Annotated in this window: 98 protein-coding genes and 2 pseudogenes (1 of these 100 cut by a window edge); 49 read left to right on the top strand and 51 right to left on the bottom strand. The window is 75.1% G+C overall.

From position 1 onward, the window contains the following. On the bottom strand, positions 1-2886 hold a 2886-nt coding region (locus tag ACIP60_RS16080), incomplete at its 3' end, for an AAA family ATPase (RefSeq protein WP_400684324.1). Between the two features lie 253 nt (positions 2887-3139). Here ACIP60_RS16080 and ACIP60_RS16085 point away from each other — a divergent pair. Then, the gene (locus tag ACIP60_RS16085; protein WP_400684327.1) at positions 3140-3925 is read left to right on the top strand and encodes a DUF6426 family protein; all 786 of its coding nucleotides are present in this window, start codon (positions 3140-3142) and stop codon (positions 3923-3925) included. A 16-nt stretch (positions 3926-3941) separates the two neighbouring features. Further along, positions 3942-5027 (top strand): Fic family protein, encoded by a 1086-nt coding sequence (locus ACIP60_RS16090; RefSeq protein ID WP_400684330.1) that lies wholly within the window; start codon positions 3942-3944, stop codon positions 5025-5027. A gap of 171 nt (positions 5028-5198) precedes the next feature. Here ACIP60_RS16090 and ACIP60_RS16095 read toward each other — a convergent pair whose 3' ends face one another. The 5 genes from ACIP60_RS16095 to ACIP60_RS16115 form a co-directional block, all read right to left on the bottom strand. Beyond that, positions 5199-5864, bottom strand: coding sequence for a PASTA domain-containing protein (locus ACIP60_RS16095; protein WP_400684333.1), 666 nt, complete (start codon positions 5862-5864; stop codon positions 5199-5201). Between the two features lie 387 nt (positions 5865-6251). Beyond that, positions 6252-6518, bottom strand: coding sequence for a DUF4235 domain-containing protein (locus ACIP60_RS16100; protein ID WP_100839135.1), 267 nt, complete (start codon positions 6516-6518; stop codon positions 6252-6254). Further along, positions 6515-6976 (bottom strand): DUF3618 domain-containing protein, encoded by a 462-nt coding sequence (locus tag ACIP60_RS16105; RefSeq protein ID WP_400684337.1) that lies wholly within the window; start codon positions 6974-6976, stop codon positions 6515-6517. The genes ACIP60_RS16100 and ACIP60_RS16105 overlap by 4 nt, the downstream gene beginning before the upstream one ends. Continuing rightward, on the bottom strand, positions 6973-7392 hold the full coding sequence (locus ACIP60_RS16110) for a phage holin family protein (RefSeq protein WP_400684340.1): 420 nt from the start codon (positions 7390-7392) through the stop codon (positions 6973-6975). The genes ACIP60_RS16105 and ACIP60_RS16110 overlap by 4 nt, the downstream gene beginning before the upstream one ends. A gap of 155 nt (positions 7393-7547) precedes the next feature. Continuing rightward, on the bottom strand, positions 7548-8579 hold the full coding sequence (locus ACIP60_RS16115) for an Lrp/AsnC family transcriptional regulator (RefSeq protein WP_400684342.1): 1032 nt from the start codon (positions 8577-8579) through the stop codon (positions 7548-7550). Between the two features lie 103 nt (positions 8580-8682). Here ACIP60_RS16115 and ACIP60_RS16120 point away from each other — a divergent pair, with 103 nt between their 5' ends. The 9 genes from ACIP60_RS16120 to ACIP60_RS16160 all read left to right on the top strand — a co-directional run bounded on the left by ACIP60_RS16120 (position 8683) and on the right by ACIP60_RS16160 (position 15650). Further along, complete coding sequence (locus ACIP60_RS16120) at positions 8683-9645, top strand: alpha/beta hydrolase (RefSeq protein ID WP_400684345.1); 963 nt, start codon at positions 8683-8685, stop codon at positions 9643-9645. Positions 9646-9722: 77 nt separating this feature from the next. After that, on the top strand, positions 9723-10298 hold the full coding sequence (locus ACIP60_RS16125; RefSeq protein ID WP_400684348.1) for a hypothetical protein: 576 nt from the start codon (positions 9723-9725) through the stop codon (positions 10296-10298). A gap of 10 nt (positions 10299-10308) precedes the next feature. Continuing rightward, positions 10309-10965, top strand: coding sequence for a hypothetical protein (locus ACIP60_RS16130; RefSeq protein WP_400684350.1), 657 nt, complete (start codon positions 10309-10311; stop codon positions 10963-10965). A 111-nt stretch (positions 10966-11076) separates the two neighbouring features. Continuing rightward, positions 11077-11847, top strand: coding sequence for a polysaccharide deacetylase family protein (locus ACIP60_RS16135; protein ID WP_400684352.1), 771 nt, complete (start codon positions 11077-11079; stop codon positions 11845-11847). 91 nt (positions 11848-11938) lie between these two features. Beyond that, positions 11939-12109, top strand: a complete 171-nt coding sequence (locus tag ACIP60_RS16140; RefSeq protein WP_400684355.1) for a hydrophobic protein — start codon at positions 11939-11941, stop codon at positions 12107-12109. 260 nt (positions 12110-12369) lie between these two features. Then, the gene (locus ACIP60_RS16145) at positions 12370-12801 is read left to right on the top strand and encodes an ATP-binding protein (protein ID WP_400684358.1); all 432 of its coding nucleotides are present in this window, start codon (positions 12370-12372) and stop codon (positions 12799-12801) included. A gap of 314 nt (positions 12802-13115) precedes the next feature. After that, the gene (locus ACIP60_RS16150) at positions 13116-13781 is read left to right on the top strand and encodes a DUF4232 domain-containing protein (RefSeq protein ID WP_400684361.1); all 666 of its coding nucleotides are present in this window, start codon (positions 13116-13118) and stop codon (positions 13779-13781) included. Positions 13782-13842: 61 nt separating this feature from the next. Continuing rightward, a complete protein-coding gene (locus ACIP60_RS16155) occupies positions 13843-14568 on the top strand; it encodes an aspartate/glutamate racemase family protein (protein ID WP_400684363.1) in 726 nt (241 codons plus the stop codon). 149 nt (positions 14569-14717) lie between these two features. Next, entirely contained in the window at positions 14718-15650 is a 933-nt protein-coding gene (locus ACIP60_RS16160; protein ID WP_400684365.1) for a hypothetical protein, read from the top strand. A gap of 79 nt (positions 15651-15729) precedes the next feature. On the opposite strand, the gene ACIP60_RS16165 is transcribed toward ACIP60_RS16160, so the two are convergent. After that, the gene (locus tag ACIP60_RS16165) at positions 15730-16383 is read right to left on the bottom strand and encodes a lysophospholipid acyltransferase family protein (protein WP_400684367.1); all 654 of its coding nucleotides are present in this window, start codon (positions 16381-16383) and stop codon (positions 15730-15732) included. Between the two features lie 342 nt (positions 16384-16725). On the opposite strand from ACIP60_RS16165, the pseudogene ACIP60_RS16170 reads away from it, so the two are divergent. Both ACIP60_RS16170 and ACIP60_RS16175 read left to right on the top strand, forming a co-directional pair. Further along, positions 16726-16818, top strand: a pseudogene (locus tag ACIP60_RS16170) (DUF1330 domain-containing protein); the annotation flags it as partial. Between the two features lie 79 nt (positions 16819-16897). Next, positions 16898-16954, top strand: a pseudogene (locus ACIP60_RS16175) (DUF1330 domain-containing protein); the annotation flags it as partial. 180 nt (positions 16955-17134) lie between these two features. On the opposite strand, the gene ACIP60_RS16180 reads toward ACIP60_RS16175, so the two are convergent. The 13 genes from ACIP60_RS16180 to ACIP60_RS16240 form a co-directional block, all read right to left on the bottom strand. Beyond that, complete coding sequence (locus tag ACIP60_RS16180) at positions 17135-18235, bottom strand: LLM class flavin-dependent oxidoreductase (RefSeq protein ID WP_400684369.1); 1101 nt, start codon at positions 18233-18235, stop codon at positions 17135-17137. Then, on the bottom strand, positions 18226-18741 hold the full coding sequence (locus ACIP60_RS16185; RefSeq protein ID WP_400684372.1) for a flavin reductase family protein: 516 nt from the start codon (positions 18739-18741) through the stop codon (positions 18226-18228). The genes ACIP60_RS16180 and ACIP60_RS16185 overlap by 10 nt, the downstream gene beginning before the upstream one ends. 92 nt (positions 18742-18833) lie before the next feature. After that, on the bottom strand, positions 18834-19883 hold the full coding sequence (locus ACIP60_RS16190) for a hypothetical protein (RefSeq protein ID WP_400684375.1): 1050 nt from the start codon (positions 19881-19883) through the stop codon (positions 18834-18836). 86 nt (positions 19884-19969) lie between these two features. After that, positions 19970-21100, bottom strand: a complete 1131-nt coding sequence (locus ACIP60_RS16195) for an LLM class flavin-dependent oxidoreductase (RefSeq protein ID WP_400684377.1) — start codon at positions 21098-21100, stop codon at positions 19970-19972. 198 nt (positions 21101-21298) lie between these two features. Beyond that, complete coding sequence (locus tag ACIP60_RS16200; protein WP_400684380.1) at positions 21299-22495, bottom strand: acyl-CoA dehydrogenase family protein; 1197 nt, start codon at positions 22493-22495, stop codon at positions 21299-21301. Positions 22496-22526: 31 nt separating this feature from the next. Further along, positions 22527-24848 carry a molybdopterin-dependent oxidoreductase gene (locus ACIP60_RS16205; RefSeq protein ID WP_400684383.1) on the bottom strand — a complete coding sequence of 774 codons (2322 nt, stop codon included), beginning with the start codon at positions 24846-24848 and terminating at the stop codon, positions 22527-22529. 29 nt (positions 24849-24877) lie between these two features. Further along, the gene (locus tag ACIP60_RS16210; RefSeq protein WP_400684386.1) at positions 24878-25834 is read right to left on the bottom strand and encodes an ABC transporter ATP-binding protein; all 957 of its coding nucleotides are present in this window, start codon (positions 25832-25834) and stop codon (positions 24878-24880) included. A 175-nt stretch (positions 25835-26009) separates the two neighbouring features. Continuing rightward, positions 26010-26957, bottom strand: a complete 948-nt coding sequence (locus tag ACIP60_RS16215; RefSeq protein ID WP_400684390.1) for an ABC transporter ATP-binding protein — start codon at positions 26955-26957, stop codon at positions 26010-26012. A 67-nt stretch (positions 26958-27024) separates the two neighbouring features. Further along, positions 27025-27921 (bottom strand): ABC transporter permease, encoded by an 897-nt coding sequence (locus tag ACIP60_RS16220; protein ID WP_400684393.1) that lies wholly within the window; start codon positions 27919-27921, stop codon positions 27025-27027. After that, positions 27918-28955: an ABC transporter permease gene (locus ACIP60_RS16225; protein WP_400684396.1), complete on the bottom strand. Its 1038-nt coding sequence runs from the start codon at positions 28953-28955 to the stop codon at positions 27918-27920. The genes ACIP60_RS16220 and ACIP60_RS16225 overlap by 4 nt, the downstream gene beginning before the upstream one ends. Next, positions 28952-30502 carry an ABC transporter substrate-binding protein gene (locus ACIP60_RS16230; protein ID WP_400684399.1) on the bottom strand — a complete coding sequence of 517 codons (1551 nt, stop codon included), beginning with the start codon at positions 30500-30502 and terminating at the stop codon, positions 28952-28954. The genes ACIP60_RS16225 and ACIP60_RS16230 overlap by 4 nt, the downstream gene beginning before the upstream one ends. Before the next feature lie 613 nt (positions 30503-31115). Then, a complete protein-coding gene (locus tag ACIP60_RS16235; RefSeq protein WP_400684402.1) occupies positions 31116-32093 on the bottom strand; it encodes a hypothetical protein in 978 nt (325 codons plus the stop codon). Continuing rightward, complete coding sequence (locus ACIP60_RS16240) at positions 32090-32527, bottom strand: Rrf2 family transcriptional regulator (protein WP_100839113.1); 438 nt, start codon at positions 32525-32527, stop codon at positions 32090-32092. The genes ACIP60_RS16235 and ACIP60_RS16240 overlap by 4 nt, the downstream gene beginning before the upstream one ends. 353 nt (positions 32528-32880) lie before the next feature. Here ACIP60_RS16240 and ACIP60_RS16245 point away from each other — a divergent pair, with 353 nt between their 5' ends. Beyond that, entirely contained in the window at positions 32881-33351 is a 471-nt protein-coding gene (locus ACIP60_RS16245) for a cupin domain-containing protein (RefSeq protein WP_400685357.1), read from the top strand. 81 nt (positions 33352-33432) lie between these two features. Here the strand turns inward: ACIP60_RS16245 and ACIP60_RS16250 are convergent, their stop codons facing one another. Further along, a complete protein-coding gene (locus ACIP60_RS16250; RefSeq protein ID WP_400684407.1) occupies positions 33433-34518 on the bottom strand; it encodes a DUF5937 family protein in 1086 nt (361 codons plus the stop codon). Positions 34519-34617: 99 nt separating this feature from the next. On the opposite strand from ACIP60_RS16250, the gene ACIP60_RS16255 reads away from it, so the two are divergent. The 3 genes from ACIP60_RS16255 (at position 34618) to ACIP60_RS16265 (ending at position 39277) form a co-directional block, all read left to right on the top strand. After that, positions 34618-35910: an MFS transporter gene (locus ACIP60_RS16255; protein ID WP_400684410.1), complete on the top strand. Its 1293-nt coding sequence runs from the start codon at positions 34618-34620 to the stop codon at positions 35908-35910. A gap of 247 nt (positions 35911-36157) precedes the next feature. After that, positions 36158-38749 carry a hypothetical protein gene (locus tag ACIP60_RS16260; protein ID WP_400684412.1) on the top strand — a complete coding sequence of 864 codons (2592 nt, stop codon included), beginning with the start codon at positions 36158-36160 and terminating at the stop codon, positions 38747-38749. A gap of 144 nt (positions 38750-38893) precedes the next feature. After that, positions 38894-39277, top strand: a complete 384-nt coding sequence (locus tag ACIP60_RS16265; RefSeq protein WP_400684415.1) for a helix-turn-helix domain-containing protein — start codon at positions 38894-38896, stop codon at positions 39275-39277. Between the two features lie 106 nt (positions 39278-39383). Here ACIP60_RS16265 and ACIP60_RS16270 read toward each other — a convergent pair whose 3' ends face one another. From ACIP60_RS16270 to ACIP60_RS16280, 3 genes are all read right to left on the bottom strand, one after another. After that, the gene (locus ACIP60_RS16270; protein ID WP_400684418.1) at positions 39384-39986 is read right to left on the bottom strand and encodes a ClpP family protease; all 603 of its coding nucleotides are present in this window, start codon (positions 39984-39986) and stop codon (positions 39384-39386) included. Position 39987: 1 nt separating this feature from the next. Continuing rightward, on the bottom strand, positions 39988-40626 hold the full coding sequence (locus tag ACIP60_RS16275; RefSeq protein WP_400684420.1) for a ClpP family protease: 639 nt from the start codon (positions 40624-40626) through the stop codon (positions 39988-39990). Between the two features lie 172 nt (positions 40627-40798). Continuing rightward, on the bottom strand, positions 40799-42499 hold the full coding sequence (locus tag ACIP60_RS16280) for an FUSC family protein (protein WP_400684423.1): 1701 nt from the start codon (positions 42497-42499) through the stop codon (positions 40799-40801). A gap of 400 nt (positions 42500-42899) precedes the next feature. Between ACIP60_RS16280 and ACIP60_RS16285 the strand changes: the two genes are divergently transcribed. Together ACIP60_RS16285 and ACIP60_RS16290 are read left to right on the top strand one after the other, a co-directional pair. After that, positions 42900-43577 (top strand): hypothetical protein, encoded by a 678-nt coding sequence (locus ACIP60_RS16285; RefSeq protein WP_400684426.1) that lies wholly within the window; start codon positions 42900-42902, stop codon positions 43575-43577. A 99-nt stretch (positions 43578-43676) separates the two neighbouring features. Continuing rightward, a complete protein-coding gene (locus ACIP60_RS16290; protein WP_400684429.1) occupies positions 43677-43910 on the top strand; it encodes a hypothetical protein in 234 nt (77 codons plus the stop codon). Positions 43911-43996: 86 nt separating this feature from the next. Here the strand turns inward: ACIP60_RS16290 and ACIP60_RS16295 are convergent, their stop codons facing one another. Both ACIP60_RS16295 and ACIP60_RS16300 read right to left on the bottom strand, forming a co-directional pair. Beyond that, positions 43997-44329, bottom strand: a complete 333-nt coding sequence (locus ACIP60_RS16295) for an STAS domain-containing protein (protein WP_400684432.1) — start codon at positions 44327-44329, stop codon at positions 43997-43999. Positions 44330-44874: 545 nt separating this feature from the next. Beyond that, on the bottom strand, positions 44875-45831 hold the full coding sequence (locus ACIP60_RS16300; RefSeq protein WP_400685360.1) for an NADP-dependent oxidoreductase: 957 nt from the start codon (positions 45829-45831) through the stop codon (positions 44875-44877). A gap of 78 nt (positions 45832-45909) precedes the next feature. Between ACIP60_RS16300 and ACIP60_RS16305 the strand changes: the two genes are divergently transcribed. Then, positions 45910-46527: a TetR/AcrR family transcriptional regulator gene (locus ACIP60_RS16305; RefSeq protein WP_400684435.1), complete on the top strand. Its 618-nt coding sequence runs from the start codon at positions 45910-45912 to the stop codon at positions 46525-46527. A 35-nt stretch (positions 46528-46562) separates the two neighbouring features. Here ACIP60_RS16305 and ACIP60_RS16310 read toward each other — a convergent pair whose 3' ends face one another. Then, entirely contained in the window at positions 46563-47459 is an 897-nt protein-coding gene (locus ACIP60_RS16310; RefSeq protein ID WP_400684438.1) for a BTAD domain-containing putative transcriptional regulator, read from the bottom strand. 170 nt (positions 47460-47629) lie between these two features. Here ACIP60_RS16310 and ACIP60_RS16315 point away from each other — a divergent pair, with 170 nt between their 5' ends. Beyond that, the gene (locus ACIP60_RS16315; RefSeq protein WP_400684441.1) at positions 47630-48283 is read left to right on the top strand and encodes an RICIN domain-containing protein; all 654 of its coding nucleotides are present in this window, start codon (positions 47630-47632) and stop codon (positions 48281-48283) included. Between the two features lie 75 nt (positions 48284-48358). On the opposite strand, the gene ACIP60_RS16320 is transcribed toward ACIP60_RS16315, so the two are convergent. After that, positions 48359-51169, bottom strand: coding sequence for a TIM-barrel domain-containing protein (locus tag ACIP60_RS16320; RefSeq protein WP_400684444.1), 2811 nt, complete (start codon positions 51167-51169; stop codon positions 48359-48361). Positions 51170-51643: 474 nt separating this feature from the next. Continuing rightward, the gene (locus tag ACIP60_RS16325; protein ID WP_400684447.1) at positions 51644-52831 is read right to left on the bottom strand and encodes a polysaccharide lyase family 7 protein; all 1188 of its coding nucleotides are present in this window, start codon (positions 52829-52831) and stop codon (positions 51644-51646) included. Between the two features lie 312 nt (positions 52832-53143). Between ACIP60_RS16325 and ACIP60_RS16330 the strand changes: the two genes are divergently transcribed. The 4 genes from ACIP60_RS16330 to ACIP60_RS16345 all read left to right on the top strand — a co-directional run bounded on the left by ACIP60_RS16330 (position 53144) and on the right by ACIP60_RS16345 (position 60347). Then, positions 53144-57007 (top strand): DUF6531 domain-containing protein, encoded by a 3864-nt coding sequence (locus ACIP60_RS16330; protein ID WP_400684449.1) that lies wholly within the window; start codon positions 53144-53146, stop codon positions 57005-57007. A 5-nt stretch (positions 57008-57012) separates the two neighbouring features. Continuing rightward, the gene (locus tag ACIP60_RS16335; protein ID WP_400684452.1) at positions 57013-57510 is read left to right on the top strand and encodes a hypothetical protein; all 498 of its coding nucleotides are present in this window, start codon (positions 57013-57015) and stop codon (positions 57508-57510) included. 20 nt (positions 57511-57530) lie between these two features. After that, on the top strand, positions 57531-57911 hold the full coding sequence (locus tag ACIP60_RS16340) for a bleomycin resistance protein (RefSeq protein ID WP_400684455.1): 381 nt from the start codon (positions 57531-57533) through the stop codon (positions 57909-57911). A gap of 270 nt (positions 57912-58181) precedes the next feature. Continuing rightward, positions 58182-60347 (top strand): hypothetical protein, encoded by a 2166-nt coding sequence (locus tag ACIP60_RS16345; RefSeq protein ID WP_400684457.1) that lies wholly within the window; start codon positions 58182-58184, stop codon positions 60345-60347. A 75-nt stretch (positions 60348-60422) separates the two neighbouring features. Here ACIP60_RS16345 and ACIP60_RS16350 read toward each other — a convergent pair whose 3' ends face one another. Further along, complete coding sequence (locus ACIP60_RS16350; protein ID WP_400684460.1) at positions 60423-61580, bottom strand: universal stress protein; 1158 nt, start codon at positions 61578-61580, stop codon at positions 60423-60425. Between the two features lie 218 nt (positions 61581-61798). Between ACIP60_RS16350 and ACIP60_RS16355 the strand changes: the two genes are divergently transcribed. Further along, positions 61799-62971, top strand: a complete 1173-nt coding sequence (locus ACIP60_RS16355; RefSeq protein WP_400684462.1) for an NlpC/P60 family protein — start codon at positions 61799-61801, stop codon at positions 62969-62971. A 184-nt stretch (positions 62972-63155) separates the two neighbouring features. Then, complete coding sequence (locus tag ACIP60_RS16360; protein ID WP_400684465.1) at positions 63156-64091, top strand: squalene/phytoene synthase family protein; 936 nt, start codon at positions 63156-63158, stop codon at positions 64089-64091. A 4-nt stretch (positions 64092-64095) separates the two neighbouring features. On the opposite strand, the gene ACIP60_RS16365 is transcribed toward ACIP60_RS16360, so the two are convergent. Next, positions 64096-64908, bottom strand: coding sequence for a TetR/AcrR family transcriptional regulator C-terminal domain-containing protein (locus ACIP60_RS16365; protein ID WP_400684468.1), 813 nt, complete (start codon positions 64906-64908; stop codon positions 64096-64098). A 42-nt stretch (positions 64909-64950) separates the two neighbouring features. On the opposite strand from ACIP60_RS16365, the gene ACIP60_RS16370 reads away from it, so the two are divergent. The 5 genes from ACIP60_RS16370 to ACIP60_RS16390 all read left to right on the top strand — a co-directional run bounded on the left by ACIP60_RS16370 (position 64951) and on the right by ACIP60_RS16390 (position 71115). Next, a complete protein-coding gene (locus ACIP60_RS16370) occupies positions 64951-66177 on the top strand; it encodes an FAD-dependent oxidoreductase (RefSeq protein ID WP_400684471.1) in 1227 nt (408 codons plus the stop codon). 256 nt (positions 66178-66433) lie between these two features. Next, on the top strand, positions 66434-67963 hold the full coding sequence (locus ACIP60_RS16375) for a UDP-N-acetylglucosamine 1-carboxyvinyltransferase (RefSeq protein WP_400684473.1): 1530 nt from the start codon (positions 66434-66436) through the stop codon (positions 67961-67963). Between the two features lie 314 nt (positions 67964-68277). Next, positions 68278-69087, top strand: a complete 810-nt coding sequence (locus ACIP60_RS16380) for a helix-turn-helix domain-containing protein (RefSeq protein WP_400684476.1) — start codon at positions 68278-68280, stop codon at positions 69085-69087. Between the two features lie 169 nt (positions 69088-69256). Beyond that, complete coding sequence (locus tag ACIP60_RS16385; RefSeq protein WP_400684479.1) at positions 69257-70723, top strand: MFS transporter; 1467 nt, start codon at positions 69257-69259, stop codon at positions 70721-70723. Next, positions 70720-71115, top strand: coding sequence for a nuclear transport factor 2 family protein (locus tag ACIP60_RS16390; protein ID WP_400684482.1), 396 nt, complete (start codon positions 70720-70722; stop codon positions 71113-71115). Before ACIP60_RS16385 ends, ACIP60_RS16390 begins: the two co-directional genes overlap by 4 nt. A gap of 174 nt (positions 71116-71289) precedes the next feature. On the opposite strand, the gene ACIP60_RS16395 is transcribed toward ACIP60_RS16390, so the two are convergent. The 4 genes from ACIP60_RS16395 to ACIP60_RS16410 all read right to left on the bottom strand — a co-directional run bounded on the left by ACIP60_RS16395 (position 71290) and on the right by ACIP60_RS16410 (position 75230). Next, positions 71290-72141, bottom strand: a complete 852-nt coding sequence (locus ACIP60_RS16395; RefSeq protein WP_400684485.1) for a DUF1684 domain-containing protein — start codon at positions 72139-72141, stop codon at positions 71290-71292. Continuing rightward, entirely contained in the window at positions 72138-73526 is a 1389-nt protein-coding gene (locus tag ACIP60_RS16400) for an NtaA/DmoA family FMN-dependent monooxygenase (RefSeq protein ID WP_400684488.1), read from the bottom strand. Before ACIP60_RS16400 ends, ACIP60_RS16395 begins: the two co-directional genes overlap by 4 nt. A 22-nt stretch (positions 73527-73548) precedes the next feature. Then, the gene (locus ACIP60_RS16405) at positions 73549-74898 is read right to left on the bottom strand and encodes an LLM class flavin-dependent oxidoreductase (RefSeq protein WP_400684491.1); all 1350 of its coding nucleotides are present in this window, start codon (positions 74896-74898) and stop codon (positions 73549-73551) included. 143 nt (positions 74899-75041) lie between these two features. Further along, complete coding sequence (locus ACIP60_RS16410; RefSeq protein ID WP_400684494.1) at positions 75042-75230, bottom strand: hypothetical protein; 189 nt, start codon at positions 75228-75230, stop codon at positions 75042-75044. A 363-nt stretch (positions 75231-75593) separates the two neighbouring features. On the opposite strand from ACIP60_RS16410, the gene ACIP60_RS16415 reads away from it, so the two are divergent. The 11 genes from ACIP60_RS16415 (at position 75594) to ACIP60_RS16465 (ending at position 92741) form a co-directional block, all read left to right on the top strand. Next, positions 75594-76409: a GNAT family N-acetyltransferase gene (locus tag ACIP60_RS16415; RefSeq protein WP_400684497.1), complete on the top strand. Its 816-nt coding sequence runs from the start codon at positions 75594-75596 to the stop codon at positions 76407-76409. A 4-nt stretch (positions 76410-76413) separates the two neighbouring features. Next, positions 76414-77508: an LLM class flavin-dependent oxidoreductase gene (locus ACIP60_RS16420; protein ID WP_400684500.1), complete on the top strand. Its 1095-nt coding sequence runs from the start codon at positions 76414-76416 to the stop codon at positions 77506-77508. 413 nt (positions 77509-77921) lie between these two features. Beyond that, positions 77922-78944 carry a LacI family DNA-binding transcriptional regulator gene (locus ACIP60_RS16425; RefSeq protein WP_111551720.1) on the top strand — a complete coding sequence of 341 codons (1023 nt, stop codon included), beginning with the start codon at positions 77922-77924 and terminating at the stop codon, positions 78942-78944. A gap of 197 nt (positions 78945-79141) precedes the next feature. Continuing rightward, a complete protein-coding gene (locus ACIP60_RS16430) occupies positions 79142-80506 on the top strand; it encodes an extracellular solute-binding protein (RefSeq protein ID WP_400684504.1) in 1365 nt (454 codons plus the stop codon). 154 nt (positions 80507-80660) lie between these two features. Further along, positions 80661-81623, top strand: coding sequence for a carbohydrate ABC transporter permease (locus ACIP60_RS16435; RefSeq protein ID WP_111551719.1), 963 nt, complete (start codon positions 80661-80663; stop codon positions 81621-81623). 12 nt (positions 81624-81635) lie between these two features. After that, positions 81636-82526, top strand: coding sequence for a carbohydrate ABC transporter permease (locus ACIP60_RS16440; RefSeq protein ID WP_400684508.1), 891 nt, complete (start codon positions 81636-81638; stop codon positions 82524-82526). Positions 82527-82764: 238 nt separating this feature from the next. Further along, entirely contained in the window at positions 82765-85386 is a 2622-nt protein-coding gene (locus tag ACIP60_RS16445) for a carbohydrate-binding protein (protein WP_400684511.1), read from the top strand. Between the two features lie 177 nt (positions 85387-85563). After that, complete coding sequence (locus tag ACIP60_RS16450) at positions 85564-87222, top strand: glycoside hydrolase family 13 protein (protein ID WP_400684513.1); 1659 nt, start codon at positions 85564-85566, stop codon at positions 87220-87222. Between the two features lie 187 nt (positions 87223-87409). Beyond that, positions 87410-90004 (top strand): glycoside hydrolase family 9 protein, encoded by a 2595-nt coding sequence (locus tag ACIP60_RS16455; protein WP_400684515.1) that lies wholly within the window; start codon positions 87410-87412, stop codon positions 90002-90004. Positions 90005-90521: 517 nt separating this feature from the next. Next, a complete protein-coding gene (locus ACIP60_RS16460) occupies positions 90522-91814 on the top strand; it encodes a family 2 encapsulin nanocompartment cargo protein terpene cyclase (RefSeq protein WP_400684518.1) in 1293 nt (430 codons plus the stop codon). A 27-nt stretch (positions 91815-91841) separates the two neighbouring features. Further along, a complete protein-coding gene (locus ACIP60_RS16465) occupies positions 91842-92741 on the top strand; it encodes a geranyl diphosphate 2-C-methyltransferase (RefSeq protein ID WP_400684521.1) in 900 nt (299 codons plus the stop codon). A 125-nt stretch (positions 92742-92866) separates the two neighbouring features. Here the strand turns inward: ACIP60_RS16465 and ACIP60_RS16470 are convergent, their stop codons facing one another. Next, positions 92867-93670, bottom strand: coding sequence for an exodeoxyribonuclease III (locus ACIP60_RS16470; RefSeq protein WP_400684524.1), 804 nt, complete (start codon positions 93668-93670; stop codon positions 92867-92869). Between the two features lie 544 nt (positions 93671-94214). Here ACIP60_RS16470 and ACIP60_RS16475 point away from each other — a divergent pair. Beyond that, positions 94215-94523, top strand: coding sequence for a hypothetical protein (locus ACIP60_RS16475; protein ID WP_400684526.1), 309 nt, complete (start codon positions 94215-94217; stop codon positions 94521-94523). A 38-nt stretch (positions 94524-94561) separates the two neighbouring features. Here ACIP60_RS16475 and ACIP60_RS16480 read toward each other — a convergent pair whose 3' ends face one another. From ACIP60_RS16480 to ACIP60_RS16500, 5 genes are all read right to left on the bottom strand, one after another. Next, entirely contained in the window at positions 94562-95137 is a 576-nt protein-coding gene (locus ACIP60_RS16480) for a GNAT family N-acetyltransferase (protein ID WP_400684529.1), read from the bottom strand. Positions 95138-95208: 71 nt separating this feature from the next. After that, positions 95209-95862, bottom strand: a complete 654-nt coding sequence (locus ACIP60_RS16485; RefSeq protein ID WP_400684532.1) for a lasso peptide biosynthesis B2 protein — start codon at positions 95860-95862, stop codon at positions 95209-95211. Beyond that, positions 95855-97666 carry an albusnodin/ikarugamycin family macrolactam cyclase gene (locus ACIP60_RS16490; protein WP_400684534.1) on the bottom strand — a complete coding sequence of 604 codons (1812 nt, stop codon included), beginning with the start codon at positions 97664-97666 and terminating at the stop codon, positions 95855-95857. The genes ACIP60_RS16485 and ACIP60_RS16490 overlap by 8 nt, the downstream gene beginning before the upstream one ends. An 83-nt stretch (positions 97667-97749) precedes the next feature. Continuing rightward, on the bottom strand, positions 97750-97887 hold the full coding sequence (locus tag ACIP60_RS16495; RefSeq protein ID WP_400684537.1) for a hypothetical protein: 138 nt from the start codon (positions 97885-97887) through the stop codon (positions 97750-97752). A 104-nt stretch (positions 97888-97991) separates the two neighbouring features. Beyond that, complete coding sequence (locus tag ACIP60_RS16500; protein WP_400684539.1) at positions 97992-98183, bottom strand: hypothetical protein; 192 nt, start codon at positions 98181-98183, stop codon at positions 97992-97994. Positions 98184-98516: 333 nt separating this feature from the next. Between ACIP60_RS16500 and ACIP60_RS16505 the strand changes: the two genes are divergently transcribed. Continuing rightward, the gene (locus ACIP60_RS16505; RefSeq protein WP_400684541.1) at positions 98517-99764 is read left to right on the top strand and encodes a transcriptional regulator; all 1248 of its coding nucleotides are present in this window, start codon (positions 98517-98519) and stop codon (positions 99762-99764) included. Position 99765: 1 nt separating this feature from the next. Here the strand turns inward: ACIP60_RS16505 and cutA are convergent, their stop codons facing one another. Then, positions 99766-100092, bottom strand: coding sequence for a divalent-cation tolerance protein CutA (gene cutA, locus ACIP60_RS16510; protein WP_400684544.1), 327 nt, complete (start codon positions 100090-100092; stop codon positions 99766-99768). Between the two features lie 566 nt (positions 100093-100658). On the opposite strand from cutA, the gene ACIP60_RS16515 reads away from it, so the two are divergent. Both ACIP60_RS16515 and ACIP60_RS16520 read left to right on the top strand, forming a co-directional pair. Continuing rightward, positions 100659-101429, top strand: coding sequence for a GntR family transcriptional regulator (locus tag ACIP60_RS16515; protein ID WP_400684546.1), 771 nt, complete (start codon positions 100659-100661; stop codon positions 101427-101429). Between the two features lie 120 nt (positions 101430-101549). After that, the gene (locus tag ACIP60_RS16520) at positions 101550-102230 is read left to right on the top strand and encodes a hypothetical protein (protein ID WP_400684548.1); all 681 of its coding nucleotides are present in this window, start codon (positions 101550-101552) and stop codon (positions 102228-102230) included. A gap of 21 nt (positions 102231-102251) precedes the next feature. On the opposite strand, the gene ACIP60_RS16525 is transcribed toward ACIP60_RS16520, so the two are convergent. Then, complete coding sequence (locus ACIP60_RS16525) at positions 102252-103406, bottom strand: ROK family protein (RefSeq protein WP_400684550.1); 1155 nt, start codon at positions 103404-103406, stop codon at positions 102252-102254. Between the two features lie 414 nt (positions 103407-103820). Between ACIP60_RS16525 and ACIP60_RS16530 the strand changes: the two genes are divergently transcribed. Beyond that, positions 103821-104525, top strand: coding sequence for a class I SAM-dependent methyltransferase (locus tag ACIP60_RS16530; protein ID WP_400684558.1), 705 nt, complete (start codon positions 103821-103823; stop codon positions 104523-104525). Positions 104526-104603: 78 nt separating this feature from the next. Continuing rightward, positions 104604-105044, top strand: a complete 441-nt coding sequence (locus ACIP60_RS16535) for a GNAT family N-acetyltransferase (RefSeq protein ID WP_400684560.1) — start codon at positions 104604-104606, stop codon at positions 105042-105044. Between the two features lie 67 nt (positions 105045-105111). Here the strand turns inward: ACIP60_RS16535 and ACIP60_RS16540 are convergent, their stop codons facing one another. The 8 genes from ACIP60_RS16540 to ACIP60_RS16575 all read right to left on the bottom strand — a co-directional run. Continuing rightward, positions 105112-105669, bottom strand: a complete 558-nt coding sequence (locus ACIP60_RS16540; RefSeq protein WP_400684562.1) for a GNAT family N-acetyltransferase — start codon at positions 105667-105669, stop codon at positions 105112-105114. 197 nt (positions 105670-105866) lie between these two features. Further along, positions 105867-108230, bottom strand: a complete 2364-nt coding sequence (locus ACIP60_RS16545; RefSeq protein WP_400684565.1) for an arylsulfatase — start codon at positions 108228-108230, stop codon at positions 105867-105869. After that, positions 108227-109864 (bottom strand): ABC transporter ATP-binding protein, encoded by a 1638-nt coding sequence (locus ACIP60_RS16550; RefSeq protein WP_400684568.1) that lies wholly within the window; start codon positions 109862-109864, stop codon positions 108227-108229. Before ACIP60_RS16550 ends, ACIP60_RS16545 begins: the two co-directional genes overlap by 4 nt. Before the next feature lie 35 nt (positions 109865-109899). Beyond that, positions 109900-110745: an ABC transporter permease gene (locus tag ACIP60_RS16555; RefSeq protein WP_400684571.1), complete on the bottom strand. Its 846-nt coding sequence runs from the start codon at positions 110743-110745 to the stop codon at positions 109900-109902. Between the two features lie 7 nt (positions 110746-110752). Further along, the gene (locus tag ACIP60_RS16560; RefSeq protein ID WP_400684573.1) at positions 110753-111697 is read right to left on the bottom strand and encodes an ABC transporter permease; all 945 of its coding nucleotides are present in this window, start codon (positions 111695-111697) and stop codon (positions 110753-110755) included. A 3-nt stretch (positions 111698-111700) separates the two neighbouring features. Then, positions 111701-113314 carry an ABC transporter substrate-binding protein gene (locus tag ACIP60_RS16565; RefSeq protein ID WP_400684575.1) on the bottom strand — a complete coding sequence of 538 codons (1614 nt, stop codon included), beginning with the start codon at positions 113312-113314 and terminating at the stop codon, positions 111701-111703. Between the two features lie 154 nt (positions 113315-113468). Then, complete coding sequence (locus tag ACIP60_RS16570) at positions 113469-114689, bottom strand: ROK family protein (protein ID WP_100838996.1); 1221 nt, start codon at positions 114687-114689, stop codon at positions 113469-113471. A gap of 109 nt (positions 114690-114798) precedes the next feature. After that, positions 114799-115343 carry the 3' portion of a TauD/TfdA dioxygenase family protein gene (locus tag ACIP60_RS16575; RefSeq protein WP_400684578.1) on the bottom strand. The gene runs 457 nt beyond the window's last position, so 545 of the gene's 1002 nt are visible here — the last part of the coding sequence; its start codon lies beyond the right edge, outside the window — the gene reads right to left on this strand; it ends in the stop codon at positions 114799-114801.

The raw sequence follows: 115343 nt of genomic DNA on the forward strand, positions 1-115343 counted from the left end.
TCGCGGGTGCGCGGTGCGGCAGTCCGTCGACAGTTCGGCGCGGGCGCGGGTCACCTGCTCCGTCACGAGCAGCGCCGGGTGCGTCCGGGTGACCGCCTCGGCCGTGCCCAGGCGGTCGAGGGCCGCGGCCGGGCCGTGCGCCTCGTGGAAGGCGCGGGCGCCGGTCGCCAGGGTCCAGGCGTACTGCACCGGCATCCCGGCGGACCGGAACGCCTCCGCGGCCCGGGCGAAGTGCCCGGCCGCCGCGCCGTGGTCGCCGTCGGCCAGCTGGAGCCGGGCCCGGGCGCACCGCGCGTGGGCCTCCTGGACGGGCAGCCCGAGCCGCCGGGCCTCCGCCTCGGCGGTCCGGACCAGCCGCTCCGCCTCCGCCCGGTCCCCGCACGCCAGGGTGGCGGTCGCCAGCACGGCCAGCAGGAACGGCCGGGAGAAGGGCCGGACCAGGGGCAGCCGCTCGTCGGACCCGCCGTCCAGCAGGGTCCGCCGGCACCCGGCCGGGTCACCGCCGAGCAGCCGGGCCTGGGCGAGCAGGCCGGTCGCCGAGGCCGCCCACCAGCTGTGGCCGGACGGGACCGCCTCCGTCGCCTCCTCGACCAGCGCCACGGCGTCGGCGGCGCCCTCCCGACCGCGGGCCCAGACGAGCGCCGTCGCGCGGATCGCCCGTGCCAGGGCCAGCGCGGGCCGCACGCCCAGGCAGCGGGCGAGGTCCTCGGCCTCCGCGGCGTGCTGCCGGGAGGACTCCAGGCGGCCGGTCCACTGCTCGGCCACCGCGAGCCCGAGCAGGCGGTGGAGCAGGACGGGCCGCTGGGGCCTCCGGCGGTCGGCGGCCGGTCCGCGGTGGTCGGCCGTCAGTCCGCGGCGGTCGGTGGTCAGCCCGTGGCGGTCGGCGGTCAGCTCCTGGCGGTCGGCCGTCAGCCCGCGGCTCAGGTGGCGGGCCGCGTCGGCGAACCGCTCCAGGTAGAGCTCGGCGCTGCCGAGCAGGGCCAGGGTCTCCGGGGTGCGGCCGGCCATCGGGTCCGGCAGGGCGTCGACCAGCCGGGCGCAGTGGGTGACCTCGTCCAGGGCCTCGGCCAGGTCGCCCGCGTGGGTGACGCAGAGCGCGTCGAGCACCCGTAACACGATGCGGTCCGGCTCGCCGGCGCCGGCGCCATCCGCGTCCGCGTCTCCGTCGCTGGAGGCGGGGCCGGGGCCGCCGCCGTGCCCGTCGGCCCCGGCCGGGACCCGGACGGCTTCCCGGAGCAGGGCCCGGGCCTGGTCGTGGGTGCCGCGCAGGACGTGGACCAGCCCGTGCTCGATGACCAGTTCGGCGGCCTCGGCCGGCAGCGGCGACGGCAGCGGCCGGGGCAGCAGGCGGAGGGCCGCGTCGGCCAGGGCCGCCGCCTCCGCGTAGCGGCCGAGCTGCCGCTCGGCGCCGACGCAGACCGCGTACGCCTGGCACAGCTGCCGCTCGTCGAGCGTCGCGGCCCGGCGGCCCAGCAGTTCGTGCGCCCGGGTGCGGGCCTCGCCCGGGTGGCCCGAGGCGATCAGGGCGCGGCAGCGGGCGAGTTCCATCGCGTTCCGGGCGGCGGCGTCGGCTGCTCCGTCCCCTCCGTCGGGCAGGGCCTCCAGGGCCAGTCCGAGCCAGCGGGCGGCGGTGGCCGGTTCCAGCGCCGCGATCTCCGCGGCCCCGTCCGCCAGGGTGCGCGCGGCGAGCGCCGCGTCGCTGCCCAGCAGGTGCTCGGCGTGCCGGGCCCGGTCGCGGGCCCGCCCGTCCCGGCCGGTGATGAGTTCCAGGGCGCGGCGGTGGGCGCGCAGCCGGAAGGACAGCCCGGCCCGCTCGTGCGCGACGTGGCCGACCACCGGGTGGCGGAAGGCGAGCCGGCCCTGCCAGTCGGCCTGCCGCAGCAGGCCGGCCTCCTCCAGTTCGGCGAGCGCGTCGAGGGTGCGGTCCGCCCCCAGGCCGGAGAGCCGGGCGACGTCCTCCGGCCGGAACGGGCTGCCGGCCACGGCCGCCGCGGACGCGGTGAGCGCCGCGGGCGGCGTCAGCGCGTCGAGTTCGGCGACCAGCGGTTTCGCCGCGCGCAGCAGCCCGACCAGGTCGGTGCCCGCCCGCTCGGGCCAGTGCTCGGGCTGCCAGCGCGCCGCGACGAGCAGGCGCAGGTAGCGCGGATTGCCCTCGGCCGCGGCGCACAACCGGGCGGCGAACGCGCGGAGTTCGGCCGGGGTGCGGGCTCCGGGCTCCCCGTCGGCGGGCCGGTCGGCCAGCAGGACGGCCACCTCCTCGCCGGTGAGGGCGCGGGGTTCGACCCGGGTCACCGTCCCGGCCCGCACCCCGTCCTGCAGCGCGGCCCGGAGGGCGGGCGCGGTCTGCCCGGGCCGGTGGGCGACCGCGAGCAGGAACGGGGCGGGCGTCACCGACCGCACCAGCCGGACCAGCAGCGCCGTCGACGCCGGATCGCACAGGTGGACGTCGTCCAGCACCACGAGGTGCCCCGCCGCCCAGGCGAGCGGCCGGCCGTCCGGGCCGTCGAGCCGCTGCTCGGGCCCGGCGAGCCGCTGCTCCGGCCCGTCGAGCCGCTGCTCCGTCTCGCCGTCGTCGCCCGCCGACTCCCGGGCGTCGCGGAAGACCTGCCACGGGCCGGTGCCGCCGCGCCGGGCGTGGGCCCGGGCCACCGGGACCCCGCGCCGTGCGGCCAGCTCCAGGAGCGCCCCGGCCAGGCGGGTCTTCCCGATCCCCGGCTCCCCGGGCAGCTCGACGACCGAGCCCCGGCCGCGTTCCAGCGCGAGCACGGCCCGGGTGAGCACGGAGAGTTCGGCCTCCCGCCCCACGAGCCGGCCCCCGGCGGGCCGTTGCTCCCCGACGAGCTGCTCCGCGGCGAGGTGCCCGGCCGGAGAACTGTTGTGCTGCAAGGCGCTTGCCCACTTCCGTTGTCGACGCGAGGTGCCCCACCCGGCCCGCCCCGGACGCCCCGCCGCCGCCGCGCCCCTCGGCGGACCTCCCCGGCGGGGCCGGGCGGTCCTGACGACTCGGCGGCGTCGACCGGGTGCGCCCTGACACGGGCGGCCCGGGAGATACGTACGGAGATTACGTGCTCCCCCTGACGCTTCCGCGGGCGTGCTCGATGAAGCTGGCCTCTCCCGACCTTCCGATCCGGAGGACAACGTGAAACTCAGGAGCATGGCGGTGGCCGCCGCACTCGGCGCCACCGTCCTCACCACGGTGCCGGTGGTCACCGCCCCGTTCACCGCCTACGCGTCCTGCGTGGACGACCACTCCACCTGCGGCAACGAGGACCCGCCGCCGCCGGAGGACCCGGACGACCAGGACCCGCCGATCATCGACTTCCCCGACCCCGGCTACCCCGACTACCCGGGCGACGACCCGGGGCCGGCGACGGGCAGCCTGCCGACCGTCATCACCAACGGGTCCAACGTCAGCGAGGCGCCCGTGCCCGTGGCGGACGCCACCCTGCCCACCGTCGTGGTCACCGGCACCGCCACGCCAGCCCCCGCACCGGCCGACCCGGCCATCCCCGGCAACACCGGAGCCGTCGGCGGGGGCGGCGAGGACAGCACCCCGGGCGCGGTGCTGTACCGGCTCGGGAAGCTCTGGGAGAAGCACGAGAACTGCTACCGCAACGGCAACTCCATGCCGTACAAGGTGTCGGAGACCGTCAAGTACGACGTCACCTACCAGGTCAGCACCAACATCTCGGCGAAGGCGGTCGACGTGCTCACCGCCACGATCGGCACCCAGCTCAACACCACGATCAGCCGCAGCCAGACCGTCGACTTCACCCTCAACCCGGGCGAGAGCTGGTCGCTGTTCGTCGAGTACCAGACCAACGTCTACCGGATCACGACCTTCGACTACTGGAGCCTCTCGTACAAGACCGAGTTCGTGAACGTCACGGCCCCGACCGGCGTCGTGACCCCGCGCCCCTGCTGAGGCCGGTCCCGTCCTGATGCCCCGCCACCCCTCCGAACCGGCGGCACGACCGGCCACGCCCGTCGTGCCGGTCGTGCCGCCGCTCGACGCGGAGGTGATCCCCGGACCGGCCCGGGCCGCGGCGCTGGCCGCCCTCGCCGCGCTCACCGCGGCCGTCCGGCGCCACCTCGGCGACCCCGACCTGTTCCACCGCCCCCGCTACCGGATGAAGGCGCACCACCGCCACCTCGCCGGGCTGACGGGCGAACAGGCGACCGCCCGGATCGCCGAGGCCGCCGAGGCCCGGGCCGCGGCCGGGCTGCTGGCCGTGCACTCGGTCCGCGCCGAACGCGCCGAACAGCCCGACCGCCGGCCCTGCTTCACCCCGGACGCCCTCGCCGAACTGCACGGGCTGCTCGTCGCCGCCGACCCCAACATCCCCGGCACCGGCGGCTTCCGGAACGCCACCGCCAGGGTGAACTGGCCCGACGGGCAGCGCTTCGTGATGACCGTCCGCCCCGGCCGGGACCTGCGCGACCACGTCCGGCGCTGGCACGAGTGGGGCACCCGGACCACCTCGCCGCCACTGGACGCCGCGGCGCTCGGCATGGTGCGGCTGCTCACCGTCCACCCCTTCCCCGACGCCAACGGCCGCACCGCCCGGCTCCTCGCGGAGTGCGACCTGGTGGCCGCCGGCCTCCTGCCCGGCCTCCTGCTCGACCTCGAAGGCTGGACCGAACGCCACCGGGCCGAGCACGACCGGGCGGTGGTCGCCGCCGCCCGAGGCCGACTTCCCCGCTGGGGCGAGCTGTTCGCCCGCACCGTCACCGACACCGCCCGCCACCGGACCGCGACCGTCGAGACCTACGGCGCCCTGATCGACGCCGCGATCGCCCGCACCGACGGCGACGCCGCCGAGACAGCCGTCCTCAACTGCCTCCGCACCGCCCCCGCCCTCTCCGCGACCTGGCTCCACGACCGCATCCCGCACGACCCGGCCCCACCCCTCGACCGCCTCCGCAACGCCGGAATCCTCACCCCCCACCCCCGCCTCCCGGGCGCCCTGATCCACCCTCAGGCCCTGGCCGTCCTGGACACCCCGTACGAAGACCCCCCGCCCTGAGGCCACCCCGGGCACCGCCTGCCCCGGAGATTGCTGCCCCGTCCTGACACCGGCCGGGGCTTACTCGTCGGCCATCCGTTCGGGTCCGGGAGGAAGGCCGCAGTGAGGCGCAGATCGGTAACGACGTGTCACCGGAGTTTGTTCATGGGGGAACTCCTGGTTTCGGGCTGGCTACGGGCAGGTCTCGCCGAACTTGACGACCGTCAACGTCACCGGCTGACCGGTCAGTGCTGCACCTGCGGCCGGTGCCTGGGAGCACACCTGCCAGTTCGATTCCACCAACACCATTCGGCCTTGCGTCGCATCCTTCACCGAGAAGCTGGTGTTCTTCGGCAGCAGGTCCCGTACGGTCGCCACCGACTTCCCCCGCACGTCCGGCATCGACGCCCCGGCCTGGGGTGTCGCCGCACCTTGGTCCGCAACCGGGCACTGTTCGTCGAGCTTGACCGCAGCCATGTCCACCACCGTATTGGTGGGCTGCTGACCTGCGGCCGGTGCCTGTCCGCACACCTTCCAGTTCCGGTCGTCGATCTGCGCACGGGATCGGCCCAGGGCGTCATGCGAGGTGAGGCCGTAGAAGCCGTCGGCCTGGGCCTTGTCTTGCGCGGCCTGAAGCCCCATGCCGGTGAAGTCCGGAAGCTCCGCTGTCTTCGCCTGGCTCCCGGCTGCAGGCGCTGGCTCGCTGCTGGCCGGAGCTGCAGTCTGGGATGCCGGCGGGGGCGCGGCAGCGGGCGTGGTCGAGCCGCTGATGGTGCTGCTGGTGGTCGGGTCGCAGGCGGTCAGGGCGGCGGCTGCGATGAGCAGCCCGACAGTGGTGGTTCGGCGCACGTTCAACATCCCCGGAGTAGCGGTCAGATGGATGGACCGTAAAGGGGGTGGGGGAGCAGTGTTGGCGATGTGGCCGAACCGTGATCGGGTGTGGCGGCGCAGCTGACGCTGGGCGGGGCCCGGCACCGGAGCGGTTCGCGACGGACGTGCCGACTGCCGTAGTCCTTGCCGCCGGCCACGCCACCGTGTTGGCCGCCACGGTCGCTGTCGACGCGATGTCGCCTCCGGCGACTGACAGCTGAACAGAGCGACGTTGGGGCTCGCGTGTGTCGGCCCGCTTCCCGGGCAGCGGTCGGTGCGTACGCCACCCGTAAACGCGGCTGCGGTGCCTGAGCGTCCGGACGTGCCGAGGCGCCGGTCCTCCCGGGGGTGGGGGGACCGGCGCCTGGGGGTGGGTCAGCCGGGCCAGGTGCCGGTGAGGCGGCGGGTGGCGGTGGCTCCGCTGCGGTCGATGGCGGCTTTGACGAGGGCGAAGATCGCGCCCTGGAGGGTGGCGGCGAGCAGGACCTCGCGCCAGGTGCGGTCCTCGTCGGTGGCGTCCGGGGTGTCGTCGTCGTGGCCGATCAGCTTCCAGGTCTGCTTGAAGGCGACGCCCGCGAGCAGGCCGCCGACCACGCCGAGCGTCAGCCCGACCGGCTTGTACAGGATCTTGACCGCGTTCACTTCTGCTTCCGGCCGCGCAGCAGGAGCAGGGTGACCACCAGGACCCCGCCGCCGACCAGCAGCGGGGTGCGGTTGGCCCGGGCCGCCGCGACGGCGGACGCGGCCTTCTGCCGCAGTTGCTCCGGGGTCTTCTCGGCGGCCAGGTGACCGGCGTGGACCGCGGTGTCGCGGATCTGGGTGGCGGCCTGGTCCGCCTTCTCGAGCACCTGGTCCGGGGTCTTCTCCTTGACCAGGTCGGCGGCCTGCCCCGCCTTCTCCCGGAGCTTGCCGGTCAGTTGCGCGGCCTTCTCGGCGGCCTGTCCCTTGAGTTCTGCGGTCTTCTCCACGACCTGCTCCTTGACGTCTGCCTTGGCCGCCAACGCCTCGACCGTGCGGCCGAGGTCCTCGCGGGTGTGCTCGACCTGCTCGCGGAGCCGGTCGGTCTCCGCCGATCCGTCGCCCTGGGGCTGCTCGTTCATCGGTGTGCCCTCTCCTTGATCTCGGCCACGTCGGCCTTCACGCTGTCGATAGTCTGCTCGGGCGCGGGAGCGCCGGCCCTGGCCACCTGCTTGCGGCCGGCCTGGACCAGGACCGCGGCGACCAGTGCGAGCAGGGCCGCGACGATCAGCGCCGACGCCCACACCGGCAGGGCCAGTGCGAGGGCGGCGATCGCCGCGACGACCACGGCCTGGGCCGCCAGGACGCCGACCAGGCCGGCCCCGCCGACCAGGCCGCCGCCCAGGCCGTAGCGCTTGCCCTTCTCGGTCAGCTCCGCCCGGGCCAACCGCATCTCCTCCCGGACCAGTTCCGAGAGTTGCTGCGACGCCCGCGTGACGAGGGCGCCCACCGGCTCCTCGCCGCCGTACCGGGTGCCGTCCCCGATGCCGCTGCTCATGGCCTTGCTCCTTCCTGCTGCCGTCCTGCTCCCGTGCGCATCGGACCGGGATCCCTCCCGGCCCGCACGCGCCTACCCCTGAACTCGCGGGTCATCCGCCGCAGGTGCCGACGTGGTCGGCGGGGTGCTCTGCGGACCGGGGGAGGGGGAGGGGTTCAGCGGCCGGTGGCGGGGGTGACGACGGCTGTTTCGACGTGGGTGATGCCCAGGCCGGTCAGGTCCCGGGAGAGGAAGCCGTAGAGGGACTCCAGGTCGGGGAAGTAGCCGGCCGCGTGCAGGTTGGAGGGGCCGGAGGTGGCGAAGGCGCCGTGGACGGCCGGGTGGGCGGCCAGGGCGCGGCCGGTGGCGGCCAGGTGGTCCGGTGCCACCCGGAGGAGGAACTTCGCCTCGATGGGCAGCCCGAGCCGGCGGGGGTCGACCAGCACCTGGGTGACCAGCCGGCCCTCCGCGGCCATCCGGGCCAACCGGCGGCGGACCGTGCTCTCCGGGTGGCCGGTCCGGGCCGCCAGGGCCGTCGCGCTCAGCCGGGCGTCCGGGGCGAGGGCGTCCAGCAGGGCCTGTTCCAGCGGGTCGGCCTCCACACCGTACGGGCCGGGGGCGGGCGGTGTCGGTGCGGTCGGTACGGTCGGGGCGGTCGGGGCCGGAGCGAGCGGTGCCGGTGCGGTCGGGACCGGGGCGGCCTGGGCCAGGGCCGTGCGTTCGGCCGCCGTCAGCACCTGGTGGCGCCACTCGGAGGTGAGCCGGAAGACGTGCAGGATGGTGGCGCTCTCCACGGACGTCACCGCCTGGGTGGAGGGCAGTTGACGGAACACCAGCCGGTCGCGCGAACCGGGTTCGGTCCGGGCGACCGCGAAGATCTCGTCCCCGGCCGTGGTGACGTCGACGAACGGGACGTCCTCGCGCGCCGCCAGCGCGGCCACGATGGCGTCGAGCTTGCCGCGCAGCACCCTGATCCGCAGGAACAGCGCCCCGGCCGAGCCCCCGTGGCGCGGCCGGGCCACCGGGGAGACCACCACCCGCACCGTGCCGTCCGCGGTCAGCGCCCGCAGCCGGCGGCGGACGGTCGTCGCCCCCACCCCCAGCACCTCGGCCGCCCGTTCGGCGCCGAGCCGGCCGTCCCACTGCAGGGCGGCGACCAGCCGCTGGTCCAGGGGACTCAGAACGGAATGCGCCGATGCACGGACCATGACAGCGAGTTTCGCTCATCGCGCCGCCCCGCGGCGACCGTTCCGGCACCTCCGGGCCGAGGATGGGAAGCACCCCGACCGATCCCCACCGAGGAGGCTCGCCGTGTCCGAGATCCGGCAACGCACCGAAGTACGCTTCGCCAGCGGCACCACCACGTGCGCCGCCTGGCACTACCCGGGGTCCAACGGCGGCTGCGTGGTCATGGCCGGCGGGACCTCGGTGACCAGGGGACCGGCCACCGACCGGTTCGCCGCCCGCTTCCACCGGGCCGGGTTCAGCGTCCTCGCCCTCGACTTCCGGCACTTCGGCGGCAGCGGGGGCACCCCGCGCCAGGTCGTCCGCTTCGACGAGCAGATCGCCGACTACCGCGCCGCCGTCGACTTCGCGGCCGGCCTGCCCGAGGTCGACCCCGACCGGATCGCCGTCTGGGGCTTCTCGCTCGCCGGCGGCCACGTCCTGCGGGTCGCCGCCGACCACCCGCGGCTGGCCGCCGCCATCGCCCAGACCCCGCTCGCCGACGCCCCCGCCATCACCCCGCACGCGCTGCGCTCGATGACCCCCCGCGCGGCGCTGCGCCTGTTCGGCCGGGCCGCCGCCGACCTGCTCGGCGGCCTCGTCGGCCGCCCTCCGCTGCTGGTCCCGACCGCCGGACCGCGCGGCACCGTCGCCTCGCTCACCACCGCCGACGCGACGGACGGCGACCGCGCCCTCGACCCCGACCGCCGCCACACCGACTGGGACCGGACCGTCGCGGCCCGGATCGCCCTCCAGTTCGGCACCTACCGCCCCGGCCGCCACGCGGCCCGCATCCGCTGTCCGCTCCTGGTGGTCGTCTGCGACGACGACCGCAGCGCCCTGCCCGGACCCGCCCTGCGCGCCGCCGCGACCGCCCCGCGCTCCGAGACGCTCCGCCTGCCCGGCCGCCACTACGCCCCGTTCCTGGAGGCCCACGAACCGGCCGTCACCGCCCAACTCGCCTTCCTACGCACGCACTTGCTCGCCGACCGCCCGGACGCAGCCGGAGACCCGGGTCGGCGCGACCGTGCGCAGCGGGCCGCCGGGTGAGCGGTGCCCGGCCGTTCCTCCCGGGCCTCGGGACGGCAGCGGATCGGTAGGACCGGGGCCGGGACGAGGGGGCCGAGGTGGGACGAGGCGAGACGGCGGCCGGGCTGTTCGGGGCGCGGGCCGGATTCGGGTTGGAGTTCCACCTCGGACAGGACCCGGCGCTGCTGTGCGTCGACGTCTTCGCCGGCGGGCTCCGGGTGGACGCGCGGGACAACGCGTTCTACCCGCCGCTGCTGGTCAAGAAGCTCGGGGCGGAACTCGGCCGCTTCCGCACCCCGGCCGCGCCCCCGCCGGGGTTCACCTCGCCGGCCGAGTCCTTCCGCCGGTCCGAGCGGTGCAGGTACGGCGAGGACGCCGGCACCGGCACCGACGCGGCACTCGCGCGGTGCGCGTTCCTGGAGTGGGGGGAGCGCACCGACGAGGTGACGGCCTTCGCCTTCCCCGACGGGGAACGGGTGCACCTCGCCTGCCGGGTGCGGGCGGACGGCGGCGCGGCCTGGGGCACCGGGGCCCGGCGCGGGCCGACGGTGGCGTCGGTGCGCCGCACGGCGCTCGTCGGGACGCTGGAACGCGCCCTCGCCGTCGCCGAACGGGAGTGGTCCGTCCGCCTCGCCGCCGGCCGTCGCGCCGGGGCGCGGCCGGACAGGGCCTAGCCTCATGGTCGTGGGCACCGACGTGTACGGCTGCATCGAGATCCGGGATCCGAACGCCGACGAGGACTGGTTCGAGTGGGAACCGTGGCAGCGCTGCATGGACCTGTGCCCGCTGTACGGGGGGTTCGGCGACTACCCGGCGTTCGCCCTGTTGTTCGGGGTGCGCAACGACCTGGGGTGGGAGCCGCTCGCCGCGCGCCGCGGACTGCCGGGGGACGTCTCGGCGGCGGTGCGGGCGGAGTTCGAGGAGGCGCGCCGCCTGGACGCGACGGTGCACGGCCCGACGTGGGTGAGCTGGGCGGAGCTGGCGCGGGCCGACCTGGCGGCCTCGCCCGCGGCCCTGCGCGGCGTGGTCCTGCTGCGCGAGCCGACCAGCGAGGGCGGGCACGTGCGGGGCGGGTACGTGCAGCGGCGGTTCTGGGTCGGCGAGCGGTGGGGCTCGGCGGAGCTGGTGCGGCGGATGGGCCCCGGGGTCGGCGGCCGGAGCCCCGCCGAACTGCCGTTCGGTGAATGGTCGGTGGGCGCCACGCGGGTCACGTACCGCCCGTTCACCCTCGGGGACGCCGTCGGGCCGGGCACCGGCTGGGAGCACGTGTTCGCCGTCATGGCGGCACTGGCCGGCCGGTTCGGCGACGACGGCGTCCGGCTCGTCGTGTACTTCGACTGACGGCCGAGGGCCGAGGGCCGAGGGTCGGCGGTCGAGGGCCGACGGTCCGGTGCCCCGGCTGCGGCGTGCGGCCGTTACATCGGACGAAGGAACAAATGTAGGGTTTGCGGCATGAAGCTGGTCAAGAGGCGGCCCCGGTTCTACCTGCTGCTGGGCGTGGCGGTGCTGGCGGTCGCGGCCCTGGTCACGGTGGCGGTCATCCGCAGCTTCGCCATGGTCACGGTCAGCCCCGGGCAGGCGCGGAAGCAGGCGAAGGGCGCGCCGGTCGCGGGGCGGGTGGACTGCTCGCGGGAGAAGTGCATCGCGCTCACCTTCGACGGCAGCCCCGGGGAGCCCACCGGGAAGGTCATGGACCTGCTGGCGGAGTACCGCGCCCCGGCGACGTTCTTCCTGGAGGGGCGGGACCTCCACAGCCACCCCGACGTGGTGCGGCGCATCGCGGCGGAGGGGCACGCGATCGGCGACCACACCTGGACGCACCCCCGGCTGACCGAGGTCTCCGACGCGCAGGTCCGGGACGAACTCGGCCGCACCGCGGACGCGATCGAGGAACTCACCGGCCGGCGGCCCACCCTGATGCGCCCGCCGGAGGGCCGCACCGACGACCGGGTCTCGGCGATCTCGCGGGAACTCGGCATGGCCCAGGTGCTCTGGACGGTGACCGCGCAGGACTACGCGACCGACGACACCGCGCTGATCACCCGGCGGGTCCTGGACGGCGCCGCCCGCGACGGGATCGTCCTGCTGCACCCGCTGCACGAGGGCACCGTCCCCGCCCTGCCCGCCGTCCTCAAGACGCTCAGCGACCAGGGCTACACCTTCGTCACCGTCGACCAGTTGCTCGCTCCCGGCACGGCGCGGCCCGGCACCATCTACCGGTGACGGGCCGTCGGCCCCGACCCCGTTTTTTCGGATGCATGTTCGTCCCGGCCATGGGCAGACGGCGGTTCGACACCGACTACGGAGGTTGCACGTGGTTCCCCTTCTTCTCGTCCTGCTGCTGGCCCTGCTCCTGTTCGGTGCCGGATTCGCACTCAAGGCCCTCTGGTGGGTGGCCATCGTCGTCCTGGTGGTCTGGCTGGTCGGCTTCGTCGCCCGCGGCGCCCACCCCTCCGGCGGCCGTCGCCGCTGGTACCGCTGGTAGGCGCTCCGGTCCGGGCACGCCCGGGAACCGACATCGAGCGGGGTCCGCGCGCAGGCGCGGGCCCCGCTCGTCCGTGTCCGCCACCCGGTTCGGAGCGGCGGGGTGTGCGCCACCGCTCACGGGGCAGACCTCCAGCAGCCGTCGGACGGGCCGGCGCGGAGAACGGCGCGGAAACGGCCCGGCCCGGTGCGAACCCGCCCTCCTCGTACCGCGTCCGAGCCGTGCCCGGAACGAGCCCGTCGACGAAAGGGATGGAGACCATGGAAGGACACGACCCCGCACTGCGGGCCGTGGGTTGGGCGCGGACGCTGCCCGTGTCCAGCGGCGTGCGGACCGGGCGCTCCTGGGCCCGCCGGCACCTCGACGAACTCGGCTGGACGGCCCGCGCACCCGAGACCGCCGACGCGGTCATCCTCACCATCTCCGAACTCATCACCAACGCCCACCTGCACGCCCGCAGCGACGCCAACCTCGTCCTCACCTGGGACGGTTCCTGCCTGTACGTCAGCGTGCACGACGACTCGCCGAGGATGCCGCGCCCGCGCGAGGCCGGGTCCGACGCCACCTCGGGCCGCGGGATGGCGCTGGTGGACAGCCTCGCCGACGACTGGCAGGCCCGGCCCGACGGGCGGGGGAAGACCGTCATCGCCTCCTTCCACCCGAACAACTGCACCGAACACCAAGGCGATTGATCCGAGGCCGGTCGGCGGGAGGGCAGGGGCACGGGGAAGGACCGCAGCCGTGGTCAAGGCCGTCCGGGTCACGGGTGTGTCCCGGCGGGCGGCCACGGCGGCGGTGCTGCTCCGGGGCCGGGTGAGCCGGCGTCAGGGCTGGTCGGGGGCGGCGGCCGGTGCCGCCGGAGCGGGCCGTTCCCGGCCGTACTGTCACAGCACTGTCCTGGGGGCGGACCGGACGCAACGGTTCGGCCGGGCGGGCAGTCCTGCTCTTCGGAAACCCGCTCGCACCGAACGGTCGGCACCGCCGTCCCGTCCTTGAGGAGAACACCATGCGCGCCCGCACGTCCGTCTTCGCCGCCCTGGCCGTCGCCGCCGCCCTCTCGCTCACCGCCTGCCAGGACGACGAGACGGACACCGCGCAGGGCGCCCCGACCGGGGCCGCGACGCGGACCGCGTCCACCGCGTCCACCGGGTCTCCCGCGGCCTCCACCGGTGGCGGCCAGGCTTCGGGCGGCGCGGGGAAGAGCGCCGCGCCGACCAGCGCGGCACCGACCGGCTCCGACGCGGCCGGGAAGGCGGCCAAGTGCCGGACGGCGGACCTGACCGTCACCGCCGCCGACCGCACCATCACCGGCGACGCCACCCGCACCGTCGTGGTCGAGCTGAAGAACCGCAGCGGCAAGGACTGCGCGATCTCCGGGTACGCGGGCGTCGACCTCCAGACCTCGGCGGGCCCGCTGTCCGCCGAGCGCTCCGGCGAGCCGGTCGTCGCGGGCGTCCTGAAGAGCGGCAAGTCGACCTACTTCGGCATCGGTTACCCGGCCAACACCTCGGGCGGCTCCGGCATCCGGATCACCGGCCTGGTGGTGACCCCGCCGGACGAGACCCAGTCGGTCACCCTGCCCTGGCCGGGCGCCGCCTCGCTGCCCGTCACGGACGGCAGCGGGACCCCGGTGCGGGTCGGCCCGGTGGGAAGCGCCGGCCAGGGCGAGTGACCCCGGGGCCGGGATGCCGGGGCGCGGTGGGGCCGCCGGGGCGGGATGGCAGACTGGCGCGATGAAGACCATCGGCCTGATCGGCGGCATGAGCTGGGAGTCCACCGCCCAGTACTACCGGCTGCTCAACGAGTTGACGCGCGAGCGGCTCGGCGGGCTGCACTCGGCGAAGTGCGTGCTGCACTCGGTGGACTTCGCCGAGATCGAGGAGTTGCAGACGGCGGGCCGCTGGACCGAGGCCGGGGAGGTGCTGGCCCGGGCGGCGAAGTCGCTGGCGGCGGCCGGGGCCGACCTGCTGCTGATCTGCACCAACACCATGCACAAGGTCGCCGACCAGGTGGCCGCCGCGGTCGACGTCCCGCTGCTGCACCTCGCCGACACCACCGCCGAGGCGGTCCGGGCGGCCGGGCTGGACCGGGTCGGGCTGCTCGGCACCGCGTTCACCATGGAGCAGGACTTCTACCGCGGCCGGTTGGCCGGGCACGGACTCGAGGTGCTGGTCCCGGACGCGCCGGGCCGGGCCGTCGTGCACCGGGTGATCTACCAGGAGCTGTGCCTGGGCGTCGTCCGGGAGGAGTCCCGGGCCGCCTACCGGGAGGTGATCGCCGAGCTGGTCTCCCGGGGCGCGCAGGGCGTCGTCCTGGGCTGCACCGAGATCGAGCTGCTGGTCGGGGCGGCCGACAGCCCGGTGCCGCTCTTCCCGACCACCGCCCTGCACGTCCGGGCCGCGGTCGACGCCGCCCTCGGCCCGGACGCGCCGTCCGGGCCGCCGCCGCGCACCCCCTGACGGGCCCGCGCTCCCTTTTTCGTCCTTCTGCCCGGCGGGGTTCTTGCGGACCGGCAGAACGGGTATCCGCCCTGCCGGGGCCACCCGGCCCCAGTCCGCGCAGGACGCGCACCGGTCCGCCGACCGGGCGGTGGGAGGAGAGGGAACCCATGGAACCGACCCGTGAGCCGAACCCGTCGGAGCACCCCGACGGCGAGGTGCGGCCGAACGACCCGACCGCGGAGGATCCGACCGCGGAGGAGCTGGCCCGCATCGCCGCCGAGGCGGAGGTCTGGGAGGGGCCCGTCCGGGACGACCCCGTTCCCCCGAGCGAGCGGAAGCGCCGGATGTCCGCACTCGTGGCCCGACTGGGCGGCAACCGGCCGGATCCGGACACCGCCCGGCCGGACAGCGCCCGACCGGGCGGCACCGGGCTGGCTACCCGGCTGGGCGGCGGCCTGCTCCGCGGCGGTCGCCGCCTCGGGACGGGGGCCCGCAGCGGGGCCGGGGTCCTGGCGGACCGCCTGCTCGACGCGGCCCCGCGCATCCCGGTGCGCGACCTGGCCACGCTGCGCGCCCAGCACCCCGGCGCCCGGACCCCCGACGAACTGGCCGACCTGATCGTCTCCGGCGCGGTGAAGGCGTCGGCGGCGGTCGGCGCGAGCACCGGGGCGGTGGCGATGCTGCCGGTGCCGCCGGCCCTGGCGGTGGAGATGGGCGCCGAACTGCTCGCCATCGCCGCGATCGAACTCAAGCTGATCGCCGAGCTGTACACCATCTACGGCCAGGCCCCGACGGGCTCGGTCCGGCAGCGTTCGCAGTCCTACCTGGCCGCCTGGAGCGAGGGCCGGGGCCTCGACCTGACCCGCCCGGGCACGCTGGTGGTGCTGAGCAAGGGCGCGGGCCTGCGGCGGCAGGTCAGCAAGCGGCTGACCCGGGCGGGGCTGCGCAAGCTCCCGACCCTCACCCCGCTGCTGGTGGGAGCGGTGATCGGAGCCCGGATCAACCGCGCGGACACCTTCCGCCTGGCCCTCGCCGTCCGCCGGGACCTCCAGGAACGCCGACCGATCGACCCCGGCTACTGGGACCGGCCCGGCGACTGAGCCGTCCGGCCGCGTACCGACCCGACCCGGCCCGGCTGCGGTGATGCCCACGGGCGGGGACGGGTGGTGCGGGCTCCGGTCAGGCGCGGCGGGCGGCCAGGTGGGCGGCGGCGGTTCGCCAGGCGGCGGTCACGGCTGCGTGGGCCCGGGCGGTGGCGGTGTCCACGTCGGGGTCCAGGAGCAGGGGTGCCCCGAAGTGGACGTGCACGGCGGGGCGGCGCAGCGGGGCGGTGGCCAGGCCCGCGAGCTGCTTGGCCGTGGACCCGGAGCTGATCCGTCGGGCACCCGCCTGCCCCAGCGGGACGACCGGGGCGCCGGTGGCGGTGGCGAGCCGGGCCAGGCCGGTGCGGAAGGGGCCGGGCGCGCTGTCGGCCGCGTCCACCCGGCGCGGGAGGCGCCCCTCGGGGTAGAGGACGACGACCCGCCCGGCCGCCAGCGCGTCGGCCGCGGCCCCGAGCGCCCGGGCGGCCCGTTCGGTGCCGCGGTGGACGGGGATGTGGCCCTCGCGGACCAGCGCGCCGCCCAGCAGCGGGACGCGCCACAGCCCGGCGGTGGCGAGCACCACCGGCTCGACGCCCAAGCGGCGGACGGCGGCGAGCACCACGCCCGGGTCGACCAGCGAGGAGTGGTTGGGCGCGACGATGCTGCCGGGGGCCAGGACCGCCGCCTCGTCCGCGGTGACGGTGAAGCGTCCGAGAACCGGGACGACGGTGCGGGCGACGGTGCTCAGCATGGGGGACGGTCCTCGGATCGTGATCGGGAGAGGCGGAATCGGCCTGGTCCTCGGGTGGCTCGCCCATGATGGCGGCGGGCCGCCCCGCCGAGCCTGAGTCCGGATACTCACCCCGCTACTCACCCGCGCTCCCGCGCCCGGGGGCCCGGTCCCGGCCGGTGGGGGAGCGGCGGGGTGAAGGGGGGGGCGACCGGGGGCGACCGCGCCGTACGGATCGCGGTTCGGGAGACGGAGAACGGGCGTCCTGGGCCCTACCTATGCGCGACCGATTCGCCCGGCCGCGCCGCTCCGTAGCGTTGGCCGCGTCAACCCCACCCCCTCCGCACGACCCCGGGAGCAGCCATGACCGCCTACGCCCTGGCCCAGGTGCACGCCGTCGACTTCGGGCCCGACGTCGTCGCCTACCTGCGGCGCATCGACGCGACACTCGACGCCTTCGGCGGGCGCTTCCTCGTCCACGGCGGCGCGTTCGAGACGCTGGAGGGGAGTTGGGGGGGAGCTGGGCCTGATCCTGATCGAGTTCCCCGACTACGGGCGGGCCCGCGCCTGGCACGACTCGCCCGCCTACCGGGACATCGTGGAACTGCGGACCCGCCACATGACGGCCGACGTGATCCTCGCCGAGGGCGTGCCGCCCGGCTACCGGGCCGAGCAGAGCCTGGCGAAGACCGGCCCGGACGCCGCCGGCTGAGCCCGGGCCCCGACCGGTACGGGAGCGGTGCGGGTCGGCACGAGCCGGGCCGGAGGCCGCTCAGCGGGCGGACCGGAGCAGGCCCCGGGCGGCCAGCAGCGGGAGCAGGCCCTCGCCCACCCGGTACGCCTCCTCCAGGTGGGGCACCCCGGACAGGATGAACTCGTCCACGCCCAGCCGGTGGTACTCCTCGATCCGGTCGGCGACCTCGGCGTGGCTGCCCACCAGCGCGGTGCCCGCGCCACCGCGCACCAGGCCGAAACCGGCCCACAGGTTCGGGTACACCTCCAGCCGGTCGACCGCCCCGTCGTGCAGCTCCCGCATCCGCCGCTGCCCCTCCGACTCGCTGCGCGCCAGGGCGAGTTGGGTCTCGCGGATGCGGTCCGGGTCCATCCCGGCCAGCAGCCGGTCGGCCTCGGTCCAGGCTTCGGCGGAGGTGTCGCGGGTGATGGTGTGCAGCCGGACGCCGAACCGCGGGCGGCGCCCGTGCGCGGCGGCCAGCGCCCGGATCCGCTCGACCTTCGCCGCCACCAGCGGCGGCGGCTCCCCCCAGGTGAGGTACACGTCCGCGTGCCGGGCGGCGACCTGCTCCGCCGCCGCCGACGAACCGCCGAAGTACACCGGGGGCACCGGATCGGGCAGCCGGGTCAGCTCCGCGCCCGCCACCCGCAGGTGCGCGCCCTCGTGGTCGACCCGCTCGCCGCGCCACAGCCGCCCGGTCACCGACAGGAACTCCCCGGCCCGCGCGTACCGGCCGTCCTTGTCGAGGAAGTCCCCGTACGCCCGCTGCTCCCGGGACTCGCCGCCGGTCACCACGTTCAGCGCCAGTCGGCCGCCGGACAGGTTCTGGTAGGTCGTCGCCATCTGGGCCGCCAGGGTCGGCGAGACCAGGCCCGGCCGGAAGGCCACCAGGAAGACCAGCCGCTCGGTCAGGCCGGACAGCATCGCCGTGGTCAGCCAGGCGTCCTCGCACCACGGGCCCGTCGGGGTCAACACCCCGGTGAAACCCAGCTGTTCGGCGGCCCGGGCGATCTGCCCCAGGTAGCCGAGGGTCGGCGGCCGGTCCGTGCCGGACGCCCCCGGGGTGGAGCCGTGGCCCCCGCCGACCACCTCGCGGCTGTCCCCGGTGGTCGGCAGGAACCAGTGCACGGTCAGCGCCACGGACCCTCCCCGGCGCCCGGCGCGAACCCGCCGAACCCGCCGTCGTGGTGCACCAGCGGCTCGCCGCCCGGCACGTCCGCCGCGACCACCTCGCCCACCACCAGCAGGTGGTCGCCGACCGGGTGCAGCCCCACCCGGCGGGCCGTCAGCCGGGCGGCGGCACCCTCCAGCAGCGGCGTGCCGTGCGGGCCCTCGTGCCACGGCACCCCGGCGAACCGGTCCGCGCCGCTGCGGGCGAACGCCCGGGCCAACTTCTCCTGCTCACGGCGCAGCACGTGCACGGTGAACGCCTCGGCCGCGCGCACCGCCGGGGCCGTGGACGCCCCCGAGGCGAGGTAGAAGGAGACCAGCGCGGGCTCCAGGCTCACCGAGGTGAACGAGGTGGCGGTGAACCCGGCCGGTCCGGGCACGGTGATCACCACCACCCCGGACGCGTGCCGCCGCAGGGTGCTGCGCAGCAGCTCGGCGGGTGCCGCGGTGGGAGGGCGTTCGTCGAGAGTCGTCATGGGGACGGTCCTTTCCTGGGAGGGGACGACGGCCGGGACGCCACCGGCCGTCGTCGGGGGGTAGGGGGAAGGGGGAGGGGGTGGCGGGGTGGTCAGCCGGTGGTGTCGGGGCCGGGCGGGCCCAGCGGGACGAGCAGCGGCGGCGGAGCGGACGGCAGCAGGTCGAGGCCGGCCCGCAGCTGCTCCAGCCACAGCACGGTGCGGGCCGCGACACTGCGGTGCACCGCGTCGTTGAACACGTCGTGGCGCCCGTCGGCCACCGTGACCGCCTCGACCGAGGGCAGCCGCCCCGCCAGCTCCCGCAGCGCCCCGACCGGGGCGACCGGATCGGCCGAGCCGTGGAACGCCAGCACCGGCACCGCCGGGCGGGCCGCCGCCGCGGCACCGGCCAGGGCGGCGGGCACCGGCTCGAACAGCGCACCGGGCCGGAACCCGGGATCACCGGCCAGCAGTCCGCGGTGGACCGGGCAGGCCGTCCGCGCGGACAGCTCGTCCTCCGCCCGGACGGGCCGCCCGCTCCCCGGCAGCCCGGCCAGCAGCAGTCCGTCCGGCCGCACCTCGGCGGCGAGGGCCAGCGCGAGCAGCGCACCGAGATCGGAACCCGCCAGCACCACCGGCCCCCCGGCCGGCTGCTCGGCCCGCGCCTGCGCGAACAGGGCGGCCGGACGGCCGGAGGGGTCGGAGGGGTCGGCAGGAGCGAACGGATCGGACGGATCGGACGGGGCGAGCAGGCCGGTCAGGTCGGTCAGGTCGAGCGCGTCGAGCGGGTCCGGTGCCGGGGAGGTGCCGGGACCGTGGCCGGTTGCCGGGCCCGTGGTGGGGACGGCGGCGGAGGCGGGTGATCCGGACGTGGCGGCAGCCGGGCCGGTCAGGGTGCGCGGACCGGGCCGGTCGAGCGGGTCCGGTGCCGGGAGGGCGTCGGAGCCGTGGCGGCGGCGGGGCGGGTCCGTGTCGGGGTGGCGGTCGGCTGCGGTGTCCGTGGCGGGGACGAGCAGACGGTAGCCGTCGGAGGCCAGCCGCCGGCCGAACCGGGCGTACACGCCGGGGTGTTCGCCCCGGCCGGGGAGCAGGACCACGGTGCCCCGGACGGCGGTGCCGGGGGCGGGCTCCCAGCGGCCGTCCGGCCCTGCCACCGGTTCCACCGCCGGTCCCGCTGCTGGTCCCGTTGCCGGTCCCACGGCCGGCCCCGCCGCCGGAGCGGGACCGGTGGCGGGGAGTGCGGGCGCGGTCACCGGGCGCCGGCGGTGGCCGGGGTGGTGGCGGCGGCGTCGCGGCGGGCGACCTCCTGGCGGACCAGCGGCAGCAGCTCGCGACCGTAGTCGAGGGCGTCGTCCAGCGGGTCGTAGCCGCGGATCAGCAGGGTGGTCGCGCCGATGTCCACGTAGTCCAGCAGGGCCTGGGCCACCGTCTCGGGGGAGCCGACCAGCGCGGTGGAGTTGCCCCCGGCGCCGGTGGCCTTCGCGGTGGCGGTCCACAGCGCCCGGTCGTGCAGGTCGCCCTTGGCGGCGGCGGCCAGCAGGCGCTGCGAGCCGACGTTCTGCGGCGTCGCGTCGGCACCCGCCAGCGCCGTCCCCCGGCGCCAGCCGAGGGTGCTGCCGCGCTGCTCGATGGTGCCCAGGATGGTCCGGGCCCGCTCCCACGCCTCCTCGTCGGTGCGGCCCAGGATCGGCCGGAAGGAGACGCTGATGCCCGGCACGTCGGTGCGCCCGGCGGCCTCGGCGGCGGCCCGGACCCGGGCGATCTGCTCGGCGGTCTCGGCCAGCGGCTCGCCCCACAGGGCGAAGGTGTCGGCGTGCTTGCCGCCGACCCGGTACGCGGCCTCGGAGGAGCCGCCGAAGTACAGCGGGATGCGCGGCTGCTGCACCGGCCGGACGTCGGAGCGGAAGTCGGCCAGGCGGTAGTAGGGGCCCTCGTGGTCGAACGGGGCCTCCTCGGTCCACGCCTTCTTCACCACCGTCAGGTAGTCGTCGGTGCGGGCGTAGCGCTCGTCCTTGGACAGGTAGTCGCCGTCGCGGCGCTGCTCGGCGTCGTGACCGCCGGTGATGATGTGCACCGCGACCCGGCCGCCGGAGAACTGGTCGAGGGTGGCGAAGGTGCGGGCCGCGACGGTCGGCGCGAGGAAGCCGGGGCGGTGCGCGACCAGCAGGCCCAGGCGCTCGGTGTGCGCGGCGGCGAAGGCCGCGACCTGGTTCGGGTCGGGGCTGCCCGAGGACTGGGCGATCAGGATGCGGTCGAAGCCGGCCTGCTCGTGCGCCTGGGCGAAGCGGCGGGTGTAGTCGACGTCCACCACCGGGCCGGTGGCCGGGCGGATCTCGGAGACGTCGTGGGTGGAGATCATGCCGACGAACTCGACGGGCATGGCTGGTCCTTTCAGTGAAGGGGTGTAACGGAAGTGACAGGGGGTTGGATCGGTGAAGGGGTGCAGGAGTGACAGGAAGTCAGTTTGGTGAATGCCTGTAACAGGTGTGAGTAGTCATCGCTTGAGTGAATTGGTATAGCGATGGTGAGGGGAAGTCGGAGGGGCGAGCGGCTGTAGGGGAAGGGAAGCGGCAGGCGGTCAGAGCGGGCGGACCCGCCCGAGGGCGGTGCGGCCCGCGGCGAGCAGCACCGAGTCCTCCTGCGGGGTGTGGACCCGGGCGCACAGCACGTCGCGCAGGTGGCGCTCCAGCGGGTGGTGGCGGGTCAGGCCGTGGTTGCCGACCAGGGCCACCGCCTGCTGGACGGCGTCGATCGCGGCCCGGGTGGCGAGCACCTTCGCGCCGCCGGCCTGTTCGGCGGCGCCCGGTTCGCCCGCGTCGACGGCCGCGGCGAGGGCGGCGACCAGCCGGTCCGCGCCGGTCAGGGCGACCTCGATCTCGCCGACGGCGGTCTGGAAGCGGGGCAGCGAGGCCAGCGGCGCGCCGAGCGCGCTCGGGGTGCGCTCGTGCAGGAAGCCGAGCAGCCAGTCCCGGGCGCTGCCCGCGACGCCCAGGTAGAGAGCGGCCAGGCCGAGGCTGTTCCAGGCGCCGCCGACCGGGTCGCGTCCGCCGTCCGTGCCGGGCAGCGACAGTCCGGCGACCCGGTCGCCGGGCACCGGGACGGCGGCCAGGTGGACGTCGTCGCTGCGCGAGGCGCGCAGGCCCAGGTGGTCCCAGACCGGTTCGACGGTGACGCCCGGACTGCCGGCCCGGACCAGGAACGAGCCGACCCGGGGCTGCTCCTCGTCGGTGGCGGCCCAGACCAGCAGCCAGTCCAGCAGGTACGCGCCGGTCGAGTAGATCTTGTGGCCGGTCAGCTCCCAGCCGTCGCCGCGGCGGCGGGCGGTGGTCGCGGGCAGGCCGCCGCGCACCGGGCTGCCGAGTTCGGGCTCCACCCGCAGCGAGTTCACCAGGACGGGACGGCGGGCGGACTCGGCGAGCAGCTCGGCCAGCGGTCCGGCCGGCCAGCGCGGGGTGCGGGCCTCCAGGGCGTGGGTGAACAGCGTCATCGCGGTGATCAGCGCCACCGCCGGGTCGCCTGCGCCGAGGGCGCGCAGGATGCGTACGGTGTCCGCGAGTCCGGCCCCGGGGCCGCCGTGCCGGGTGGCCACCGTCGCGGTCAACAGGCCCGCCGCGTGCAGGAGTTCGAAGTCGACGAGGGGGAGTTCGGCGTCCCGGTCGTGCGCGGCGGCGCAGGCGGCCAGGGCGGCGGTCACCTCGGGCAGCCCGTCCAGCGCCGGGGTCGGGAAGGCGGACGGTGCCGGGGCCGGGGAGGCGGGCGGGGCGGCGGTGGTCATCGGGGGGCCTCCGGGGTCGGGACGGCGGTGGTCATCGGGGGTCTGAGGGCTCGGCGCGCAGGGCGGGCGGGTGGCGGACGGTCACCGGCGGCGGGTCGCCGCCCGTCCAGCGTTCGAGCTGGACCAGGGCGTGCTGGCCGGTGCAGCCCTGGGAGAGCCGGGAGCTGGGCTGGTCGGCGGTCAGCACGTTGGGGTTGCCGTGCGCGCACAGCGGGGGCTCGGTGCCGGGGACGGGGTCGAACCAGGCGCCGGTGGGCAGCCGGAGCACGCCGGGCCGCAGCCGGTCGCTGAGCCGGGCCCCGGCCAGGCAGGCGCCGCGGTCGTTGAAGATCCGCACCAGGTCGCCGTCGGCGATCGAGCGCTCCGCCGCGTCCGCGGGGTGGAGTTCGACGGCCTCCCGGCCGGCGACCTTGTCGGCCAGGCTGGCCGCCCCGACGTCGAGTTGGCTGTGCAGCCGGGTGGCGGGCTGGTTGGCGATCAGCAGCAGCGGGTGGCGCCGGGCGGCCGGGGTGCCGAGCCGTTCGGGCGGGTCCAGCCAGGCGGGGTGGCCGGGGCAGTCGGGCAGGCCGAGCGCGGCGATCGCGGGGGAGTGCAGTTCGATCCGGCCGCTCGGGGTGGCCAGCGGGTGCCGCTCGGGATCGGCCCGGAACTCGGCGAACAGGGTGCGCTCGGCGGCCTGTTCGGGCAGCCGCCACTCGCCGTCGGCCCAGAACCGGTCGAACGGCGGCGGGTCGCCCGCGCCGTCCGCGCGCAGCCGCTCGGCCCACTGCCCGTACAGGTGCTCCAGCCACTGGCGCGGGCTCCGGCCCTCGGTGAACTCCGCTGCGAAACCCAGGCGTTCGGCGAGCGCGGTGAGGATCGCGTAGTCGTCGCGGGCCTCGCCGACCGGGTCGACGGCGCGGTGCATGGCGATCAGGTGGGTGTCGCGCCGGCCGCCGCCGAGGTCCTCGCGCTCCAGCGGGGTGGTGGCGGGCAGCACGATGTCGGCGTGCCGGGCGGTGGCCGTCCAGTGCGGCTCGTGGACGACCACGGTCTCCGGGCGGGCGAAGGCGCGGCGCAGCCTGCCCAGGTCCTGGTGGTGGTGGAACGGGTTGCCGCCCGCCCAGTGCACCAGCCGGACGTCCGGGTAGCGGCGGGTCGTCCCGTCGTACGCGTACTCCTCGCCGGGGTGCAGCAGCAGGTCGGAGATCCGCGCGCAGGGGATGAACTCGCCGGTGGGGTTGGCCGGTTGGGGCAGGAACGGCAGGCGCAGCGCCGGGCCGGTGTCGCCGACGTCGCCCATCGAGCCGTAGCCGTGGCCGAACCCGCCGCCGGGCAGGCCGAGTTGGCCCAGCGCGCAGGCCAGCGCGAGGGCCGCCCAGACCGGCTGCTCGCCGTACCGGGCGCGCTGCAGCGACCAGGTGACGGTGACCAGGGTGCGGGTGGCGGCCATCTTCCGGGCCAGCGCCCGGATCCGCTCGGCGGCCAGGCCGCAGATCGGCGCGGCCCAGTCGGCGTCCTTGGGCGTGCCGTCGGCCCGGCCGTCCAGGTAGCGCTCCAGCACCGGCCAGCCGCTGGTGCAGCGCTCCAGGAAGGCCCGGTCGTGCCGCCCCTCGGCGACCAGGGTGTGGGTCAGGGCCAGCAGCAGCGCGGTGTCGGTGCCCGGGACGATCGGCAGCCAGTCGGTGGCCGGCCCGTCCGGCAGGTCGTCGCGCAGCGGCGAGACCAGCGCCACCTCCGTTCCGGCGGCGGCCAGTTGAGCGAGGAAGCCGGGCGTGGAGTGCCGGGTCACCCCGCCGGGCGTGACGTACACGTTCTTCGCCGGGACGCCGCCGAACGCGACGATCAGCCGGGTGTGCCGGACGATCGTCGGCCACGAGGACGCGGCCCGCAGCACCGCCTCCGCGTCCCCCACCACCCGGGGCAGCAGCACCAGCGAGGTGCCCAGGCTGTACGAGTTCCGGGACGCCGTGTAACCGCCGAACAGGGCCAGGAACCGGTGCAGTTGGCTCTGCGCGTGGTGGAACCGGCCCGCCGACGCCCAGCCGTACGAGCCGCCGAACACCGCCTGCGGCCCGAACTCCCGCTTCACCCTTGCCAGTTCCCCCGCGACCAGGTCGAGCGCCCGCTCCCAGGACACCTCCACGAACGGCTCCCGCCCGCGCCCCTCGCCCGACCCCGGCCCGCCCCGCAGCCAGCCCTCCCGGACGGCCGGCCGGCGCACCCGGGTGCGGTGGCGCAGCGACCCGGCGACGCCCGCCAGCAGCGGCGAGGGCGCCGGATCGTCCGGGTGCGGCTCGACCAGGACCCCGCCGGCGGGGCGCGGACGGACCCGGAAGGCACCCCAGTGCGAGGTGGTGGGACGGCTGGACATGGCGGATTTCTCCAGGAGTCGACGGAACGTCAGAGGGACGTGCGGGTGCGCCGGTCGCCGGCGTGGTGGCAGGCCACCGTCCGGCCCGGCAGCGGCGCGGTCTCGGCCGGGCGGGGCGCGCAGGCGGCGTCGGCGAACGGGCAGCGGTGGGCGAACGCGCAGCCGGAGGCGTCCGGCCGGTCGGGCGCCGGGGCGCGCAGCACGGCCAGTTCGGCCCGCCGGGCCGCCCCGCCGCCCGGCGCGGACGCCGCCAGCAGGGCTGTGTACGGGTGCAGCGGGCGGCCCAGGACGTCCGCCGCCGGGCCGCTCTCCACGATCCGGCCCCGGTACAGCACGGCCAGCCGGTCGGCGACCCCCGCCAGCGACTCCAGGTCGTGCGAGATCAGCACCACGGCGAGGTCCAGTTCGCGGCGCAACTCGTCCAGCAGCCGCAGCACGTGGTTGCGGTTCGAGGCGTCCAGCGCGGACACCGGCTCGTCGGCGAGCAGCAGGCGCGGGCGGGTGACGATCGCCCGGGCCAGCGCGACGCGCTGGCGCTGGCCGCCGGAGAGCAGGGCCGGGCGCCGCTGGGCCAGCGCGTGGTCCAGGCCGACCAGGTCCAGCGCCTCCAGCACCCGCCGCCGGCGCTCGGCGGCCGGGACGCCGGCCACCGCGAGCGGCTGGCCCACCAGCCGCAGCACCGTCAGGTCCGGATCCAGCGAACGCAGCGGGTCCTGGAACATGTACTGCACCGTCCCGGCCCGCCGCACCTCCCGCAGCGCCCGCCCGCGCAGCCCGGCCCGGTCCCGCCCGTCCAGCGAGATCCGCCCGGCGGTGACCGGCGCCAGCCCCACCACGGCCCGCGCCAGCGTGGTCTTCCCGGAGCCGGTCTCCCCGATCACCCCGAGGATCTCCCCGGCCCGCACCTCCACGTCGACCCCGTCCAGCACGGGTGCGCCGCGGTCGAACTCCACCTCCAGCGCACGCACTTCGAGCAGAGCGGTCATGACTGGGCACCTCCGGAAACTCTTGGGCGGAACGGAACGGAACGGATCGGGACAGGTCGGGACAGTCCGGGACAGGTCGGGAGCGCAGCGGCCGGGCGGGCGCGCGTCGGGGTGCGCCGGTTGGCGGGCTCTGAGACAGCCCGTGGGCCTTGGCGGCCAGGGAGCCTTGGGGCGGCTAGCGGGGCTTGAGGCAGCGCACCCGGCGGCCGTCCGGCCCCGGCGTCAGCGGGACCGGGGCGAGGGAGCACTCCGGGGCCGCGTACGCGCAGCGCGCGGCGAAGCGGCAGCCGGGGCCGGTGGTGCCGGGGGCGGGCGGGCGGCCGGGGATGACGGGGAAGCGGGTGCGCTCGCCGGCGCCGAGCCCGGCCACGGTGAGCAGCGCCTCGGTGTACGGGTGGGCGGGGGCGGCCACCACGCTCGCGGTCGGGCCGTCCTCGACGACCTCGCCCGCGTACAGGACCAGCAGCCGGTCGGTGGCGTCGGCGACCACCGCCAGGTCGTGGCTGACCAGCAGCAGGCCGAGGCCGCGCTCCTCCCGCAGCCGGGCCAGCAGGTCGAGCACCTCGGCCTGGACCACGGTGTCCAGCGCGGTGGTGGCCTCGTCGGCCACCAGCAGGTCCGGGTCGCCGCTGACCGCGATCGCGATCAGCACCCGTTGCAGCATGCCGCCGGACAGCTCGTGCGGGTAGCGGTCGTACACCGCGTCCGGGTCGCGCAGCCCCACCGAGTCGAAGAGCTCGACCGCGCGGCGGCGGGCGTCCGCCCGGGACAGGCCGCCGTGCAGCCGCAGCGGTTCGGCGAGCTGCCGGCCCACGGTGAGCGACGGGTTGAGGAAGGAGCCCGGGTCCTGGAACACCGCGCCGAGCCGGGTGCCGCGCAGCCGCTGCCAGCCGCGCCCGTCCAGGCCGAGCAGGTCGGTGCCGCCCAGGGCGAGGGTGCGGGCGTCGGCCTCGACCCCCGGGGCGGACAGGCCGAGCACGGCCCGGCAGGTCAGCGTCTTGCCGCTGCCGGACTCGCCGACCAGCCCGACCGACTGCCCGGCGAGGACGGTGAAGGACACCTCCCGCACCGCCTCGGCGGCGCCGTGGCCGACGGCCACCCGCAGCTCCTCGACCTCCAGCACCGGGCTCCCCGGCGCCGGGCGGTCGGACCCGGAACGGTCGGACCCGGAGTGGTCGGACACGGGGCGTTCAGACACGGACGCGGTGCTCATCGCGGGCCTCCTCCGGCGCTCGCAGCGGGGTCGGGACGGGCTGCTCCGCCGGGGCCTCCGGCGCGGGCGCGGACGGCTCGGCGTCCCGCAGCGCGTCGGCCAGCAGGTTCAGCGCCCCGACGGTCAGCATGATCAGTGCGGTGGGCACGGCCGGGGCCCACGGCTGCTGGGCCAGGAAGCCCAGGTCGCTGGCGAGCATCCCGCCCCAGGTCGGCGCGGGCGGCTGGACGCCGATGCCGAGGAAGGTCAGCGAGGCGACCGTCAGCAGCGCGGTGGCCAGCGCGTGCGCCGTGGTCACCGCGACCGTCGGCAGCACCTTGCGCCACACGTGGGTGCGCAGCACGGTCAGCCGCCCGGCGCCCATCAGCTCGGCGGCCTCCACGTACTGGGCCCGGTCCAGGCCGAGCGCCGCCGCCCGGGTGACCCGGAAGAACAGCGGGGCCAGCAGCACGCCCAGGGCCAGCATCGCCTGGTGCAGCCCGTTGCCCAGGACGCCGACCGCGGCGATCGCGAACAGCGTGAACGGCAGCGTCATCAGGGCGTCCACGGCGCGCAGCGAGACCCAGGCCAGCGGGGCGGAGAACCGCACCGAGGCCAGCCCCGGCAGCACGCCCAGCAGCAGGGCCGTGCCGACCGCCTCGGCCGCCGCGGCCACCGACAGCCCGGTGCCGGAGAGCAGCCGGCTGAGCACGTCCCGGCCCAGGTAGTCGGTGCCCAGCAGGTGGTCGGCGCCCGGCCCCCGCAGCAGGTGCGCGGTGTCCTGGGCGAGCGGGTCGAGCGGGGCCAGCCGGCCGCCGAACACGGCCAGCAGCGCGACCGCGGCCAGCACCGCCAGCGAGGCCCGCACCACCGGGCGGCGCAGCGCCGCGCTCACCGCGCACCCGCCCCGGCCGGGCGCCGACGGGCGGCGGGGTTGAGCGCCAGCAGCCCGGCGTCCACCGCCAGGTTGGCGACCAGCACCACGGCGACGGTCACCAGCAGGGTGCCCTGGATCACCGGGACGTCGTGCTGCTCGGCGGCCTGGAGCGAGAGCTGGGCGATGCCCGGCAGGTTGAAGATCCGCTCGGTGACCACCGCGCCGCCGATCAGCATCGGCACGCTCATCCCGAGCACCGTCACCGCGGGCCCGGCGGCGTTGCGCAGCACGTGCCCGAACAGCACCCGGCGGCCGGACAGCCCGCGCATCGTCGCGCCGGTCGCCCAGTTCTCCCGCAGCGCGCCGACCAGCGAGGTGCGCAGCTGCCGGGCGATGCCCGCCGCCGCGTCCAGGCTCAGCGCCAGGGCGGGCAGCAGCGCGAACCGCAGCCACTGGCCCGGGTCCTGGCCCAGCGGCACGTAGCCGCCCGAGGGCAGCAGCCGCAGCTGCACCGACACCAGGGTGATCAGGCCGATCGCGACCACGAACGCGGGCAGCGTGCCCAGCAGGGTGCACAGCGCGGTCACCGACCGGTCCAGCCGGCTGCCCGGGCGCAGCGCCGCCGCGATGCCCGCGGCGGCGCCCAGCAGGACGGCGAACAGCAGGGCCAGCCCGGCGATCGACAGGTCCACCGGCAGGGCGGCCGAGATCGAGTCCGCCACCGGCAGGGTGGTGAACCAGGACCGGCCCAGGTCGCCGCGCACGGCGTGCCCTAGCCAGCTGCCGAACTGCGCCCACAGCGGCCGGTCCAGGCCGAACTCGTGGTTCATCCGGGCGATGTCGGCGGGCGTCGCGGTCTCGCCGAGCACCGCCGCCGCCGGGTTGGCGTCGGAGACCGCGCCGAGCGCGAAGGTGAGCAGCGAGGAGAGCAGGAACACCGTGACGGCGGAGGCCAGCACCCGCCCCAGCGACCGGGGCGCCCGGGCCGTCCGGCGCACCACCCACCCGGCTGCCCGCGACCGCGGGCCCGCCGCCGGGAGCACCGCGCTCACGCGACGCTCACCCCCTCGAAGCGCTGCACCACGGTGAACGCCGGGATCGGCGACACCGACTTCCGCCGGGCCAGCAGCCGCGGCACGCTGTACAGGAACACGTTCGGCATCGTCCGCACCGCCAGCGCGGTCGCCGCCTGCAACGCCTTCGGGTAGTCCGGCGAGTCCAGCGGCGTGCGCGACACCTGCTGCACGGCGGCCAGCAGCTCGGGCGGCGTGCTGCGGCCCGGGTTCATCAGCCCCTGCTCGCCGAACAGCACCTGGAACGCCTGGGCGGCCGAGTCGCGGCCCGCGAACTGGTCGGTGAACAGCGCCCTGGAGTGCTGCACGTAGACGATCTGGGTGGCCTGCGCCGCCGGGATCACCTCGATCTGCGCCCGGATGCCGACCTCCTTCAGCTGCGCCTGCACCTGCTCGGGCAGGCCCTGCGCGGCGGTGGTGGTCAGCGTCAGGTCCACGCCGTCCGGGTGCCCGGTCTTCGCCAGCAGCGCCCGCGCCTTGTCCGGGTCGTAGCGGAACAGGTCGGCCGAGCCGGCGTCGTAGCCGACGTAGCCCTTCGGGAACGGCTGGTAGTTGACCTCGCCGTGCCCGAACAGCTGGGTCTTCACCAGCGCCTCGCGGTCGATCGCGTACTTCAGCGCCTCCACCACGTCCGGGTTGTCGAACGGCGCCTTGGTGGTGTTGAGGTCCAGCACCGCCACCACCAGCGACGGGATCTCCTGCACCTCCAGCCCGGCCGCCTTGGCCGCCTCGACCTGGCTGCCGGGGATCTGCGCGACGTCGAACTGCCCGGACTGCAGACCGCTGACCACGGTGGCGGCGTCCGGCAGCGGGTAGACCTCGAAGTTCTCCAGCCCGATCGACCCGGCGTCCCAGTAGTGCGGGTTGCGCCGCAGCACGGCCTTGCTGTTCTGGACGTAGGAGACCAGGCTGAACGGGCCCGCGCCGGCCGGCTTGGAGGCCAGCGCCGCGGGGTCCGACTCGAACGACTTCGGGTTCACCACCAGGCCGGTCTTGCCGGCCAGCAGGTTGGGCAACTGGTAGTCGGGCGAGGCGAGTTCGATCACCACGGTGGTGGCGTCCGGGGCCAGCACCTGCTTGACCTGGGTCAGTTGGGGGGCGACCAGCGACTTGGGGTCGGTGCGGCCGCGGTCCAGGCTCTTCTTCACCGCGGTGGCGTCCAGCGGCGTGCCGTCCTCGAAGACCAGCCCGGGGCGCAGGGTGAAGGTCAGCTTGGTGCCGTCGGCGTCGTACTTCCAGTCGGTGGCCAGCGCGGGGACGGCCTTCCCGCTCTGGTCGAGCTTGGTCAGACCGGCGTACACCAGGGAGAGCACGTGCACGTCCCAGCCCGCCGAGGAGAACACCGGGTCCCACGAAGTGGGCAGCGCCCAGCCCCACTTGAGGGTGCCGGAGCTGCCGGACGCGCCGGTCTGCGCGACCGTGGCGCCGCCGCACGCGGCCAGGGCGAGGGCGGCTCCCGCGCCCAGGCCGAGGCCGAGGAAGGAACGTCTGGCGAGGGGGGAGGAGGGCAGGGCGGAGCTGGTCATGGGCGTGCGTCACCTTTCACGGCGCGGCGGGTGCCCGGACGCAGGCGTCGACGCGGGGGGACCGCGGACGGCGGGGAACGGGCACGACGGCGCGACAGGGCACCGGCAGGGGGAGGGGGCGGCAGCCGCCGCCGCCCGGTCACGGGCGGGACGGAGCCTGGCAGGAGGAGGAGGCCCGGGAACGGCGGCCGGGGCCTGCCGCACGGCGCGGGACGGCCGTGTTCCGGGAGCGCGGGCGGGCGGTGCCGCCGGCGCGGAGGGGGGCACTCAGAGACAGAGATCGCTGCTGGTGCGCCGGAAGTCCACGTAGCGGCACACCACGTTGGGGTGCGTCGAAAGCATGCCGCCATCCTGTCGGGCGGGCGGGCCCGGTGTCAATGGACACCAAAAGGTGTCCCATTGGGTGGCGGGCCGCCGGGGCGGCTGCGGGATGCGGTGCGAGCCGCCAATCGCACCGCAGCAGAAGGAAACTGACGGACCGTCGGGCAGGAGAGGGTGAGCTGCGGTCCGATCGGCGGTCGCGCCGGGCGTCTCGTGATCCGGGAAGGGGTGTCTCACATGGTGGGAAACGGTGATTCGGAGGCCGGGTGGCGGAGGGCCCCGGGGCCGGGGTTCAGGGCGCGGGGAGGAGCGGGGAGACGGCGGCCTCCTCCGGCGACAGGTACAGCGGGCCGCCCGCGGTGGCGACCGTCACCGCGCCGTCCGGCGGGCCGTCCGGCGACTCCGGCGCGGTCAGGCTCCGGTAGCGGCGCAGCAGCTCGGCCGGATCGGGGCGCTCCTCCGGCCTCCCCGCGGGCAGGTCCGGGCACACCGCCCGGGCCGCCGCCAGGTACTCCGCCGACGGACGCCAGCCCGGGACCACCCGGCACCCCGCCGGGCCGCGGAACAGCAGCGTGGGCAGGGCGTAGCGGCGGCCGTCCGCGATCTCCTTCGCCCCGCCCGGGTGCGGGCCCGACCCGCGCAGCCCCACCACCTCCGGGCGCGGCGCCCGGGTCTCGGCCCGGTCCCGGGCCACCCGCTCCCGCACCGGCGCCGAGGCCGCGGCGGACGCCAGCGCCGCCGCGTCCAGGCCGGGCACCCCGCGCAGCGCCCCGGCGATCCGCTCCGGGGTGTCGGCCGGCTCGCCCCGGACGAACGCCGACTCGCGCAGCCGCCGCAGCACCCGCTCCGCCACCTGCGGCCCCTGCTGCTCCGCCGCGGCGGCGGCCAGCGAGGCGGGCCAGCTGCTCGCCGCGACCCAGCGCAGCCGGGCCGGTCGCGGCGCGCCCGTGTGCGCCGACACCCGGGCCACGAACTCCCCGTACCAGGCGGCCTCCGCGGCCGGGTCCGGCGCCGGGTCCTCGTCGTCGTCGAACAGGATGCCGAACACCCGCCGGTGCGCGGCGGCCCCGGCCAGCACCCGGCGCAGCGCCCGCAGCACGGGCTCCGACCCCCAGGCCCACGGACAGAACGGGTCGGTGAACTCGACGACTTCGAGGACGGGTTCGAGCGCTGGTTCGCGGACGGGTTCGAGCGCGCTCTCGCGTGCGCTCTCGCGCGCGGGCCCGCCCTCCGGCCGGACGGCCTCCGGCTCGGTGTCCCGGCCGGTCACACCGCCTCCGCGACCGGCCGGGGCAGCGGGCGTCCGGAGCGGCGGACCAGCGCGGCCACGGTGGTGCCCGCCAGCACCTCCCCGGTGCGTTCCTCGACCTCGCGCCAGATCCCCGGCAGCGCGTCCGCCGGGCCCGGGTAGGCGAGCCCCGCCAGCGGTTCGCCGCGGAGCGTGATCAGTTCGCCGTCCACGGCGCGCACCACGTCGAGCAGCGTGATGTCCGAGGCCGGGCGGCCCAGCCAGTAGCCGCCCTCGCAGCCGCGCTGGCTGCGGACCAGGCCGGCCCGGCGCAGGTCGCCGACGACGGACTTCAGGAACCGGAACGGGATCTCCTGGGACGAGGCGATCGCCTCGCAGGTGAGCGGACGCCCCGTGTCGCAAGCCAGCTCGACCAGTGCGCGGGCGGCGTAGTCCGCCTTGGCGGAAATATGCATACCCCGAAGTATCCACCGGGCCGGGCGATCATCAAGTCCCGTCCGGGGCCGCCGGTCCGGCGTCCGGCCGAAAGGACACCTCTTGACATCCTTTTCGGGCCGCGCCTAGCGTTCCCCTCGTCCCGCGCACCCCGCGCACCCCGCCGAGCGTCTCCGTGGCCGCGACCGCGTTCCGCCGTCGCACCCGCCGCCGCACCCGCCGTCGTCCGCCGGTGCTCCGTGCGCACCACCGCCGTCCACCTCCGGGAGAGCCCGTGTCCGCCGAACCGCACCGTCCCGCTCCGGCGCCCGCCGCGACCGCCGCGACCGACGGGGGTGGGCGGACCCGTGCCGGCGAGGGCTTCCACCCGCACCTGCCCGCGCCGGACGCCACCGGCCCGGACGCCGCCGTCCCGCTCCGTGCCCGCCTGCACCACATCCGGGCCGACGCGCTCGACGGCGACACCGCGCAGACCGGGGGGATGCGGCGGTTCGCGGCGATCAGCGGAGGCACCGTCGGCTCGGAGAAGCTCTGGATGGGCCAGACCCACGTCGCCCCCGCCACCGCCTCCTCCGACCACCACCACGGCGAGTCGGAGACCGCGATCCACGTGGTCAGCGGCCACCCCGAGTTCGTCTTCCTGGACCACTCCTCCGGCGAGCCGGTCGAGGTCAGGCTGCGCACCGGGCCGGGCGACTACATCTTCGTGCCGCCGTACGTCCCGCACCGCGAGGAGAACCCCGACCCCGCGCACGAGGCCGTGGTGGTGATCGCCCGCAGCACCCAGGAGGCGATCGTGGTCAACCTGCCGAGCCTGCACGCCGAACCGCCGACCGCGCCCTGACGGCCGCTCGGCACTCCCCACCGGACGGCACTCCCCACCGGACGGCGCGCCGCGCCGAAGGGCGCGGAACGGCGCCGGTGCTCAGCGCAGGACGGCGGAGAGCAGGTCGGCGCCGAGCATGGCGGTGGCGCCGAGGTCGAGCGCGTGATGGACGTGGCGGCCCCGGCGGCGGGCGGTGAGCAGGCCCGCGCGGCGCAGCACGGCGAGGTGGCGGGAGACCTCGGGCGGGGTGAGCTCCCAGGCGCGGGCGAGTTCGCCGGTGGTGTGCGGGCCGCGGGCCAGGGTGCGGACCAGCCGCAGCCGGACGGGGTGGGCCAGCGCCTCCAGGCGCAGGGCGACGGTGTCCAGCGGGACGGCCGCAGGGCGGTCGCCGTCCGCGGCCGGGTACTGGACGACGGGCTGCCAGCCCGGGGCGTACACCGCGACCAGGTGCGGATGCCCGAAGACGCTGGGCAGGAAGGTGACGCCGGCCGGGCCGGCCTGCGCGGCGGAGTCCTGGAGCTTGTCGAGGACCAGCGAGCCGCCGTCGGCCGTGAGCGCGATCGCCGTCGACACCTCGGCGAGCGCGGCGGGCAGGCCCTGACGGCGGCTCAGCTCGGTCTTGTCCCGGACGTCCCGGCCCAGGCGGGCGGCCAGCGCGGGCCACTCGGTGTCGAAGAACGCCTCCGCGCACCGCTCCAGGGTCTCCCGCAGCCGGGCCCGGACGGCCGGCGGATCGGCCAGCAGGCGCTCCGCGAACGCCTCCTGGACGGGGCCGCGGGCCTGCGCCCGGTCCAGCGCGTCGGCGCGGGCGGCCGGGTCGTGCAGCGGGGAGCGGCCGGCGAAGGTGCGCCGGTTCGAGCCGCAGGTGGTGACCAGCGCGGCGTGCGCGTACCGCTCGTCCCCGATCAGGTCGACCTGGTCCAGTTCGGCGGCCAGGGTGGCCCGGGGCCGGGCCGGCACCAGGAAGTCGGCCCGCGAGGACCGCCACAGGAACTCGGCCTCCCGCAGCCGCTCGGCCAGCTCGGGGCGCAGGCCCGCCCACACCCCGGCCGCCCACCCGGCCAGGTGCGGGTGGTGCTCCGGCGAGGCCAGCACGTGCAGCATCGCGGTCAGTTCGGCGAGCGGCGAGACGCCGAACCGGATGCGCTCCGGCGGCGTCCCGGCGAGATCGATGCGCAGGGTCACCCCCGCATTCTCGCTGTTCACGGCCGCGCCACCGGCACCGGTTGACGGAAAGCGTCAATCGACGTGACCGCGCCGCGCCCCCGCCCGCACCTTGGCGCCATGACCACCAGCCCCCCTGCCGCCCGCACCACCACGACCCGGCCGCCGACCCAGCCACCGCCGACCCCGCCACCGGCCCGCCCCTCGCCCCCGCCGTCGCCCCCGCTGTCGTCCCCGCCGTCGACCCGTCCGACGGTCCGGCAGCTCGTCCGGGCCGGCGGCGGGCCGCGCTACGCCGCCGCGCTGCTCGTCGACGCCCTCGGCACCGGCCTGCTGCGGCCGTTCCTGCTGCTGTACGGGATCACCGTGCTCGACCTCGGCACGGCCGCCACCGGCCTGGCGATGACCGGCGGCATCGTCGCCGGGCTGGCCTGCATGCCGGCGCTCGGGCACTGGCTCGACCGGGGGGCGCGCAGCACGGCGGTGGCCGCGTCGATGCTGGTGCGGGTGCTGGGCGTGGCCGCGCTGCTGGCGGCGCCCACCGGCGGCGTCGCGCTGTTCACCGTCGCCGCGCTGTTCCTCGGCATCGGCAACCAGTCCTGGCCCGCCGCGCACGCCGCACTGGTGGCCTCGGTCGCCGAGGAGCACCTGCGGGACACCGTCCTGGCGGCCGCCCGGGCCGCCCGCAACGCCGGACTCGGTACCGGCGCGCTGCTCGCCACCGCCTGTCTGGCCGGCGGTCCCACGGCCCTGCGGGCGCTGGCCCTGGCCTCCGGGCTCGGCTTCCTCACGGCGGCGGCGCTGGCCCGCTCGGTCCGGGTCCGCGACGGGGCGGCGCGGCGGACCGCCCCCGCGGCGGACGGGGCGGCACCGCGGCTCGGGGCGCTCCTGCTGGCCAACGTGGTGTACGTGTTCTGCCTGAACGTGCCCGAAGTGGCGCTGCCGCTGGTGCTCGTGACCGTCCTGCACGCCTCGCCGGCCTGGCCGGCCGCGGTGTTCGTCGCCAACACCGTGCTGGTGGTGACCCTCCAGGTGCCCGTCACCGCGTGGGCGGCCGCCCGCTGGTCGCGGGCCCGGGTCCTGGTCCTGGCCGGGGCGGTGCTCGCCGCGAGCTACCTGGCGTTCCTGCTCGCCACCCCGTTCGGGCCGCTCGCCGTCGCCCTGGTCGCGGTGCCCTGCACCCTGGGCGAGATCCTCTACGCGGGCAGCGCCACCGCCCTGGTCACCGCCCGCACCCCCGCCCCCCGCCGCGGCCGCGCCCTGGCCCGCCTCCAACTCTCCACCGGCTTCGGCCTCGCGGTCTCCCCCGCCGTCCTCACCGCCCTCACCCCCGTCGTCCTCTGGCCCGTCCTCGCCGCCGCCACCCTCGCCGCCGCCACCCTCGTCCACCGCACCACCCCCGAAGCCCCCTGACCCCCGCCGCCCCTCACCGGGCGGGGGCGGGGCGTGGGCGGGGGCGAACCCGGGCTCGACCGGCATCCGGGCGTTCGTTTCCCGGGGCGGTCACGGTGGGGGCCGGACGGTGTCGCGCAGTCATATCCGGTCATGATGCGATCAATAGGAGAAGTCGGTCCGGGTCGAACTGTTCGCCGCCCTACCTTGGTCGGCGGCACGAGCTGACGCGACGTCAGTTCGGCTGCCGATCCGAGGTGGAGAAACAGTGCTGAGAAGCCCGCGTCCGCCCCTTCCGATCCGTCGAGCCCGTCGAGTCCGCCCGTCGCGCGCCGCGCTGGCCGCGGCGCTCACCACCGCCCTGCTGCTGCTCGGACCGGGCGGCACCGCCCCCGCGAGCGGCCGGACCGCCGACACCGCCGCCGTCGCCGAGACCGCCACCGCCGAGACCCCCGCCGAGACCGCCGCCGCGGGGTCGACGCTGGTGAAGAGCGTGCGGAACGCCACCCACCCCGGCGCCGCCACCGCCGAGCACGGGGACACCCTCGACTGGACCGTCCAGTACGAGAACCGGACCCCCGGGGACGCCGCCGCCCCCGCCGCGGTGACCGACCCGATCGCCGGTGCCGGGGCGGGCCAGAGCTACGTCCCCGGCTCGCTGCGAGTGCCGCCCGGGTGGACGCCGTCCTGGTCCACCGACGGCACCACCTTCGGGCCGACCGACACCGGCGCGGCCACCGTCGCCGTCCGGGCCGAGAACCCGGTCGCCCGGGCCGGCGGCACCGAGCTCTCACCGCTGCTGCTCGCCCCCGTCCAGCCCACCGCCCAGGCCACCGGCGGCGACGGCTACACCCCCGTGCTGTACCGGACCCCCACCGGGGAGGTGCAGGCCTGGAACATCTACCACCACGCCGCCCCGGCCGCGCCGAAGGTGGTGTGCAGCAGCCTGACCACCGGTCAGCCCTGTACCGGCGGCCCCTGGCCGCGCCCGCTGAACACCGCGACCGGACCGCTCGGCAGCGGCGCCACCGGCGACCTCGGCAGCCCGCTCACCTCCAAGTACGTCCTCGACCCGCAGCAGCCCAACCTGCTGTACTACCCGGCCACCACCGCGACCGGCGTCGGCATCGGCTGCCTCGACCTGGCCGCGCACGCCAACTGCGGCTACACCGCCCTGGCGGCCAACGGCACCGCGCCCAGCAGCGCCAACAACCTCGCCGGACTGGCCCGGGTCGGCGACGCGCTGTACGCGGTCGCCAGCACCGGCCAGGTGCTCTGCCTGTCGCTGCCCGGCCGCACCCCCTGCCCCGGCCAGCCGTACGCCCCGATCGTCGCCCCCAACCACGACCTGCCGAACACGCCCGCCGCGCTCTACCAGGGCGGCCTGACCGCCGTCGGCGACAAGGTGTTCGCCTCCTCCGCGCCGCAGGCCGGCGGCTCCAGCGCGGCCGGCCCGCCCGCCCTCGGCTGCTTCGACACCACCACCCGCGCGGTCTGCGCCGGCTGGAGCACCCCGCACCCCGTCGGACCGACCTCCGGCTACTACACCTACGACGCCTTCACCGCGTACGACACCGCCGGACACCCCGACGGCGTCTGCACCAGCACCGTCGGCGGCGCCACCGTGCTGACCACCTGCTACGCCGTCGACGGCTCGCCGCTGCCCGCGCCCGGCATCCTGTCGGCGTTCAGCGGCGGCACGCTGACCTTCGACCCCGAGACCGTCACCACCGACAGCGGGACGCGCAGCTACTTCCCGGCCTGGGGCGGCACCGGCGGCAACGGCAGCACGCTCTGCTACGACTGGACGGCCGCCGCGCCCTGCGCCGGCTTCCCGCTGCCCGCCACCCACCCCAGCGCCAACGGCGGCGTCACCCGCGACTACGGCTACGCCTACGACAGCACCACCCGCTGCCTGATCGGACTCGGCGACGCCGGCGTGCTGTTCTCGATGGACCCGGCCACCGCCGCCAGCCCCTGCCTGCACAGCGGCGCCACCGTCACGCTCAGGCCCGCCGACTTCTACTGCGACGGCGGCAGCGGCCACGTCCGGTCCTACACCCGGGCCCGGCTCACCGGCCTCGACCTCACCCACGTCGACCCGACCGCCTCCCGGGTCCTGGTCACCGACCCCGACGGCACGCCCGTCACCACCCCCGGCCTCGCCCCCGACGGCACCGTCGACCTGTCCGGCGTCGACCCCGCCGTGCACCCCGCGCTCACCGTCACCGCGCAACTCGTGCTCACCACCACCGGGGACTTCACCGCGGACAACCACCCGATGCTGGTCGTCGAGTACCGCGGCGACGCGCCGCAGGTCTGCTTCCGCACCACGGTCGCCGCCGACTGCGCCACCACCTCCGTCGGCAACACCGCCACCGGCACCGACGCGACCGGCGCGCTCACCTCCAACACCGTCACCGTCCCCGTCGCGCCCGGCGAGGGCTGCCAACCCCGGGTCAGCGTCCAGAAGGAGATCTGCGGCTCCGCGAACTCCCGCGACTGCGCCCCCGGCGGACCCGGGCCCTGGGCCAAGACCAGCCCGGTCGGACTGCTGGGCCTGCTCGGCACCGCGCACTGGCGGATCACCGTCACCAACGCGGGCCCGGTCGACGCCGCCGCCGTGACCGTCAACGACCCCACCACGCCCGCCTGTCGGAGCGCCGCCGGCACGTTCGCGCTGCCGGCCGGGAGCAGCCGCCAGGTCTACTGCGACTCGCTGCTGCTGGCGCTGCCGGTGAAGAACACCGCGTCCGCCGACTTCGTCGCCGCGAACGCACCCGCCGGGACCGTCCCGACCACCACCGCGCCGTCCGCGGCGGTGGCCTGCTCGCTGCTGTGCCTCCTGGCGGTGCCCTAGCCGGAACCGAACCCGCCACGGCCGACCGGCCGCCGGGCACCCCGCCCGGTGGCCGGCCGGCCGACCGTTCGCGGTCCCGGGGGTTCTGCTGAGGGCAGAGCGGTACGGCCCGTCCGGCGGGCGTGCGGTGCCTAGGCTTGGGGGATGAGAACTCATGCGTCGGACACCCAGGCCCGCGTCGTACCGCTGCGCCCGCCGCAGGCGCCGGAGCGCAGGGAGCCGCTGCTGCGGGACGTGGTGGGCGGCGTGCTGCGACGCGAACGGCTCACCCAGGGGCGGACGTTGAAGGACGTCGCGGAGGCGGCCCGGATCTCGGTGCCGTACCTGTCGGAGCTGGAACGCGGCCGGAAGGAAGCCTCCTCCGAGGTGCTCGCCGCCGCCGCCCGGGCGCTCGGCCTGGGGCTCGGGGACGTCCTCTCGCTGGTCCAGCGGGACCTGGTCGCGCTGCACGGCACCGCCGCCCGGGGCCGGACCGCCACCGCGGCCGCGGCCGCGGGCCGCTACGGCGGGCTCTGCCTGGCGGCCTGAGCGGCGGGAAGCCGCCCGAGCGGCCGCAGGGTCGTACGCCGTACGCCCGGGCCCGGAAGCGGTTCCCCCACCGCTTCCGGGCCCGGGCGTACGGGCGCGTACCGCCTCAGGAGGCGGGGACGCGGCTGCTCAGCACCCGGTCGGCCAGGCCGTACGCGACGGCCTCCTGCGCGCTGAACACCTTGTCGCGGTCCATGTCGGCGCGCAGCGCGGCCACCGGGTGACGGGTGTGCCGGGAGAGCACCTCCTCGACCTGGGTGCGGATCCGCAGCACCTCCTTGGCGGCCAGGCTCAGGTCGGAGACGGTGCCGCGCTGTCCGCCGCTGGCGGGCTGGCCGAGCAGCACCCGGGCGTGCTGGAGGACGAAGCGCCGCCCCGGGTCGCCGCCGGCCAGCAGCACGGCCGCGGTGGAGGCGGCCTGGCCGACGCAGTAGGTGGCGATCGGGCACTGCACGAACGTCATCGCGTCGTAGATCGCCATCAGTGAAGTGAACGACCCGCCGGGCGAGTTGAGGTAGAGGGCGATCTCCTGCTCGGGGCCGGCGGCCTCCAGGTGCAGCAGCTGGGCGATCACCACGTTGGCCACGCCGTCGTCGATCTCGGTGCCGAGGAAGACGATCCGCTCGCTGAGCAGCCGGCTGAACACGTCGTAGGAGCGCTCGCCCTGGGCGGTCCGCTCGATCACGTAGGGAATCGGGTAGGAGGCCATGTCACAGCCCCGCCCGTCGACGGGACGCGGCCGTGCCGATGTCGGCGAGCGACTCCAGCACCTGGTCCACCATCCCGTACTCGCGGGCCTGTTCGGCCGTGAACCAGCGGTCCCGGTCGCCGTCCCGGGCGATGGTCTCCGGGCTCTGCCCGGTGTGCTCGGCGGTGATCCGCTCGATGGCCTGCTTGGTGTACTCCAGGTTCTCCGCCTGGATCGCGATGTCGGACGCGGTGCCGCCGATGCCCGCCGAGGGCTGGTGCATCATGATCCGCGCGTTGGGCAGCGCGAACCGCTTGCCGGCCGCGCCCACCGTCAGCAGGAACTGCCCCATGCTGGCGGCGAACCCCATCGCCAGGGTGGAGACGTCGTTCGGGATCAGCCGCATGGTGTCGTAGATCGCCAGCCCCGCCGTGACCGAGCCGCCCGGGCTGTTGATGTACAGGCTGATGTCGGCGCGCGGGTCCTCGGCCGAGAGCAGCAGCAGCTGCGCGCAGACCCGGTTCGCCGACACGTCGTCGACCTGGGTGCCGAGCAGGACGATCCGGCGGGCCAGCAGCAGCGCCGCCAGGTGGTCGTCGAACGGGTTGGGCGGGGTGTCGCCCTCCTCCGCCCGGGGGCGGAGGGCACGGAGTGGAGTCATCGGGTCTCCCGGTGGTGACGGAGGGTCGGTGACTCCACTGTTGCCCGCCGCGGGCCCCCGGCGGACGCCGCTCTGCCCGCCGCAGATTCGCTGCGGGCAGAGGCGGCCGGGAGCGGCCCCCCGGCCGGTCGGTCGGTGCCGGTCGGTGCCGGTCGGCGGTGCTCGGCCGTGCTCAAGGGCGGGCCGCGAGGCGGTGCAGGTCGGCGGCCAGGCGGTGCAGGTGGTGGCGGGTGGCGTCGAAGTGGTGGTGGTCGGCCGGGACGGCGGGGGCCAACGCGGTGTCCACCGTCCGCTCCACCTCGTCGATCAGCGCGGCCCAGCGGGCGGTCGCCGCCTGCCGCCACGGCGGCTCGCGCCGGGCCCGTTCGAACTCGGCCCGGGCCGAGGCGAGTTGCAGGTGCGGGGCGCCACCGCCGCGGGGGCGGGGCGGGGCCAGCGCGAGGGCGGTCTGCTCGACGGCGGCGGCCAGCCGGCGGGCCACCGCGAGCTGCCGGTGGCGGTGCGGGCCGAGCAGCTCGCAGGCGAGCACCGCGGCCAGGCAGCCGATCGCGCAGCACGCCAGGTTGGGCAGCAGCAGCGGCAGGCCCGGGTCGCCCGCGATCTGGGTGACCATCAGCACCACCGTGGCCAGCGCCGCCGCCTGGTACAGGTAGCCGGTGCCGGACAGCGCCGGGACCAGGCCCGCCGCCAGCGCCAGCACCGCCAGCAGCGCCCCGTCCGGCCCGGCGCAGGCCAGCACCAGCCCGCTGCCCAGCAGGCCCAGCGCGGTACCGCAGAACCGTTCCAGCGCACGCCCGGTGACCGGGCCGACGTCCGGACGGCAGACGAAGACCACGTTCAGCACCGCCCAGTACGGGTGCGGCAGTTCCCAGTACGCCGCCGCCGCGCCCGCCAGCAGCAGCGCCAGGCCCACCCGCAGGCCGCACAGCCAGGACTGCGGGTCCGCCAGCACCGCCCGGGCCGCCGACCGCCGACGGCCCGGGTGCCGGCGGGCCCGCCCGCCGGCGGACCCGACCGGCCCCGGCGTCACCGCGGACCGGGCCGCCCGCAGCAGCCGCGCCTCCAGCGGGCCGCAGGCCGGCGGCCACGCCCCGTCCGACGCCGGGCGGCCCGCCGCGACCCGCTCGGCCTCGGCGCGCAGCCGCCCGCGCAGCGCCGGACCGGCGGCCAGCCCCCGGGCCCCGGCCGAGGAGGCCGTCTCGGCGAGGGCCAGCAGACCCGGCAGGTGCCGGGCCAGCAGCGCGCCGCCGCCGACCGCGCCGGTGTGCCGGGCCTGCTCCAGCGCGTCGTGCAGCGCGCGCCGCCGCGCCGTCCCGGCCGGGCCCGCCGCGTCCGGCTCCAGCACCGCCGCGCAGCCCGCCAGGCACCGGGCCAGCAGCGCCCGTTCGGCTCGGCCCCGGAAGAACGGGCGCCCGGCCAGCGCCAGCACGACCACCGACAGGCCGCCCAGCAGCATCAGCGCGGGCGGCAGCCAGAGCGGCCCCGGCAGCGGCAGGTCCCGGGCCACCGCGGCGTCCATCAGCAGGACCATCGCGCCGAGCGAACCCTCCGGGCCCAGCCGGGCGAGCACCCCCGCCGCCACCCCCAGCGCGGGCAGCAGGTACGGCTCACCCGCCCGCCCCGCGGCCGTCAGCGCGGCGAACGCCCCCACCACGCCCAGCAGTTGGGGAAACAGCATGGTGATCGCCCGGTGCCGGTAGGCGGCGGCCACATCGGTCAGCACCGCCGAGAGCGCGCCCATGGCCACCATCACCCCCTCGGCGGGCCGTCCGGCCCACAGGCCCAGCCCGGCCGGGGCGGTCACCGCCGACAGCGCGCGCCAGGCCGCCGGCGAGACGGCGGGCCGCCGCCGGGGGGCGCAGGTCTGCCGCACCCAGGGCAGCAGCCGTCCCGCCCCCGGCGCCCGGGACGGAGCCCGCTCCGGGCGGGGCCGGGTCTGCCGCCCCCGGGGCAGCGGAAAGTCGGACCGGAGCGTGCGGTGACGCCCGTGTCGAAGTGTTGACATGCCGCACATGCAAGGCGACGCCCCACCGCCGCCGACCCGCCGCCACCGCCGTGCTGCGCCGCCTGGAGGCGGGATTTCGCTTGGCCGGGGGAGCACCCGTGACCTCCCGGTGTCGCCCGGATGGAGCGCGTGACCTCCGCCGCGCCGCCACCCGCCCCGACCGCGGGAGGGGCCGTTCCGGCGGGACGTTTCTGCCCGTGGCGGCCGGACCGGGGACGGTCTCGAGGATCTTCCCGCCGCCGTCTGCGCCCGCCGTTACGCTGACGCCATGACGAAGCGTCACCTCGGCAGGGCGACAGCGGCCCTGCTCCTCGCGGGCACCGCCGTCGCGTGCGGCAGCAGCACGGAACGCACCGGGTCGGCCGACATCGCCGACTCCGCCGGGCCCGGCGCGTTCGCCGTCCCCGCGGGGCTCACCGCCACCTGCGGACTCCTCGGCTACGGCTCCTTCTCCGACACCCTGGGAACGCCGACCGGCACGGACACCCTCGGCGACACGGTCTCCGGCACGGACCGGGAGAAGACGGTCGACTGCCGGCAGGACGTCGCCCACCAGGCGAACGGCACGGCCGACCTCTCGAAGCCCCAGGGCACGGTCGAGACCCAGTTGGCGTTCTGGCGCGACGTCGACACCGCGAAGTCCCAGTTCCCGGCCGAGCGGACCGTGGCCCGCGACCAGCTCGCGAAGGACGCGGCCACCACCCCCGTGCCGGGCGTGGGGACCGAGGCGTTCCGCTACCTCAACAAGGAGTCCATCGGGACGGCCGGCACCTTCGTGCTGGTGGTGCGGCAGAGCAACCTGATCCTCACCGTGCAGGTGACCGCCCTCGGCACCACCCCGTTCACCGACCGGCAGCACACGGAGATCTTCGACCGGATGGCCGACCACGCGAAGGCGGCCCTCCCGGTGGTCCGGCGCGCGGCCACGGCACCGGCCGGTTCCTGAGGGTCCGTCCGGCGGCCCCGGACGGATTGCGCGCGGACCGGCCGGGTAGCCGCGAGGGCGAAGCACCCGACCCGAAGCACCCGACCCGGGGAGACGCCGATGACCGCACACCGCGAACCCGCACCGGACGGGCGGGGCCGCCCGGACGCCGAGGGCGACCGCCGCTACGGCGACCGGGCCGCCGACGTCCGGCCCGCCCGGGAGCACGACCCGGACGTCCACGGCCCGCAGGAGGGCTACGACGCGACCGCCGACGCCGCCGAGCGCACCGGCACCGACGCTCCCGACGCCGACGCCGACGCCGACGCCGACGCCGACGCCGACGGACGCTGACGCCGACACCGGCTGACGCCTGCACCGGCTGACGCTGACGCCAACCCGACGCCCCGCGCGGCCCGGGACGGGCTCGGCCGGGCCGCTCAGGCGGGGGCGGGCGGCTCCTGCGGCTGGAGGTCGAAGACCCGGTCGGCGCCGACCACCTCCAGCAGCCGCATCACGTTGGCCGAGGGGCGGGCCAGTTGCAGGACGGCACCGGTGTGCCGGGCGGTCCGGCGGGCGTCGAAGAGCAGGTTCAGGCCTGCGGAGTCCATGAAGGTGACCGCGGCGAGGTCGACGGTGACCAGGGCGGGCGCGTCGAACTGGGCGGAGGCGAGGGCGGCCCGCAGCCGGGGCACGGTGTGCAGGTCGAGTTCGCCGTAGCAGGTCAGCTGGGGGCCCAGCGGACTGTTCTGCCGGGTGACGGTAAACGACACGGGGTTTCCTCTCGGCCGGGGCGCGGACGCGGCAGCGAGCGTACCGGCCGCACGAGGCCCCGGGCAGGGCGCAGGCGGCACCGCCCCGCGCCGCGCGCACGCCCCGCCGCCCGTACGTGTGGCCGGCCGCGCGTCCGCTGCCGGGGGCGGGGACGTGTCGTACCGCCGTTCGGTCGACGGGACGGCGCGGTTGGTCCGTCCGGTGGTGATCCTGGCGGTAGGACGGGGCCCGCAGCCGGCCGCCGGGTCCTCCTCGCGCTGCTGCGCGCCGCCCGGGCGGTCGACACTCCGGACGACGGCCGCCGTGCCCGGTCTCCGGCGCCTGGCGCACCGGCCTCCGACACTGCCTCGCCGAACGCCGCCGGGAACTGCTCCCGACCGGCACCGTCGCGCGCCGGGGCGCCCGGTCGCCCGCCGTCCCACCGCCGCTGCGGGCGGTCCTGGCGCTGCGCGCCGGTCGGTGGCTGCCCGGGGTGCTGCGGACCTCCGTGCGGTGACCGGCGCGGTCGGTGCCGGAGCCGGTCCCGTGCTCCGCGCGGTCGGGCTCAGAGGTCGATGACGACCTTGCCCCGGACGTGCCGGTCGGCCTGGAGCTCGACCGCGGCCCGGACCCGGTCGATCGGGAAGGTCGCCGCGACGGGCACCCGCAGCCTGCCCGCCGCGACCAGGCGGGCGATCTCCTCCAGGGCGCCGGGGGCGGCGTTCGCGCCGTTGGCGGCCGTCACGCCGTCGACCTGCGCGGCGATGGTGCAGATCCGGCCGTCCGGGACGCCGAGTTCCCGCGCCACGTCCACCGTGTCGGTCCCGTGCAGGTCGAGCGCGGCGGTGACGCCGCCGGGGGCGAGGGCGCGGACCCGTTCGGCCAGGCCGTCGCCGTAGGTGACCGGCTCGGCCCCGAGGCCGCGCAGGTGGTCGGCCGACGCCGCGGACCCCGTCCCGATCACGCGCGCCCCGGCGAGGCGGGCCAGTTGGACGGCGAACACGCCGACCCCGCCGCCGGCGCCGCCGATCAGGACGGTGTCGTCCGGGCCGGGGGCGATCGCGGCGAGGGCGGCGGACGCCGTGCGGCCCGCGATGGTGAGGGTGGCGGCGGTGCGGTCGTCGACGCCGTCGGGGGTGCGGTGGGCCTCGTCCGCCGCGGTCTCCCCGGACGGGGTGACCAGCACGAAGTCGGCGACCGCCCGGGACAGGGCGCCCCCGAACACCCGGTCGCCGGGGGCGAAACCGCTGACGCCCTCGCCGACCTGGTCGACGACGCCCGCGTAGTCGGTGCCGAACCCGACCGGGAGGGTCAGGCCGAAGCGGGCGGCGGTGTCCGCGTCGGAGGTCATGAACCAGTCCATCGGGTTCAGTCCGGCCGCGGTGACCCGCACCCGGACCTGCCCCGGCCCGGCCTGCGGCGCCGGGACCTCCCGGACGTGCAGGTGCTCGGGGCCGCCGAAGGAGTCCATCCGTACGGCCCGGCCGCCGGTCGCGGGTGCTCGGTCGGTCTGTGTCTGCATGTGCGCCATGTGCGCCGTCTCCTCGATGGTGAAGGTCGCCGGTGGAGGGAGGATCGAAACGGACTATGCTCCGTTTACATGAGTGACCGTAACAGAAACGGAGCGCGTTCCGTTTCTTCCGGGGCGGAGACCCGCCCGCCGCGGGCGGACGCGGCCCGCAACCGCGACCAACTGCTCGCGGCGGCGACCCGGGTGTTCATGTCGGCCGACGAGGAGCCCCCGATGCGCGCCATCGCCCGGGAGGCCGGGGTCGGCATCGCCACGCTCTACCGCCACTTCCCGACCCGCGAGTCGCTGGTCGACGCGGTCTACCAGGACCAGGTCGAGCGGCTGACCGGCGGCGCCCGCGAGCTGCTCGGCCGACTGCCCCCTGCGGCGTCGATGCGGTGCTGGATGGACCTGTTCGGGGACTGGACGGCCGCCAAGAACGGCATGCTCGACACCCTGCGGGCGATGATCGAATCGGGTCGGATCGCCCACACCGGGACTCGGGCCGAGCTGCTGACGGCCATCACCACGATCCTCGACGCGGGCCGCGCGGCGGGCGACCTGCGCTCCGACGTCGCGGCCGAGGACATCGCCGCCGCCCTCATCGGCATCTTCACCGTCGCCCCCCGCCCCGAGCGGGAAGACCTGGCCGCCCGCCTGCTGGACCTGCTGATGGACGGCCTGCGGCCCGCCGCCCGGACGCCCTGAGACCGGTCCCGGTCCGGCCCGGTCCCGCGCGGCGGCTACGGGACGAGCCTCGGGCGGGCCCCGCCGTCCGTCCGGTCCGCGGCGGGCCGCTCCGGGCCGCTCCGGCGGGCGGGGGAGCCCCGGCCGGGCTCGTCCGGGCGCGGTGGCCGGGCCGTCGGCGGGGGGCGGTCGCCGGTCAGGACGGCGCGGTAGAGCGACTGGAGTTCCGCGCCGGGGGCGGCGCCCAACTCCTCGGCCAGGCGGCGCCGGACGGTGCCGTAGCGGTCCAGCGCCTCCGCGCTGCGTCCGGCCGCGTGCAGGGCCTGGATCAGCACGTGCTCCAGCGGTTCGGCCAGCGGGTACTCGGCGGTGAGGTCGGGGACCGCGGAGATCACCGCGCCGGGGCGGCCGAGCCGGAACTCCGTCCGCGCCCAGCGCACCGCCGCGTCCAGCCGCCGCCGGTGCCAGCTCGCCCGGACCTGCGCGGCCCACTCGCCCGCGAGACCGGCCAGCGGCTCCCCCCGCCACAGGCCCAGGGCCTCGGCGAGCTCCGCGGCCCCGGCCTCGTCGTCGTGCTGCCGGTCGGCGCCCTGCTCGACCAGCCGGCGGAATCGGTGCAGGTCCACCAGTTCGGGGTCGACGTCCAGCACGTAGCCCGCGTGCCGGCGCTCCAGCCGGGCCGCCGTCCCGCCGCCCGGAACGGCGGTCTGCCGCAGCAGCCCCCGGATCCGGCTCAGGTGCGCGTACAGCACCGGCCGGGGGTGGGCGGGCGGACGGTGACCCCAGACCCGGTCGACGAGCGTCTCGATCGCGATCGGCCGGCGGGCGTCGACCAGCAGCGCCGCCAGGACCACCTGCTGCCGCGGCGTCCCCACGTCGAGCGGCCCGCCCGCCGACCGCACCTCGATCTCGCCCAGCAGCCGGAAGTCCACATGTACCCCCCAGGTGATCAACGCGTGATCGGCGGCGCGCGCGAAGCGCCCGGCTGCCCATGCTGGCTGCCCCGCAAGGCGGCCGCAAGGTCGGTGCACAGGCCACCGCGCCAGGGTGGGACGCCCCGGCCGCCGACCACCCGGAACCCGCGGTCGCCCCCCACGGCCGCACCCCCACGGAGGAGACCACCATGCGGACACCCCTTCCCCGACGGCCCGACCGCCCGGGCCGCTCGGACAGCCAGGGCCGGACCGGGCGTGCCCGGTTCACCCCCGCCGCGCTGGCGGCGGCCCTCGCCTGCGTGCTCTTCGCGGCGCTCGCCCCCACCCCCGCCCAGGCGGACGAACCCACCCGCTACGAGCTGGTCAACGCCCGGACCGGGCTGCGGGCCGACGTCATGTGGGCCTCGGCCGCCCCGTACACCGGCGTCTTCCTGTGGCCGGACAACACCAGCGCCTCCCAGGAGTACGAGCTGCTCGACAGCGGGAACGGCTACTTCCGGATCAAGGCCCGGCACTCCGGCCAGTGCCTCATGCTCGACTGGCGCTCGGGGACCTACGCGAACGGCACCCCCGTCCTCCAGTACCCGTACTGCGACGCGGGCTACGCCCCGGCCGAGTGGACCACCGCCTGGGTCGGGCACACCTGTACCTGCTTCCCCACCACCATGCTCCTGAAGAACCGGGCCACCGGCCGGTGCCTGGACGCCGCCGCGCCGTCCGGCACGCCCGCCCAGCAGGCCGTCCTCCAGCAGTGGGACTGCATCACCGCCGACGACGCGTGGAACACCGGCAACCAGAGCTGGAACCTCCTCCAGCTCAACAACCTCCCCGTCGTCAACTAGTGCCGCGTCAGGCCGCCTGCGCCCGCCGGGGGACCGGCGGGCGCAGGCGCGTGCGTGGTGGCGCGGGCCCGGGCCCTACGGGGCCGGGCTGCCGGTGGCGGTGATCTCCGCGGCGCTGGTCCACGGCCCGCGGTTGCCGGCCTCGGTCAGGGCGCGCAGCCGCAGGTAGCGGCCGCTCTTCGCGGTGAACTTCACCGACTTGAGGGCGGCGGTGTCGGCGAAGCTCCCGGTGGCGACGGGTGTGCCCCAGGAGGTGGTGCTGTCGGAGACGTAGACCTCGTAGGAGCCGATCCGGCCGTTGACGCCGCCGTCCTGCCGGGGCAGGTAGCCGAGGCCGTCGACGGAGTAGCGGGCGCCGAGGTCGATCCGGATCTCGTGCGGGAGCGGGGCGGGGGTGCCGGACCACTGGGTGTGCCAGAGGGTGGCGGAGCTGCCGTCGATCGCGTGGGCGGCGGCGCCGTTCTCGTTGGCGGTCTCCTGGCTGTCGGCCGAGACCACCTTCCAACCGGCCTGCGGGATCGGGCCGCTGCCGCCGACCGGGGTGCCGGTGGGCAGGGTCAGGCCCTTGGCGGTGACGGTGAACGCGCCGGTGACGGCGTGGTCGCCGGCCTTGACCCACAGGGTGCCGGAGCGGTCGGCGGGGTCGAAGTACCAGCCGGTGGCGGCGGACTGGTAGGCGGCCTTGCCGCTCAGCTTCGGCAGCGCCGTCCCGCCGACCGAGACGCCGCTCGGCGCGCCGGCCGCGTGCACGGTGAACTCGTAGGCGCGGCTGGCGAGTTGCCCGGTGTAGCTGCCGTTCGCCGCGCCGACCGCGAGGGTGACGTCGCCGGTGCCGGAGTTCGGCGCGGTGACGTCGACCCGCTGCCGGGAGGAGGCGCCGTTCCGGTAGGCGCGGGTGGTGCCGTCGTCCTCGTACAGGGTGAAGGAGGAGGTGCCGCGCGGGTAGACGTCGTAGGTGAGGGTGGAGACGGGCTTCTCGCCGGTGTAGTTCATCTGCGGCCACATCGGCACCGCCGCACCGGACTTGACGAACAGCGGCAGTGTGTCGAGCGGGGCGCTGTAGCCGTTCAGCCAGCCGGGGCCGGTGTAGACCTTGCCGGTCCAGTAGTCGGTCCAGCTGCCGGCCGGCAGGTAGATGCCGTCGCGGACGCTGGTGTCGCTGACCACGGGGGCGACCAGGAAGGAGTCGCCGGCCATGAACTGGCCGCTGGTCCGGTTGTCGCGCGCCACCGGGTCGTCGGGGTACTCCAGCACCATGGCGCGGGTGGAGGGCACGCCGGTGTCGGTGGCCGTCCGGCTCATGGTGTACAGGTACGGCATCAGCCGCATCTTGAGCTGCAGGTACGTGCGGTTGATCGACAGGTACGGGTCGGCGTACCGCCAGGGCTGCTTGTCGTTGTAGCCGGCCGACGGGTTGGTCGCGCCCCAGCCCGACATCGTCATGAACGCCGGGGTGAACGCCTTCCACTGGAGGTCGCGGACGTACGTCTCGGGGCTGCCGGCGAAGATGCCGTCCACGTCCCCGGAGGCGTAGTTGAGGCCGGACAGGCCGGCGCCCGCGATGGACGGGACGTGCCAGCGCATGGCGTCCCAGGTGCCGGAGGTGTCGCCGGTCCAGACCACGGCGTTGCGCTGGGTGCCGGCCCAGCCGTCGACGGTCCAGACGAAGCGGCGGGCGTCGGAGTTGTTCTCGATGCCCGCGACGGCCTGGTTGACGCCGGTGAAGGCGGTCTTGTAGCCGCCTCCGATCCAGGCCACGTCGGTCTTGACGGCGCGCGAACCGGCCGTCCCCACCTCCCAGTTGATGTTGTTCAGGCCGGTGGAGGTCCACAGGCCGGTGTGGACGCCCCGGGCGGCCAGGCCGGAGACGGTGCCGGGCAGGTCGGTGTAGCCGCACCCGTAGCCGTCGTTGGGCAGGAACCAGCCGGAGGGCATGTCGGCGGCGCGGGCGTCGGTGGCGTAGCCGACCGCGTCGGGGGTGGTCTGGTGGCGCAGCCGGTCGTGGTCGCCGCTGTAGGCGGGGTTGGAGGCGTTGAAGCAGTCGGCGTTGCCGAGTTCGAGGCCCCAGATCGGGGCGAGGAAGGGCTTGCCGGTGACGTCGGTGTAGGCGTTCAGGACGTCCTTGAGCGAGTTCCCGGCGAAGTACCAGGCGTCGAAGCGCTGTTCGTTGTGGGTGAGCCGGGTCGGCGCGCCGAAGTCGTAGCTGCCCGGGGCCCAGGTGTTGCGCATCACCCCGTAGCCGTTGGTGGACATGTAGAACGGGGCCGGGCTGGCGTTGCTGTTCTCGGTCCAGGAGTTGGTCACGGCGACCGGGACGGTCCGGTCGCGCAGCGCCCAGTCGCCCAGGTGCAGGCCGGTGCCGTAGAACTGCTCGTCGGCGCCGCGGCTCAGGTACTGGGTGGTCTGGCCGGTGGTCCAACTGGTCGGCTGGGACTCGGCCCAGAGCAGGGTGGCGTTGTCGGCGCGGTAGAGCGCGAAGGTGAGCGGCGCCTTGGTGATGCGCAGCGAGATCGCGGAGGTGCCGATCCGCCAGTAGCTCCCGGCGTCGGTGAGGGTGGCGGTGACGGCGCCGAAGGCGGTGGTGGTGGCCAGGTCGGTGCCGGCCGGGTCGTCGGTGAACGCGCCGTTCGGGCTGAGCCAGATCCGGAAGATGTCGGCGCGGGCCAGCTGGACCCGGGCGACCGCACTGCCGGAGGTGGTGACGGTGAAGGTGTTGCCCGAGCGGGTGACGGCGGTGGCGTTCCCGGCGGTGGCGGCGTGGGCGGCCGGGGCGGGGCCGAGGGCCGCGAACAGGGCCGCGACGGTCAGCAGGACGACGGAGAGCACGAGGGAGCGGCGCCCTCCGCTGCCGGGCCTGGGCAGCGGGGGGCGCGGGACGGAACGCATCGGTGGATGCCTCCTCGGTGGTGATCGGGGGCGGTGGAGGGTGACCGCGGGGCCCCGGACCCGGCGCGAGGCGGCCGGGCGGACCTGCGGGACGCTGCGCTGTGCTGTCGACCGGACGGGGCGTCAGGCCCCGCCGAGCGGAGCGGGGTGGGGAGCTCCGCCGGTTCGCCGGTGGGCCGGGTTTGACCGGTGTACATCGCAGCAGCAGGCTGACGTGACGTCAAGTGCTCGATGAGGCGCAGTTTCGAACATCTTCGCGCAGAACGCGCAGTCGGGATGCGCGGAACGGCGCGCAACGGCGCACAACGGCCGCAGGAGGGCGCGGGGGAACGGCGGCGGGAGGGTGCGGGGGAACGGCGGCGGGAGGGCGCGGGGGAACGGCGGCGGGAGGGCGCCGGGAGCGCCGGGAACGCCGTCGCCCCGCCGGGTGGGCGGGGCGACGGTGGTGCGGGGGAGCGGTCGTGCGGGGGCGGGTCAGCCGTGGTTGACCGCGAGGGCGTAGAAGGCGACCCGGGCGCCCTTGGTGGTGCTGTCCGAGGAGGACTGGTTGTAGGAGCCGGCCTTGAAGTACTGGTGGTAGGCGTTGAAGGAGGACGGGATCGGGTAGTGGGTGGTGCTGCCGTTGACCGTCAGGTCGATGGTGTTGCCGCCGGAGACGGCGATGGTGTAGCTCCACTTGGTGCCCACCGCGACGTGGCCCACGGTGTGGGTGGTCTGCCCGCCGTCGGGGGAGTTCTCCACGCCCGCCACGATGTCGCCGCTCGCCCGGTAGTAGAGCTCGATCAGCGGCTTGGTGGAGGAGCCGCCCGAGCCGAGGTGGATCTGGCCGACGCAGACGTTGGAGGTCACCGAGACCACCCGCAGGGTCGCGGCCAGCCGGTGGCTGCCGGCCAGCGCCCAGTCGGCCGCGCCGCCGTTCGGGTTCATCTCGCGCAGCTCGGAGCGGGCGTAGTTGGAGTTGGGCGTGGTGACGCCCTTCTCCGGGGCCCAGAAGGTCATCGCGCCGTCGCCGCCGTCGGTGTAGAAGTACGCGTCGTGGAAGCCGTTCGGGCCCTGGAGCGCGGCGGAGGAGACGGTGGTGGGCGAGCCGGGGGAGCCGACCGGCTCCTGGAGCTGCCAGCGCGAGAGGTCGAAGTTGCCGCCGGGGGAGACCGCGGGGTTCAGGCCGCCGGCGGGCGGGGTGGAGCCGGTGGGCGGGTTCCACTGCTGGTTCGTCCCGCCGGTGCAGGTCCACAGTTGCAGCGGGGTGCCGTTGGCGATGGAGCGGTCGGTGACGTCCAGGCACTTGCCCGCGCCGGTGTTGACCAGCCCGCCGCCGTCGGCGGTCCACTGCTGGGCGGCGGTGCCGTTGCAGTCGTACAGCTGCACCCTGGTGCCGTTGGCGGTGCCGGCCGCGGCGGCGTCCAGGCACTTGCCGAGCGCGCGGACGGTGTGGTCGGAGGTGTCCACCGTCCAGCTCTGCGCGGCGGTGCCGTTGCAGTCGTAGAGCTGGACGGCGGTGCCGTTGGCGCTGGCGGCCGCGGCGACGTCGACGCACTTGCCGCCGAGGCCGGTGATCGGGCCGGTGGCGGTCGCGGCGGAGGCGGCGGGGCCGAACAGGCCCAGGGTGCCGACGACACCGGCGGCGGTGGCCGCCGCGAGGAGGGGAGAACGGCGCTTCATGGGAGTCCTTGGTCGCTCGTGGTGGGGGCCCGGATCGCGAGCGCGGATGCGGGGACACGGGGGCGCGGGGCGCTGTCCGGCGGGGCGGTCCGGTGGGGCCGCGCACCCGGGGGAGCCGATGGACAGCAAACCTTACTGACGATCCGCCGGAATCCTGCTGGCTTGCCAAGACCCTGTCAAGATGCGGCGGGTGCGCCGGGCGGCGCTGCCCGGCCGGATCACGGTTGCCCCAAGCCCCCTCCCCGGCGCGGGAGTTCCGCGTTAGATTGCCGCGGTACGGGCACCGTACGGGGAGGCCGGGGTGAGCTTCGGATGAGCAACCAGATCGTCAAGGCCCTGGAGCGCGGCGCGCAGAAACTCGGCAGGACGCTCGCCGAGGACGCCGGGAAGGCGCTGAAGGACTTCTACCGCAAGGCCGGCGACAACCTCAGGACCGTCGCGAGGAACACCCGCGAGACCGAGGCCAGGCACGTCGAGGACCTCGAGCGGATCATGCGCGGCGAGGGGCGGGGCGGCGTCCCGCACCCGCGCCCGGGCGGCGGGCGCGGCCGGGGGAGCGGACCGCTGGGCCGGGGCGGGCGGCGCGGGCAGTCCGTGGACGGGAACTCCGGCTGCCACACCGCCGGCGACCCGGTGGACGTGGTCTCGGGCCAGGTCGTCACCGCCGAACGGGACCTGGTGCTGGCCGGGCTGCTGCCGGTGGTGCTGCGCCGCTCGTACGCGTCGGGGTACGTCGGGGGCCGGCTGTTCGGGCAGGGCTGGTCCTCCACGCTGGACCAGCGGGTGGAGGTCGACGCCACCGGGGTGCACTACGCGGGCGACGACGCGCAGATCCTGCACTACCCGCTGCCGCCGCGCCACGGGGCCCGGGTGCTGCCGGACGCCGGGGCGCGCTGGCCGCTGACCTGGGACGCCGACGGGGGCTTCCGGATCGAGGACCCCGGCACCGGCCTGGTGCGGCACTTCGCCGACCCCGGCCCCGGCGGGGCGTACCGGATCGGCGAGGTCCGCCCGATCTCGGCGATCAGCGACCGCAACGGGCACCGGATCGCGTTCCGGCTCGACCCGGACGGCGTGCCCTGCGAGGTCGTCCACAGCTGCGGCTACCGGGTCGCCGTCGACCGCACGGTCACCCCCGGAGGCGTCCGGATCGAGGGCCTGCGGCTGCTCGACGGCACCGACGGCGGGCGCGGCACCGCCGTGGTCGGCTTCCAGTACTACCCGGACGGCAACCTCGCCGGGGTGGTCGACTCCTCCGGCCTGCCCCACGTCCACGAGTACGACGAGGCCGGGCGGATGACCGCCTGGATCGACCGCAACGGCCACTCCTACGCGTACACCTACGACGAGGAGGGCCGGGCCGTCTCCGGCACCGGCGAGGACGGCGTCCTCGCCGCGGCGTTCCACCACGACCCGCGGGCCCGGGTCGCCGTCGCCACCGACAGCCTCGGCCACGCCACCGCCTACCACTACGACGAGCAGCACCGGGTGGTGCGGGTCGTCGACCCGCTCGGCCACGCCACCGGCACCGAGTACGACGAGCACGGCCGGGTGGTGGCCCGCACCGACGAACTCGGCCGCACCGTCCGCCTCCGGCTGGACGAGCACGGCGACCCGGTCCGGGTGACCGCCCCCGACGGCAGCGAACTCACCGTCCGCTACACCGGGTTGCGCCGGATCGCCGCCCTGGAGGAGAACGGCCGCACCACCGCAGCCTTCGACTACGACGCCGCCGGGAACCTGCTCGGCCGCACCGACGCGGCCGGCGCCGTCACCCGCTACGCCTACGACGGCCAGGGCCGGATGACCGCGCTGACCGACCCGCTCGGCCGCACCCACCGGATCGCCACCGACCCCGCCGGGCTGATCACCGCCGTCACCGACCCGCTCGGCCGGACCGCGACCGTCGAGTACGACGCGTTCGGCCGGGTCGCCGCCGTCACCGACCCGCTCGGCGCCACCACCCGGCTCACCCGCCGGGTCGAGGGCCAGGTCACCGAGCGCCGCCACCCGGACGGCACCGCCGAGACCTGGAGCCACGACCCCGAGGGCAACACGGTCGAGCAGCGCGACGCCGCCGGAGCCGTCGTCCGCTTCGAGACCGGCCCGTTCGGACGCCTGCGGCGGCAGGTCCGCGCCGACGGCGAGGTCCAGACCTTCCGCTACGACACCGAGCTGCGGCTCACCGCCGTGACCACCGGCGAGGCGGTCTGGGAGTACCACTACGACCCGGCCGGACACCTGGTGGCCGAACGCGACCTCAACGGCCGCACCCTGCGCCACACCAAGGACGCCGCCGACCAACTCCTCGCCACCACCGACCAGGACGGGCGCACCACCGCCTTCGCCTACGACCCGCTCGGCCGGCTCGTCGAGCGCCGCGACCACGACGGCACCACCACCACCCTCGGCTACGACGAGCACGGCCACCTCGCCGTCCTGACCGACGGCCGCTCCACCGTGACCTTCACCCACGACCCGGTCGGCCGGGTGCTGACCGAGGACGTCGACGGCCGCACCACCCACCACCGCTACGACCCGCTCGGCCGCCGCACCGGCCGCACCACCCCCACCGGCCTCACCTCCACCTGGAGCTGGGACGAGGCCGACCGCCCCGCCGCGCTCACCACCCTGCTGGAGGAACTCACCTTCACCCGCGACGCGGCGGGCCGGGTCACCACCAGCCGCCTCGGCTCCGGCGCCGCCCTCACCCAGAGCTGGGACCCGTCCGGCCGGCTGACCGGCCAGGCCCTCTGGGCCCGCACCGACGGCGCCCCCGCCCCGCTGCACCGGCGCGGCTACCGCTACCGCGCCGACGGCCTCCCCGAAGCCGTCACCGACACCCTCCGCGGCACCCGCACCTACGCCCTCACCCCCGCCGGACGGATCACCCGCGTCACCGCCGACGACGCCCACGAGAGCTACGCCTACGACGCCCTCGGCGCCGTCACCCGTGCCCACGACACCCGCCGCCCGCAGGACGGCTGCGCCGGCGAACGCGCCTACACCGGCTCCCTGCTGCGCACCGCGGGCCGCACCGCCTTCGACCACGACGAGCGCGGCCGGCTGGTCCGGCGCACCGTGCGCACCCTCTCCGGCGGGCGCCGCGAGTGGCACTACCACTGGGACGACCGGAACCGGCTGACCGGCCTCGACGCCCCCGACGGCACCCGCTGGGCCTACGGCTACGACGTCCTGGGCCGGCGCACCTCCAAACACCTGCTGGACGCCGGGGGCCGGATCCGCACCGACGCCGAACGGACCTGGTTCAGCTGGGACGACAACCAGCTCGCCGAGCAGCGCACCGTCCTGCCCAACGGCGCCGCCCGCACCGTCAGCTGGGACTGGGAGCCCGGCACCTGGCGGGCCGTCGCCCAGCGCGAACGGATCACCGGCCCCGACGGCGACCCGGTCGACGAGCGGTTCTACGCGATCGTCGCCGACCTGGTCGACGCGCCGAGCGAACTCGTCCACCCCGACGGCCGGATCGTCTGGCACGCGGACACCAACGTCTGGGGGCGCCGCTTCCGGCACCCTGCCGCCGACGGCGCCCCCGACTGCCCGCTCGGGCGGCCCGGCCAGTACCACGACGCCGAATCCGGCCTGGAGTACAACTACTTCCGCTACTACGACCCCGCCACCGGCCGCTACCTGAGCACCGACCCGCTCGGCCAGGAGGCCGGACCCGACCCGCACGGCTACGTCCCCAACCCGCTGTACTGGACCGACCCGCTCGGCCTGGCCCCCAAGCAGCCCTCCGGCTGGGGCGGCTGGTACGGCAAGCTGACGCCCGCGAACTGGACCGACGGCAGCGACACCACCCGCTACGAGGTCAACCACATCCCGGCCAAGGCCACCTACCTGGGCCTGGGCACCCCCGACCTCAAGGAGAGCACCGGCCCGGCGATCCGGATGGAGTACGACGACCACCGCGACTTCATCAGCACCGGCTCCTCCGCCGCCAGCGAGCAGTGGCGCGCCACCCAGAAGAGCCTGATCCAGCAGGGCAAGTTCGACGAGGCGATGAAGATGGACATCGACGAGATCCGCCGCGTCCACGGCACCAAGTACGACGCCGCGATCAAGGACATGGTCGACTCGCTGCCCGGCAACCGGAAGTTCCAGAAGTACCTGGCGGGGAACGGCTGGAAGATCCGCACCTGCCTCCTACAATGACCGGCATGGACATCGACCTCGAACCGGCCCGGGGCATCACCGGCTTCCCGCTCGGGATGGCCGCCGAGGACCTCGAGACCGCCGCCGCCGCGCTCGGCCGGGTCAGGGTCAAGGACGAGGGCCTCGCCGGGCGGTTCGCCTACATGAAGGTCACCGCCCTGCACGAGCAGTTCGAGATCGTCTTCCACCTGGAGGACGGCCGCACCCTCACCGCCGCCGAGGTCTGGGCCCCGCGCCCCGGCCCGGAGCGGATCACCGTCCGGCTCGGCGGCACCGACGTCTTCGCCGTCCCTGCCCGGCAGTTGCTCGACGAGCTGCGCGCCGCCGGGCACACCGTCATCGACAAGGTCCAGCACGCCTACGTGACCGACCTGCCGCTCGGCCTCACCCGCACCGCCGGGCACGACGTCCCGCTGGACACCGACGGCGAACCGCTCCACTTCCAGGCCGCCCTGGTCGCCCGCCCCGGCTACTACGACTTCCTGCTGCCCGCGGCCGAGTAGCCCGCCCCCCGGAGGAACCCGTGTCCGCACCGTCCGGCCCCGTCGCGTTCGAGCGGGTCGCCCCGGTGGTCCCGGTCCGCGACCTGGCCGCCGCCCTGGAGCGCTACGGCCGCCTCGGGTTCACCACCGAGCCGTACCGGGACGGTTCCGGGTACGGCTTCGTCTCGCGCGGCGCGGTGGAGCTCCACCTGACCGAGTGGCCGGAGCACGACCCGCTGCGCACCGGCGCGGTGGTCTACCTGTACGTGTCGGACGCGGACGCGCTGCACGCCGAGTGGGCGGCGGCGGCACCGCCGGGACGGCTGACCGAGCCGGCCGACACCCCGTACGGGCTGCGCGAGTTCGGCTACGTCGACCCGGAGGGCACGCTGCACCGGGTCGGCTCCCCGCTCGCCCGCTGAGCGGGCCGAGGCGGAGCGGGCCGGGCCGGGTCGGGGCGAGCCGCGCCCGGCGAGCCGCACCGGGCCGCCCGTCGGTGCTCCGGGGGCCGTTCCCGTCCGTTCAAGAGGTGAATCCTGCACGCCACTTGACGGTGGGTCGTCACCCCCTCAACACTTCCGTACGAACCCAGAGAGCGCTCTCAACCGGTCGGGTTCAGCAGAAAGGCGAAACCACCCCTTCTCCCACTTCGGCCCGGCGTTCACTTCACGAAGCCGGACGAGAGGACCCCCATGCGAAGGACGACCGCCCTCTCCCACCCCCACCCCCGGCAGCCCGCCCGCCCCCGGGTGCTCGCGCTGCTCGCCGCGGTGGCGCTCACCCTCGCGGCCCTGTTCGGCCTGGCCGCCACCGCCGGCCCCGCCTCCGCCGCGGGCGACTACACCCAGAGCGCCACCCAGCTGAACGCCTCGCAGGTCAAGATCGTCTTCACCCCGGCCACGCCCGCGCTCTACGTGGACGTCCACTACCTGGTCAACGGCGCCAACCAGCAGAACGTCCGGATGGCCAACAGCGCGGGCACCTGGAGCTGGACCGTCGGCTCGCTCACCACGGGCAACGCCCTGGAGTACTGGTTCACCTACGAGAAGAGCGGCCCGCAGTACGACAGCCCGCACTTCACCTTCACCGTGGGCGGCGGCGCGAGCAGCCCCAGCCCCAGCCCCACCGCCAGCGCCAGTCCCAGCAGCAGCCCCACCGGCGGCACCGGCGGGACCTGCCCGGCCCAGTCCGACACCCCGAACTTCGGGCCCAACGTGCACGTCTACGACCCGAGCATGTCCAGCGCCACCATCCAGGCCCAACTGGACGCCCACTTCAACCAGATGAAGGACACCCAGAGCGCCCAGTTCTCCGAGAACCGGGTCGCCGACCTGTTCAAGCCCGGCACCTACAACGTCAACGACAACGTCGGCTTCTACACCTCGGTGGCGGGCCTGGGCCAGAACCCCGGCGACGTCACCATCAACGGCAACATCACGGTGGACGCCTTCAACGCCTCGGACGCGGGCAACGCCACCCAGAACTTCTGGCGCTCCGCCGAGAACCTGGCCATCAACCCCGGCGGCGGCACCGACCGCTGGGCGGTCGCCCAGGCCGCCCCGTTCCGGCGGATCGACGTGCGCGGCAACCTGGCGCTCTACCCGGCCAGTTACGGCTGGGCGAGCGGCGGCTACGTCGCCGACACCAAGGTCAGCGGCCAGGCCGCCTCGATCTCGCAGCAGCAGTGGTACACCCGCGACAGCAGCCTCGGCAGCTGGGACGGCGGCGTGTGGAACATGGTCTTCTCCGGCGTCCAGGGCGCCCCGGCCAACACCTTCCCCAACCCGCCCGAGACCACCCTCGCCACCACCCCGGTCTCCCGTGACGTGCCCTACCTGTACGTCGACGGCTCCGGCAAGTACCGGGTGTTCCTGCCGAGCCTGCGCACCAACGCCACCGGCCCGAGCTGGGCGTCCGGCAGCACCCCGGGCAGCTCGCTGCCGATGAGCCGGTTCTACGTGGTCAAGGCCGGCGACACCGCCGCGACCATCAACAACGCGCTCTCCCAGGGCTGCAACCTGTTCGTCACCCCCGGGGTCTACCACCTCAACCAGACCCTGAACGTGACCAGGGCCGACACCGTGGTCCTCGGCATCGGCTACCCGACCTTCGTCCCCGACAACGGCGTCAACGCGATGCAGGTCGCCGACGTCGACGGCGTCCGGCTCAAGGGCCTGCTCTTCGACGCCGGCACCACCAACTCGGCCGCCCTGCTGACCGTCGGCCCGAGCGGCTCCTCGGCCAACCACGCCGCCGACCCGACCACCATCCAGGACGTCTTCTTCCGGATCGGCGGCGAGATCGCGGGCAAGGCGACCACCAGCCTGATCGTCAACAGCAACCACACGATCATCGACCACATCTGGGCCTGGCGCGCCGACCACGGCAAGGCCGGCACCTTCGGCTGGAACGTCAACACCGCCGACAACGGTCTGATCGTCAACGGCAACAACGTGCTGGCCACCGGCCTGTTCGTCGAGCACTACCAGAAGTACGAGGTCACCTGGAACGGCCAGAACGGGAAGACGATCTTCTTCCAGAACGAGATGCCCTACGACGTGCCCAACCAGGCCGCCTGGGTGTCGCCGACCGGCGTGAACGGCTACGCCGCCTACAAGGTCGGCAACGGCGTCACCAGCCACGAGGCGTGGGGGCTGGGCAGCTACTGCTACTTCAACGTCAACCCGGCGGTGAACGCCTACCACGCGTTCGAGGTGCCGAACACGGCGGGCGTGAAGTTCCACGACGTGCTGACGGTCTCCCTCGGGCACCAGGGCACGATCTCCCACGTCATCAACGACACCGGAGGCGTCACCCCCGACGGGACCGTCCCGGTCAACGTGGTCGCCTACCCGTAGCGGCAGGTCGAACGAAGGGCGGGCGGCGGGCCGAAGGGCCCGCCGCCCGCCCCCGCCGTGCGGACGCGGGGCCGGTCAGGCGTGCGGGACGAGGGCCACCGGGGCGGTGCTGTGCTGGACGGCCGCGTGGGCCACCGCGCCCAGGTCGCTGCCGAGCAGGTGCGGGCGGCGGCCGACCACCACCAGGTCGGCGTGCTCGGCGGCGGCGACCACCGCGCCGACGGCGCCCCCGAGGCGGGCCTCGACACGCAGTTCGACCTCCGGGTGGGCGGCGGCGGCACCGGCCAGCGCCCGGGTCAGGTCGGCCTCGATCTGCGCGCTCCGGTGGTCCGGGTCCGGGTCCGGCGGCAGCCAGCCGGGCGCCCCCGCCCAGAGCGGGACCATCTCCCAGCCGTGCACCGCCCGCACCACGGCGCCCGAGCGGGCCGCCTCGGCGAGGGCGAACTCCACGGCGGGCAGCGAGGAATCGCCCGCCAGGGCCACCACGATCTCCGGCCGGGCCGTGGCCCCGCCCAGCCTCGTGGGAGTGTCCACCGCGGCACCCGAGCCCGGCATCGCGGGCGCCTCCACCGCGGTGAGGGTGTCGGTGTCGGTGTCCACGGCCGTCGCCGTGGCCGTGGCCGTCGGAAGCGTGGCGGTGGCCGTCGTCGCGGGCCCGGGCGCGGTCGTGCCCGCGCTCGCGGCCGTCAGCGTCTCGGCCTCCGCCAGCACCTCGGCCTCCATCCGCGCGTCCGGCTCGACCGGTACGTCCGCGTCCGTGCGCGCGGCCACCGCCGCACGCGGGTCCCCGACCGGCTGCAGGGCGTTCTCCTCGGCGGGGTGCTCCCGGACCAGGACCACCGGGCAGGCGGCCCGGGCGGCGACCGAGAGGGCCACCGAGGTGCCCAGCATGTCGGCCAGGGCGCCCGGGCCGTGCGAGCCGAGCACCACCAGGTCGTAGCCGGCGGCGAGTTCGAGCAGCGCGTCGGTGGGGTCGCCGGCGGCGGCCTGGGTGCACACCGAAAGCTCCGGGTGGGCGGCCAGCAGGTCCGCCGCCAGGGTCTCCAGGTCGTCGTGCTCGGCCTGCTGGAGCGGGGCGGCGTCCGGGCCCTCCGGCCCGGCGGTGCCGAGCCAGTGCCAGACCCGGAGCAGAGTCAGTTCCGCCTCGCGCCGCACGGCCTCCGCCGCCGCCCACTCCACCGCGGCCCGGGACTGCGGGGAGCCGTCGTAGCCGCTCAGGATCTTCTGCGTCATGGTCCACGTCCCCTCTCGCGCCGGACGGCCGACCGCCGTCCGTGGCGGTCGTCGGCTACCCCGCTGAGCGGCGGACATGCGGGGGACGGGTGGTGCGGGTGGGGCTGGGCCGCGCGGGTGAGCGTGCCCGGCCCCGGGTGCGAGATCCCCGGGGCGGGCGGGGCCGGGTGCCAGAGTGACCGTGGTTCCGATCATCAGACCGAGGACGGTGGACACCGGTGTCCCGTGCCACACCCCGATCCTGGCGGGCCGCGGCCCTGCTGCTGGCAGCGCTCCTGTTCGTCCCGGCGGTCCCGGCCGCCGCCGACCCCGCACCCCCACCGCCCGGCGCCGACCAGGCCGGAGCGGCCACCGGGGCGGACCGGCCGCTCGACCGGCTGGCCGCGGACGTCGCCGAGGCCCGGCACGCCGCCGAGGCCGCCGAACAGCAGTACACCGCCGCCGCCGGGGAGTTGGCGCAGCGCCGGAAGGACTCGGCGGACGCCGCCCGGCAGGCCGACCGGCAGCGCGGACGGCTCACCGAGGCCGAGACGGAGGCCGCCCGGCTGGTCGCCGAGCAGTACCGCAGCGGCGGACTCGGCTCGCTGGCCCGGCTGTTCCTCGCCGACCGGCCCGAGGACTTCCTCGACCGGCAGCAGCGCGCCGCGTCCGACACCCGCAGCGCCGCGGCCGTGCTGCGCGACCTGCGCGAGGCCCGCAACCGGATGGTGCTGCTCTCCGAACAGGCCGCGCAGGCCGAGCAGTCGGCGTCCGCCGCCGCCGACCGGGCCCAACGGGCCCTGGACCAGGCCCGGCAGGGCGCCGCCCGCACCGAACAGCTGCTGGCCGCCGCCACCGCCGAGCAACTCGGCCTGCTGGAACAGCGCGAGAACGCCCTCGCCGCCGACGCGGACCGCCAACTCCTCACCGCGGGCCCCGGCGGCGGGGCGTCCGCGGCCGGACGCCGGGCCGTCGAGTTCGCCCTCGCCCAGCGCGGCAAGCCCTACCTGTGGGGCGGCGCGGGCCCCGACGCGTTCGACTGCTCCGGCCTCACCTCGCAGGCCTGGCAGGCCGCCGGCGTCCCGATCCCGCGCACCAGCCAGCAGCAGTGGGCCGCCCTGCGCCACATCGCCCTGCGCGACCTGCGCCCCGGCGACCTGGTCGTCTACCACGGCGACGCCGGCCACGTCGCGCTCTACCTGGGCGCCGGAGCCGTCGTCCACGCCCCGCACACCGGCACCGTGGTCAAACTCGCCCCCGTCACCATGCTCCCGATCCTGGGCGCCGTCCGCCCCGACCCGGGCACCCCGGCCGAACCCGCACCCCCGGCCGAACCCGCACCCCCGGCCCCGCCCGCCGCGCCCGGGCCGCCCACCGCGGCCCCGCCCGCCGAGGCCGCGCCGCCCTCCTGACGGCAGATCGACGAGGACCCCTCCGACGTGCCCGGCCCGACGGCACCGGGCCCTGCCGGACGCCGGCCCGACGCCCCGCGAGGAGACCGCGCTCCGGCTGGGGCCGCCCCACCGTCCGGTGGGACGGCCGGGGTTGGCAGGATGGCAGGTCAGGGGCGGGCGGTGCGAGTGGAGGGTGGGACGGGTGGGCGGCTGGGAGCGGGCACTGGACGCGGCGGGGGTGCGGGAGCCCGCGCTGCGGGCGGCGTACGGGCGGGAGCGCGAGCAGGTGGTGGCGTACAAGCGGGAGGTGGCGCTGGCCGCCGGGCTGCTGCTGCCGCCCGGGACGCTGCCGCACGTGATCGTCGCGACCGCGTTCATGCACCGCACCGACGACCTGCTGGACAGCGGGCCGCCCGCCACCCGCCGGGCCGCGTCCACCCGCTGGCGCGAGGAGGTCACCGCGGCGCTCGACACCGGCCGCACCGACCGGCCGGAGCTGCGGCCGCTGCTCGACAGCGCCGAGGCCCGGCCCGTGCTGCGCGCACGGGTGCGGGACTTCCTCGCCGCCGCGGACGCCGACCTCGACTTCGCGGGCTTCGCCACCGAGGCCGACTACCAGTCCTACCTGGACGGGTACTCGCTGCCCGGCTTCATGGTCGTCGCCGCGCTGCTCGGCCCGGACGGCGACCAGACCGCCTACCGCGCCGCCTGCCGGACGTTCATCGACTCCAGCCAGCGGCTCGACTTCGTCAACGACCTCGCCGAGGACCTCGCCGACGGCCGCCTCACCCTCCCGCGGCAGACCCTGGCCGAGTACGGCGTCACCCGCGCCGACCTGACGGGCGGCGCCGCGACCGGGCCGGTCCGGGCCCTGCTCGGTGCGCTGCTGGACCGGGCCGACCGCGACCGCGCCGCGAGCGGTGCGCTCGTCGACCTGGTGCCGCCCGCCCACCGGCCGATGGTCCGCTGCCTCGTCGGCGTCGAGCAGCTCACCGCCACCGCGGCCCGGGCCGACCTCGACGCCCTGCTGCGCCGCTCCGCGAGCCCCGCCAAGCCCGCCCTGCTGCGGCTGCTGGCCCGCGAGCACCTGCGGGCCCGCCGGGTGCGCCGGACCCGCCGGGTGCGCGGAGGGCGTTGAGAGGTCAGGCGGTGGCCGTCGGCGGGTGGGCGGCGGCGATGCCGGCCAGGACCAGGTCGAGGCCGGAGCGGAACTGCTCGCGGTCGTCGTGCTCGCGCAGCTGGTCGGCGACGGTGCGGGTGAAGGAGTAGGCGGCGGGGTCGAGGCCCTGCCAGGCGTTGGCGGCGTCGGCGAGCACCCGGGGGCGGTCGACGCCGGGGTCGAGGGCGTGGGCGGCGGCGGTGTTGGCGGCGTTCAGCGCGGTGGCGCCGAGGATGTAGTGCATCAGGGCCGAGGCGGCGGTGAACCAGCCCTCGACGGGCACGCCCATCGCCCGGACGTGGCGGCCCAGCGCCTCGAAGATCCGCGGGCCGACGGTGCCGCCAGGCCGCCCGGCCAGCTGGGCGGCGATCTGGGCGGAGAGCCAGGGGTGCGCCTCGGCGGCCTCGAACAGGCGCAGCGCGACGGCGTGGACGCCCTCCCGCGGCCGGTCGGCGTCGGGGCCGTCCGGAGCAGCCGGGCCGTCGGGGGCGGCCGGGCCGTCCGCGACGTCCGGTGCGGCGGGGCCGTCGGGGGTGGCCGGGTCGTCCGGGGCGAGCGGGAGGGCGCGGGCCACCACCGCCTCCGTCGCGGCGGCCAGCAGTTCGTCCTTGTTGGCGACGTGCCAGTAGATCGCGCCCGCGCCGGTGACCAGCCGCTCGGTCAGCACGCGGAAGGTCAGCCCGCCCTCGCCCGCCGCGTCCAGCACCTCGACGGCGGTCTCCACGATGCGCTCGCGGGAGAGCGCGTCGCTGCGGCGGGCGGTACGGCGGGGGGAGCGCGGGGTCGGGCTGGGCATGGGTCGAGTTTGACATATCTGGAACGACGTTCCAACAATGGAATGGCGTTCCAGTCCATTCGACCCCGCCGGGAGGCAGCCGTGAACACCCCCGCCCACACCCCCGTCACCATCGTCGGAGCCGGCCTCGGCGGCCTGCTGCTGGCCCGCGTCCTGCACGTCCACGGCATCCCCGCCGAGGTGTACGAGGCCGAGACCTCGCCCACCGCCCGGGCCCAGGGCGGCATGCTCGACATCCACCCCGACAACGGCCAACCCGCCCTCGCCGCAGCCGGGTTGACCGAGCAGTTCCGCGCCCTCGTACTGCCCGGACGGGAGGCCGCCCGGGCCCTGACCCCCGACGGCGGCGTGCTGCTCGACCAGCCCGACGACGGCACCGGCCAGCGCCCCGAGGTCCAGCGCGGCGACCTGCGCGACCTGCTGCTCTCCGCGCTGCCCGCCGGCACCGTGCACTGGGACCGCAAGGTCGTGGACGTCCGGGCGCTCGGCGGCGGCCGCCACCGGGTGGAGTTCGCCGACGGCGGCGCCGTCACCACCGACCTGTTGGTCGGCGCGGACGGCGCCTGGTCGAAGGTCCGCCCGCTGCTCTCCGACGCCCGGCCCGCCTACACCGGGACGTCCTTCGTCGAGACCTACCTGCACGACGCCGACACCGCCCACCCCGCCACCGCCCGGGCCGTCGGCGGCGGCGCGATGTTCGCACTCGTCCCCGGCCAGGGCATCCAGGCCCACCGCGAGGCCGGCGGCGTCCTGCACACCTACGTGGCGCTGCGCCGTCCGCTGGAGTGGTTCGCCGCCGTCGACTTCACCGACCCGGCCGCCGCCAGCGCCCGGATCGCCGCCGAGTTCCCCGGCTGGGCGCCCGAACTCACCGCCCTGATCACCGAGGGCGCCACCCCGCCCGTGCTGCGCCCGCTGCACACCCTGCCCGCCGACCACCGCTGGGAGCGCGTCCCCGGCGTCACCCTGATCGGCGACGCCGCGCACCTGATGATCCCGTCCGGCGAGGGCGCCAACCTCGCCATGTACGACGCCGCCCGGCTCGGGCAGCTGCTCGCCGCGCACCCCGGCGACCCCGAGACGGCGCTCGCCGCGCACGAGGCGGAGATGTTCGCGCGCAGCGCCGCCGAGGCCGCCGACGCCGCCGTCCTGCACGAGCTGATGCTCGGTCCGACCTCCCCGCACGGCCTGATCGCCATGTTCACGGGCGCGGGTGAGGGCGAGAGCGCAGACGCGGACGCGGACGCGGGGGAGTCGGCGGGAGTCTGAGGGGCGGGCGTCCGACTCGGGGCCGGTGCGGGCATGGCCGTCCGGGAAACGGGCAGGCGGTGAGCGGCGGACGGTTCGGCGTGCCGGATCAGGTCGACCGGCACGCCGTCCCAACCGCCGCCGTCGGCACGGGAGTCCGAGCCGTGCCGTCGGGTCGGCCCGGTCTCGCCGGGCGGTTCGGCGGACGGTTCGGCGGCTGACCCGGGGTCAGGCGGCCGAGATGCGAAATATCGCACAGGTGAGATATGTTCGCGCAGTGACCGAAGACTACCTCTCCCGCATCGGCAAGCTCGTCCGCGCCGCCCGTACCCACAAGGGCTGGACGCAGACCCAACTGGCCGCGGCCCTCGGCACCACCCAGAGCGCGGTGGCCCGGATCGAATCGGGCGGCCAGAACATCGGCCTGGACCTGGTCGCCCGGATCGGCGAGGCGCTCGACAGCGAGATCGTCTCGCTCGGCGTGGCCGGCCCGATGAACCTCCGGGTGGTCGGCGGACGCCGCCTCTCCGGCAGCATCGAGGTCCGCACCAGCAAGAACGCCTGCGTCGCCCTCCTCGCCGGCTCCCTGCTGACCACCGGCCGCACCACCCTGCGCCGCGCCGCCCGGATCGAGGAGGTCTACCGCCTGCTGGAGGTCCTCGCCAGCATCGGCGTGCGCCACCGGTGGATCAACGACGGCCTCGACCTGGAGATCACCCCGCCCGCCGAACTCGACCTCTCCGGCATGGACGAGGAGGCCGCCCGGCGCACCCGCAGCATCCTGATGTTCCTCGGCCCGCTGCTGCACCGCGCCGACCGCTTCGAGATCCCCTACGCGGGCGGCTGCGACCTCGGCACCCGCACCGTCCAGCCGCACCTGTCGGCGCTGCGCCAGTTCGGACTGCACGTCAACGCCACCACCGGCAGCTACCGGGCCAGTGTCGACCGCGGCGTCTCCCCGCAGCGCCCCATCGTGCTCACCGAACGCGGCGACACCGTCACCGAGAACGTGCTGCTGGCCGCCGCCCGCCACCCCGGCACCACCGTCATCCGCAACGCCAGCGCCAACTACATGGTCCAGGACCTGTGCTTCTTCCTGGAACTGCTCGGCGTCGAGGTCGAGGGCATCGGCACCACCACGCTCACCGTGCACGGCAAGGCCGTCATCGACGCCGACGTCGACTACGCCCCCTCCGAGGACCCGGTGGAGGCGATGAGCCTGCTCACCGCCGCCGTCGTCACCGACTCCGAACTGACCATCCGCCGGGTGCCGATCGAGTTCATCGAGATCGAACTCGCCGTCCTCGACGAGATGGGCCTGGAGTGCGAGCGCGGCCCCGAGTACCCGGCCGCCAACGGCCGCACCCGGCTCACCGACCTGACCGTGCGCCCCTCCAAGCTGGTCGCGCCGATCGACAAGATCCACCCGATGCCGTTCCCCGGCATCAACATCGACAACCTGCCGTTCTTCGCCGCGATCGCCGCCTGCGCGCACGGCTCCACCCTGGTCCACGACTGGGTGTACGAGAACCGCTCGGTCTACCTCACCGAACTCGGCCGGGTCGGCGCCAGCGTCCAACTCATGGACCCGCACCGGGTCCTGGTCGAGGGCCCCACCCGCTGGCGCGCCGCCGAGATGATGTGCCCGCCCGCGCTCCGCCCCGCGATGGTCCTGCTGCTCGCCATGCTGGCCGCCGAGGGCACGTCCATCCTGCGCAACGTCTACGTGATCAACCGCGGCTACGAGGACCTGGCCGCCCGCCTCAACTCGGTCGGCGCGCAGATCGAGGTCTTCCGCGACATCTGACGCCGCGTCCGGCACCGTGTCCGACGCCGAGCCCGGGGCCGGACCGGCCGCCGCGTCCGGCCTCCGTACCCGGCCCCGCCCCGGCGGGATATCGCACCAGTGCGGTAGCGGTTCCTTCACGGCGGGGTCGGGGCGGAGGTCCAGCGGGCGTACCGCCGGGTCTCCGACCACCGGGGCGCCCCGGAACGCGCGCTGCGGTGAGCGGGGCCGCCCGCCGCGCCGGGGCGCTGGACGGCGTGCGGGACGGCGTGCGGGACGGGCCCGGTGGCCCGGGGGCGTGACGTAGATTGGGGGCGGACGAAGGGGGAGCTCCGATGGCGGTGCGCACGGAGGAACCGGCCCGGGTGGGGCCGCTGCTGGCGCAGTGGCGGCGGCGCAGGCGGGTCAGCCAGCTGGAACTGGCCAACCTGGCGGGCGTCTCGGCGCGGCACGTCGGCTTCGTGGAGACCGGACGCGCGCAGCCCAGCCGCGAGATGGTGCTGCGGCTGGCCGAGCACCTGGAGGTGCCGCTGCGGGAGCGCAACGCGCTGCTGATGGCGGCCGGGTACGCGCCCGTGTTCCGGGAGAAGCCGCTCGACGACCCGGCGATGCGGCCGGTCCTGGAGGCGGTGCGGCGGGTGCTGCGCGGCCACCACCCCTACCCGGCCCTGGCGGTCGACGGCCGGTGGGACATCGTCGCCTCCAACGCCGCGTTCGACCTGTTCACCGAGGGCGTCGCCGCCCATCTGCTGGAACCGCCGGTGAACGCCCTGCGGCTGGTCCTGCACCCCGACGGGATGGCCCCCCGGATGGTCAACCTCGGCCAGTGGCGCGGCAAACTGCTCACCCGGCTCGCCCGCTGCGCGGCGCTCGACGAACGGCTCCGCCCGCTGTACGAGGAACTCCAGGGCTACCCGTGCGACCAGCCGGTGCCCGAGGTCGACGTCCCCGGCCCGGACGACATCATGGTCCCGCTCGAACTGCGCTGCGGCGACCGGGTGCTGACCTTCATCGCCACCCTCGCCACCTTCGGCACCGCCCGGGACGTGACCATCTCCGAACTGCTCATCGAGAGCTTCTTCCCGGCCGACGACCGCACCGCCGCCCACCTGAACGCCCTCACCGGCCCGCCCCCCTCCTCCTGAACTCCCGGCCGGGGGCACCTACCCGGGGGCACCTACCTGGCGGGTAGTTGAGGCGCCCGGCGGCCCCGGGGAGAGTGGATCGCGTACCGCGCCCCGCACCCGCCGCCCCGGCGGGGCGGAGCGGCGCGGGCCTCCCACTTCCCCGCAAGCCGCAGGAGCCTGTCCTCCCATGACCGACAGCACCACCGTGCCCGCCGCTCCCGTCCCCGCTCCCGTCCCCGCCCAGGCCGCCGCGCCACCGGGCGCGCCGCACCCCGCCACGCTGCCGATCGTCCTGGTCGGCGTGTTCCTCTCCGGGCTCGACTTCTTCATCGTCAACGTCGCCGTCCCCGCCATCCGGCTCGACCTGCACGCCACCGACGCCCAGATCCAACTCGTCGTCGCCGCCTACGCGCTGGCCTACGGCGTCGGCCTGATCACCGGCGGCCGACTGGGCGACCTGTACGGGCGCCGCCGCGTCCTCGCGCTGGGCATGACCCTGTTCACCGCCGCCTCCGCCGCCGCCGGCGCCGCCCCCACCGCCGAGCTGCTGATCGCCGGACGGGTGCTCCAGGGCGCCGCCGCCGCCCTGATGGCCCCCCAGGTGATCGGCATCATCACCACCTCCTACCAGGGCCAGGCCCGCACCAGGGCGCTGAGCTGGTACGCCGCCGCGGCCGGGATCGCCGCCGTGTTCGGCCAGTTGATCGGCGGCGTGCTGATCCGCACCGACGTGCTGGGCCTGGGCTGGCGGGCCTGCTTCCTGGTCAACCTGCCGATCGGCCTGGCCGCCGCCGTCGCCGCGGCCCGGCTGCTCCCGGAGTCCAAGGCTCCCGGCCGGTCGCGCCCGGACCTGCTCGGGCTGCTGCTGGCGACCGCCGCGCTGACCGCCGTCTGCCTGCCGCTGATCGAGGGCCGGGAACGCGGCTGGCCGCTGTGGACCTGGCTGCTGCTGGCCGCCGGACCGCCGCTGCTCGCCGCGTTCGCCCTCCAGCAGCGCCGACTGGCCCGGACCGGCGGCTCGCCCTCGCTCGACCTCTCCCTGTTCCGGGAGCGCGCCTTCACGGCCGGCCTGGCCGCCCAGCTGATCTTCTGGGCGTCGATGGCCTCGTACTTCCTGGTGTTCGCGCTCTACCTCCAGCAGGGCCGCCACCTGGCGCCGATCTCCTCCGGCCTGGTGTTCAGCGTGCTCGGCGTCGGCTACGTGGCCGCCTCCGCCACCGCCCGGCACCTGGCCGCCCGGATCGGCCGGCACGCCATCACGGCGGGCTGCGTGCTGCGCGCCGCCGGGCTGCTGCTGGAGCTGTGGGCCGTCGCCGACACCACGACCAGCCTGTGGTGGCTGGTGCCCGGCCTGCTGCTGGACGGCTGCGGCATGGGCCTGTCCTTCGCCCCGCTGACCGCCACCGTGCTGGCCCGCGTCCCGGCCGCGAGCGCGGGCTCGGCCGGCGGTGTGCTGACCACCGGCCTCCAGGTCGGCAACGCCCTCGGCGTCGCCCTGATCGGCCTGGTCTTCTACCGCGTCCTGGCCGACACCCCCGGCCCCGACGCCGTCCCCGCCGCGTTCCGCGCCTGCCTGCTGTACGTGCTGGCCGCCACCGCGCTGCTCGCCCTGGTGGTCCAGGCGCTGCCCGGCCGGAAGGCGGCCGAACGGTGACCGCCCCGGCGCAGGGGGCGGCGGCCGGGCCCGACCCCGAGGAGCTGGCCCGCCGCTACGTGCGGCTGTGGAACGAGCCCGACCCGGACCGGCGGCGCGCCGCCGTGGCGGAGCTGTTCGCGCCCGCGGTCGCGCACCGCACCCCGACGACGGCGGTGGACGGCCGGGCGGCGCTCACCGAGCGGATCGCCCTGGCCCACGCGGCGTGGGTGCGCGACACCGGGCACGCGTTCCGCCTGCTGCCCGGCACGGACGGGCACCACGGGGTGGTCCGGCTGCGCTGGGAGATGGTGCGGGCGGCGAGCGGCGAGTGCGTCTCGGCGGGCACCGACCTCCTCGGACTCGACCCGGCCGGGCTGGTCCTGACCGACCACCAGTTCATCGACCGCTGAGCCCGGCCCGACCGCTGAGCCCGGCCCGACCGCCGGGCCCGGCCCGACCCTGACGGCCCGGGCCCGGACGGACCGCCGGCCCCCGAGGGGAATCCCCTCGGGGGCCGGCGGTCCGCCGCGGCCGGGCGCTTCCGCTCCGCCCGGCCGCGGTGCGTCACCCTCGCCGGTGGCGCGTCACGGCTGCCCGCCGCGCTCCAGCGGGATGCGCTCGCCGGCCTCGACCGCCGCCGGGAGGCGGTTCTCGGCGGGCGGCAGCGGGCAGGTGGCCAGGTCGGTGTAGGCGCACGGCAGGTTGGTGGCCCGGTTGAAGTCGACCGTGACCCGGCCCTGCGCGTCCGGCTCGTCGATGCTCAGCGAGCGGTTGGCGGCGTACGTGGTGACGCCCGAGGTGGCGTCGGTGAACAGCACGTGGAAGCTGCCCGGCCGGAAGCCGTTGAACGCGGTCAGCCGGTGCGTGCCGCCGCCGTCGGGCAGCGTGAACTCGATCTCGCCCGGCGCGTCGTACACGTGCTGCAGGCCCTCCACGGCCGCGCCGACCGTCACCGGGCGCGGCTCCTCGAACGGCAGGTAGCGGCCGGTCAGCGCCCAGCGCGGGTCCGGCGCGTAGGCCGGGGTGCGGGTGAAGGCGCGCAGCAGCGGGTTGTCGGGGTGCCGGGGCCGGACGATGTCGTGGCCGCCGCGCTTGGCGACCTCGATCACCGCCTCGCCCGCCGTCGCGTACCGGCTGGCCCGCTCCGGCAGGACGCCGAAGTCGTACCGGCCGCGCACCGGCTCCCCGTCGAGGAGCAGCTCCTCGCCCTCGTCCAGCTCGACCCGCACCCCGTCCGGGCCGGTCGACCAGGCGCCCGGGGCGTCCGGGAAGCGGGTCGGCTCGGCGTCCAGCCAGTGCAGGCTGGTGACGGCGAGGAAGCCGTGCGGGTCGGCGAGGGCGCGCTGGCTGGCGGCGTGCCACTCCTCCCACTCGCGGGTGAACTCCTCGGTGCCGGCGGGGTCCTGGGCAGTGGTCGGTTCCTGAGTGGTCGTCATATCGCTTCCTCGGCAGTGCGGACGGGGACGGGCGGAAGGTCGAGGTGTTCGCGCAGGGTGCTGCCCTCGTACTCGGTGCGGAAGACGCCGCGCTCCTGGAGCAGCGGCACCACGGTGTCGGCGAACTCGTCCAGGCCGCCGGGCGTCAGGTGGGGGGCCAGGATGAAGCCGTCGCTGGCGTCGGACTGGACGAAGCGGTTCATCTCCTCGGCGATCCGGGCCGGGGTGCCGACGAAGGACTGGCGGGCGGACACCTCGATCACCAGGTCCCGGACGGACAGCTTCTTCGCCGCGGCCAGCTCCCGCCACTCGCGGGCCACCGCCAGCGGGTCCCGGCCGGTCCGGACCGAGGCCCGGCCCCGGGACACCGTGTGCTCGCCGACCAGCGGGTCGACCTCCGGCAGCGGCCCCTCCGGGTCGTGGTCCGACAGGTCCCGGTTCCACACCTGCTCCAGCAGCCGGATCGCGGTCTGCCCGCTGACCTGCTGGCGGCGCACCAGCGCGGCCTTCTCGCGGGCCTCCGCGTCGGTGGCGCCCAGCACGAAGGTCACCGCGGGCAGGATCTTCAGCGCGTCCGCCGACCGCCCGTGCCGGGCCAGCCGGCCCTTCACGTCCGTGTAGAACGCCTGCCCGGCCTCCAGGGTGCCGTGCCGGGAGAAGATCGCGTCCGCCGAGGCGGCGGCGAACTCGCGGCCCTGCTCGGAGTCGCCGGCCTGGAAGATCACCGGACGGCCCTGCGGCGCGCGCGGCACGTCGAACCGGCCCGCGATGTCGAACTCGCTGCTGCGGTAGGCGAACCTGCCCGCCTCCGGATCGCCCAGGAACACCCCGGACGCCGGATCGGCCACCACCTCGTCCCCGCGCCAGGAGTCGAACAGCCGCCAGGACGCCTCCAGGAACTGCCGGGCCCGGGCGTACCGGTCCTCCTCGCGCAGGAAGCCGCCGCGCCGGAAGTTCTCGCCGGTGAACGCGTCCCAGGAGGTCACCACGTTCCACGCCGAGCGGCCCGCCGAGAGGTGGTCCAGGGTGGCGAACTGCCGGGCCACCTCGTACGGTTCGTTGAACGTCGAGTTGATCGTCCCGGCCAGGCCGAGCCGGTCGGTGACCGCGGCCAGCGCCGCCAGCACGGTGAAGGTGTCCGGCCGGCCCACCACGTCCAGGTCGTAGATCAGCCCGTTCTGCTCGCGCAGCCGCAGGCCCTCGGCCAGGAACAGGAAGTCGAACTTGGCGCGCTCGGCGGTCCGCGCCAGGTGCGCGAAGGAGCTGAACGCGATCTGGCTGCCCGCCGCCGGGTCGCTCCACACCGTGGTGTTGTTCACGCCCGGGAAGTGCGCCGCCAGGTGGATCCGCTTGAGCGGCTTGCCGCTGCTGCTCTGGTTGCTCATGTCTGCTGCGTTCCTTCGGAGTTCAGGCGCTGACGGCGGTGGCGTCGGCCGTGGCGGCAGCCGTGGGGCCGGTCTCGGTGGACGCGGTGGACGCGGGGTCGGTACCGGCGGTCTCGGCGGGTGCGGCGGCGTAGCGGTTGGCGGGGCGCGGCAGGCCCAGCAGCCCGCGCAGGGTGGACGCCTCGTAGGCGGTGCGGAACAGCCCGCGGCGCTGGAGCTCCGGCACCAGGCCGCGGGTGATCCGCTCCAGGTCGTACGGCAGCGCGCCCGGCCGCAGCCGGAAGCCCGTCAGCCCGGCCGTCGCCAACTCCGCGAGCAGGTCGGCCAGTTCGGCGGGCGTCCCGGCGAAGACCCGGGCGTCGCTGGTGTACTCGGCGCCCGCCGCCGCGTCCAGCCGGGCCAGCCGCTCGGCCGCCGCGCCCGGCTCGTCGTCCAGGAACACCACCAGGTCCGCGAAGACGTGCACGGTCTGCGCGGCCCGCCCGGCCTCCCGCTGGGCGGCCCGCACCTCGGCCACGATCGCCCGGGCCTGCTCCGCGTCGTGCGGCGTCACGAACGCCAGGTCGGTGGAGCGGCCCGCCAGCCGGAACGGCTCGCCGCGGTGGGCCAGGGCCGCCACCGGCGGCTGGCCCTGCGGCGGGCGGGGCGTGATGGACGGGCCGCGCACCGAGAACCGGGGCCCCTCGAAGTCGATGTAGTGCAGCTTCTCCCGGTCGATGAACCGGCCGGTCGCCGCGTCCCGGATCTCCGCGTCGTCCTCCCAGCTGTCCCACAGCCGGCGCAGCACCTCCACGTAGTCCTCGGCCTCGCCGAAGGACTCCGCCAGCGCCGCCAGCGCGGCGGGCGAGTCCAGGTCGTCCAGCCGCAGCTCGCGCGGCTCGCGGCGGCCGAAGTGCCCGACCTCGTCGACCCGCCCCGAGACCCTCACCCGCAGCCCGGCCCGGCCCTCGCTCACGAAGTCCAGGGTGGCCACCGCCTTGGAGAGGTGGAACGGCTCGGTGTGCGTCACGATCGCGGTCGGCACCAGCCCGATGTGCCGGGTCAGCGGCGCGATCCGGGCCGCCACCAGCACCGCGTCCAGCCGGCCCCGGACCCGGTCGGTGCGGGCGTCCGGCTCGAACGGGTGCTCCGACTGCAGGCTCAGCCCGTCCTCGATGGTCAGCAGGTCGAGCAGGCCGCGCTCCGCCTCCGCCGCCAGGTCCGCCCAGTACCGGGCGGTGAACAGCTCCTTCGGCCGGGCGTCCGGCTCCCGCCACGCGGCCGGGTGCCAGCCGGCGCCGTCCAGCGCGACGGCCAGGTGCAGCGGGGCGGGCGCGGCGGGGACGGCGGAGGACGCCTCGGGGGAGGGGGATGCTGCTGGCGATGCGGGCATGGCGGGACCGGTTCCTGTTCACGGGAGGGGCTGGCGAACGCGTCGGGGCGGGCACCGAGGGCGCGGCCGGGGTGCGGCTGCGGCGGTGGGGAGAGGGGGCCGGGAGGGGCCGGGGAGAGCGGAGGGCGCGGGGCGGTGCGGGCTCAGCCGACCGGGCCGGCCGGACAGAGCGCGGTGCTCACCCGCAGCAGGTCGACCGGCCGGTCGAGGTACACCTCGCGCTCCAGTGCCCGCACCGCCGTCACCTCCCCGTCCGCGTCCCGCGGCACCGCCCGGGTGCCGCCGTCCTCGCACCGTAACCCCGCACCGGGGCCCGGCACAACGCTGTTCATACAGCGGTAACGAACCGCCGACTCCGGCCCGCCGGGCGGCCGTTGACATCCCGTCCGGGCCCGGCCTAGCTTGACCAGGACGAGGGACGACGACGCGACGGAGCGGCGCGGCCGTGACGCGGTGCCGCCGCGACCACGACCGCGACAGCCGGCGCGGCGGGCGACGAGCGACGACTGCGACAACCGACGAGCGACGAGCGACGGCCGAGCGACGAGGCGACCGGGGGGTGCGGGGTGGTGCGGCCAGCGGAGCGCGCGGTGTACCTCGACCGGCCGGTCGACCTGCTGCGGGTCAGCAGCGCGCTCTGTCCGGCCGACTGAGACCGCGCCGCCCGTCCACCCGTACCAGGAGCCCGCCCCGCCATGAGCCCGCGCACCGCCCTGCCCGCGCCCACCGCCAGTACCGCCACCGCCAGTACCGTCGCCGACACCGCCGGTGCCGCCACCGGCGCAGCCGCCCACGTCCTCGACAACCCCGCCTGGGCCGCCCTCGCCGGGCCGCACGCCCACCTCGCCGAACGCCGCGGCCGGGCCGCCCGCTACCCCGCGGACGTCTCCCCGTTCACCGCGCTCGCCGACCCGGCCGACTCGCTGGCCTGGCAGGACCTCGCCGCGCTGGCCGGACCGCCCGGCAGCACCACCCCCGTCACCGGCGCCGCCGCCGCGCCCGCGGGCTGGGAGGTGCTGGAGTCCGGCCACGGCGTCCAGCTGGTCGCCACCGCGCTGCGCACCGAACCCGCCCCGGAGGCGGTCGAGTTGGGCCCGGCCGACGTCCCCGAGATGCTCGACCTGATCGCCCGCACCCGCCCCGGCCCGTTCCTGCCCCGCACCATCGCCCTCGGCCGCTACCTCGGCCTGCGCCGGGACGGCCGCCTGATCGCGATGGCCGGCGAACGCCTGCACCCGCCCGGCTGGACCGAGATCAGCGCCGTCTGCACCGACCCCGACCACCGCGGCCGCGGCCACGCCACCCGCCTGGTGCGGGCCGTCGCGCACGGCATCGAGCAGCGCGGCGACACCCCGTTCCTGCACGCCGCCGCCGACAACACCCGGGCGATCGCCCTGTACGAGTCGCTGGGCTTCACGCTGCGCCGCCACACCGCGTTCCTGCGGGTCCGCACCCCCCTGGACGCCGGCCCGGCCGTCCCCGCGGGCACCACCTCGAACCGGGAGAACTGACGCCATGGCCGACCGCCCCACCACCGCCTTCCACTGGTTCCTGCCGACCGGCGGCGACGCCCGCGACCTGGGCGGCGCGGCCCACGGCACCGGCATCGGCGGCGCGTCCGCCGCCGCCCCGGCCGGCCGCCCCGCCACCCTCGGCTACCTCACCCAACTCGCCCAGGCAGTCGACCAGTTGGGCTACGACGCGGTACTCACCCCGACCGGTGCGCACTGCGAGGACGCCTGGATCACCACCGCCGCGCTGATCGCCGCCACCCGCCGGCTCAAGTTCCTGGTCGCCTTCCGCCCCGGCCTGATCGAACCCGCGCTCGCCGCGCAGACCGCCGCCACCTTCCAGCGCCTCTCCGGCGGCCGGCTGCTGCTCAACGTGGTGGCCGGCGGCAGCGACGCCGAACAGCGCGGCTACGGCGACCGGCTCGACCACGACGAACGCTACGCCCGGGCCGGCGAGTTCCTCGACGTGGTCCGGGCCGCCTGGCGCGGCACCCCGTACGACCACGCGGGCCCGCACTACCGGATCGAGGGCGGGCACCTGCGCCAGCCCCCCGAGCCGGTGCCCGAGGTCTACTTCGGCGGTTCCTCCGACCCCGCGCTCGACGTCGCCGCCCGGCACGCCGACACCTACCTGACCTGGGGCGAACCCGTCGAGCAGGTCGCCGAGAAGATCGCCCGGGTCCGCGAGCTGGCCGCCGCGCAGGGCCGCTCCCCGCGCTTCGGCCTGCGGGTGCACGTGCTGAGCCGGGCCACCGCCGCCCGCGCCCGGCAGGACGCGGACGACCTGATCGCCGGGCTCGACGACAGCGCGATCGCCGCCGGACAGCAGCGGCTGCGCGCCCTGGAGTCGGTCGGCCAGCGCCGGATGCTCGACCTGCACGGCGGCAGCCGCGACCGGCTCTGGATCGCCCCCAACCTCTGGGCCGGCATCGGCCTGGTCCGCGGCGGCGCGGGCACCGCCCTGGTCGGCAGCCACCGCGAGGTCGCCGACCGCCTCGCCGAGTACCGCGACGCGGGCGTCGACGAGTTCGTCCTCTCCGGCTACCCGCACCTGGAGGAGTCCTACACCTTCGCCGAGCACGTCCGCCCGCTGCTCTGACGGCCCGCTCGCCGGGACACGGGGCCCGACGGACCGCCGCCCGCCCCCAGGGGCCGAACCTCCCGCCACCCGGGACGTTCGGCCCCTGCCCCTTTCCCGCCCCCGCCCCTACCGTGGAACCTCACCCGTTGGCCGGGCCGGCGGGGCCGTGACACCCCGCCGGCCCCGGGCGGACCGCAGCGCGGGCACCCCCGGCCTCCGCCCCCCCGGCCTCCGCCCCCCGGCCCCCGGCCCCCCGGCCCCCCGGCCTCCGGCCCCCGGCCGCGGTCCGGGCCTCCTTTCCCGGCCTCCGCCCCGGCCCCTGCTGCCGGGCCGCCACCGTCCGACGCGCGCGCTCAAGCGGTAGCGCACCCGCTTTCGTTCATTTTCATGACTCGGTCGTTTTTTTGCGTGAAGCTCGATACGCTTCGGCCATGACGAAGAAGCTGGACGAGGTGGCCCGGTTCGCCGGTGTGAGCGCGGTGACGGTGAGCCGGGTGCTGCGCAACCGGCCGGGGGTGGCGCGGGAGACCAGGGAGGCGGTGCTGACGGCGCTGGACGTGATGGGGGTCGAGCGGCCCTCGGCGTTCCGCTCGGACCGGGCGCCGCTGGTCGGGCTGGTGGTGCCCGACCTGCAGAACCCGGTGTTCCCCGGGTTCTGCGAGGTGCTGGCGGGGGCGTTGAGCAAGCAGGGGCTGATGCCGGTGCTGTGCACCCGGACGGCCGACGGGGTCTCGGAGGCGAACTACATCGAGATGCTGCTGCGGCAGAACGTGGCGGGCATCGTCTTCGTGGGGGCCAGCTACGCGGACGCCGGACCCGAGCAGGGGCGGGCGCTGCGCGAGCGCGAGGTGCCGGTGGTGCTGATCAACGCGGCGGACGGGCACCGCGGTTCGGCGCTGATCTCGGTGGACGACGCGGCGGCCGTCGAGCAGGCCGTGGCGCACCTGGAGGCGCTCGGGCACGAGCGGATCGGACTGCTGCTCGGCCCGGCCGGACACGTGCCGTCCGTGCGCAAACTGGACGCGTTCGCCCGGCACCTGCGCCGCCGCGGGCGGGAGGGGGAGCTGAGCCGGCTGGTGGCCCACGCGATGTTCTCGATGGACGGCGGGGCCGCCGCCGCGCCCCGGCTGGTGGAGGCCGGGGCGAGCGCGGTGGTGTGCGCGAGCGACGCGCTGGCGCTGGGGGCGATCCGGCGGCTGCGGCGGGAGGGGCTGGTCGTGCCGCGGGACGTCTCGGTGGTCGGCTTCGACGACTCCCCGTACATGATCGCCACCGACCCGCCGCTCACCACGGTGCGCCAGCCCGTCGCCGCGATGGCCGCCGCGGCGGCGAAGGCGCTGGTGGAGCAGATCGAGGGCCGTCGGCTGCCCGCCGAGGAGGTGCTGTTCGAGCCCGAGCTGATCGTGCGCGGGTCGACCTGCACGGCACCCGCGACCGTGGCCGCCCGCGGCTAGCGAGGATCGCGAAACCGGTTCGTAACGCAAGCATGTTGCGTCATCCCGTTGACTTCTTGCGTTCACAATGTCAGTGTTCGGGTCACCGACGAGCGCCCGGTGCCACCGATCCGGGCCTCCTCATCCATCACACTGTTTGCGCTGCGAGCCGGGCTCGGCGCAAGCGGTTGCAGGATCCACGGAAGGTCCGAATCAGCATGGGCAGCAACAGAATCCGCCGGGTCTCCGCCGTGGCACTGGCCGCGGCCACCGCCTTCGCCGCCACCGCGTGCGGCAGCGGCGGCAGCGGCAGTGGCAGCGGCGACGCCGGGGGAGTGGTCACCATCTCCGTCAACGGCCTCCCCCCGGCCACCCAGACCGTGGACCGCAAGAACTTCGAGGACGACGTCAAGGCGTTCGAGGCCGGCCACCCGAACATCAGGATCGACGCCCACGAGGGCATGATGGACCCGAAGACCTTCGCCGCGAAGCTCGCCGGCGGTCAGCTGGAGGACGTCTACTACGTCTACTTCACCGACCCGGCCGGCCTGATCCAGCGCCACCAGGCCGCGGACATCACCCCCTACCTGAAGGACGTCCCCGCCCTCGCCGACGTCAAGCCCGCGTTGCAGGACGTCTTCAAGGGCCGGGACGGCAAGGTCTACGGCCTGCCCACCGGCAACTACTCGATGGGCCTGGTCTACAACCGCGAGCTGTTCACCAGGGCCGGGCTCGACCCGGACAAGCCGCCGACCACCTGGGACGAGGTCCGCACCGCCGCGCAGAAGATCACCGCGCTCGGCGACGGCGTCACCGGCTACGCCGACTTCTCCAAGAACAACCAGGGCGGCTGGCACCTGACCTCGTGGATCTACTCGCTGGGCGGCGACGTCGCCACCCAGGACGACTCGGGCAAGTGGAAGGCCGCGGTCGACTCCGACGCGTCCCGCAAGGCCCTCCAGTACCTGCACGACATGCGGTGGACCGACAACACCATGGGCAGCCGCCAACTGCTGGAGATCCCCGACGTCCAGAAGATGATGGGCGCGGGCAAGCTCGGCATGTACCTCGCCGGCCCCGACAACATCCCCACCATCGTCAAGCAGTTCGAGCGAAAGTACGACGAGTACGGCCTGGCCGCGATGCCCGGCACCGCGACGCTCGGCGGCGGCGACGGCTTCATGTTCAACCCCAAGGACACCCCGGCCAAGATCAAGGCCGGCCTCGCCTGGGTCCAGTGGAAGTACCTGAACCCGGACCGCGAGGAGGAGACCACCAAGAAGTCGGCCGGCTCCGACATCCCGATCGGCCTGCCCCAGCCCGACCTGTTCGACGGCAAGAGCGGCGAGACCACCAGGGCGGTGCACGCCGAGTACGCCAACGTCCCGCAGCGCAACTACCAGCCGTTCACCGACCGCGCCGCCGAGGTGAAGGTCAAGGTCGAGCCGCCGAACGCGCAGCAGATCTACACCGTGCTGGACGGCGTGATGCAGGCCGTGCTGACCAAGCAGGACGCCGACCTCGACGGCCTGCTGAAGGACGCGCAGAAGAAGGTCGACACCATCCTCGCCACCGCGCAGTGAGCCCGGGGCGCGGCCGGCCGACCACCTCCCGCCGCCGGCCGCGCCCCGTCCGACCGCCCGCCCCGCCCGCCCCCGCCGGTCCGCCCGCTCCCGCCCGGGCCACAAGCCGGCGGCCCGTCCTCCCGCTCCCGTCCGAGCCGAAAGCCACCCGCCCATGAAGGTCGACACCGTCGGCGCGCCGCGCCCCACCGAGCAGCGGCCCGCCACCGACCCCGCACCGCCCCCGTCCTCCTCCCCGCGCCGGGCGGGACTGCGGCGCCGCCTCGCCGACAACCTCGTCGGGTACCTGTTCCTCGCCGCCGGCATCCTCGCCTTCGCGCTGTTCTCCTGGTACCCGATCGTCCGCGGCTTCCTGCTGAGCTTCCAGCAGGTCAACTTCACCGAACCCGCCACCTGGGTCGGCCTGGACAACTTCCAGCGCCTGTTCGACGACCCGCTGTTCCTCACCGCCTGGCGCAACACCCTCTGGTTCACCGCGCTGGCCCTGGTGTTCGGCTTCGCCGCCCCGTTCGTCACCGCCGTCGTCCTCAACGAGCTGCGCCACGGCCGCGCCTACCTGCGGATGACCGTCTACCTGCCGGTGATGCTCCCGCCGATCGTCACCGTGCTGCTGTGGCGCTGGTTCTACGACCCGGGCCCGGGCCTGTTCAACCACGCGCTGGCGGTCCTGCACCTGCCCCCGCAGCAGTGGCTGGAGTCGGAGAACCTGTCGATGCTCTCGCTGGTCCTGGTCTCCACCTGGGCCAACATGGGCACCACCACGCTGATCTACCTCGCCGCCCTCCAGGGCGTGCCCGGCGAACTGTACGAGGCCGCCCAGCTCGACGGCGCCTCGATCCGGCAGCGGCTGTGGCACGTGACGGTCCCGCAGATGCGCTTCATCCTGCTGATCACCCTGCTGCTCCAGGTCATCGGCACCATGCAGGTGTTCATCGAACCCTTCGTGCTGACCGGCGGCGGACCGAACGACGCCACCGTCACCGTCCTGCTGCTGCTGTACCGCTACGCCTTCGTCTACAACGACTTCGGCCTGGCCAGCGCGATGAGCACGGTCCTGTTCGTCGTCCTCGGCGCCTTCGCCGGGCTCTACCTGCGCCTGACCCGCTCCAAGGGCTGAGAGGAACCCGCCATGGCCACCGCCGAATCCGCCGCCCGCACCCTGATCGCCCCCGCCGAACTCGACCGGCCGCTCGGCCGGCTGCTCTACCGCGCCGTGCTGGGCACCGTCCTGGTCACCTTCACCGCGGCGTTCGTCTTCCCGCTGTACTGGATGGTCTCCGGCGCGCTGAAGTCCTCCGCCGAACTCGCCGACCCCAGCCCGACCCTGATCCCGCACAGCTTCCACCCCGAGAGCTACGGCCAGGCGTGGAGCAGCACCGGACTGGGCCGCTACTTCCTCAACACCCTGCTGCTGGCCGCCGGGGCGCTGCTGTGCCAGCTGCTGGTGGACGTCTGCGCGGCGTACGCGCTGTCCAAGCTGCGGCCGGTGCTCGGCAACGTCGTCCTCGCGATGATGCTGGCCACCCTGATGCTGCCGGTGTCCGCGCTGCTGGTGCCCACCTACCTGACGGTGGTGGACATCCCGCTGATCCACGTCAACCTGATCAACACGCCGTTCGCGATCTGGCTGCCCGCCTGCGCCAACGCCTTCAACATCTTCGTGCTGAAGCGGTTCTTCGACCAGATCCCCGAGGAGCTGATCGACGCCGCCCGGATCGACGGCGCGGGGCCGGTCCGCATCCTGCTGCACGTGGTGCTGCCGCTGGCCCGGCCGGTGCTCGCCGTGGTGTCCATCTTCGCGGTGGTCGGGGTGTGGAAGGACTTCCTGTGGCCGATGCTGACGCTGCCCGACCCCAAGGGCCAGCCGATCACCGTCGCCCTCAACACGCTCGCCAACGACATGCCCGCCAACCAGCTGCTGGCCGGCATGGCGATGGCCGCCGTCCCGCTGCTGGTGATCTTCCTGCTGTTCCAGCGCCACATCATGGCGGGCCTGACCGCGGGCAGCCTCAAGGGCTGACACCCGCCCGACGGGAGGTCGGCTGACGCCACGTCGGCCGCCCCTCCCGCTCCGCGCGGGCCGCCGTCCCCGGTGCCGACCTCCCGGGGACGACGGCCGCCCCACCGACCCGGCACCGGCCGCGGCGGTCGGCCGTCCGACCCGCCCGGTGCCGCCGCACCGCCGCACCACCGCAACGCCCCCACCCCACCCCCACCCACCGGGAGCCGCCGTGCCCCGGTCAGCTTCGGGAGCCCACGTGTACCCTGCACCCGGCACGTCCCGCGCCACCGCGACCGCCCGCGCCACCGCGACCGTCCGCAGCCGCACCACCCATGGCCGCACCACCCGCGGCACCGCCCTCGCCGCGGCCGCCACGCTGGTCGCCGGCCTCGCCCTGTGGACCACGTTCACCACCGGCGCCCGGGCCGCCTCCGTCGTCCTGGAGGCCGAGTCCGCCGCGCTCTCCGGCGGCGCGGTGGTCGCCACCGACCACTCCGGCTACACCGGCGGCGGCTTCGTCGGCGGCTTCACCGACGGCAACAAGGGCGCGGCGAAGACCTCCTTCACCGTGCAGGCCCCGAGCGCGGGCGCCGCCACCGTCACCCTCCGCTACGCTAACGGCACCGGCTCCGCGCAGACCCTGAGCCTGCTGGTCAACGGCACCAAGGTCCGGCAGGTCACGCTGCCCGCCACCGCCAACTGGGACACCTGGGCGGGCAGCGAGCAGACCGTCACCCTGAACGCCGGCGCGAACACCGTCGCCCTCGCCTTCACCGCCGCCGACAGCGGCAACGTCAACCTCGACAACCTGACCGCCACCACCGGCACCACCACCCAGGGCGGCACCCTGGAGGCCGAGTCCGCCGCGCTCTCCGGCGGCGCGGCGGTCGCCGCCGACCACTCCGGCTACACCGGCAGCGGCTTCGTCGGCGGCTTCACCGACGGCAACAAGGGCAACGCCACCGCCGCCTTCACCGTCCCCTCCGGCCAGGCCGGCGCCGGCAGCGTCACGATCCGGTACGCCAACGGCACCGGCTCCGCCAAGACGCTCACCCTGCTGGTCAACGGCGCCTCCGCCGGGCAGGTCACGCTGCCCGCCACCGCGAACTGGGACAGCTGGGCCACCGTCCGACAGGCCGTCACCCTCGCCGCCGGGACCAACACCGTCGCGCTGAAGTTCACCACCGCCGACAGCGGCAACGTCAACCTCGACAGCCTCACCCCCACCACCCCCACCGGCACCGGCAGCCCCAGCCCCTCGCCGTCCGACCCGGGCACCCCGGCCCCCACCGGCGCGGGCGCCACCCTCCCCTTCACCGGCTACGAGGCCGAGGCCGGCACCACCAACGGCACCGTCCTCACCCCCGACCGCACCTACCTCAGCACCGCCGCCGAAGCCTCCGGCCGCAGCGCCGTCAAGCTCACCCAGACCGGCCAGTACGTCGAGATCAAGCTCACCGCCCCCGCCAACGCCGTCAACCTGCGCTACTCCCTCCCCGACAGCGCCGACGGCAAGGGCCTCGACGCCACCCTCAGCGTCTACGCGGACGGCCAGGCCCTGCCCGACCTGTCGCTCACCTCCCGCTACGCCTGGGTCTACGGCGCCTACCCCTACACCAACAACCCCGGCGAGGGGCAGGCCCACCGCTTCTTCGACGAGACCCGCGCCACCCTCGGCCGCACCCTGCCGGCCGGCACCGTGCTGCGCTTCCAGAAGGACGCCGGGGACACCGCCGCCTCCTACACCCTCGACCTGGTCGAGGCCGAACAGACCGGCACCGCCGAGACCCTGCCCAGCGGCTACCTGTCGGCCGCGAGCCTCGGCGTCACCCCGGGCGGCCCGGACGTCACCGCCGCCCTCAACAGCGCCCTGAACACGGCCAAGAGCCAGGGCAAGGGCCTGTTCCTCCCGGCCGGCACCTACACCGTCTCCGACCACGTCAACCTCTCCGGCGTCACATTGCGCGGCGCGGGCGTCTGGTACACCGTGCTGCGCGGCACCGGCCTCAAGGGCGGCCTGTACGGGCAGGGCGGCACCAGCACCGTCGAGAACCTGACCATCGACGGCCAGAACACCGTCCGCGACGACGCCGGCGGCCAGGCCGGCATCGAGGGCGACTTCGGCACCGGCTCCGTCATCCGGAACGTCTGGATCCGGCACACCAAGGTCGGCCTCTGGATCAACGCGCCCACCAAGGGCCTCCAGGCCAGCGACCTGCGGATCCGCGACACCTACGCCGACGGCGTCAACCTGCACGGCGCGGTGAACGGCGCCGTCGTCTCCAACAGCAGCATCCGCGGCACCGGCGACGACGCGCTGGCCATGTGGTCCGACGGCGCGGCCGTCACCGACAGCGCCTTCCGGCACAACACCGTGCAGCTGCCCGCCCTCGCCAACGGCGCCGCCGTCTACGGCGGCAGCGGCAACAGCGTCCAGGACAACCTGATCTCCGACACCGTCACCGCCGGCGCCGGCATCACCGTCTCCACCCGCTTCGGCCAGCCCTTCACCGGCACCACCACCGTCTCCGGCAACGTGCTGCGCCGCACCGGCAGCATGGAGGTCAACTGGAACTCCAAGCTCGGCGCGGTCTGGATCTACGCCGACCAGAGCGACCTCACCCAGCCCGTCGTGCTGAACGGCAACACCGTCGAGGACTCCACCTACAGCGGCCTCCTGCTCTCCTGGCAGAAGCAGATCGCCGACCTGCGCGTCGACGGACTGACCATCACCAGGACCGGCGCCAACGGCATCGAGGGCAACGCCACCGGCCGGGGCACCTTCGCCAACACCAAGGTCTCCCAGACCGCCGAGGCCCCGCTGAACGTGACCGGCGGCTTCACCATCCAGCGCGGCACCGGCAACAGCGGCTGGTAGCCCCGCCCGCACCAGCGGCTGGTGGCCCCGCCCGCCCGTCCGCACCACGGCCCCCCGGCGGACCACCCGCCCGGGCCCGCCCGCACCACGGCCCCGGTGACCACCCGTCCAGGCCCGCCCGCACCCGCGGGCGGGCCCCGGGCCCCGGGCCCGTCCACGAACAAGGAGAAGAACCCCGTGAGCAAGTCCACCGAACGCCACACCCGGCCCTGGTGGCGCACCGCCGCCATCTACCAGGTCTACGTGCGCAGCTTCGCCGACGGCAACGGCGACGGCGTCGGCGACCTCGCGGGCGTGCGCAGCCGCCTGCCGTACCTGCGCGACCTCGGCGTGGACGCCCTCTGGTTCAACCCCTGGTACCGCTCCCCGATGGCCGACGGCGGCTACGACGTCGCCGACTACCGCGACATCGACCCGCTGTTCGGCACCCTCGCCGAGGCCCGGGAACTGATCGCCGAAGCCCACGGCCACGGCCTGCGGGTCATCGTCGACCTGGTGCCCAACCACTGCTCCGACCAGCACCCCTGGTTCCGGGAGGCGCTCGCCGCCGACCCCGGCTCCGCCGCCCGGGAACGCTTCTGGTTCACCCCCGGCCGCGGCGCCGACGGCGAACTCCCGCCCAACGACTGGCAGTCGTACTTCGGCGGCCCCGCCTGGACCCGCACCACCGGCCCCGACGGCGCCCCCGGCGACTGGTACCTGCACCTGTTCGCCCCCGAGCAGCCCGACCTCAACTGGGAACACCCCGAGGTCCGCGCCGAGTTCGAGTCCGTCCTGCGGTTCTGGCTGGACCACGGCGTGGACGGCTTCCGCATCGACGTCGCCCACGGCCTGGCCAAGAAGCCCGGCCTGCCCGACGTCGGCCCGCACCCCGACGTCACCGACCTGCCCTACCAGGACGTCGACGCCGTCCACGAGGTCTACCGCTCCTGGCGCAAGATCACCGACAGCTACCCCGACGACCGGGTCTTCGTCGGCGAGGTCTGGCTCCCCACCCCCGAGCAGTTCGCCCGCTACCTGCGCCCGGACGAGCTGCACTCCGCCTTCAACTTCGAGTTCCTGTGCTGCGCCTGGGAGCACGACGCCGTCCGGGACGTCGTCGACGGCACCCTGGCCGCGCACGCCCGGGTCGGCGCCCCGCCCACCTGGGTGCTCTCCAACCACGACACCATCCGGCACGCCACCCGCTACGGCCGCGAGGACACCTCCTTCGACATGGGGAACAAGCGGCTCGGCGCCCCCACCGACCGCGCCCTCGGCCTGCGCCGGGCCCGCGCCGCCGCCCTGCTCACCATGGCGCTGCCCGGCGGCGTCTACGTCTACCAGGGCGACGAACTCGCGCTCGCCGAGGTCGAGGACATCCCCGACGCGCTGCTCCAGGACCCCACCTTCGTCCGCTCCGGCGGCACCGACCGCGGCCGCGACGGCTGCCGCGTCCCGCTGCCCTGGTCCGGCACCCGGGCCCCGTTCGGCTTCTCCCCGGACGGCGCCGCCGACCCCTGGCTCCCGCAGCCCGCCGCCTGGGCCGAGCAGAGCGTCGCCGCCCAGCAGGCCGACCCGCACTCGGTGCTCGCCCTCTACCGCGACGCCCTGCGGCTGCGCCGCGACCGCCTCGCCGCCCTGCCCGAGACGCTCGACTGGCTGCCCGCCGACCCCGGCGTGCTGGCCTTCACCCGCGACGGCTCGTTCGCCTGCCTGGTCAACTTCACCGACCGCCCGCTGCCCCTCCCGCCCGGCAGCACCCCCCTGCTGACCAGCGCCCCGCTGGACGCCGGCCGGCTGCCCGCCGACGCCTGCGCCTGGCTGGACCTGTCGCTGCCGGTGACCGGGCCGTGACGGGCGCTGGCGGGCACCGACGGGCGCCGCGGGCACCGGCGGGCGATGCGGGTCCCTGCGGGGTGTGAACTCCCTTCTGTAACTTACGAGTTGTTCATTGACACCGGTGCGGCGGCGTGGCCACCATGGACGCCGCCCACCGCCTGTCGACACCGTCCCGAGCCGCTCGGGGTGTGGGAGCGCTCCCATGGTGTTCGGGCAGGTCGCGGGCCATCCGATCGGCTACCCCCACACCCCCACCCCGCAGCCGCCCCGGAAGGACACCATGCCGCACCCCGCCGCACCCCCGCCCGGCCCGCCCGGCCCGCCCGCACCCGTCCGCCGCACGGCCGCCCCCCGGCACCCCGGCTCCGCCCGGCGCGCCCTGTGCGGACTGCTCGCGGCCGGGGCCCTGGCCGCCGGGGCGCTGCTGCCGCTGCACACCGCGCCCGCCGCCGCTGCCGACAGTGCCGTCGCCGACAGCGCCGCCGCCGCGTCCGCGTCCGCGTTCAACTACGGCGAGGCGCTACAGAAGTCGCTGCTCTTCTACGAGGCCCAGCAGTCGGGCAAGTTGCCCGCCACCAACCGGGTCGGCTGGCGCGGCGACTCCGCGCTCGACGACGGCAAGGACGTCGGGCTCGACCTCACCGGCGGCTGGTACGACGCGGGCGACCACGTCAAGTTCGGCCTGCCGATGGCGGCGTCGACCACCATGCTGGCCTGGGGCGGCATCGCCGAGAAGCAGGGCTACACCGCCTCCGGGCAACTGCCGTACCTCAAGAACAACCTGCGCTTCGTCGACGACTACCTGCTCAAGGCGCACCCCGCCCCGAACGTGCTCTACGGCCAGGTCGGCAACGGCTCGGCCGACCACGCCTGGTGGGGCCCGGCCGAGGTGCTGCCGATGGCCCGGCCCGCGTACAGGATCGACGCCTCCTGCCCCGGCTCGGACCTGGCGGGCGAGACGGCCGCCGCGCTCGCCTCCTCGTCCATCGTCTTCGCCGACAGCGACCCGGCGTACGCGGCGACCCTGCTCACCCACGCCAAGCAGCTGTACACCTTCGCCGACACCTACCGCGGCAAGTACAGCGACTGCATCAAGGACGCCCAGGGCTACTACAACTCCTGGAGCGGCTACAACGACGAACTGGTCTGGGGCGCGATCTGGCTCTACAAGGCCACCGGTGACAGCACCTACCTGGCCAAGGCCGAGAGCTACTACGCCAACCTCTCCACCGAGCCGCAGACCACGACCAAGTCCTACAAGTGGACGATCGCCTGGGACGACAAGTCCTACGGCGCCTACGTGCTGCTGGCCCAACTCACCGGCAAACAGCAGTACGTCGACGACGCCAACCGCTGGCTGGACTGGTGGACCGTCGGCGTCAACGGCAGCCAGGTCACGTACTCGCCGGGCGGCGAGGCCGTGCTCGACTCCTGGGGCTCGCTGCGCTACGCCGCCAACACCTCCTTCGTGGCGCTGGTCTACTCCGACACGCTCACCGGCGACCCCACCCGCAAGGCCCGCTACCACGACTTCGCGCTCCGCCAGATCGACTACGCGCTCGGCGACAACCCCCGCAAGTCCAGCTACCTGATCGGCTACGGCACCAACCCCCCGAAGAACCCGCACCACCGCACCGCCCACGGCTCCTGGACCGACCAGCTCACCAACCCCGTCAACAGCCGCCACACCCTGATCGGCGCCCTGGTCGGCGGCCCGAGCTCGGCCGACGACTCCTACACCGACGACCGCTCCAACTACGTCAACAACGAGGTCGCCACCGACTACAACGCCGCCTTCACGGGCGCACTGGCCCGGCTCTACGGCGAGTACGGCGGCGCCCCGCTCGCGAACTTCCCGCCGAAGGAGACCCCGGACGGCCCGGAGATGTCCGTCCAGGCCTCGGTGAACGCCGCCGGCCCCAACTTCACCGAGATCAAGGCGTACCTGATCAACAAGTCGGCCTGGCCGGCCCGCCCGCTCAAGAACGCCTCGCTGCGCTACTACTTCACCCTGGAACCGGGCGTGAGCCCGAACCAGATCACCCTGACCACCAACTACAACCAGTGCGGCACGGTCAGCGGCCCGACGCTCTACGCGGGCTCCACCTACTACGTCACGGTCGACTGCTCCACCACCGTGATCGCCCCGGCCGGGCAGTCCGCCTACCGCAAGGAGGTGCAGTTCCGGATCGCCTCCTCCGGCGCCTGGGACCCCACCAACGACTGGTCGTACCAGGGCATTTCGCCGGTCCCCGGCTCGACGCCGGTGGACGCGGCCAACATCCGGCTGCTGGACGGGGGAGTGCCGCAGTGGGGCGCCGAACCGGGCGGCGGCACCGGCCCGTCCTCGTCCCCCTCGCCCTCGCCCTCTCCCTCGCCGTCCTCCTCGGCCTCCCCGTCCCCGTCCCCTTCTCCGTCGGCATCCCCCTCGCCCTCTCCCTCGCCCTCGCCGAGTGCGAGCGGTGGTCCGACCCGGCCGGTCACGGGGTGCGCGGTCAGCTACACCGTGGGCAGCAGCTGGGGCACCGGGCTCACCGCCGACGTGACGGTGCGCAACACCGGCAGCGGCACCGTCTCCGGCTGGAAGCTGGCCTGGACGTACCGGGGCAACGAGGCGGTCAGCAACGCCTGGAACGCCCAGGTGGTCCAGAGCGGCGCGGCCGTCACCGCCACCGACGCGGGCTGGAACGGCACGCTCGCCCCCGGCGGCACCGCCTCCTTCGGCTTCCAGGCCACCGGCACTCCCGCCGCGCTGCCCGCCTTCACCCTCAACGGCACCGCCTGCACCACCGCCTGACCCGTTCAGCCCGTTCAGCCCGCCGGACCCGCCGGACCCGCCGGACCCGCCGGACCCCGAACGCCCCCGTCCCCGCCGCCACCGCGCGGGGGCGGGGGCGTTCGCGCGCGGCCGGGACGGCCCGGATAAACCTCGGGATCCGCAAGATCACCGCATCGAGGTAAATACCCCCGGCCCCGTGGGCGGAGCGCGCCTACGGAGCGTTAGCGTTCCTCAAGATCCGACCGAGCCGGTCACAGCTTCTGACGGTTCGTCAATTCTGCATTCCCCGAGGAGTGTTCGTCCCGTGACCATTGAGGCCGGCCCGGTCGTGGAGCCGGCACCGCTGCCGACGCGGACGTCTGCACGGACGCGGGTCGACCCGCCGAACGCGTCCGCGGCCGCTCCCGGAGCAGGCTGACCACGAGATCCCCGCTCGTGGCGGACGGTCGCAGGCCGCCCGCCCCCGTCCGCACGCCCGGACGCGCCTCCGCCGGCCGTCCCGACCAGACCGCCCCCTCCCAGTAAGGAGTCCAGGATGCCCGAGCCAGGGCCTTCCTCTCCGTCACCGGCCCCCGCCGCCCCGGCCGACCGCACCGCCCTCACCGCCCTCCCCGCGCTGCCCGGCCCGCCCGCCGTCCCGTTCCGGGCCGCCGCCACCGCCCTCGCCGCACTCGCCGCGCCCGCCGTCGTACCCGCCGCGCCCGGGGCGTCCGGTGGCGGGCTGGAGCGCATCCTGCGCGGTCCCAGCGGACTCGGGACGGGCGGCCTGCTGCTGCCCCGCCTCCCGGCACCGGCCGCGCCGCCACTGCCCGCCGCCGTCCCGGAGCCGCCCGCCGCCACCCCGGCGGAGGGCACCCCGGTGCCCGGCCTCTACCACCACCCGGTGCCGGAGCCCGACCCCGTCCGGGTGGCCGAGGTCAGCCGCCGGATCAAGGACTGGGCGGTGGACGAGGTGGAGCTGTTCCCCGACGAGTGGGAGGGCGAGTTCGACGGCTTCTCGGTCGGGCGCTACATGGTGGCCTGCCACCCGGACGCCCCGACCGTCGACCACCTGATGCTGGCCACCCGCCTGATGGTCGCCGAGAACGCGGTCGACGACTGCTACTGCGAGGACCACGGCGGCTCCCCGGTCGGCCTCGGCAGCCGGCTGCTGCTCGCGCACACCGCCATCGACCCGCTGCACACCACCGCGGAGTACGCGCCGGGATGGGCGGAGTCGCTCGGCTCGGACGCCCCGCGCCGCGCCTACCGCTCCGCCATGGCGTACTTCACCGGCGCCGCGACCCCCTCCCAGGCCGACCGCTACCGGCACGACATGGCGCGCCTGCACCTGGGCTACCTGGCCGAGGCCGCCTGGTCCGAGACCGACCACGTGCCCGAGGTGTGGGAGTACCTGGCGATGCGCCAGTTCAACAACTTCCGCCCCTGCCCGACCATCACCGACACCGTCGGCGGCTACGAACTGCCGGCCGACCTGCACGCGATGCCCGGAACCCAGCGGGTCATCGCGCTCGCCGGGAACGCGACCACCCTGGTCAACGACCTCTACTCGTACACCAAGGAGCTGGCGAGCCCCGGCCGCCACCTCAACCTGCCCGTGGTGATCGCCGAACGCGAGGGGCTCTCCGACCGGGACGGCTACCTGAAGGCCGTCGAGGTCCACAACGAGCTGATGCACGCCTTCGAGGCCGAGTCCGCCGCCCTCGCCGCCGCCTGCCCGGCCCCGCCGCTGCTGCGCTTCCTGCGCGGGGTGGCCGCCTGGGTGGACGGCAACCACTACTGGCACCGGACCAACACCTACCGCTACAGCCTGCCCAACTTCTGGTAAGAACCGGCAAGAAACGGACACGTGGACATGACCAGCACCGAATTCGACACCGCCGCCACCACCGGCACCGACGCCGCCACCCCCTTCGTCCCGGCTCCGGCGACCGCCTACCAGGGCGACATCGCCCGCTACTGGAACAACGAGGCCCGGCCGGTCAACCTGCGCCTCGGCGACGTCGACGGCCTCTACCACCACCACTACGGCATCGGCGAGGTCGACCACGCCGCCCTCGGCACCCCCGAGGACAGCGCGTACGAGAAGAAGCTGATCGCCGAACTGCACCGGCTGGAGTCCGCCCAGGCCGAGGTCCTGCTCGACCACCTCGGCCCGATCGCGCCGGGCGACACCCTGATGGACGCCGGCTGCGGTCGCGGCGGCTCCATGGTCATGGCCCACCAGCGCTTCGGCTGCAAGGTCGAGGGCGTCACCCTCTCCACCACCCAGGCCGAGTTCGGCAACCGCCGCGCCCGGGAGCTCGGCATCGCCGACCACGTCCGCTCCCGGGTCTGCAACATGCTCGACACCCCGTTCGCCAGCGGCCTGATGTCCGGCTCCTGGAACAACGAGTCCAGCATGTACGTCGACCTGCACGACCTGTTCGCCGAGCACGCCCGGGTGCTCAAGGTCGGCGGCCGGTACGTCACCGTCACCGGCTGCTGGAACCCGCGCTACGGCCAGCCCTCCAAGTGGGTCTCCCAGATCAACGCCCACTTCGAGTGCAACATCCACTCCCGCCGCGAGTACCTCCGCGCGATGGCCGACAACCGCCTCGTCCCGCAGGCCGTCATCGACCTGACCCCCGACACCCTCCCCTACTGGGAACTGCGCGCCACCTCCTCGCTGGTCACCGGCATCGAGGAGGCGTTCATCGAGTCCTACAAGGACGGCTCCTTCCAGTACGTCCTGATCGCAGCCGACCGCGTCTGACCCCTCTGTCCCCCTCTACCCCCCTGTCCCCCTCTACCCCTCTGTCCCTCTACTCCCTCTTCCTCTCCTCCGCCCCACCGGTCCCCGCCGCCACCCAGGCGCCGGGGACCGGTGGGACGCTGGGATCAGGCGCTGTGGCCGTAGACGGCCGTGACCGGGGCGTGGTCGGACCAGCGTTCGGCGTGGGTGGCGGCGCGTTCGACGTGCGCGCGGGTGCAGCGGGCGGCCAGGCCCGGGGTGGCCAGCTGGTAGTCGATGCGCCAGCCGGCGTCGTTGTCGAAGGCGCGACCGCGGTAGGACCACCAGGAGTAGGGGCCGTCCTGGTCGGGGTGGTGGTGGCGCAGGACGTCCACGTAGCCGTGGTCGTCGAGGACGCGGGAGAACCAGGCGCGCTCCTCGGGGAGGAAGCCGGCCTTCTTCCGGTTGGCCTTCCAGTTGCGCAGGTCGGCCTCGCGGTGGGCGATGTTCCAGTCGCCGCAGACCACCACCTCGCGGCCCTCCGCCGCCGCGCGGGCCCGCAGCTCGCCGAGGTGGAGCAGGAACTCGGCCATGAAGCGCTCCTTCTCGTCCTGTCGCGCGGTGCCCACCTCGCCGGAGGGGAGGTACAGCGAGGCGACCGTCAGGCCGGGCAGGTCGAGCTCGGCGTAGCGGCCGGAGGAGTCGAACTCGGCGGACCCGAAGCCGATCCGGGTGGCCTCGGGCGCGCGCCGGGAGAGCACCGCCACCCCGGCCCGCCCCTTGGCCGCGGCGGGCGCCCAGACGCCGTGCCATCCGTCGAGCCGGGCCAGCACGTCGTCGAACTGCCCGGCCTCGGCGCGCACCTCCTGGAGGCAGACCACCTCGGACTCGGTGCCGTCGATCCACTCCAGGAAGCCCTTCTTGGCGGCCGCCCGGATCCCGTTGACGTTCACAGTGCTGACAGTGTGCAAACCTACCCCTTGAACTGCGGCGATTCCCCGAAGGGGCAGCGCTGGTGCCTACTCCTACCGACCTGTCGCAGGTCGGTCCCCGACGTTACCCGAAACAGCCGCAGCCGACGTCCGCACAGCCGCGCGAACCGGGCCGCGCACGGGCCTGACGGACGCCGCGCGGTACGCCACCATCGCCCAGCGGCGCGCAACACCGACTCCGGCACCGCCGTCCGCCGCGCAGGCACCCCCGGCACCCGGCCCTGCAACACCACCTGCCCGTGGCGGAGGTGGACCGACATGCTGAGGGCCGGACAACCAGGCCGTACGCTAAGGGAGTTGAGCTACGGCGGAGGGTAGGGACGGGGCTGTGGAGCCGACGAACAACGAGATCAGCGGCGGCAGCGTCGGGGCCTCCGTCCAAGCCGGGACAGTCAACGGCGGCGTGCACATCCATACGCCTTCGACGGTACAGCCGCCCGGAACTGACCTGCGGGACACCTAGACAAAAGCCTATCGGGCGCTGAAGTCTGCCCTTCCTGTTCGCCATGGAAATTATTGGCTTATGCTCCACAGGCGAACCGTCCGGGAAGAGTACTTGAAAAGACTGGCCCCTATTATTGTGGAGCTGAGGGAAGCACTGCAAGAGGTTGAACTTTTCGCTCCTGGCCGAGTCAGAAATTCCCTCGTGCGGGCCGTCTGGACGGTGGAGCGGATACCTGAAGCCCTAGCCCGCTTGCACAAGAGCGAGAAGAGCAAGCTGAAGGACTACCCATTCGGCTACCTGCGCATGGCGGAGGAGGCTGTAGAGCGACTGGAAGATGACATTGAAATTTTCTCCGGCGAAGTGAGAAAGCTGACGCTGGGGCAGTAGCGAGGCCGAGCCCTCGGCGCGGTGCGAAGACGTGGGCCTTAGGGCTCAGGCCGGTTCAGTAGAACGCTGGGCCCCGTGAACTCCGAGGCCAGCGCGTCCATGAGCAGTTCGTCGCACACCGCGCCGTGCCAGTACCCGGCCTGGCGCATCGCGCCGACGTGCTGGAAGCCGGCCTGCTCGTAGACGTGGACGGCGGCCTTGTTGGGTGCGAGTACCTTGAGCCACACGGACCGGAGGTTGGCGACGTGGAAGCCGAAGTCCAGCGTCAACCGGGTCGCCGGGGTGGCGAGGCCCTTGCCGCGCGCCTCGGGCGCGATGACGAGGATGTACTCGGCGGTGCGCGCGTAGGTGTCGGGCTGGAGGGTGGTCGTGCCGGCGGGCACCGGGTTCTCGGGGGCGGTGAGGTCGTAGACCGTGAACCGGATGTTCCGGCCGGCGAGCTGCTGCTGGAGGCCCTGGGTGCGGCTGGGCAGCGACTCGGGAACCGGGCGGCCGAGCCCGATCAGGGAACTCGGGTCTTCCTCCCAGCGCCAGTACTCTGCTGCCAGGTCGGACCGGAAGGGGCCGAGGCCGCAGGTGCCGGCGGACAGCCAGATCATCTGTTCAATGGACATGGTGTGCTCCGGGAATGCTGAGAATCGTGGTGAACAGGCCAACGGACGTGGATTCGGCGATCGGAATGCCGTCAACGGTCTCGATCCAGGCGTGCAACCGTATCGGGTCGGGGGCGACCCCCGTGACGCCAAACCGCCGCCCTGCCCGACAGGCGGAGCAGCAGCACCGAGGCCGCCGACTCCTCCAGGCAGTTGGTCCGGCCGGGCGAGTACCAGCCGGCGCTGCGGACAGCGCGGACGGCCTGCTCGGCCTCGCTGACGGTGGCCGGCCTTCTGCGCCCCGCCGTACCGGCGGAGTGAACCAGCCGCAGAACACGGCCCATCGCCTCGTGGGCCGGTCCTGCGGCCTTCACAGCGTGGACCACCGCGAGGGCGGCAGCCGCCGCCAGCGTCCGGGCACGCGAAACGGGCACGGGAGGGGTGAGCCCGGCCCGGAACTCGGCGCTGCCCCAACTCGCCTTCGGCGCCTCTGCCGTGCGGACGTTGTGCCAGGGCCGGGGTCGGTCGGCCGCCAGCAGCAGGCCCGCCGCCAGCAGCGACTCCAGCAGCGGCTCCGGGAGGTTCCGGGCGCTCCCGTGCTCCGCCGTGCGACGGAGAGCTGCGCCGGCCGACGGGGGGAGCGTGCTGACCCGGCCGTTGCGGTAGTCGACCAGCACGACGGCGTGTCCCAAGTCCAGGCCGCGGACATGGCGGGGCATCGTGACGAACGACGGCGAGTCAGCCACGGCCATCCACTCCCTCGACCCACTGCGGTTCCGGTTCCCGGTCGAGCGCCTGGAGCCACGCCTCGACGGCCAGCGTCCGGTCCAGAATCCCCATCGGCACCGGCACACCCATCGCGGCCTGTTTCAGTGCGCGGCGAAGTGCCCGGGGCTCGACCAGTCCGAGGGCGGAGAGGAACCCGTCCGCCAGGCCGAGCAGGGCATCCAGGTTCGCCCGTCTACCGGTGTAGAAGTCGGCATTGAACGAGCCCTTCGTGGTGCGGGTGGCGAGTGCGGCCGGCAGCAGATCGCTCATCGCCCGGACCAGGTGCGGCTTGTAGGCGTACACCGGCGGCCGGGCGTCGAGCGGGACGCGCAGAACGGCGTCGACCACGCTGGCATCCAAGAACGGGTTGCGGAGCCTGACACCGACTCCCTCCGCCGGCACGGTGTCCGCCTGCGCAGTCCGGGCGACTTCCCGGATCTCGTCAACGATCGTGTGGACTCCGGCATCGAGCCTCGTGAGGGGGTTCGGGGCGGCGGCCACCCGCTCGATCTCACTCCGCAGGTGCGGCAGGGCCTCAACACCCACCCACGCCGGAAGCTGCACCGGGGGGAACCAGTGAACACTGCCGACCGCCGAGGCGTGCCCCTGGGCGATCTGCTCGGCAAGCATGGACAGCGCATCGGCCCGCGAGATCCGGGCTGCCGCGGCCGCTTGCCGGAGGACGTTCGAGAGCGGAAGGTGTCGGAGTCGGGCCCAGCCCGCAGACTGCTGGACGGCGGCTCGGAACCGTCGGTGCCGGACAAGATCCGCGAGGTGGGCAGGCGGCTGCGAAAAGACGCTGTCGCCGCCGTCACCGGTCAGGTGGAGCGTGGTGCCGAAGCGATCGGCCATCCACTCCAACTGTTCGAGTAACCCGGCCCAGGTCAGCGAGGACGGGGCCGGTTCGTCGGCGGCCGGCACACGGGTGATCCCGGTGTACGGCAACTGCTCGCGCCGGATGGGCAGGAGGTGGTGCTCGACCCGGCCGGACATCGAATCCGCCACGAGCCGGGCGAACCGCAAGTCCGCCCCCGACTCGTCCCCGTCCGGGTGGACCGTGACGGCGTTGACGCACACGTTGTCGGATGTCCGGCGAGCGGCGAGGAGGGTGATGGACGACGAGTCGAGCCCACCCGACAGGTCGGTGCTGAACGCGTTGTCGTCCAGCCCGAGGCCCACCGCCTTCTCGAACTCGGCCCGGAAGCGCCGAGTCGGCCCGGCTCCGACATCCGGCTGCGGCAGCCAGAGGTTCGTGACCTCGGGGGTGGTGCCCGGAGCGAGCCGGATGCGGGCGCCCGGCGGTAACTGCTCGACTTCCGCGAAGAACGACCGGCCCGCCACGAGGGCGGGGTGCAGCGGCGTGAACACTGCGGTCACGAGGCGCCGCGTGTCGACGGGGGCCTTGTTGAGCCCCGCGAGCAGCCGCGCCGACGACGACCAGGCCCACCCCTCCCCGAAGCGGGTGACGTAGACCGGCTGCGCGGCAGCCGGGTCGGTGAAGACCACCGTCTCCTGCTCGGCCTCGCTCACCACCACGTAGGCCCCCGGCCAGCGCCACGTCAGATCGGCCGGCAGCGGCCCGGTGCTCACCGTCTTCAGGTCTGCCGGTCGGGCACCGCTCAACCCGAGGACGAACAGCCGGCGGTTCCGGCCGCCCTCCGGAACATGAAACCGAGTCGGCGTCATACCGGTCACCCACACACTCGACTGCCAATGCAGCCGTGTCGCTCCCACCGGGCGCGGCGTGCCCGGTGCAGAACTGCTGAAGCCCCCGAAAGCCATGGTGTCCCTCCCTTTGGCAGATCACTGGCAGAAGGCGGAGCGGTGCGGCCCCGGAAGGCCGCACCGCCGCTGGAGGAAGAGGATCAGCCGGCGTACGAGTACACGAACCGCTTGCCCTCGCCGCCGTCCGCCTGGCCGCCCATGGTGAGGGCCGCCGCGTCACCGATCACGGTGACGGTCGCCTCGTCGTCCTCGCTGACCAGGTCGATGTTCTCGTTCATTTCTCGGTTCCTTCCTGCTGGATGGTGCAATCGCCCATCGGGGATTCCCGGTGGGCCCGCCCGACCATTGGTGGCCAACGGCGGGGGCGGGAGTTCAAAGGGGGTTACGCGGCGTCGACGGCGCCCGGGCCGGCTGTGCCACCGGGCGGGATCGGCCGCGGCGCGTAGCCGGTTTCGACCATCAGGACCGAGTCGTTGTCCGGGTTGGCCGGGTCGTCGGTCTGCAGGGTCATCAACACGACGCGGCCGAGTCGTCGCTTCGCGTGCCCGTCGGACTCAATGCTGCTGTGTGCCATCGGGGTTCACCCGGTACGTCGTCATGGGGAGGTGCGCCTTCGAGGGAGAGTGCTGCGGGTTTTTTCGGTCGGCGTCGAGCATCGGGACCTCGCGGTCACGGGTGTCGAGAGGACGGTGGTGCCGTCGCCCGGCCCGCATAGGGGAGCAGGCCGGGTGACGGAAGCAGCTCCGGTGACCCGGGAGATCGAGTTGACCTCGCCGGGGTGGCCACACACAGTCAACGCGCTGCGTGTCCAACTCGAAGGGGCCGCGCAGGGGGCCGTTTTCCTGCGGGGGCCGCTTCGGGGGGCCAGGATGGGGACTTCACTCGAGGGTGCTTTGGGGGATGCGGCATGATGGGTGCCCAGGGAATCGGCGACTTGCTTCGATGTCTGCGAGTGCGGGCCGGTAGGACTCGGCCTGAGCAGGCGCAGCACATCGAGTCAGTGCAGGGGCAGTGGTTCGACCCTGAGCGGGTCAAGCGCTGGGAAACCGGGAAGCGTATCCCCACGAGTACCGATTTCCAGTTGATCGCCGACTCGTACGGGATTGCGATCGAAGTAGTGCGGGCAGCGGTTTCCTGCAGCCGACAGCAGCGGCGAATCGGGCACCTGAACCCGCCGGAGGAAGGGGCGGATCAGGTGCAGAGGCGCACCTTCATGGGGTTCGCCCTGGCGGCCGGCCTCGGCGGGGAGCCATGGGGCCGCCTGGCGGCGGCGCTTGAAGGCGCCCCCGTCGACAAGGTGACGGCATCTCAACTAGTGAGCAAGACGGCTAAGTTGTTCACCGCGGAGGAGCGCACTCCAGCGAGGATGCTCGCCGCGCAGCTCTCCGCCCACCTCGACACCATCACCACCGTCCTCCCCACCTCCGGTACCCACCGGCGCGAACTGACGATCGCCGCCGGAGAAGCTGCGGCCCTCGCTGGCTGGGTGCACTGGGACCTCGGCGACCCCGAGACGGCGATGCGCTACTACGACACCGCGGCCCTCGCCGGCCGCCGAGCCGGCCATCCCGCGATCAACGCCCTCGTCCTCGGATACACCTCGTACGGTGTCGGCCCAGTCGAGGCTCGGAAGATGCTCGCCGCAGCACAGGAACACGTCCGGGAACCGGGCTACGCGACGGCGAGGGCGTGGCTGTGCGCCCGTGAAGCCGAAGAAGCCGCAGCGGTCGGCGACCGGGAGGCCGCGGTGCGGGCGCTCGATCGGGCGACGACCGCGTTCGACTACGCCGACCCTGGCGGCGAACAGGCGTGGGTGTCGTTCTTCGTGCCGGCCCGGTTGGCGTCGATGCGCGTCGCGACCTACGCGCGGCTTCGGCATCGGGCCCTGGAGGCCGCAGCCGACGAGGCCCTCGCCGAACTCGGCACCACCGAAACGAAGATGCGCGTCGCCGTTCTCGGCGACGTCGCCTCGGGCTACCTGGTGGCCGGTTCGGTGGATCAAGCCGTCGAGGTTGGCCGCAGGGCCTTGGCCGCCACGCTGGAGACCGAGACGACCATGGGGAAGCTCCGGCTGGCGTCGCTCGCGACGCAGCTCCCGGCGCGGCATCGCGAGGCCCGGGCATTCCGTGAGGAGATCCGGGCCTCGCTGGGGTAGGTCAGTCTGTCGTCTCGGCGGTGATCCACTCCAGGTAGGAGGGCGAGCCGGTGACGACGGGAACGGCGATGATCTCCGGGGTGTCGTAGGAGTGCTGCTCGCCGATGAACGTGGTGAGTCGGTTGCCGAGGTCGGCGCGGGTCTTGAAGTCGACTCTCCATTCGGCGCCGGACTGGACTTCCCCGTCCCACCAGTACACCGAGCTGATCGGGTAAACCTGTGCGCAGGCCGCAAGGCGTTCCTGAACGACTGCGGTGGCGAGTTCGCGTGCCTTCGTCTCGTCGTCGTGGGTGGTTGTCACCACGAGGTAGCTGCCCTGATTCGTCATGTTCAGAGCGTAGAGCCTGGTGACTGACTGCCAGGGCCTGCTTGGGATGCCGCTGTGGGGTGATCGGTCTGTGAGCTCGAAGATCCCCCACTACGGTCCCCGTCGTACTCCTCGATCCGTTGCGGGTTGATCGCGTGCCGGCCCTGGATGCTCAGGTCCCGCTCGCGCTCGTCCTTGCGCGTCGGCCGGCTCCGTGGGGCCGGCGAGTCGATCACCGGCCGGGGTCGACTGCCTCGTGCGCTGCGCACGTGTCCACGGTCTCTCTGAACAACGCTGGTGGTGGATGCCGAACGGTCACGACTGCTGTCGTGATGATGCTGTGCACGGAGCGAGGGTACCGGTCGGCTCCGACAGCCCGGCATTCCGGGCGAACCGGTGCGCCATACCGGGTCGGCGGGCGATCCGCAAGGAACACCTCCCATTGGTCTTGACCATCTCCCGGGGCACCCCCTACTGTCACTTACTGCAAAGACCTTTAATAAAGAAGGACGGATAAAGCCCGCCTCCCCCACCTGCCGAAACGGGGAGTCGCGGTGGGCCTGTCGTCCCTCAGGGTGGAGGACACGGTGGGGCAAGGAACGCTCGCGGCGGTGGCGGAGCCGAAGTACTGGCACCTGCGCACGGTGCTGCTGCGCACCATGGACACCGAGTTCTCCACCGGCCAGGTGCTGCCCAACGAGCGGGAGCTCTCGGCGCGCTTCGGCGTGGCCCGGGCCACCCTCCGGCAGGCCCTGGACCAGCTGGAGCTGGAGGGCCGCCTGGTCCGCCGTCGCGGCATCGGCACGCTGATCGCCGCCCCGCGGGTGGGCGTCCCGGTCGGCGGGCGCGAGTCCGGCCGCCCCGGCGCCGCCCGCGACGGGCAGGAGTGGACGGTGGTGGACTGCACCACCGGCCCCGCCACCGCCGCGCTGGCCCGCACCCTGGGCCTGGCCGAGGGCGACCAGGTGCACACCGTGCGCCGTCTGCGGACCGTCCAGGGCGTGACGGTCGCCGCCGAGTCGCTGCACGTGCCCTCCGCCGCGCTGCCGCACCTGGCCGTGGTGGTGAAGGGCGGCGACCGGGCCCGCGGCGTGCTGCGCCAACTGGAGCGGCTCGGCGTCGACGGCGAGTCCCGCTCGGTGGAGCTGGGCGTCGCGGAGGCCGCCGAGGCCGCGCTGCTGGAGCGCCCCCCGGGCACCCCGGTGCTGGTGGTCACCACGCAGTACGCGACGGCGGGCCGGCTGGTCGCGGTCGGGGTCTCCACCTACCGGGCCGACACCTGCAAGCTGACCTTCGGCGAGTCCGGCGCGGCCGTCCAGGTCGCCTCCGCCGTCCCGGTCGCCGCCGCCGTCTCCTGAGGCCGGGCCCGCCACCCGCCACCCGCCACCGTTCCTGACGGACCGTCAGGGCGCCTTGTCGGTGGCCGCCGTTACGCTCCTGCTCACTGACGACCGGTGAAGCAGGGGAGCGGCGCCACGATGGATCAGACGGACCAGACGGACCAGACGGATCAGACGGACCTGACCGAGCAGGCGGACCACGGCAGGGTGCTCACCGAGCGGGCGGTCGCCGCCGTGCGGGAGGACCCGGGCCGTCAGGTGCTCGACTACCACCGGTTCGCCGGCCCGTGGGTCGAGGGCGCCCTCCGGCCGCGCCCCGAGCTGACGGCCTTCCCCAGCGGCCACCCGCTGCCGCCCAGTCTGCGCACCTGGCTGGCGTACGACAGCGGGATGCTGGCGCGCCACGACTGGTTCGACGAGGACGGCGCCCTCGCGCCGCGCACCCTGGGCGAGATCGCCGTCGAGGAGTACGGCGAGCCGTGGGGCTCCTGCTTCGAGCCGTTCTCGGAGCGGTTCGGCGAGTGCTTCCTGCTGCCCGGCGGCTCCGACTCCCGCCGGGTGCTGTCCGTCGGCCCGCACGGCGAGCGCGACGGGCTCGGCGAGTACCCGGTGTTTGCGCTGGACGTCGACGACCTGCCGTACGCGGTGCTGATGTACCCGGGTTTCGACGTCTACCTCGCCGAGACCGCGGGCGTGCTGCCGCCCGACGACCGCCCCGGCTACGACTCGCTCAAGCACGACCCCCGGTACGCGCGGCGGATGCTGGCGCACGCCCGGGCGCGGCTCGGCGGTGCGTACGACCTGCTCTGCCTGCCGTAGCCGGGCGCCGCGGGCGGGCGGCTACCGCGCGGTGGGCGGGTCGACGGCGAACAGCTGTTCCTCGACGTGGTCGAGGGCGACCCGCAGCGCGCCCATCGCGACCACCTCGGAGCCGAGCGCGGCGAGCGCCACCTCGGGGGAGCGCAGCGTGTAGCGGGCGAGCTGTTCGCGCAGCGGCTCCAGGACGCCGTCCAGCCCGGCCGCCCAGCCGCCGACCACGACGAGTTCGGGGTCGAGGGCGAGGACCAGCGCGGTGACGTCGTGCACCAGGCGGCTCAGGAAGCGGTCCATGGCGATCTGCGAGACCTGGTCGCCCTCCCGGGCCAGTCGCAGCACCCGGGCCACGGCGGCCTCGTCCAGCGGGTCGAGCGGCTTGCCGGTGGTGGACAACAGCCGTTCGGGGGTGGCCTGTTGGCCGAGCAGGTGGAGCGCGCCGATCTCGCCGGCCGCGCCGCCGTGGCCGCGGTGCAGCCGCCCGCCGATCAGCGAGCCGGCGCCGGGGCTGAGCCCGGCCATCACGAACACCACGTCGCCCTTGCCGACCGCCGCGCCCTTCCAGTGCTCGGCGATGGCGGCCAGGTTGGCGTCGTTCTCGATCACCACGGGGCAGCGGAAGGAGCGGCGCAGCCGGGCCCCGAGGTCGAGGCCGGTCCAGCCGGGCATCGCGGTGCCGAGCCGGACGGTGCCGTCCCGGTCGACGATGCCGGGGGTGCCGACGGCGACCTCCCACAGGCTGTCGCGGGAGACCCCGGCCTTGCGCAGCACCTCGCCGACGGTGGTGCGGACCAGGGCGAGCCGCTCCTCGGCCTCCACCGACTCGTCCACCGTCCGGGAGTGGCTGGTCAGCACCTCGCCGGCCAGGTCGGCGAGGACGACCCGCAGGTCGTGGACGCCGATCTCGATGCCGAGCACGTGCCCGGCCTCGGCGCGGAACCGGAACCAGCGGGCCGGGCGGCCGCGCTGACGGCCCGACTCCTGGACGTGCTCGACCTCGGCGACCAGCCCGGACTCCAGCAGCCCCTCGATCACGCCCTCGACGGTGGGCCTGGACAGGCCGGTGTCGCCGACGAGCTGGGTCAGCGTGACGGCCTGTCCGTCGCGCAACGACCGCAGGGTGACCGCCGCGTTGATGCGCCGCAGCAGTGAGGAGTCCCCTCCGGTGAGCCGGTCCGTCAAATCGCTGCCCTTCCGCTTCGCGCGACTGCCCTGGCGCGCGGTGACGTGGAGCGCGGCACCGCCCGTCCGACCGTGGTGAGGCCGTCGCGGGCCCGCGCGGAGCCGCCGCCCGCGGCCTGGCACTTGTGGGGTGCACCGGACGGGGCGTCTGCCCGGATCGTACTCGGGCGGTCCCGCGCGGGGCGAGCGTTTCCGCAGCTCATAACGGCTTCGGTATCGAAACGGTACGTCGTCCGTGATCACGGGGTGACCCGCCGTCGGCGCGGCGGAGGACCGGTGGGAGACGGCAGGGAGACGGGAGGGGCAGGGGGAGACGGGAGGGGCAGGGGGAGACGGGGGGAGACGAGGGGAGACGGGGGAGGGGACGGCGGCGGGCGGGCGGCGGGGTGCCGTGGACGCCCTAAGCTTCCGCCCATGGGGAACGACACCGCCGCAGCGCACCCGACCGTGCACCCGCCCGTGCGCCCGGTCGCCGGGGAGGACGCCGAGTTCGTCCGCGCCCACACCAGTCCCGGGCCGGTGCCGTTCGTGCCGGAGGTGCGGCTGCGGATGGCGGGGGACGCGATCGAGCTGTGGGAGACCACCGAGCGGGCGCGCGGGCGGGAGGGGCTGCCGCCGCCGTTCTGGGCGTTCCCGTGGGCGGGCGGGGTGGCGGTGGCCCGGTACGTCCTGGACCATCCCGAACTGGTGCGCGGACGCCGGGTGTTGGACCTGGCGGCGGGCTCCGGCCTGGTCGGCGTCGCGGCGGCGCTGAGCGGCGCGGCCGGGGTGCGGGCGGCGGAGATCGACGCCTACGCGGTGGCCTCGATCGAGGTGAACGCGCAGCTCAACGGCGTCGCGGTGACGGCCGAACTGGCCGACGTGCTGGACGGTGACGGTGCGCCGGACGAGGTGGTGCTGGCGGGCGACGTGTTCTACGAGCGGACGATGGCGGCCCGCTTCCTGCCGTTCCTGGAGCGGGCCGCCGCCCGGGGCGCGACCGTGGTGGTCGGCGACCCGGGACGGGCCTACCTGCCGCGCGGGCGCTTCACCGCGCTCGCCGAGTACACCGTCCCGGTCGCCGCCGACCTGGAGGACGCGGCCGAGAAGTCCACCACGGTGTGGGCGCTGCGCGGCTGACCCGGCGCCGGGCCCCGGTGGGGCGGGGCGGGCGAACCCGTTGGCGGGCGGCCGGGCGGGGCTGGTAGGAACGGGGGCATGAGCGAGTACGAACTGCGGGCCGCCCGCCCCGAGGACATCGACGCGGTGCTGGCGTTCTGGGCCGAGTCCGCCGAGGGCACCAGCATCAGCGACGACCGGGCGGGCGTCGCCCGGCTGCTGGAACGCGACCCGCGGGCCCTGCTGCTGGCCGAGCACGAGGGCGCGATCCTCGGCACGGTGATCGCGGGGTGGGACGGCTGGCGCTGCCACCTCTACCGGCTGGCCGTCCACCCCGCCGCCCGCCGCCGGGGCATCGGCACCGCCCTGCTCGACGCCGCGCACGCCCGCTTCGCGCAGGCCGGCGGTCGCCGGGCCGACGCGATGGTGCTGGAGCACAACGCGCTCGGCCGAGCCGCCTGGGAGGCCGCCGGCTACGGGCGCGAGGACCAGTGGCGCCGCTGGACCAGGCCGCTGGACGGCGACCCCGTCGCGTCCTGACTCCTGACGCGCCGCCGGAGCGGGCGCGCGGGGGAGTGCCGGGAGGGTCGCCGGGGTCGCCGGGGTCTCAGGGGCGGATCGGGAGGATCGGGCGGATCATCGCCGTCAGCTCGGGGGAGAGCGGCGTCGAGCGCTGGGAGTTGAACCTCCGGTAGCCCCAGCTCTCGTACCGCCGGAGCACCTTGCCCTCGCCCGCCAGCGGGTTGACCATCAGGGCGGCGCGCTGTTCCGGGCGGTCGGCGAGCAGGACGTCGTGGATCAGGCGGGCCGTTCCGCTGCCCCGCCAGGGGGCCCGGACGCCGATCTCCCGGAGGGCCAGCACCGGGGTCGCGGTGAAGCCCGCGGGCAGCGGCTCGGCCAGGCGCCGCCAGTAGCCGTCCGCGGGCCCGACGGTGTTGCCGTAGGCGTAGCCGATCGCGCCGCCCCCGCCCCGGCCGGGGGCGGCCACGGCCAGGACGAGGGCGAAGCCCGGTGTGGCGGCGTGCTGGTCGAGGCGTTCGGCGAAGGCCCGGACCCGGTAGTTCGGGTGGTCCAGCAGCGGGGCCCGGACGTCCGCGTACACGTCCAGCAGGGTCCGCCGGACGTCCGGCGCGAGGGTGGTGAATCGGCGCAGGTCGACGGCCACGCGGGCTCCTCCGGACGTCGGGGGCGTACCGGGCCCGCGGTCGGTGCGGGCCCTGCCGGGAGTCTCCCGCACCGAACGGCGGCGGCGGACCCCGGGCACCCCGGCCCCGCCCCGGCCCGCCGCCCGCCCGGACCCCGGGCACCCCGCCCCGGCCCGGCGCACGTCCTTCGGCCGGGTGCGGCCCGGCCGCCGCTCCGTCACTCGAAGGCCGCCGCCGCCTCCCGCAGGGCCCGGGCCACCGTCTCCGGGTCGTACGGCGCGGCCGGGCCCGGCAGGTAGGTCACCGAGCGCAGCTCGCCGGTGTAGCGGAAGGAGCGGTGGCGCTCCCACAGCGGCCAGGACACCGGGGACTTGCGGTCGACGCCGACGCTGATGCCCTGGAACGGGGCCATCCCGATCAGCTGGTGCACCGGGCCGAGCGTGCCCGTCACCGCGCCGTCCACCCGCACCTCGAAGCGCCACTTCAGCTCGGCCACCGCCGTCGCCTCCAGCGCCACCAGGTGCGCCCCGGGCGGGAGTTCGCCCGCGTCGGCCTCGAACAGCTCGCCGTACTGGTTGTACGCCAGGCGCAGCCGCCCGTCCTCCACGTACAGGCTGTAGCCGCCGCCCTGGTCGCCGTGCGAGACCAGCACGCCCCGGTCGTCCGCGCCGTGCCGGTCGAGGGCCACCTCGGCGGTGAAGGAGCGGAACGCCACCAGCCGGGAGGAGCGGTAGCGCTCCAGCTCCGGGGTACCGGCCAGCAGCGTCACCGGCCGGCGCAGCGCCTCGTCCTCCGGGTTGCGCAGGGCGAACGCGCCGGAGGCGTCGGCCAGCGGGAAGACCCCGTTGCGCCAGGCCGCGTCCTCCCACGCCTGCGCCAACTCCTTGACCAGCTCGGGTCGTTCGGCCGACAGGTCGTGGATCTCGGTCGGGTCGGTGCGCAGGTCGTACAGCGCCCACTCGCCGTCGTCGTAGGGCGCGCCCGGCCGGTGCAGGGTCACCAGCTTCCAGCCGTCGCGGTAGTACGAGCGGTTGCCGGTCATCTCGCAGTACTGCTCGTGGTGGGTGGACGGCGCGTCGGCGGCCCGCAGCACGGACGCGAACGACACCCCGTCCAGCTCCTGCACCGGCACCCCGCCGCGCTCCGCCGGCCGCTCCACGCCCGCGAGTTCGAGCAGCGTGGGCAGCAGGTCGGTGACGTACTGGTACTGGCCGCGCACCCCGTCGTCGCCCGCCGCGCGCGGCAGCCCGGCCGGCCAGGACAGCACGAACGGGACGCGCACGCCGCCCGCGTGGGTCTGGCCCTTGTACAGCCGGAACGGCGTGTTGGAGGCCATGCCCCAGCCGCGCGGGTAGTGCACCAGCGACCGCGGGCCGCCGATCAGGTCGATCTCCCGCTGCACGTCCGGGTTCCAGTCGGCGGGCAGGTTCGGGTGGTGGACGAAGCGGCTGAAGTAGCTGCGGGTGCCCTCCGCGCCGCCCTCTCCGGTGCCGCCGTTGTCGGAGGTGAACACCACGATGGTGTTGTCGAGTTCGCCGAGCTGCGCCAGCACGTCGGTGAGCCGGCCCAGGTTCTGGTCGACGTTGTCGACCATGGCGGCGTAGACCTCCATGTAGCGGGCGTACAACTTCCGCTGCACCGCGTCGAGTTCGTCCCAGGCCCCGACCTCGTACCCGGCCTCGCCGTTGCGCTCCGGCAGCTCGGTGCCGGGCGGGAAGTGCCCGGCCGCCAGCTGCCGGGCGAAGCGCCGCTCCCGCAGCTCGTCCCAGCCGCCGTCGTAGCGGCCCCGGTGCCGGGCCAGGTCCTCCGGCTTGGCCTGGAGCGGGCCGTGCACCGCGTTGTGCGCCAGGTAGAGGAAGAACGGCTTGTCCGGGTCGTGCGCGCGCAGCGACTTGACCATGCCGATCGCCCGGTCGGTGATGTCGTCGGTGTAGTAGTAGCCGTCCGGGAACTCGTCGATGTCCAGCGGCGAGTTGTCGCGCACCAGCTGGTGCGGGTGGAACAGGCTGGTCAGGCCCTCCAGCACCCCGTAGTACTGGTCGAAGCCCTTCTGGAGCGGCCAGTTGGCGCGGTCGTCGGCCGCCGAGGAGGCGGAGTCCCGGGTCAGGTGCCACTTGCCGACCGCGTACGTCGCGTACCCGGCGTCGTGCAGGGTCTGCGCCAGGGTCGGGACGTCGCCCGCGATCTCCATCCCGTACCCGGGGAAGCCCGGGTCGGCGTTGGCCACGAACGAGTACCCCACCCGGTGCGGGTTCAGGCCGGTCAGCAGCGCCGCCCGGGCGGGCGAGCACAGCGGCATGGTGTGGTAGTTGGCGAGCTTGACGCCGCGCGCGGCCAGGCCGTCCAGGGTCGGCGTCGGCACCTCCGAGCCGAACGGCCCGACGTCGCTGTAGCCCAGGTCGTCGACCAGCACCACCACCACGTTCGGCGCGCCCTCGCGCGGGCGCACCCGGCGCCGCCAGGACGGCACCGACTCGCCGAACGTCCGCCCGACCCGGCCGGGGAAGCCCGCGTAGGGGTCGCGGCGGTGGCCGGTGCCGGGGCTCGCGCCCTCGGTCGCGTTCCGGTTGGTGTCGCTCACAGCAGGCTCCCGGAGGTAGGGGCGGGCAGGGCCGGGACGGCCGCCAGCAGTTCGGCCGTGTAGGGGTGTTCGGGCGCGGTGACGACCCGGTCGGCCGGGCCGCTCTCCACGATCCGGCCGCGGTGCAGCACCGCGATCCGGTGGCTGACCTGCCGCACCACCGCCAGGTCGTGCGCGATGAACAGCACCGCCAGCCCCAACTCCCTTTGCAGGCGGGCCAGCAGCTCAATCACCTGGGCCTGGATCGACACGTCCAGCGCGGAGACCGGCTCGTCGCACACCAGGACGCTCGGCTCCGGGGCCAGCGCCCGCGCGATGCCGATCCGCTGCCGCTGCCCGCCGGAGAACTCGCGCGGCGAACGGGCCGCCGCCGACGCCTCCAGGCCCACCTGCTCCAGCAGTTCGGCCACCCGGGCCTGCCGCTGCGCCCGGTCGCCGATCCGGTGCGCGATCAGCGGCTCGGCGATGATCCGGCCCACCGTCAGCCGCGGGTTCAGCGAGGCGTACGGGTCCTGGAAGACCATCTGGATCTCCCGCCGGGCCCGCCGGCCGTCCAGCGGCTGCCCGGCGAAGCTGATGCCGCCCGCGTCGGGCGCGTGCGCGCCCACCAGGGCCCGGGCCAGCGTGGACTTCCCCGACCCGGACTCGCCGACCAGGCCCAGCGTCTCGCCCGGGTGCAGCTCCAGGTCGACGGACTCCAGCGCCGCCGTCCGCCGCCGCCGCGGACCGTACCCCTTCGCCAACCCGCGCACCACCAGCAGCGGTTCGGCGCCGGGCGTGCTGTTCGCGGCGGCCCGGGACGGCGCGTCCAGCCGTGGCACCGCCGCCAACAGGGTCTTGGTGTAAGGATGTCGAGGTGACGTCAGGAGCCTTTCGACAGGGCCCTGCTCGACCACCTCGCCGTCGCGCATCACCAGCAGCCGGGAGCAGGTCTCGGCGATCACGCCCAGGTCGTGGCTGATCACCACCAGGGCGGTGCCGCGCTCCCGGTTGATCCGGGCCAGCAGGCGCAGGATCTGCCGCTGCACGGTCGGGTCCAGCGCGGTGGTCGGCTCGTCCGCGACCAGCACCTGGGCGTCGTGCGCCAGGGCCAGGGCGATCATGATGCGCTGGCGCTGGCCGCCGGAGAACTGGTGCGGGAAGTCGCCCAGCCGGGACACCGCCTTCGGCACCCCCACCAGCTCCAGCAACTCCACCGCCCGCGCGGCCCGTTCGGCCTTCGACCGGCGCCCGCCGTGCGCCCGCAGCGCCTCGTCCAGCTGGCGGCCCACCGAGAGCACCGGGTTCAGCGAGGACATCGGGTCCTGGAAGATCATCGCGATCCGCCTGCCGCGCACCGCCCGCAGCGCCTCCTCCGGCAGCCCGGCCAGGTCCTGCCCGTCCAGCTCCACCGCCCCGCCGGTGATCAGGCCCCCGGCGGGCAGCATCCGCAGCAGTGCCAGCGCGGTCGTCGACTTGCCCGACCCGGACTCGCCGACGATCCCCAGGCTCTCCCCGGCTCCCAGGGCGAAGTCCACCCCGCGCACCGCCGGCCGCCCCCCGAACGCCACGTGCAGCCCGCGCACCCGCAGCAACGCGCCGGTGGGGGAAGGAGGTTGGTCCGCCGACGGCGGGCGGTCGATCAATTCGGTCATCGTACGGCCCTCCGGGTCGGGTCGGCTTCCCGTGCTCATGTGCGCGCCCCACGGTTCAGGGCCTCGGCCAGCAGGGTGAAGCCGAGGACGAGGGCGGTGGTGACGGCCAGCGGGGCGGCGGCCAGCAGCGGGTGGGTGTCCAGGTAGGCGACCGAGCCGCTGATCAGGCTGCCCAGGGTGGGCTCCGGCGGGCGGACGCCCAGGCCGAGGAAGCTGAGCGCGCCCTCGATGAAGACGCCCACCGACAGGGCGACCGCGCCCTGCACGATCAGCGGGTCGACCGCGTTCGGCAGCACGTGCCGCAGCAGCACCCTGGCCCGGCCCGCGCCGCCGACCCGGGCGGCCAGCGCGTACTCGCGCTCCCGCTGCACCAGCACGCCCGCCCGCAACTGCCGTCCGAAGTACGGCACCTCGGCCAGCGCGATGATGATCACCACCGGCCAGCGGCCCGGCCCGAGGATCGCCGTCACCGCCAGGCCGAGGATCAGCCCGGGGAAGGACAGCACCAGGTCGAACAGCCGCTGCACCACCAGGTCGGCGGTCCGCGAGGTGGCCGCCAGCAGGGCCAGCCCCGCACCGGCCAGCGCGCCCGCCGGAACGGCCGTCAGGATGATCGACAGGTCGGTGAGGATGCCGTGCAGGAGCCGGCTGAGCAGGTCCCGCCCGATGTCGTCGGTGCCCAGCGGGTGCGCCCCGCTCGGGCCGGCCAGCGCCTGCGGGCCCTGCGCGTCCGGGTCGGCGCCGGACAGCAGCGGCGCCAGCAGCCCGGCCAGCGCCACCGTCCCGACCAGCACCAGCCCGCTGACGCCCCGCCAGGTCAGCAGCCCGGCGACGTAGCGGTTGCGCGAACGGGCAACCAGGGGAAAGGGGATCGTGGTCATCGTGTCGTCACTCCCACCGCACGCGCGGGTCGAGCCAGGAGTACAGCAGGTCGGTGAGCAGTTGCACGGCCACGTACCCGGCGACCACCAGCAGCAGCAGGTCCTGCACCACCGGGTAGTCGCGGCGCTGGACGCCCTGCTCGATCAGCTGGCCGAGGCCCGGCCAGGCGAAGATCCGCTCCACCACCACCGCGCCCGCGACCAGCTGGCCGATCTGCAGGCCCAGCACGGTGACCGCGGCGGGCAGCGCGTTCGGCAGCGCGTGCCGCCACAGGATGCGGCGGCGCGGCACCCCCAGCGCCGTTGCGGTGCGCACGTAGTCCTCGCCGAGCGCCCGCTCCAGCCCGTCCTGCAGGTACCGGGCCAGGATCGCCGCGCTCGGCAGCGCCAGGCACAGCGCCGGCAGCGCCAGGTACTGCACCGCCAGGTCCGGCGCGTCGAACAGCGAGGCGTACCCGCCGGCCGGCAGCAGGCCCAGGCCCACCGCGAACACCAGCACCAGTACCACGCCGGTGACGAACGGCGGCACCGCCAGCGCCCCCGTGGTCAGCGCCCGCAGCGCCCCCGCCAGCGCCCGCCGCCGCGCCGACACCGCGTACAGCGCCGTCGGCACGGCCAGCACCACCACCAGCAGCAGCGCCACCAGGGTGAGCTGGACGGTCGAGGCCAGGCCGTCCCCGATCAGCTCGGAGACCTGCCCGCCGATCGCGTAGCTCGGCCCCAGGTCGCCCGTCAGCACCTGCCCCAGCCAGTGCAGGTACTGCGAGAGCAGCGGCGCGTCCAGCCCCAGCCGCTCCCGGATCGCCGCGATCACGGCCGGCGAGGCGTCCGGCCCCGCCAGCGTGGTCGCCGGGTCGCCCGGGATCAGCCGCAGCATCAGGAAGACCGTGAACGAGGCGGCCACCAGCACCGCCACCCCGCTCGGCAGCCGTTTGAACAGGAAGGTCCGCACCGCTCAGCCCGCCAGGTACGCGTCGTCGAGGTTCAGGTACGAGTACTTGTTCAGCGTCACCCCGCGCACCTGCGCGCCCGCGACCTCCACCAGCCCTGCGATCGCCAGGTCGATGATGAACTGCTCCTCCAGCAGGATGTCCGTCACCTGCTGGTAGAGCGCCTTCGCCTCCGGGCTGTCCGCGTCCGAGCGGTTCCACGCCTTCTGCACGGCCTCGGTGTACGCCGGGGAGGAGAACTTCGAGGTGTTCTTCGCCTCGTTGAACGGGTACGCGCTGACCGCCAGCGTCGCCGGGTGCGCCTGCGAGAAGCTGTGGCTGAGCGTCCACAGCGCCGGCATGGACTGCGAGATCAGCTGCTTCTGCATGGTCGGCGAGTCCACCGGCTGCAACTGCACGTCGATGCCGACCTGCTTGAGGTCGTACTGCAGGATCTGCGCCACCGCCGTCGACCCGGCGTCCGACTGGTGCGCCAGCGGCAGCGACAGCGAGGTCACCCCGGCCTCCGCCAGCAGCGCCTTCGCCTTCTCCGGGTCGTGGTGGTACCGGTTCGCGTCCTGCTCCCGGTAGGCCGGCGAGGACTTCGGCCACGGCACCGAGGAGACCGTCGCGTACCCGCCCAGCGCCTGCTGCACCAGCCGGTCCCGGTCGATCGCCCAGGCGATGGCCTGCCGCACCCGCCTGTCCTGCACCTCCGGGAAGGACAGGTTCGCGCCGATGTAGAACGCGCCCGCCCCGGTGTCGTACTGGGTGATCCGGAACCGCTTGTCGTCCTTCAGCGTCGCCACGTCCTTGCCGCGGACCGCGTACGACAGGTGGGTCTGGCCGGTCTTCACCGAGGACAGCAGCGTCTCCGCCTGCGGGATCACCTTGATCTCCACCCCGTCCAGGTACGGCCGGCCCGGGTTCCAGTACTTCTCGTTGCGGGCGAAGCTCAGCGAGGACCCCGGCTTGCGGTCGGTGAAGGTGAACGGGCCGGTGCCGATCAGCCTGGTGCCCGCGACGGCGTCCTCGACGGACTCCGAATCCGGGATGATCATGAACTCGAAGAGGTCGAACAGGTTGGACACCTGGTGCGCCAGCACCAGCGTCAGCTCGAAGTCCCCGTTCTTCCGGAAGTCCGCCACGGTCAGCGCCGTCGAACGCAACTGCGCCGAACGCACCGGGTTCTGCAGGTTCTTGATCGCGAACACCACGTCGTCCGCGGTGAACCGGCGCCCGCTGTGGAACGCCACGTCCTCGCGCAGCTTCAGCGTCACGCTCAGGCCGTCCGCCGCCACCTCCCAGCTCTTCGCCAACTCCGGCTGCGGGCGCAGCTGTTCGTCGTAACGGGTGAGCGTGTTGAACACCAGCCGCTGCAACAGCGAGTTGGCGCTCTGCGCGAACAGCAGCGCCGGCGTGAAGTCGACCCCGACACCCACCGTCAGCACCCCGCCCCGGCGCGGCGAGGCCGCGTCCGACGCCGCCGCCGCGTCCGTCCCGGACGAGGCGTCCGCCGCCGAGCGGCACGCCGACAGCGCCAGCAGACCGGTACCCGCCAGGGCGCCGCGCAGCAGCGCCCGGCGCGAGATCGCGGAGAGGGGGAGCGGGCCACCGGAGCCGGCGGAGAACACGGTCATGGTCAACAGTCCTTCGGGAGAAGCGGGTTCGGGATGGGACGGGGTGGAGCAGGGAGCGGGGAGCGGGGAGCGGGGAGCGGGGAGCGGGGAGCGGGGAGCGGGGAGCGGGGAGTGCGGGTGGAAAAGGGGGTGTCGGGCGGGCGGGTCCGGCGGCTCAGAGGCCCGGCAGCGGACGGGCGTACAGCTCGCCCAGCACCGGCGCGCAGGCCGCCACCGCCAGCGCGTCCGCGCCGAAGCGCTGCGCCACCAGGAGGTCGGCGTCCCGGTGCAGGTGCGAGCGGAGCGCGAACTCCGCGCGCACCTCGTCCAGGTAGACCGGGTCGGCCAGCGCGAAGGTCTCGGTCAGCACCAGCAGGTCCGGGTTGACCACGTCGGCCAGCAGGGCCAGCGCCCCGCCCACCACCCTGGCCCGCTCCCGCACCAGCGCGTCGGCCCGCCCGTCACCGGCCCGGACCGCCGCCAGCAGCAGCCCCCGGTCCGGCCGGGCGATCACGCCCTGCGCGACCGCCGCCTCGAACAGCGTGTCGTCCGAGGCGGCCACCGACAGGCAGCCGCGGCGACCGCAGTGACATCGCGCCGTGCTGCCCGGCACCGGCAGGTGCCCGCCGTCACCGGTCACCGACGGCGGACCCTGGTGCACCGTCCCGGCCACCGAGATGGACGCGTCCACCACGTGGCCCACGAACAGCTGCACCATCGAGCGCCGGGCCGCCGGATCGCCGAACAGCACCTCCGCCGCCGCCAGCGCCCGGGCGTGGTTGTCCACCCGCACCGGCAGCCCGGTAGCCCGCTCCAGCAGCGCCCGCAACGGCACGTCCCGCCAGCCCAGGGGCTCGTGCCGGACCGTCACCCCGCGTTCGCTGTCCACCGCCCCGCCGGTCACCGCGCCCAGCCCCAGCACCCGGCGGCCGGACTCCACCGGCGCGGCCGCCGCCAGCAGCCGCGGCAGCCGGGCCAGCAGCGCCTTCAGCACCGCCGGCCCGCGCCGCCCGCCGTTCGGCAGCTCCTGCCGGAACAGCACCCGGCCGCGCAGGTCCAGCAGCGCGAACGTGCTGTACGGCAGGCCGATGTGCAGCCCGGCCACCGCCAGCCGCTCCGCGTCCACCTCCAGCGGCAGCTGCGGACGACCCCGCGAACCCGGCGCCGTGACCGCCAACTCCGGTCGCTCCGCCAGCAGTTCCAGCCGCAGCAGATCCACCACCTGGCGTGACACCGCCGCCGGGCTCAGTCCCGTCAACCGGGCCACCCCGCTGCGCGCCACCGGCCCGTGGTCCAGCACCGCCCGCAGCACGGTGGCGGCGTTCGCCTCCCGCCGGTCGTCCCCGGGCCGGAAGGCCGGACGCTCCCCGGCGGTACTGCGGACGGTGCCGTTCACGCGGCGGACTCCTCTGCAACTGCTCTGCTGGAATGGGTCGTTGATCGGGAAACGGTGGGCCTGACCGGCCTGACCGGCCTGACCGGCCTGACCGGCCTGGTCGGCCCGGTCAGGAGACCGGGCCGGCCAGCGCCTCCGCCTCCAGCTCGACCGCCGGGACCAGGCCCGCCACCCGCGGCGGGTCGGCCGGCTCCAGCAGGCGGCTCGGCCGACCGTCCACGCCCACCGGCAGGTCGCCGTCCAGGGTGATCCGGCGCACCAGGCGCGGCTCGTCGCCGTAGTCGTTCACCGCGTAGTGCTGAGTGGCCCGGTTGTCCCAGATCGCCACGTCGCCGACCTGCCAGTCCCAGCGCACGCTGTTCTCCAGCCGCTCCACGTACCGCTGGAACAGCTCGATCAGCGCCCGGCTGTCCTTGCCCGACACCCCGACGATCTTCTGCGCGAACGACCCCAGCAGCAGGTGCTTCTCACCCGTCACCGGGTGCACCCGCACCAGCGGGTGCTCGGTCTTGAACGCGGTGGACACGAACACCTGCCGGAACCGCTTCGCCACCTCGGCGTTGTCCGCCAACTCCGGTGCCAGCGCCAGGTTCGCGGCGTAGTCGTAGTCGTTGGTGTGCACCGCCCGCAGGCTCTCCGCGAGCGCCTTGAGCG

The sequence above is a fragment of the Kitasatospora sp. NPDC088783 genome (assembly GCF_044750705.1).
Lineage (GTDB): Bacteria > Actinomycetota > Actinomycetes > Streptomycetales > Streptomycetaceae > Kitasatospora > Kitasatospora fiedleri.

Coding starts and splice junctions, on each gene's coding strand:
- ACIP60_RS16090 (WP_400684330.1), top strand. CDS start 3,942: ATGCCCCGCCACCCCTCCGAACCGGCGGCACGACCGGCCACGCCCGTC.
- ACIP60_RS16095 (WP_400684333.1), bottom strand. CDS start 5,864: ATGTTGAACGTGCGCCGAACCACCACTGTCGGGCTGCTCATCGCAGCC.
- ACIP60_RS16105 (WP_400684337.1), bottom strand. CDS start 6,976: ATGAACGAGCAGCCCCAGGGCGACGGATCGGCGGAGACCGACCGGCTC.
- ACIP60_RS16110 (WP_400684340.1), bottom strand. CDS start 7,392: ATGAGCAGCGGCATCGGGGACGGCACCCGGTACGGCGGCGAGGAGCCG.
- ACIP60_RS16115 (WP_400684342.1), bottom strand. CDS start 8,579: ATGGTCCGTGCATCGGCGCATTCCGTTCTGAGTCCCCTGGACCAGCGG.
- ACIP60_RS16135 (WP_400684352.1), top strand. CDS start 11,077: ATGAAGCTGGTCAAGAGGCGGCCCCGGTTCTACCTGCTGCTGGGCGTG.
- ACIP60_RS16145 (WP_400684358.1), top strand. CDS start 12,370: ATGGAAGGACACGACCCCGCACTGCGGGCCGTGGGTTGGGCGCGGACG.
- ACIP60_RS16150 (WP_400684361.1), top strand. CDS start 13,116: ATGCGCGCCCGCACGTCCGTCTTCGCCGCCCTGGCCGTCGCCGCCGCC.
- ACIP60_RS16155 (WP_400684363.1), top strand. CDS start 13,843: ATGAAGACCATCGGCCTGATCGGCGGCATGAGCTGGGAGTCCACCGCC.
- ACIP60_RS16160 (WP_400684365.1), top strand. CDS start 14,718: ATGGAACCGACCCGTGAGCCGAACCCGTCGGAGCACCCCGACGGCGAG.
- ACIP60_RS16165 (WP_400684367.1), bottom strand. CDS start 16,383: ATGCTGAGCACCGTCGCCCGCACCGTCGTCCCGGTTCTCGGACGCTTC.
- ACIP60_RS16185 (WP_400684372.1), bottom strand. CDS start 18,741: ATGACGACTCTCGACGAACGCCCTCCCACCGCGGCACCCGCCGAGCTG.
- ACIP60_RS16195 (WP_400684377.1), bottom strand. CDS start 21,100: ATGCCCGTCGAGTTCGTCGGCATGATCTCCACCCACGACGTCTCCGAG.
- ACIP60_RS16200 (WP_400684380.1), bottom strand. CDS start 22,495: ATGACCACCGCCGCCCCGCCCGCCTCCCCGGCCCCGGCACCGTCCGCC.
- ACIP60_RS16205 (WP_400684383.1), bottom strand. CDS start 24,848: ATGTCCAGCCGTCCCACCACCTCGCACTGGGGTGCCTTCCGGGTCCGT.
- ACIP60_RS16210 (WP_400684386.1), bottom strand. CDS start 25,834: ATGACCGCTCTGCTCGAAGTGCGTGCGCTGGAGGTGGAGTTCGACCGC.
- ACIP60_RS16230 (WP_400684399.1), bottom strand. CDS start 30,502: ATGACCAGCTCCGCCCTGCCCTCCTCCCCCCTCGCCAGACGTTCCTTC.
- ACIP60_RS16240 (WP_100839113.1), bottom strand. CDS start 32,527: ATGCATATTTCCGCCAAGGCGGACTACGCCGCCCGCGCACTGGTCGAG.
- ACIP60_RS16255 (WP_400684410.1), top strand. CDS start 34,618: ATGACCACCAGCCCCCCTGCCGCCCGCACCACCACGACCCGGCCGCCG.
- ACIP60_RS16265 (WP_400684415.1), top strand. CDS start 38,894: ATGAGAACTCATGCGTCGGACACCCAGGCCCGCGTCGTACCGCTGCGC.
- ACIP60_RS16270 (WP_400684418.1), bottom strand. CDS start 39,986: ATGGCCTCCTACCCGATTCCCTACGTGATCGAGCGGACCGCCCAGGGC.
- ACIP60_RS16275 (WP_400684420.1), bottom strand. CDS start 40,626: ATGACTCCACTCCGTGCCCTCCGCCCCCGGGCGGAGGAGGGCGACACC.
- ACIP60_RS16285 (WP_400684426.1), top strand. CDS start 42,900: ATGACGAAGCGTCACCTCGGCAGGGCGACAGCGGCCCTGCTCCTCGCG.
- ACIP60_RS16290 (WP_400684429.1), top strand. CDS start 43,677: ATGACCGCACACCGCGAACCCGCACCGGACGGGCGGGGCCGCCCGGAC.
- ACIP60_RS16300 (WP_400685360.1), bottom strand. CDS start 45,831: ATGCAGACACAGACCGACCGAGCACCCGCGACCGGCGGCCGGGCCGTA.
- ACIP60_RS16305 (WP_400684435.1), top strand. CDS start 45,910: ATGAGTGACCGTAACAGAAACGGAGCGCGTTCCGTTTCTTCCGGGGCG.
- ACIP60_RS16315 (WP_400684441.1), top strand. CDS start 47,630: ATGCGGACACCCCTTCCCCGACGGCCCGACCGCCCGGGCCGCTCGGAC.
- ACIP60_RS16320 (WP_400684444.1), bottom strand. CDS start 51,169: ATGCGTTCCGTCCCGCGCCCCCCGCTGCCCAGGCCCGGCAGCGGAGGG.
- ACIP60_RS16325 (WP_400684447.1), bottom strand. CDS start 52,831: ATGAAGCGCCGTTCTCCCCTCCTCGCGGCGGCCACCGCCGCCGGTGTC.
- ACIP60_RS16330 (WP_400684449.1), top strand. CDS start 53,144: ATGAGCAACCAGATCGTCAAGGCCCTGGAGCGCGGCGCGCAGAAACTC.
- ACIP60_RS16335 (WP_400684452.1), top strand. CDS start 57,013: ATGGACATCGACCTCGAACCGGCCCGGGGCATCACCGGCTTCCCGCTC.
- ACIP60_RS16345 (WP_400684457.1), top strand. CDS start 58,182: ATGCGAAGGACGACCGCCCTCTCCCACCCCCACCCCCGGCAGCCCGCC.
- ACIP60_RS16350 (WP_400684460.1), bottom strand. CDS start 61,580: ATGACGCAGAAGATCCTGAGCGGCTACGACGGCTCCCCGCAGTCCCGG.
- ACIP60_RS16365 (WP_400684468.1), bottom strand. CDS start 64,908: ATGCCCAGCCCGACCCCGCGCTCCCCCCGCCGTACCGCCCGCCGCAGC.
- ACIP60_RS16370 (WP_400684471.1), top strand. CDS start 64,951: ATGGCGTTCCAGTCCATTCGACCCCGCCGGGAGGCAGCCGTGAACACC.
- ACIP60_RS16380 (WP_400684476.1), top strand. CDS start 68,278: ATGGCGGTGCGCACGGAGGAACCGGCCCGGGTGGGGCCGCTGCTGGCG.
- ACIP60_RS16385 (WP_400684479.1), top strand. CDS start 69,257: ATGACCGACAGCACCACCGTGCCCGCCGCTCCCGTCCCCGCTCCCGTC.
- ACIP60_RS16395 (WP_400684485.1), bottom strand. CDS start 72,141: ATGACGACCACTCAGGAACCGACCACTGCCCAGGACCCCGCCGGCACC.
- ACIP60_RS16400 (WP_400684488.1), bottom strand. CDS start 73,526: ATGAGCAACCAGAGCAGCAGCGGCAAGCCGCTCAAGCGGATCCACCTG.
- ACIP60_RS16405 (WP_400684491.1), bottom strand. CDS start 74,898: ATGCCCGCATCGCCAGCAGCATCCCCCTCCCCCGAGGCGTCCTCCGCC.
- ACIP60_RS16410 (WP_400684494.1), bottom strand. CDS start 75,230: ATGAACAGCGTTGTGCCGGGCCCCGGTGCGGGGTTACGGTGCGAGGAC.
- ACIP60_RS16415 (WP_400684497.1), top strand. CDS start 75,594: ATGAGCCCGCGCACCGCCCTGCCCGCGCCCACCGCCAGTACCGCCACC.
- ACIP60_RS16420 (WP_400684500.1), top strand. CDS start 76,414: ATGGCCGACCGCCCCACCACCGCCTTCCACTGGTTCCTGCCGACCGGC.
- ACIP60_RS16425 (WP_111551720.1), top strand. CDS start 77,922: ATGACGAAGAAGCTGGACGAGGTGGCCCGGTTCGCCGGTGTGAGCGCG.
- ACIP60_RS16430 (WP_400684504.1), top strand. CDS start 79,142: ATGGGCAGCAACAGAATCCGCCGGGTCTCCGCCGTGGCACTGGCCGCG.
- ACIP60_RS16435 (WP_111551719.1), top strand. CDS start 80,661: ATGAAGGTCGACACCGTCGGCGCGCCGCGCCCCACCGAGCAGCGGCCC.
- ACIP60_RS16440 (WP_400684508.1), top strand. CDS start 81,636: ATGGCCACCGCCGAATCCGCCGCCCGCACCCTGATCGCCCCCGCCGAA.
- ACIP60_RS16455 (WP_400684515.1), top strand. CDS start 87,410: ATGGTGTTCGGGCAGGTCGCGGGCCATCCGATCGGCTACCCCCACACC.
- ACIP60_RS16460 (WP_400684518.1), top strand. CDS start 90,522: ATGCCCGAGCCAGGGCCTTCCTCTCCGTCACCGGCCCCCGCCGCCCCG.
- ACIP60_RS16465 (WP_400684521.1), top strand. CDS start 91,842: ATGACCAGCACCGAATTCGACACCGCCGCCACCACCGGCACCGACGCC.
- ACIP60_RS16475 (WP_400684526.1), top strand. CDS start 94,215: ATGCTCCACAGGCGAACCGTCCGGGAAGAGTACTTGAAAAGACTGGCC.
- ACIP60_RS16480 (WP_400684529.1), bottom strand. CDS start 95,137: ATGTCCATTGAACAGATGATCTGGCTGTCCGCCGGCACCTGCGGCCTC.
- ACIP60_RS16490 (WP_400684534.1), bottom strand. CDS start 97,666: ATGGCTTTCGGGGGCTTCAGCAGTTCTGCACCGGGCACGCCGCGCCCG.
- ACIP60_RS16495 (WP_400684537.1), bottom strand. CDS start 97,887: ATGAACGAGAACATCGACCTGGTCAGCGAGGACGACGAGGCGACCGTC.
- ACIP60_RS16500 (WP_400684539.1), bottom strand. CDS start 98,183: ATGGCACACAGCAGCATTGAGTCCGACGGGCACGCGAAGCGACGACTC.
- ACIP60_RS16505 (WP_400684541.1), top strand. CDS start 98,517: ATGATGGGTGCCCAGGGAATCGGCGACTTGCTTCGATGTCTGCGAGTG.
- cutA (WP_400684544.1), bottom strand. CDS start 100,092: ATGACGAATCAGGGCAGCTACCTCGTGGTGACAACCACCCACGACGAC.
- ACIP60_RS16520 (WP_400684548.1), top strand. CDS start 101,550: ATGGATCAGACGGACCAGACGGACCAGACGGATCAGACGGACCTGACC.
- ACIP60_RS16530 (WP_400684558.1), top strand. CDS start 103,821: ATGGGGAACGACACCGCCGCAGCGCACCCGACCGTGCACCCGCCCGTG.
- ACIP60_RS16535 (WP_400684560.1), top strand. CDS start 104,604: ATGAGCGAGTACGAACTGCGGGCCGCCCGCCCCGAGGACATCGACGCG.
- ACIP60_RS16550 (WP_400684568.1), bottom strand. CDS start 109,864: ATGACCGAATTGATCGACCGCCCGCCGTCGGCGGACCAACCTCCTTCC.
- ACIP60_RS16555 (WP_400684571.1), bottom strand. CDS start 110,745: ATGACCACGATCCCCTTTCCCCTGGTTGCCCGTTCGCGCAACCGCTAC.
- ACIP60_RS16565 (WP_400684575.1), bottom strand. CDS start 113,314: ATGACCGTGTTCTCCGCCGGCTCCGGTGGCCCGCTCCCCCTCTCCGCG.